General features: G+C 43.2%; 117 protein-coding genes, 9 tRNA genes, 5 rRNA genes, 1 riboswitch and 2 other annotated features (2 of these 134 only partly in view). Of the genes, 118 read left to right on the forward strand and 13 right to left on the reverse strand.

Annotated elements, in window-relative coordinates:
* The 68 genes from ABE28_RS00415 to rpsI form a co-directional block, all read left to right on the forward strand.
* Positions 1–145 (forward strand): 23S ribosomal RNA (locus ABE28_RS00415) (it extends 2,788 nt beyond the left edge of the window).
* A gap of 63 nt (positions 146–208) precedes the next feature.
* A 5S ribosomal RNA gene (gene rrf / locus ABE28_RS00420) occupies positions 209–324 on the forward strand.
* Between the two features lie 287 nt (positions 325–611).
* Positions 612–1,073, forward strand: a complete 462-nt coding sequence (locus tag ABE28_RS00425) for a CtsR family transcriptional regulator (RefSeq protein ID WP_064462518.1) — start codon at positions 612–614, stop codon at positions 1,071–1,073.
* A 21-nt stretch (positions 1,074–1,094) separates the two neighbouring features.
* Positions 1,095–1,646, forward strand: a complete 552-nt coding sequence (locus tag ABE28_RS00430; RefSeq protein ID WP_064462519.1) for a protein-arginine kinase activator protein McsA — start codon at positions 1,095–1,097, stop codon at positions 1,644–1,646.
* The gene (locus ABE28_RS00435) at positions 1,643–2,719 is read left to right on the forward strand and encodes a protein-arginine kinase McsB (protein WP_064462520.1); all 1,077 of its coding nucleotides are present in this window, start codon (positions 1,643–1,645) and stop codon (positions 2,717–2,719) included. Before ABE28_RS00430 ends, ABE28_RS00435 begins: the two co-directional genes overlap by 4 nt.
* A 129-nt stretch (positions 2,720–2,848) precedes the next feature.
* Complete coding sequence (gene clpC, locus ABE28_RS00440) at positions 2,849–5,290, forward strand: ATP-dependent protease ATP-binding subunit ClpC (RefSeq protein ID WP_064462521.1); 2,442 nt, start codon at positions 2,849–2,851, stop codon at positions 5,288–5,290.
* 196 nt (positions 5,291–5,486) lie between these two features.
* Positions 5,487–6,875 (forward strand): DNA repair protein RadA, encoded by a 1,389-nt coding sequence (gene radA / locus ABE28_RS00445; protein WP_064462522.1) that lies wholly within the window; start codon positions 5,487–5,489, stop codon positions 6,873–6,875.
* 2 nt (positions 6,876–6,877) lie between these two features.
* Positions 6,878–7,951 (forward strand): DNA integrity scanning diadenylate cyclase DisA, encoded by a 1,074-nt coding sequence (gene disA, locus ABE28_RS00450; protein ID WP_064462523.1) that lies wholly within the window; start codon positions 6,878–6,880, stop codon positions 7,949–7,951.
* Positions 7,952–8,171: 220 nt separating this feature from the next.
* Entirely contained in the window at positions 8,172–9,266 is a 1,095-nt protein-coding gene (locus ABE28_RS00455) for a PIN/TRAM domain-containing protein (RefSeq protein ID WP_064462524.1), read from the forward strand.
* Positions 9,267–9,287: 21 nt separating this feature from the next.
* Positions 9,288–9,971 carry a 2-C-methyl-D-erythritol 4-phosphate cytidylyltransferase gene (gene ispD / locus ABE28_RS00460; RefSeq protein WP_064462525.1) on the forward strand — a complete coding sequence of 228 codons (684 nt, stop codon included), beginning with the start codon at positions 9,288–9,290 and terminating at the stop codon, positions 9,969–9,971.
* A 14-nt stretch (positions 9,972–9,985) separates the two neighbouring features.
* Positions 9,986–10,465, forward strand: coding sequence for a 2-C-methyl-D-erythritol 2,4-cyclodiphosphate synthase (gene ispF / locus ABE28_RS00465; protein WP_064462526.1), 480 nt, complete (start codon positions 9,986–9,988; stop codon positions 10,463–10,465).
* Between the two features lie 89 nt (positions 10,466–10,554).
* Positions 10,555–12,012: a glutamate--tRNA ligase gene (gene gltX, locus ABE28_RS00470; RefSeq protein ID WP_064462527.1), complete on the forward strand. Its 1,458-nt coding sequence runs from the start codon at positions 10,555–10,557 to the stop codon at positions 12,010–12,012.
* A gap of 42 nt (positions 12,013–12,054) precedes the next feature.
* Positions 12,055–12,303: a binding site (T-box leader), on the forward strand.
* 82 nt (positions 12,304–12,385) lie between these two features.
* Entirely contained in the window at positions 12,386–13,036 is a 651-nt protein-coding gene (gene cysE, locus ABE28_RS00475; RefSeq protein WP_064462528.1) for a serine O-acetyltransferase, read from the forward strand.
* 1 nt (position 13,037) lies between these two features.
* Positions 13,038–14,435, forward strand: a complete 1,398-nt coding sequence (cysS, locus tag ABE28_RS00480; RefSeq protein WP_064462529.1) for a cysteine--tRNA ligase — start codon at positions 13,038–13,040, stop codon at positions 14,433–14,435.
* 6 nt (positions 14,436–14,441) lie between these two features.
* The gene (locus ABE28_RS00485; RefSeq protein WP_064462530.1) at positions 14,442–14,864 is read left to right on the forward strand and encodes a Mini-ribonuclease 3; all 423 of its coding nucleotides are present in this window, start codon (positions 14,442–14,444) and stop codon (positions 14,862–14,864) included.
* Complete coding sequence (gene rlmB / locus ABE28_RS00490; RefSeq protein WP_064462531.1) at positions 14,861–15,604, forward strand: 23S rRNA (guanosine(2251)-2'-O)-methyltransferase RlmB; 744 nt, start codon at positions 14,861–14,863, stop codon at positions 15,602–15,604. Before ABE28_RS00485 ends, rlmB begins: the two co-directional genes overlap by 4 nt.
* Before the next feature lie 4 nt (positions 15,605–15,608).
* Positions 15,609–16,118: an NYN domain-containing protein gene (locus tag ABE28_RS00495; RefSeq protein ID WP_064462532.1), complete on the forward strand. Its 510-nt coding sequence runs from the start codon at positions 15,609–15,611 to the stop codon at positions 16,116–16,118.
* A gap of 85 nt (positions 16,119–16,203) precedes the next feature.
* On the forward strand, positions 16,204–16,836 hold the full coding sequence (gene sigH / locus ABE28_RS00500) for an RNA polymerase sporulation sigma factor SigH (RefSeq protein ID WP_152983803.1): 633 nt from the start codon (positions 16,204–16,206) through the stop codon (positions 16,834–16,836).
* A gap of 202 nt (positions 16,837–17,038) precedes the next feature.
* The gene (gene rpmG, locus ABE28_RS00505; RefSeq protein ID WP_057915203.1) at positions 17,039–17,188 is read left to right on the forward strand and encodes a 50S ribosomal protein L33; all 150 of its coding nucleotides are present in this window, start codon (positions 17,039–17,041) and stop codon (positions 17,186–17,188) included.
* A gap of 52 nt (positions 17,189–17,240) precedes the next feature.
* Entirely contained in the window at positions 17,241–17,423 is a 183-nt protein-coding gene (gene secE / locus ABE28_RS00510; protein WP_064462533.1) for a preprotein translocase subunit SecE, read from the forward strand.
* 249 nt (positions 17,424–17,672) lie between these two features.
* Positions 17,673–18,206, forward strand: coding sequence for a transcription termination/antitermination protein NusG (nusG, locus tag ABE28_RS00515; RefSeq protein ID WP_061141093.1), 534 nt, complete (start codon positions 17,673–17,675; stop codon positions 18,204–18,206).
* Between the two features lie 174 nt (positions 18,207–18,380).
* Positions 18,381–18,806: a 50S ribosomal protein L11 gene (rplK, locus tag ABE28_RS00520; RefSeq protein ID WP_057915206.1), complete on the forward strand. Its 426-nt coding sequence runs from the start codon at positions 18,381–18,383 to the stop codon at positions 18,804–18,806.
* Positions 18,807–18,910: 104 nt separating this feature from the next.
* Positions 18,911–19,606, forward strand: a complete 696-nt coding sequence (gene rplA, locus ABE28_RS00525) for a 50S ribosomal protein L1 (protein ID WP_061141095.1) — start codon at positions 18,911–18,913, stop codon at positions 19,604–19,606.
* 45 nt (positions 19,607–19,651) lie between these two features.
* Positions 19,652–19,804 (forward strand) — a sequence feature (ribosomal protein L10 leader region).
* A 39-nt stretch (positions 19,805–19,843) separates the two neighbouring features.
* The gene (gene rplJ / locus ABE28_RS00530) at positions 19,844–20,344 is read left to right on the forward strand and encodes a 50S ribosomal protein L10 (RefSeq protein ID WP_061141096.1); all 501 of its coding nucleotides are present in this window, start codon (positions 19,844–19,846) and stop codon (positions 20,342–20,344) included.
* A gap of 63 nt (positions 20,345–20,407) precedes the next feature.
* On the forward strand, positions 20,408–20,767 hold the full coding sequence (rplL, locus tag ABE28_RS00535; protein WP_064462534.1) for a 50S ribosomal protein L7/L12: 360 nt from the start codon (positions 20,408–20,410) through the stop codon (positions 20,765–20,767).
* 159 nt (positions 20,768–20,926) lie between these two features.
* Positions 20,927–21,532, forward strand: a complete 606-nt coding sequence (locus ABE28_RS00540) for a class I SAM-dependent methyltransferase (protein WP_064462563.1) — start codon at positions 20,927–20,929, stop codon at positions 21,530–21,532.
* 238 nt (positions 21,533–21,770) lie between these two features.
* Positions 21,771–25,340: a DNA-directed RNA polymerase subunit beta gene (gene rpoB / locus ABE28_RS00545; RefSeq protein ID WP_064462535.1), complete on the forward strand. Its 3,570-nt coding sequence runs from the start codon at positions 21,771–21,773 to the stop codon at positions 25,338–25,340.
* 182 nt (positions 25,341–25,522) lie between these two features.
* Positions 25,523–29,122, forward strand: coding sequence for a DNA-directed RNA polymerase subunit beta' (gene rpoC / locus ABE28_RS00550; protein ID WP_064462536.1), 3,600 nt, complete (start codon positions 25,523–25,525; stop codon positions 29,120–29,122).
* A gap of 295 nt (positions 29,123–29,417) precedes the next feature.
* Positions 29,418–29,666, forward strand: coding sequence for a 50S ribosomal protein L7ae-like protein (locus ABE28_RS00555; protein WP_064462537.1), 249 nt, complete (start codon positions 29,418–29,420; stop codon positions 29,664–29,666).
* Positions 29,667–29,770: 104 nt separating this feature from the next.
* Complete coding sequence (gene rpsL, locus ABE28_RS00560; RefSeq protein WP_034305038.1) at positions 29,771–30,193, forward strand: 30S ribosomal protein S12; 423 nt, start codon at positions 29,771–29,773, stop codon at positions 30,191–30,193.
* 42 nt (positions 30,194–30,235) lie between these two features.
* Positions 30,236–30,706, forward strand: coding sequence for a 30S ribosomal protein S7 (gene rpsG, locus ABE28_RS00565; protein WP_048677878.1), 471 nt, complete (start codon positions 30,236–30,238; stop codon positions 30,704–30,706).
* Between the two features lie 44 nt (positions 30,707–30,750).
* Positions 30,751–32,829 carry an elongation factor G gene (gene fusA / locus ABE28_RS00570; protein ID WP_064462538.1) on the forward strand — a complete coding sequence of 693 codons (2,079 nt, stop codon included), beginning with the start codon at positions 30,751–30,753 and terminating at the stop codon, positions 32,827–32,829.
* Between the two features lie 121 nt (positions 32,830–32,950).
* Positions 32,951–34,138, forward strand: a complete 1,188-nt coding sequence (gene tuf / locus ABE28_RS00575; protein WP_064462539.1) for an elongation factor Tu — start codon at positions 32,951–32,953, stop codon at positions 34,136–34,138.
* A 417-nt stretch (positions 34,139–34,555) separates the two neighbouring features.
* A complete protein-coding gene (gene rpsJ / locus ABE28_RS00580; RefSeq protein WP_019244375.1) occupies positions 34,556–34,864 on the forward strand; it encodes a 30S ribosomal protein S10 in 309 nt (102 codons plus the stop codon).
* A 40-nt stretch (positions 34,865–34,904) separates the two neighbouring features.
* Positions 34,905–35,534 (forward strand): 50S ribosomal protein L3, encoded by a 630-nt coding sequence (rplC, locus tag ABE28_RS00585; RefSeq protein ID WP_064462540.1) that lies wholly within the window; start codon positions 34,905–34,907, stop codon positions 35,532–35,534.
* A gap of 25 nt (positions 35,535–35,559) precedes the next feature.
* Positions 35,560–36,183 (forward strand): 50S ribosomal protein L4, encoded by a 624-nt coding sequence (rplD, locus tag ABE28_RS00590; protein ID WP_064462541.1) that lies wholly within the window; start codon positions 35,560–35,562, stop codon positions 36,181–36,183.
* A complete protein-coding gene (rplW, locus tag ABE28_RS00595; RefSeq protein WP_057915217.1) occupies positions 36,183–36,467 on the forward strand; it encodes a 50S ribosomal protein L23 in 285 nt (94 codons plus the stop codon). The genes rplD and rplW overlap by 1 nt, the downstream gene beginning before the upstream one ends.
* A gap of 26 nt (positions 36,468–36,493) precedes the next feature.
* On the forward strand, positions 36,494–37,324 hold the full coding sequence (gene rplB / locus ABE28_RS00600) for a 50S ribosomal protein L2 (protein WP_057915218.1): 831 nt from the start codon (positions 36,494–36,496) through the stop codon (positions 37,322–37,324).
* A gap of 60 nt (positions 37,325–37,384) precedes the next feature.
* Positions 37,385–37,663 carry a 30S ribosomal protein S19 gene (gene rpsS / locus ABE28_RS00605; protein ID WP_034305018.1) on the forward strand — a complete coding sequence of 93 codons (279 nt, stop codon included), beginning with the start codon at positions 37,385–37,387 and terminating at the stop codon, positions 37,661–37,663.
* A gap of 17 nt (positions 37,664–37,680) precedes the next feature.
* On the forward strand, positions 37,681–38,022 hold the full coding sequence (rplV, locus tag ABE28_RS00610) for a 50S ribosomal protein L22 (RefSeq protein WP_034305017.1): 342 nt from the start codon (positions 37,681–37,683) through the stop codon (positions 38,020–38,022).
* Positions 38,023–38,025: 3 nt separating this feature from the next.
* Positions 38,026–38,682 carry a 30S ribosomal protein S3 gene (gene rpsC / locus ABE28_RS00615; RefSeq protein WP_034305014.1) on the forward strand — a complete coding sequence of 219 codons (657 nt, stop codon included), beginning with the start codon at positions 38,026–38,028 and terminating at the stop codon, positions 38,680–38,682.
* Between the two features lies 1 nt (position 38,683).
* Positions 38,684–39,118 (forward strand): 50S ribosomal protein L16, encoded by a 435-nt coding sequence (rplP, locus tag ABE28_RS00620; RefSeq protein WP_053349061.1) that lies wholly within the window; start codon positions 38,684–38,686, stop codon positions 39,116–39,118.
* The gene (rpmC, locus tag ABE28_RS00625) at positions 39,108–39,311 is read left to right on the forward strand and encodes a 50S ribosomal protein L29 (RefSeq protein ID WP_034305010.1); all 204 of its coding nucleotides are present in this window, start codon (positions 39,108–39,110) and stop codon (positions 39,309–39,311) included. The genes rplP and rpmC overlap by 11 nt, the downstream gene beginning before the upstream one ends.
* An 18-nt stretch (positions 39,312–39,329) precedes the next feature.
* Complete coding sequence (gene rpsQ / locus ABE28_RS00630) at positions 39,330–39,593, forward strand: 30S ribosomal protein S17 (protein WP_048677887.1); 264 nt, start codon at positions 39,330–39,332, stop codon at positions 39,591–39,593.
* Positions 39,594–39,634: 41 nt separating this feature from the next.
* Positions 39,635–40,003, forward strand: coding sequence for a 50S ribosomal protein L14 (gene rplN, locus ABE28_RS00635; protein WP_034305005.1), 369 nt, complete (start codon positions 39,635–39,637; stop codon positions 40,001–40,003).
* Between the two features lie 43 nt (positions 40,004–40,046).
* A complete protein-coding gene (gene rplX, locus ABE28_RS00640) occupies positions 40,047–40,358 on the forward strand; it encodes a 50S ribosomal protein L24 (RefSeq protein WP_064462542.1) in 312 nt (103 codons plus the stop codon).
* A gap of 29 nt (positions 40,359–40,387) precedes the next feature.
* Positions 40,388–40,927, forward strand: coding sequence for a 50S ribosomal protein L5 (gene rplE, locus ABE28_RS00645; RefSeq protein WP_053349058.1), 540 nt, complete (start codon positions 40,388–40,390; stop codon positions 40,925–40,927).
* Between the two features lie 30 nt (positions 40,928–40,957).
* Positions 40,958–41,143, forward strand: a complete 186-nt coding sequence (locus ABE28_RS00650; RefSeq protein WP_034304998.1) for a type Z 30S ribosomal protein S14 — start codon at positions 40,958–40,960, stop codon at positions 41,141–41,143.
* Positions 41,144–41,173: 30 nt separating this feature from the next.
* Positions 41,174–41,572, forward strand: coding sequence for a 30S ribosomal protein S8 (rpsH, locus tag ABE28_RS00655; RefSeq protein WP_064462543.1), 399 nt, complete (start codon positions 41,174–41,176; stop codon positions 41,570–41,572).
* A 30-nt stretch (positions 41,573–41,602) separates the two neighbouring features.
* Entirely contained in the window at positions 41,603–42,139 is a 537-nt protein-coding gene (gene rplF / locus ABE28_RS00660; protein WP_064462544.1) for a 50S ribosomal protein L6, read from the forward strand.
* 32 nt (positions 42,140–42,171) lie between these two features.
* Positions 42,172–42,534 (forward strand): 50S ribosomal protein L18, encoded by a 363-nt coding sequence (gene rplR / locus ABE28_RS00665; protein WP_053349055.1) that lies wholly within the window; start codon positions 42,172–42,174, stop codon positions 42,532–42,534.
* 22 nt (positions 42,535–42,556) lie between these two features.
* Entirely contained in the window at positions 42,557–43,057 is a 501-nt protein-coding gene (gene rpsE / locus ABE28_RS00670) for a 30S ribosomal protein S5 (protein WP_034304987.1), read from the forward strand.
* A 16-nt stretch (positions 43,058–43,073) separates the two neighbouring features.
* Complete coding sequence (rpmD, locus tag ABE28_RS00675) at positions 43,074–43,256, forward strand: 50S ribosomal protein L30 (protein WP_057915223.1); 183 nt, start codon at positions 43,074–43,076, stop codon at positions 43,254–43,256.
* Between the two features lie 32 nt (positions 43,257–43,288).
* Positions 43,289–43,729 carry a 50S ribosomal protein L15 gene (gene rplO / locus ABE28_RS00680; RefSeq protein ID WP_064462545.1) on the forward strand — a complete coding sequence of 147 codons (441 nt, stop codon included), beginning with the start codon at positions 43,289–43,291 and terminating at the stop codon, positions 43,727–43,729.
* On the forward strand, positions 43,729–45,024 hold the full coding sequence (gene secY, locus ABE28_RS00685; protein WP_064462546.1) for a preprotein translocase subunit SecY: 1,296 nt from the start codon (positions 43,729–43,731) through the stop codon (positions 45,022–45,024). The genes rplO and secY overlap by 1 nt, the downstream gene beginning before the upstream one ends.
* Before the next feature lie 60 nt (positions 45,025–45,084).
* Positions 45,085–45,738, forward strand: a complete 654-nt coding sequence (locus tag ABE28_RS00690; RefSeq protein ID WP_064462547.1) for an adenylate kinase — start codon at positions 45,085–45,087, stop codon at positions 45,736–45,738.
* 565 nt (positions 45,739–46,303) lie between these two features.
* On the forward strand, positions 46,304–46,522 hold the full coding sequence (gene infA, locus ABE28_RS00695) for a translation initiation factor IF-1 (RefSeq protein ID WP_028390440.1): 219 nt from the start codon (positions 46,304–46,306) through the stop codon (positions 46,520–46,522).
* A 41-nt stretch (positions 46,523–46,563) separates the two neighbouring features.
* Positions 46,564–46,677, forward strand: a complete 114-nt coding sequence (gene rpmJ / locus ABE28_RS00700; protein ID WP_003156543.1) for a 50S ribosomal protein L36 — start codon at positions 46,564–46,566, stop codon at positions 46,675–46,677.
* A gap of 22 nt (positions 46,678–46,699) precedes the next feature.
* Positions 46,700–47,065, forward strand: coding sequence for a 30S ribosomal protein S13 (rpsM, locus tag ABE28_RS00705; RefSeq protein ID WP_064462548.1), 366 nt, complete (start codon positions 46,700–46,702; stop codon positions 47,063–47,065).
* A gap of 22 nt (positions 47,066–47,087) precedes the next feature.
* The gene (gene rpsK, locus ABE28_RS00710; protein ID WP_028390438.1) at positions 47,088–47,477 is read left to right on the forward strand and encodes a 30S ribosomal protein S11; all 390 of its coding nucleotides are present in this window, start codon (positions 47,088–47,090) and stop codon (positions 47,475–47,477) included.
* 177 nt (positions 47,478–47,654) lie between these two features.
* Complete coding sequence (locus ABE28_RS00715; RefSeq protein WP_053349049.1) at positions 47,655–48,599, forward strand: DNA-directed RNA polymerase subunit alpha; 945 nt, start codon at positions 47,655–47,657, stop codon at positions 48,597–48,599.
* Positions 48,600–48,681: 82 nt separating this feature from the next.
* On the forward strand, positions 48,682–49,044 hold the full coding sequence (gene rplQ / locus ABE28_RS00720; RefSeq protein WP_057915229.1) for a 50S ribosomal protein L17: 363 nt from the start codon (positions 48,682–48,684) through the stop codon (positions 49,042–49,044).
* Positions 49,045–49,420: 376 nt separating this feature from the next.
* Positions 49,421–50,260, forward strand: coding sequence for an energy-coupling factor ABC transporter ATP-binding protein (locus ABE28_RS00725; RefSeq protein WP_064462549.1), 840 nt, complete (start codon positions 49,421–49,423; stop codon positions 50,258–50,260).
* Positions 50,236–51,102, forward strand: coding sequence for an energy-coupling factor ABC transporter ATP-binding protein (locus ABE28_RS00730; protein ID WP_064462550.1), 867 nt, complete (start codon positions 50,236–50,238; stop codon positions 51,100–51,102). Before ABE28_RS00725 ends, ABE28_RS00730 begins: the two co-directional genes overlap by 25 nt.
* Positions 51,102–51,899, forward strand: a complete 798-nt coding sequence (cbiQ, locus tag ABE28_RS00735) for a cobalt ECF transporter T component CbiQ (RefSeq protein ID WP_064462551.1) — start codon at positions 51,102–51,104, stop codon at positions 51,897–51,899. Before ABE28_RS00730 ends, cbiQ begins: the two co-directional genes overlap by 1 nt.
* A 14-nt stretch (positions 51,900–51,913) precedes the next feature.
* Positions 51,914–52,654: a tRNA pseudouridine(38-40) synthase TruA gene (truA, locus tag ABE28_RS00740; protein WP_064462552.1), complete on the forward strand. Its 741-nt coding sequence runs from the start codon at positions 51,914–51,916 to the stop codon at positions 52,652–52,654.
* A gap of 267 nt (positions 52,655–52,921) precedes the next feature.
* Positions 52,922–53,359: a 50S ribosomal protein L13 gene (gene rplM, locus ABE28_RS00745; protein WP_034304960.1), complete on the forward strand. Its 438-nt coding sequence runs from the start codon at positions 52,922–52,924 to the stop codon at positions 53,357–53,359.
* Positions 53,360–53,379: 20 nt separating this feature from the next.
* Positions 53,380–53,772, forward strand: coding sequence for a 30S ribosomal protein S9 (rpsI, locus tag ABE28_RS00750; RefSeq protein WP_057915234.1), 393 nt, complete (start codon positions 53,380–53,382; stop codon positions 53,770–53,772).
* 129 nt (positions 53,773–53,901) lie between these two features.
* Here the strand turns inward: rpsI and ABE28_RS00755 are convergent, their stop codons facing one another.
* Positions 53,902–55,344, reverse strand: a complete 1,443-nt coding sequence (locus ABE28_RS00755; protein ID WP_064462553.1) for a DHA2 family efflux MFS transporter permease subunit — start codon at positions 55,342–55,344, stop codon at positions 53,902–53,904.
* A gap of 175 nt (positions 55,345–55,519) precedes the next feature.
* On the opposite strand from ABE28_RS00755, the gene ABE28_RS00760 reads away from it, so the two are divergent.
* The 5 genes from ABE28_RS00760 (at position 55,520) to ABE28_RS00780 (ending at position 59,740) form a co-directional block, all read left to right on the forward strand.
* Positions 55,520–56,065, forward strand: coding sequence for a TetR/AcrR family transcriptional regulator (locus ABE28_RS00760; protein WP_064462554.1), 546 nt, complete (start codon positions 55,520–55,522; stop codon positions 56,063–56,065).
* A gap of 172 nt (positions 56,066–56,237) precedes the next feature.
* Positions 56,238–56,768, forward strand: a complete 531-nt coding sequence (locus ABE28_RS00765; protein ID WP_064462555.1) for an ECF transporter S component — start codon at positions 56,238–56,240, stop codon at positions 56,766–56,768.
* A 549-nt stretch (positions 56,769–57,317) separates the two neighbouring features.
* On the forward strand, positions 57,318–57,743 hold the full coding sequence (locus tag ABE28_RS00770; protein WP_064462556.1) for a DUF2521 family protein: 426 nt from the start codon (positions 57,318–57,320) through the stop codon (positions 57,741–57,743).
* 78 nt (positions 57,744–57,821) lie between these two features.
* Entirely contained in the window at positions 57,822–58,538 is a 717-nt protein-coding gene (gene cwlD / locus ABE28_RS00775) for an N-acetylmuramoyl-L-alanine amidase CwlD (protein WP_064462557.1), read from the forward strand.
* A 143-nt stretch (positions 58,539–58,681) separates the two neighbouring features.
* On the forward strand, positions 58,682–59,740 hold the full coding sequence (locus tag ABE28_RS00780) for an Mrp/NBP35 family ATP-binding protein (protein ID WP_064462558.1): 1,059 nt from the start codon (positions 58,682–58,684) through the stop codon (positions 59,738–59,740).
* Positions 59,741–59,779: 39 nt separating this feature from the next.
* Here ABE28_RS00780 and gerD read toward each other — a convergent pair whose 3' ends face one another.
* Positions 59,780–60,370, reverse strand: coding sequence for a spore germination lipoprotein GerD (gerD, locus tag ABE28_RS00785; protein ID WP_064462559.1), 591 nt, complete (start codon positions 60,368–60,370; stop codon positions 59,780–59,782).
* Positions 60,371–60,505: 135 nt separating this feature from the next.
* Here gerD and ABE28_RS00790 point away from each other — a divergent pair, with 135 nt between their 5' ends.
* Positions 60,506–61,189, forward strand: a complete 684-nt coding sequence (locus ABE28_RS00790; protein WP_064462560.1) for a KinB-signaling pathway activation protein — start codon at positions 60,506–60,508, stop codon at positions 61,187–61,189.
* A 78-nt stretch (positions 61,190–61,267) separates the two neighbouring features.
* Here the strand turns inward: ABE28_RS00790 and pdaB are convergent, their stop codons facing one another.
* Positions 61,268–62,020 (reverse strand): polysaccharide deacetylase family sporulation protein PdaB, encoded by a 753-nt coding sequence (gene pdaB / locus ABE28_RS00795; RefSeq protein ID WP_064462561.1) that lies wholly within the window; start codon positions 62,018–62,020, stop codon positions 61,268–61,270.
* Between the two features lie 132 nt (positions 62,021–62,152).
* Between pdaB and ABE28_RS00800 the strand changes: the two genes are divergently transcribed.
* The 14 genes from ABE28_RS00800 to rocF all read left to right on the forward strand — a co-directional run bounded on the left by ABE28_RS00800 (position 62,153) and on the right by rocF (position 69,552).
* On the forward strand, positions 62,153–62,386 hold the full coding sequence (locus ABE28_RS00800) for a hypothetical protein (RefSeq protein ID WP_064462562.1): 234 nt from the start codon (positions 62,153–62,155) through the stop codon (positions 62,384–62,386).
* A 281-nt stretch (positions 62,387–62,667) separates the two neighbouring features.
* Positions 62,668–64,218, forward strand: a 16S ribosomal RNA gene (locus ABE28_RS00805).
* Positions 64,219–64,389: 171 nt separating this feature from the next.
* Positions 64,390–67,322, forward strand: a 23S ribosomal RNA gene (locus tag ABE28_RS00810).
* Between the two features lie 76 nt (positions 67,323–67,398).
* Positions 67,399–67,514 (forward strand): 5S ribosomal RNA (gene rrf, locus ABE28_RS00815).
* The 16S, 23S and 5S rRNA genes sit together here with 9 tRNA genes alongside, the layout of an rRNA operon.
* Positions 67,515–67,559: 45 nt before the next feature.
* A tRNA-Asn gene (locus ABE28_RS00820) sits at positions 67,560–67,634 on the forward strand.
* Positions 67,635–67,637: 3 nt separating this feature from the next.
* Positions 67,638–67,710 (forward strand) — tRNA-Thr (locus ABE28_RS00825).
* 31 nt (positions 67,711–67,741) lie between these two features.
* A tRNA-Glu gene (locus tag ABE28_RS00830) sits at positions 67,742–67,816 on the forward strand.
* Positions 67,817–67,833: 17 nt separating this feature from the next.
* Positions 67,834–67,909 (forward strand) — tRNA-Val (locus tag ABE28_RS00835).
* 15 nt (positions 67,910–67,924) lie between these two features.
* Positions 67,925–68,000: transfer RNA gene (locus ABE28_RS00840), tRNA-Thr, on the forward strand.
* A gap of 18 nt (positions 68,001–68,018) precedes the next feature.
* A tRNA-Tyr gene (locus tag ABE28_RS00845) sits at positions 68,019–68,102 on the forward strand.
* Positions 68,103–68,204: 102 nt separating this feature from the next.
* A tRNA-Gln gene (locus ABE28_RS00850) sits at positions 68,205–68,279 on the forward strand.
* A 3-nt stretch (positions 68,280–68,282) separates the two neighbouring features.
* Positions 68,283–68,354, forward strand: a tRNA-Gly gene (locus ABE28_RS00855).
* Between the two features lie 25 nt (positions 68,355–68,379).
* Positions 68,380–68,455 (forward strand) — tRNA-Ala (locus tag ABE28_RS00860).
* Between the two features lie 194 nt (positions 68,456–68,649).
* Positions 68,650–69,552, forward strand: coding sequence for an arginase (gene rocF, locus ABE28_RS00865; RefSeq protein ID WP_064462166.1), 903 nt, complete (start codon positions 68,650–68,652; stop codon positions 69,550–69,552).
* A gap of 137 nt (positions 69,553–69,689) precedes the next feature.
* Here the strand turns inward: rocF and ABE28_RS00870 are convergent, their stop codons facing one another.
* Positions 69,690–69,872, reverse strand: coding sequence for an aspartyl-phosphate phosphatase Spo0E family protein (locus tag ABE28_RS00870; protein ID WP_064462165.1), 183 nt, complete (start codon positions 69,870–69,872; stop codon positions 69,690–69,692).
* A 172-nt stretch (positions 69,873–70,044) separates the two neighbouring features.
* Between ABE28_RS00870 and sigW the strand changes: the two genes are divergently transcribed.
* The 7 genes from sigW (at position 70,045) to ABE28_RS25555 (ending at position 78,051) form a co-directional block, all read left to right on the forward strand.
* Entirely contained in the window at positions 70,045–70,608 is a 564-nt protein-coding gene (gene sigW / locus ABE28_RS00875; protein ID WP_064462164.1) for an RNA polymerase sigma factor SigW, read from the forward strand.
* A gap of 16 nt (positions 70,609–70,624) precedes the next feature.
* Positions 70,625–71,248, forward strand: a complete 624-nt coding sequence (locus ABE28_RS00880; protein WP_064462163.1) for an anti-sigma factor family protein — start codon at positions 70,625–70,627, stop codon at positions 71,246–71,248.
* 218 nt (positions 71,249–71,466) lie between these two features.
* Complete coding sequence (cdaA, locus tag ABE28_RS00885; RefSeq protein ID WP_064462162.1) at positions 71,467–72,291, forward strand: diadenylate cyclase CdaA; 825 nt, start codon at positions 71,467–71,469, stop codon at positions 72,289–72,291.
* On the forward strand, positions 72,284–73,636 hold the full coding sequence (locus ABE28_RS00890; protein ID WP_064462161.1) for a CdaR family protein: 1,353 nt from the start codon (positions 72,284–72,286) through the stop codon (positions 73,634–73,636). The genes cdaA and ABE28_RS00890 overlap by 8 nt, the downstream gene beginning before the upstream one ends.
* A gap of 52 nt (positions 73,637–73,688) precedes the next feature.
* Positions 73,689–75,038, forward strand: a complete 1,350-nt coding sequence (glmM, locus tag ABE28_RS00895; RefSeq protein WP_064462160.1) for a phosphoglucosamine mutase — start codon at positions 73,689–73,691, stop codon at positions 75,036–75,038.
* 465 nt (positions 75,039–75,503) lie between these two features.
* A complete protein-coding gene (gene glmS, locus ABE28_RS00900; protein WP_064462159.1) occupies positions 75,504–77,306 on the forward strand; it encodes a glutamine--fructose-6-phosphate transaminase (isomerizing) in 1,803 nt (600 codons plus the stop codon).
* A gap of 610 nt (positions 77,307–77,916) precedes the next feature.
* Positions 77,917–78,051, forward strand: a complete 135-nt coding sequence (locus tag ABE28_RS25555) for a hypothetical protein (protein WP_257390678.1) — start codon at positions 77,917–77,919, stop codon at positions 78,049–78,051.
* 81 nt (positions 78,052–78,132) lie between these two features.
* Here the strand turns inward: ABE28_RS25555 and ABE28_RS00905 are convergent, their stop codons facing one another.
* On the reverse strand, positions 78,133–78,858 hold the full coding sequence (locus ABE28_RS00905; protein WP_064462158.1) for a hypothetical protein: 726 nt from the start codon (positions 78,856–78,858) through the stop codon (positions 78,133–78,135).
* A 918-nt stretch (positions 78,859–79,776) separates the two neighbouring features.
* Between ABE28_RS00905 and ABE28_RS00910 the strand changes: the two genes are divergently transcribed.
* Positions 79,777–80,655 (forward strand): CPBP family intramembrane glutamic endopeptidase, encoded by an 879-nt coding sequence (locus ABE28_RS00910; RefSeq protein ID WP_064462157.1) that lies wholly within the window; start codon positions 79,777–79,779, stop codon positions 80,653–80,655.
* Between the two features lie 200 nt (positions 80,656–80,855).
* On the opposite strand, the gene ABE28_RS00920 is transcribed toward ABE28_RS00910, so the two are convergent.
* The 4 genes from ABE28_RS00920 to ABE28_RS00940 form a co-directional block, all read right to left on the reverse strand.
* Positions 80,856–81,566 carry a Dph6-related ATP pyrophosphatase gene (locus ABE28_RS00920; RefSeq protein WP_064462155.1) on the reverse strand — a complete coding sequence of 237 codons (711 nt, stop codon included), beginning with the start codon at positions 81,564–81,566 and terminating at the stop codon, positions 80,856–80,858.
* Between the two features lie 299 nt (positions 81,567–81,865).
* Positions 81,866–82,888: a sensor histidine kinase gene (locus ABE28_RS00930; RefSeq protein WP_064462153.1), complete on the reverse strand. Its 1,023-nt coding sequence runs from the start codon at positions 82,886–82,888 to the stop codon at positions 81,866–81,868.
* The gene (locus tag ABE28_RS00935) at positions 82,885–83,559 is read right to left on the reverse strand and encodes a response regulator transcription factor (RefSeq protein WP_064462152.1); all 675 of its coding nucleotides are present in this window, start codon (positions 83,557–83,559) and stop codon (positions 82,885–82,887) included. The genes ABE28_RS00930 and ABE28_RS00935 overlap by 4 nt, the downstream gene beginning before the upstream one ends.
* Positions 83,560–83,586: 27 nt before the next feature.
* A complete protein-coding gene (locus tag ABE28_RS00940) occupies positions 83,587–85,332 on the reverse strand; it encodes an ABC transporter ATP-binding protein (protein ID WP_064462151.1) in 1,746 nt (581 codons plus the stop codon).
* Positions 85,333–85,549: 217 nt separating this feature from the next.
* Positions 85,550–85,742, forward strand: a riboswitch (cobalamin riboswitch).
* 219 nt (positions 85,743–85,961) lie between these two features.
* Between ABE28_RS00940 and mmgD the strand changes: the two genes are divergently transcribed.
* The 19 genes from mmgD to ABE28_RS01035 all read left to right on the forward strand — a co-directional run bounded on the left by mmgD (position 85,962) and on the right by ABE28_RS01035 (position 109,487).
* Positions 85,962–87,089, forward strand: coding sequence for a citrate synthase (gene mmgD / locus ABE28_RS00945; RefSeq protein ID WP_064462150.1), 1,128 nt, complete (start codon positions 85,962–85,964; stop codon positions 87,087–87,089).
* Positions 87,090–87,179: 90 nt separating this feature from the next.
* The gene (prpD, locus tag ABE28_RS00950) at positions 87,180–88,616 is read left to right on the forward strand and encodes a 2-methylcitrate dehydratase (protein ID WP_064462149.1); all 1,437 of its coding nucleotides are present in this window, start codon (positions 87,180–87,182) and stop codon (positions 88,614–88,616) included.
* Between the two features lie 14 nt (positions 88,617–88,630).
* Positions 88,631–89,539, forward strand: a complete 909-nt coding sequence (gene prpB / locus ABE28_RS00955; RefSeq protein WP_064462148.1) for a methylisocitrate lyase — start codon at positions 88,631–88,633, stop codon at positions 89,537–89,539.
* 264 nt (positions 89,540–89,803) lie between these two features.
* Positions 89,804–90,973 carry an ATP-grasp domain-containing protein gene (locus tag ABE28_RS00960; protein WP_064462147.1) on the forward strand — a complete coding sequence of 390 codons (1,170 nt, stop codon included), beginning with the start codon at positions 89,804–89,806 and terminating at the stop codon, positions 90,971–90,973.
* Between the two features lie 13 nt (positions 90,974–90,986).
* Complete coding sequence (locus tag ABE28_RS00965) at positions 90,987–92,681, forward strand: methyl-accepting chemotaxis protein (protein WP_064462146.1); 1,695 nt, start codon at positions 90,987–90,989, stop codon at positions 92,679–92,681.
* Between the two features lie 501 nt (positions 92,682–93,182).
* On the forward strand, positions 93,183–93,383 hold the full coding sequence (locus ABE28_RS00970; protein WP_034304915.1) for a cold-shock protein: 201 nt from the start codon (positions 93,183–93,185) through the stop codon (positions 93,381–93,383).
* A 463-nt stretch (positions 93,384–93,846) separates the two neighbouring features.
* A complete protein-coding gene (locus ABE28_RS00975; protein ID WP_064462167.1) occupies positions 93,847–94,215 on the forward strand; it encodes an ArsR/SmtB family transcription factor in 369 nt (122 codons plus the stop codon).
* Positions 94,208–96,331: a heavy metal translocating P-type ATPase gene (locus ABE28_RS00980; RefSeq protein WP_064462145.1), complete on the forward strand. Its 2,124-nt coding sequence runs from the start codon at positions 94,208–94,210 to the stop codon at positions 96,329–96,331. Before ABE28_RS00975 ends, ABE28_RS00980 begins: the two co-directional genes overlap by 8 nt.
* 194 nt (positions 96,332–96,525) lie before the next feature.
* Positions 96,526–97,089 (forward strand): RNA polymerase sigma factor, encoded by a 564-nt coding sequence (locus ABE28_RS00985; protein ID WP_064462144.1) that lies wholly within the window; start codon positions 96,526–96,528, stop codon positions 97,087–97,089.
* Positions 97,082–97,813, forward strand: a complete 732-nt coding sequence (locus tag ABE28_RS00990) for an anti-sigma factor (RefSeq protein WP_064462143.1) — start codon at positions 97,082–97,084, stop codon at positions 97,811–97,813. The genes ABE28_RS00985 and ABE28_RS00990 overlap by 8 nt, the downstream gene beginning before the upstream one ends.
* A gap of 262 nt (positions 97,814–98,075) precedes the next feature.
* A complete protein-coding gene (locus ABE28_RS24795) occupies positions 98,076–98,252 on the forward strand; it encodes a hypothetical protein (protein WP_156775657.1) in 177 nt (58 codons plus the stop codon).
* A 278-nt stretch (positions 98,253–98,530) separates the two neighbouring features.
* Positions 98,531–99,796, forward strand: coding sequence for a GTPase HflX (gene hflX, locus ABE28_RS00995; RefSeq protein ID WP_064462142.1), 1,266 nt, complete (start codon positions 98,531–98,533; stop codon positions 99,794–99,796).
* 251 nt (positions 99,797–100,047) lie between these two features.
* A protein-coding gene (locus tag ABE28_RS01005) for an IS3 family transposase (protein WP_156775658.1) occupies positions 100,048–101,207 on the forward strand; the annotation gives its coding sequence in 2 pieces (ribosomal slippage) (positions 100,048–100,306 and positions 100,306–101,207; 1,161 coding nt in all).
* A 535-nt stretch (positions 101,208–101,742) separates the two neighbouring features.
* Positions 101,743–103,101: an NAD(P)-dependent oxidoreductase gene (locus ABE28_RS01010; protein ID WP_083232210.1), complete on the forward strand. Its 1,359-nt coding sequence runs from the start codon at positions 101,743–101,745 to the stop codon at positions 103,099–103,101.
* A gap of 23 nt (positions 103,102–103,124) precedes the next feature.
* Positions 103,125–104,411 (forward strand): NAD-dependent dihydropyrimidine dehydrogenase subunit PreA, encoded by a 1,287-nt coding sequence (preA, locus tag ABE28_RS01015; protein ID WP_064462169.1) that lies wholly within the window; start codon positions 103,125–103,127, stop codon positions 104,409–104,411.
* A gap of 14 nt (positions 104,412–104,425) precedes the next feature.
* Positions 104,426–105,844, forward strand: coding sequence for a dihydropyrimidinase (gene hydA, locus ABE28_RS01020; protein ID WP_064462170.1), 1,419 nt, complete (start codon positions 104,426–104,428; stop codon positions 105,842–105,844).
* A 43-nt stretch (positions 105,845–105,887) separates the two neighbouring features.
* On the forward strand, positions 105,888–107,372 hold the full coding sequence (locus ABE28_RS01025) for an NCS1 family transporter (protein ID WP_064462171.1): 1,485 nt from the start codon (positions 105,888–105,890) through the stop codon (positions 107,370–107,372).
* A 17-nt stretch (positions 107,373–107,389) separates the two neighbouring features.
* Positions 107,390–107,605: a hypothetical protein gene (locus tag ABE28_RS01030; protein ID WP_057915016.1), complete on the forward strand. Its 216-nt coding sequence runs from the start codon at positions 107,390–107,392 to the stop codon at positions 107,603–107,605.
* A gap of 247 nt (positions 107,606–107,852) precedes the next feature.
* Complete coding sequence (locus ABE28_RS01035) at positions 107,853–109,487, forward strand: PucR family transcriptional regulator (RefSeq protein WP_064462172.1); 1,635 nt, start codon at positions 107,853–107,855, stop codon at positions 109,485–109,487.
* A gap of 131 nt (positions 109,488–109,618) precedes the next feature.
* Here the strand turns inward: ABE28_RS01035 and yhfH (ABE28_RS24285) are convergent, their stop codons facing one another.
* Genes yhfH (ABE28_RS24285) through ABE28_RS25560 form a run of 3 tightly spaced genes read right to left on the reverse strand, consistent with a single transcriptional unit; the run spans position 109,619 to position 110,080 of the window.
* Positions 109,619–109,759 (reverse strand): protein YhfH, encoded by a 141-nt coding sequence (yhfH, locus tag ABE28_RS24285; protein ID WP_083231907.1) that lies wholly within the window; start codon positions 109,757–109,759, stop codon positions 109,619–109,621.
* A 19-nt stretch (positions 109,760–109,778) separates the two neighbouring features.
* The gene (gene yhfH / locus ABE28_RS24290) at positions 109,779–109,916 is read right to left on the reverse strand and encodes a protein YhfH (RefSeq protein ID WP_083231908.1); all 138 of its coding nucleotides are present in this window, start codon (positions 109,914–109,916) and stop codon (positions 109,779–109,781) included.
* A gap of 29 nt (positions 109,917–109,945) precedes the next feature.
* On the reverse strand, positions 109,946–110,080 hold the full coding sequence (locus tag ABE28_RS25560; protein WP_257390679.1) for a hypothetical protein: 135 nt from the start codon (positions 110,078–110,080) through the stop codon (positions 109,946–109,948).
* 420 nt (positions 110,081–110,500) lie between these two features.
* Between ABE28_RS25560 and ABE28_RS01040 the strand changes: the two genes are divergently transcribed.
* A complete protein-coding gene (locus ABE28_RS01040; protein ID WP_064462173.1) occupies positions 110,501–111,391 on the forward strand; it encodes a diacylglycerol/lipid kinase family protein in 891 nt (296 codons plus the stop codon).
* A 97-nt stretch (positions 111,392–111,488) separates the two neighbouring features.
* Here the strand turns inward: ABE28_RS01040 and ABE28_RS24800 are convergent, their stop codons facing one another.
* The gene (locus ABE28_RS24800; RefSeq protein ID WP_156775659.1) at positions 111,489–111,803 is read right to left on the reverse strand and encodes a hypothetical protein; all 315 of its coding nucleotides are present in this window, start codon (positions 111,801–111,803) and stop codon (positions 111,489–111,491) included.
* Between the two features lie 248 nt (positions 111,804–112,051).
* Between ABE28_RS24800 and ABE28_RS01045 the strand changes: the two genes are divergently transcribed.
* A complete protein-coding gene (locus ABE28_RS01045; RefSeq protein WP_064462174.1) occupies positions 112,052–114,085 on the forward strand; it encodes a Na+/H+ antiporter in 2,034 nt (677 codons plus the stop codon).
* A 421-nt stretch (positions 114,086–114,506) separates the two neighbouring features.
* Positions 114,507–115,343, forward strand: the 5' portion of a protein-coding gene (locus tag ABE28_RS01050; protein ID WP_064462175.1) for a protoporphyrinogen oxidase. Its footprint extends 549 nt past the window's final position; only the first 837 of its 1,386 coding nucleotides appear in the window; it begins with the start codon at positions 114,507–114,509; its stop codon lies beyond the right edge, outside the window.

The following is a 115,343-nucleotide window of genomic DNA, read 5'->3' on the forward strand; positions in this document are numbered from 1 at the left end:
CTAAGCATGAAGCCCCCCTCAAGATGAGATTTCCCATGGCGCAAGCTAGTAAGATCCCTGAAAGATGATCAGGTTGATAGGTCAGAGGTGGAAGCGTGGCGACATGTGGAGCTGACTGATACTAATAGATCGAGGACTTAACCAACGCTTTTAAAAAATGAAATACCTTCTCATTATCTAGTTTTGAAGGAACAACGTTCCTCATATGTTTGGTGGCGATAGCGAAGAGGTCACACCCGTTCCCATTCCGAACACGGCAGTTAAGCTCTTCAGCGCCGATGGTAGTTGGGGGTCTCCCCCTGTGAGAGTAGGACGCCGCCAAGCCCATTCAAAAGATCAGCCATCCGGCTGGTCTTTTTTCGTTGTTGTTTTAAATATTTTGAGATAATTTTAGCATTGGGAATAAAAACAAAGGAAATTAAAGGTTTTTGTTTGAGTGATTGGGGTAATAAAGTAAGATATTTTAATTTTCATGTTCAATGGAGTATGCAAACACATATAATTTGGAGAAAATGGATAGTAGAGAAAGAAAGTGCGTTTATGTTGCAAAATGCATTTTTCGTTGTATAATAATAGTCAAATATAGTCAAAGTCAGATTGGAGGAGGCTGAGTGAGAAACATATCTGATGTTATCGAAACTTATTTAAAGCAAGTACTCGAAATAAGTCAAAAAGATATCTTGGAAATTAAAAGAAGTGAAATAGCAGATAAATTTCAGTGTGTTCCTTCTCAAATCAATTACGTGATCAATACCAGGTTTACGATCGAAAGAGGTTATGTTGTAGAGAGTAAGCGTGGAGGCGGCGGTTATATACGTATCATGAAGGTGGAGTCGCAGGATTACGTACAGCTTATTAACCATTTATTATCACTCATAGGGCCAAGGGTAACCCAATCCATGGCGGAAGGAGTAATTGCCCGGTTGATGAATGAGGAAGTCATTAATGAAAGGGAAGCGAAAATCATGATGAGCGTGATTGATAGATCGGTAATTTATATCGACCTTCCTGACCGTGATGAGCTGAGGGCAAGAATTATAACGGCAATGCTTACGACTTTAAAATATAAATGAAACTGGCAGAGGTGATGAAGGATGATTTGCCAAGAATGTCATCAAAGGCCTGCTACCCTACACTTCACCAAAATCATCAATGGAAAAAAGACTGAAATCATGATTTGCGAGAAATGTGCTCAGGAAAAAGGTGAGAAGGTCGTGGAAGCAGGAGGGCATGGTTTTTCAATAAATAATTTATTAGCAGGATTGTTGAATATGGAGTCGAATATTCAACAGACAAAGGCAAATGCATTTCCGAAAACAGAAGAAAGGCGTTGCCCGCATTGTCATCGATCCTATAAGGAATTTGTCCGTATTGGAAAGTTCGGCTGTGCCGAATGTTACCGAACATTCAATGAACAGATTAACCCGATTTTAAAGAGGGTCCATAGCGGCAATACGGCACATATAGGCAAAATTCCAAAACGGGTTGGTGGCACCATATATCTTCGTAAGCAAATTCTTGATTTGAAAGATGTTTTAAAGGACCACATTGACCAAGAGGAATTCGAAAAGGCGGCAGAAGTCAGGGATAAGATCCGCTCCCTTGAAAAAAGGTACGATGCCCAAGAGGGGAGCGAGGAAGCATGAGCTTGGAAAAGTTTGTAGAAAACGCGTTGAGCTCTTGGATGAGTGCCGAAGGGCCGGAAATTGATATTGTATTGAGCTCCAGGATCCGCTTGGCCCGGAATTTCAAAGACTTTACCTTCCCAACCTCCTTTTCTGAAGAAGAAGCTAAAAATATCATTGATTTGGTGAAAAAAAGAATCGAACAGGAAGTCACTCCTGAGATTGGCAAGCTGGAGCTTTTGGAGATTGATCAATTACAGCAGCTGGAAAAGCGTGTACTGGTCGAAAAACATTTAATTAGCCCCAACTTAGTTGAGGTGTCAGCCAAAAGTGCTTGTCTTCTTTCGGAAAATGAAGAAATAAGCATCATGATAAATGAGGAGGATCATCTTCGTATCCAGTGCTTAATGTCAGGCTTGCAGCTGAAGGAAACGTTAAAGATTGCAAATCTTCTTGACGATTGGATTGAAGAATCCATAGACTATGCATATGATGAAGAAAGGGGATACCTAACGAGTTGCCCAACCAATGTGGGTACAGGATTAAGAGCTTCGGTCATGATGCATCTTCCAGGTCTTGTGCTGACACAGCAGATGAATCATATCATACCAGCAATCAATCAATTGGGGCTGGTGGTCAGGGGTATATACGGAGAGGGAAGCCAGGCGTTAGGAAATATTTTTCAAATCTCCAATCAAATTACACTTGGGAAGTCCGAAAGGGATATCGTTGAAGATTTAACAAGTGTCGTTCAACAAATCATTGCCCAGGAACGGTCTGCAAGGGATGCATTAGTGAGAACCTCTCACATACAATTAGAAGATCGGGTTTTTCGTTCGTATGGGATATTATCGAATGCCCGCATCATTGAGACAAAGGAAGCTGCAACCTGTATCTCAGATGTTAGGCTAGGCATAGATTTAGGGTATATAAAAAATATTTCCAAAAGCATTTTAAATGAGTTGATGATTTTGACGCAACCGGGATTTTTACAAAAGTATGCAGGTGGACCCTTAAAATCCCATGAAAGGGATATCCGTAGGGCAGCACTCATTAGAGAACGCTTGAATTTCACTGAATCTTCCTCCTCATGAGGTCTTCGGCCTTGGAGTGAGTACCTATATTCCTGTAATGGAGGTAGGGGAGAAGAAGCCTCTGCCATTACTTAGAGGATTGTCAGCAAATTTTATTCAAAACGAAAAATTCTTAAGGAGGAATTCCCTATGATGTTTGGTCGTTTTACTGAAAGAGCCCAGAAAGTTTTAGCATTGGCGCAAGAAGAGGCAATCCGTTTAGGTCATAATAATATTGGCACGGAACATATTTTACTTGGCTTGGTCCGAGAAGGCGATGGAATAGCCGCCAAAGCATTATTTGCACTTGGCTTGGGGCCGGAAAAAATTCAAAAAGAAGTCGAAAATTTGATTGGCCGCGGACAGGATACGGCACAAACGATCCATTATACTCCAAGAGCCAAGAAGGTCATTGAGCTTTCCATGGATGAGGCTAGAAAATTAGGTCATTCATATGTTGGTACAGAGCATGTACTGCTTGGTCTGATTAGAGAAGGAGAAGGTGTGGCAGCCCGTGTATTGAATAATCTCGGAGTGAGCCTCAACAAAGCCCGTCAACAAGTACTCCAACTTTTAGGAAGCAATGAATCCGGTGGGCATCAAGGTTCAGCCGCTTCCAATGCAAGCACGCCGACACTGGATGGCCTTGCTCGTGACTTAACGGCGATTGCCCGGGAAGGAAGCCTGGATCCAGTAATCGGAAGAAGCAAGGAAATTCAGCGTGTCATAGAAGTATTAAGCCGTCGCACAAAAAATAACCCGGTATTGATCGGTGAACCAGGGGTGGGTAAAACAGCCATCGCTGAAGGTCTTGCCCAACAGATCATCAATAATGAAGTGCCTGAAATCCTCCGCGATAAACGCGTTATGACACTTGATATGGGTACTGTTGTAGCGGGTACGAAATACCGTGGTGAATTCGAAGATAGGTTGAAGAAAGTCATGGATGAAATTCGCCAGGCTGGCAATATCATTTTATTCATCGATGAATTGCATACACTGATTGGTGCCGGCGGGGCAGAGGGAGCCATAGATGCCTCCAATATTCTTAAACCGTCCTTGGCCCGTGGTGAATTGCAATGTATCGGGGCAACTACTTTGGATGAGTACCGTAAGTATATTGAAAAGGATGCTGCGCTTGAACGCCGCTTCCAGCCAATCCAAGTGGATGAACCTACGATGGAAGAATCGATTCAAATTCTCAAGGGGCTGCGTGACCGTTATGAAGCCCATCATCGCGTATCGATTACGGATGAAGCGATTGATGCTGCAGTCAAACTATCCGATCGATACATTTCCGATCGCTTTTTACCGGATAAGGCGATTGACTTGATTGATGAAGCAGGGTCCAAGGTTCGGTTGCGCTCATATACAACGCCGCCAAACTTAAAGGAACTTGAGGTGAAGCTGGATGATGTCCGGAAAGAAAAAGATGCTTCCGTTCAGAGCCAGGAATTCGAAAAAGCCGCTTCGCTGCGCGATACGGAGCAACGCTTAAGAGAACAATTGGAAGAAACGAAAAAAACCTGGAAAGAAAAACAAGGGCAAGAGAACAGTGAAGTGACGGTGGATGATATCGCCCACGTCGTATCCAGCTGGACGGGTGTTCCGGTCACGAAACTGGCCCAAACGGAGTCCGATAAACTGCTCAACATGGAATCGATTCTTCACGATCGAGTGATTGGGCAAGAAGAGGCCGTCATTGCCGTTTCTAAAGCAGTAAGACGTGCAAGAGCAGGCTTGAAGGATCCTAAACGCCCAATAGGTTCATTCATCTTCTTGGGACCTACAGGGGTCGGTAAAACGGAATTAGCCCGTGCCTTGGCCGAATCCATCTTTGGGGACGAAGACGCCATGATTCGCATCGATATGTCCGAGTATATGGAAAAACATTCGACTTCACGTCTAGTTGGGTCCCCTCCAGGATATGTTGGATACGAAGAGGGTGGACAATTAACGGAAAAAGTGCGGAGGAAACCATACTCCGTCGTTCTGCTCGATGAAATAGAAAAGGCACATCCAGATGTTTTCAATATCCTTCTGCAAGTATTGGAGGATGGAAGGCTGACAGATTCGAAAGGACGCACTGTGGATTTCAGGAATACCATTCTGATCATGACATCGAATGTAGGGGCGTCTGCACTGAAAACCGATAAATATGTCGGGTTCAACATCCAGGATACCGGTCAAGATTACAAAAATATGAAGGGGAAAGTGATTGAGGAGCTTAAACGTGCTTTCCGTCCAGAATTCCTGAATCGTATCGATGAAACCATCGTGTTCCATTCGCTGGAGAAGGATCACTTAAAACAAATCGTGACATTGATGTCCAACCAACTGACGACCCGCTTGAAAGAGCAGGAAATCTACTTGGAGCTGACGGATGCAGCCAGGGAAAAAATCGCTACGGAAGGATTCGATCCTGAGTATGGGGCACGGCCAATCCGCAGGGCGCTTCAGAAGCATGTAGAGGATTACCTTTCCGAAGAGTTGCTTAAAGGCAATGTGAAGAAGGGGCAAACGGTCGTGATGGATGTTGTGAATAATGAATTTGCAATCCGGCAAGGCGAGCCTGTCAACGTAAGTGAATAACCCGATTCCTAACTCCGAGGTACACGCAGATATTTTTGCCGTGTACCTCTGTTTTTTATCCATAGGTAGAAATGAGCATAAAAAGGACAGGGCATAAAGGGTGTTTTTTAAAAAACTTAATGTTAAGAAGGATTAAATAAAACAAAGATATAATATCCTTACTATAGGCATTTTTCAAAAAGGAAGAGGAGTTATTATGGCAGTAAAGAAGAAAACCAAATTCATGTGTCAGTCTTGCGGATATGAATCTGCGAAATGGATGGGGAAATGCCCAGGCTGCGGAGAATGGAATAAGATGGTCGAGGAAACTGAAATCGTGAAACCCGCGAGGAAAGGAGCCTTTACCCATTCGGAAGTCAGAGCCTCTGGAGAACGTGAAAAGGCAGCACCGATAACAACCATCCAGTCTGAAAAGGAACCACGGATCAAGACCGATTTAATGGAATTGAATCGTGCCCTTGGCGGCGGGATCGTCCAAGGGTCACTTGTTTTAATTGGAGGCGATCCGGGTATTGGGAAATCCACCCTGCTTCTGCAGGTATCTTCCCAATTGGCACACAAGCAGAAAAAGGTGCTGTATATATCCGGTGAAGAATCTGTCAAGCAGACAAAGTTGAGAGCCGACCGGCTGGGGACAATGTCTGAAAACCTGTTCGTCTATGCGGAAACGGATATGGACTATATCCAACAGGCAATTACAGAGGTGAAACCGGATTTGGTCATTATTGATTCGATCCAGACGGTGTACCATTCGGAAGTGACATCTGCCCCTGGAAGTGTATCACAAGTGCGGGAATGTACAGCCTCACTGATGCGTATCGCTAAAACGAATGGGGTTGCGATTTTTATCGTCGGGCACGTAACCAAGGAAGGTGCGATTGCCGGTCCGCGTCTGCTTGAGCATATGGTGGATACCGTATTATATTTCGAAGGTGAAAGGCACCATACATATCGAATTATCCGTGCGGTCAAAAACCGTTTTGGTTCTACGAATGAAATGGGTATCTTTGAAATGAAGGAACATGGTTTGGAGGAAGTGGCGAATCCATCGGAAATATTCCTTGAGGAACGGTCGCAAGGTGCATCAGGTTCCACCGTCGTCGCCTCGATGGAAGGAACGAGGCCGGTGCTCGTCGAGATTCAAGCATTGATTTCACCTACGAGTTTTGGAAATCCAAGGAGAATGGCAACAGGTATTGATCACAATCGTGTTTCTCTGCTCATGGCTGTTTTGGAAAAGAGGGTGGGCTTGCTGCTGCAAAACCAGGATGCGTACTTAAAGGTGGCTGGCGGTGTCAAGCTGGATGAGCCGGCAATTGACCTGGCTGTAGCGATCAGCATCGCTTCGAGCTTCCGTGATAAACCAACGAACCCAACCGATTGCATCATTGGGGAAGTGGGGCTTACAGGAGAAGTGAGAAGGGTTTCGCGAATAGAACAAAGAGTACAGGAAGCAGCAAAACTAGGATTTAACCGGGTCATAATCCCGGCTAATAATATCGGGGGATGGACCGCGCCGAAAGGTATCAAGATCGTCGGGGTATCATCAGTTTCGGAGGCTCTTAAACATTCGTTAGGGGGTTAAGTATGACAGATAAAAAGGGATATGAAAAAACAAAGCTGGAGATTCTGCAAATTGTAGCTCCGGGTACACCGCTTCGGGAGGGTATTGAAAATGTGCTGCGGGCAAACACGGGTGGCCTGATAGTCGTTGGATATAACGAGAAGGTGCGAATGATCGTGGATGGTGGTTTTCAAATCAATTGTACCTGTACGCCAAGTACATTGTATGAGTTGGCAAAAATGGACGGGGCCATCATTTTAAATGAGAAAGCCGATACGATCATTTTCGCCAATGCCCAATTGGTGCCGGATAATAGCACACCTTCGACTGAAACGGGAATGCGGCACCGGACGGCGGAACGCGTCGCAAGGGAAACCAAGTCATTGGTCATTGCAATCTCCCAACGGCGGAATGTCATTACGTTATATCAAGGGAATTTCCGCTATGCCCTCAAGGATATAGGGGTCATACTTGCCAAGGCAAATCTAGCCATACAAACCTTGGAAAAATACAAGGTGGTCCTTCAGCAAAGCATCTCGGTATTGGGAGCGCTCGAGTTTGAGGAAATCGTGACCTATGCCGATCTTTTGCAGGTTTTTCACCGTTATGTAATGGTTCTCAGGATCAAGGCGGAGCTGCTTACCTACCTGAATGAGCTTGGTACCGAAGGAAGGCTGATCCGTCTGCAAATGAATGAAATCCTCGCAGATATAGAAACGGAGGGAAAATGGCTCATCAAGGATTATACCTCCAGAAATGACGAAAAACCCGAGGAAATCATTTATCGGCTTCAAGAACTGGCGATGCAGGAAAAACTGGATGAAACCATCCTTCTTAAGATTCTGGGCTATCATGGATATATACACCTTGATGAGGCGGTACAACCCCGCGGCTATCGGATCCTCCATAAAATCCCGCGCTTGCCGGTATTGATCATTGAAAATTTAGTGAATCAGTTCGAAAGCTTTTCTGAAGTCAACAAAGCGTCGGTTCAAGACCTTGACGATGTTGAGGGCATTGGGGAAGTCCGTGCCAATAAAATTAAAGAGGGCCTGCGCATTTTGAAAAACCAGCTAGTTACAAATAGAAGGATGTAAAGAGCGGCTTCAAAAATTTCCTATATTAGCTTGAAATTGATTGGCGCTTATTTTTGACACTCAAAACCTAGGGTGCTAGGCTAATATTACGAAAAAGAGAAGAGTCATATTTGTAAATCCACTAAATCTTCAAGTGAATTTCACGTATATAATGAAAACGAATTTTCGAAGGTTTCATTTTTTTTTATTGGTCAATAATGAGTAGAGGGAGGTGAAAGGGATGTTAAAGCGCATTATACAAGCATGCTTCTTAATAGTCGGCGGAACTCTGGGTATGATACTCATTCCTGAATTATTAGTTGTTTTACATGCAGATGATATTGCTTTATTAAACAATCCTTATGTAAGTGTACTGTTGGGTGCCATTATCTTTTATCTTATTACTTTTTGGGCAGTAGATCATGTGATCTATTTTATGAAGTGGCTGGAGGAACAGCTTGTTAAGATACCCATTACGGACATCATTTTTGGCAGTGTAGGACTTTTGGTCGGACTGCTTGCGGCGTTCTTGGTTGGCTCCGCCTTCAGTGCCATCGATGTTCCCGTATTAAATACAGTGGTCCCGATCATCCTTACGCTGTTGTTTGGTTACCTTGGTTTCCAGGTCGGCTTTAAAAAACGGGATGAGCTATTGAATTTATTCACGAAAAATAATAAGAAAAAAAATCCCGATGGTGAAGCGAATGAGGATGAAGAAGGGGATAGCAAGCGGCTAAAGATTCTCGATACAAGCGTCATCATTGACGGCAGGATCGCGGATATTTGCCAGACAGGCTTTTTGGAGGGCACGATCGTCATCCCTCAATTCGTATTGAATGAGCTGCAGCATATTGCCGATTCATCAGATGCATTGAAAAGGAATCGTGGCAGAAGGGGCTTGGATATCCTGAACAGGATTCAGAAAGACCTTCCGATTAAAGTGGAAATGTACGAAGGTGACTTTGATGACATACAGGAAGTGGACAGCAAACTGGTGAAGCTTGCCAAAATATCAGGCGGAATGGTCGTTACAAATGACTTCAATTTAAATAAAGTATGCGAGTTTCAAAATGTGGCGGTCCTTAATATCAATGACCTGGCCAACGCCGTTAAACCTGTTGTACTACCTGGGGAAGAGATGAATGTTCAAGTCATTAAGGACGGCAAAGAGCAGAATCAGGGCATTGCCTATTTAGACGATGGGACGATGATCGTGGTCGAGGGAGGCCGTGACCATATCGGTAAACGCATTGATGTCCTTGTCACAAGTGTACTGCAAACATCTGCAGGCCGAATGATATTCGCTAAACCGAAACTATTAGAAAAAGCATTATAAAGAAGAGTAGGAGAAACCGTTATGTTTTATGATGTAGTGATACCGGCTGCTGGACAAGGGAAAAGAATGAAGGCGGGCAAGAATAAACTGTTTATTGAACTATCGGGCATCCCGATCATTGTATATACGCTTCGTGTCTTTGAAGAAGATCCCAACTGCCGGGAAATCATCCTTTCGATAAACCCGGCTGAAACGGAGCATTTCAACCAGTTGATCGCCACTTATGGGATCAAGAAGGTCAAGGGACTTGTTGCGGGTGGAAGTGAGCGTCAGCAAAGCGTTTATAATGGCCTGCAGCATGCTGGGGAAGAAATCGTCCTTGTACATGATGGGGCCCGTCCTTTTATCGATCAGGGGCAAATCAGTGAATTGGCTTTAGCCGCTTCCCTCCATGGCGGAGCAGTCATTGCGGTCCAAGTTAAGGATACGATTAAAAAGGCGGCCGATAATAAGATATTGGAAACGGTGGAACGATCAAGCTTGTGGGCGGTACAAACTCCACAAGCTTTTCGTGTATCCACATTGAAGCGGGCGCATGAACTGGCGGAAGCAGAAGCCTTTTTAGGGACGGATGATGCAAGTTTGCTAGAACGGATCAATGAACAGGTAGTTATTATTGAGGGCAATTATGATAATATTAAAATTACGACTCAGGAAGATCTTTATTTTGCAGAAGCGATTTTACATAAACAAAAAAGAAAATGATTGGGGATATTGATATGTTTCGAATTGGACAAGGTTATGACGTGCATCAGCTTGTTGAGGGAAGGCCACTGATTATTGGCGGCATTACGATTCCGTATGAGAAAGGGCTGTTGGGCCATTCCGATGCGGATGTTCTTTTGCATACGGTAGCCGATGCCTGTCTAGGGGCAATTGGAGCGGGGGATATCGGGAAGCATTTCCCGGATACCGATCCGGAATTTAAAGATGCCGATTCGGCAAAGCTGCTCCGCCATGTATGGGCAATCGTAAAAAAAGAAGGATATTCACTAGGCAATGCCGACTGTACGATCATTGCCCAAAGCCCGAAAATGGCACCGCACATTGAGGATATACGGGCCAGGATCGCGGATCTCCTCGATACAACGGTCGATAGGATCAATGTAAAGGCGACCACTACGGAGAAGCTTGGATTTACGGGCAGAAGCGAAGGAATCGCGGCACAGGCTGTCGTCTTATTGGTTGAATCAAATTAAATCCGTTTTAGTATGGAAGCCTTTATCACATGGTCCATAAATGATAAGATGAACATTAGAAAAGAACGACTGGGAGGTCTATTTATATCATGAGCAGCGATATTCGAGTTCGCTATGCACCGAGTCCGACTGGACATTTACATATAGGGAATGCACGGACGGCTTTATTCAACTATTTATACGCACGAAACAAAGGCGGGAAATTCATCATCCGTATTGAAGATACCGATCAAAAGAGGAATATTGAAGGCGGCGAGGAAAGCCAGCTTAAATATTTAAAGTGGCTTGGCATCGATTGGGATGAGGGTGTTGATGTTGGCGGACAATACGGGCCGTACCGTCAGTCTGAAAGGAACGACCTTTACAAGGAGCTGTACCAGGAGCTTTTGGATAAGGGCTTGGCTTATAAATGCTATTGTACGGAAGAAGAGCTTGAGGCAGAGCGTGAAGGACAGGTCGAGCGCAATGAAACACCAAAATATTCAGGCAAGTGCAAGCACCTAACCGAGGAGGAGCAAGAGGAATTGGCTGCTGAAGGAAGAAAGCCGAGCATCCGTTTTGCCGTTCCTGCAGGGGAGGTCCTTACTTTCAAGGATATGGTCAAGGATGACGTTTCATTTGAAACGGATGGTTTTGGTGATTTTGTCATCGTTAAAAAGGATGGCATTCCAACTTATAACTTTGCGGTGGCTGTCGATGATCACTTGATGAAGATATCTCATGTGCTTCGCGGGGACGATCATATCTCCAATACTCCAAAGCAAATGATGATCTATGAAGCTTTCGGCTGGGAGCCGCCAGTCTTTGGTCATATGACACTGATTGTGAACGAAAGCAGGAAGAAATTAAGTAAACGGGATGAATCGATCATTCAATTCATCGAGCAATATGAAGAACTGGGTTACCTTCCTGAAGCTTTATTCAATTTCATCACATTACTTGGATGGTCTCCGGTCGGGGAGGAAGAGATCTTCACGAAGGAAGAGTTCATTAATATTTTCGATGCAGAGCGATTGTCGAAATCACCGGCACTTTTCGATAAGCAAAAGCTTACGTGGATGAATAATCAATATGTGAAGCAATTGGATCCTGATTCCGCAGTGGAATTATCAATGCCACACTTGATTAAAGCGGGCAAGGTATCGGAAACTCTGTCGGCTTCTGAGAAAGAGTGGGTCCATGGTCTAGTATCGCTTTATCAGGAGCAGATGAGCTATGGTGCGGAAATCGTGGAGCTATCCCAACTGTTTTTCAAAGATGAGGTCGAGTTCGAACCGGAAGCGAAGGAAGTGCTGGCTGAGGAACAGGTTCCGGAGGTCATGAAGGCTTTCCTTCAGGAAATCGACGGTCTGGAAGAGTTTAATGCAGATGAAATCAAGAAGTCGATTAAAGCGGTCCAAAAGAGCACAGGCCATAAAGGGAAAAAGTTATTCATGCCAATTCGGGCGGCCGTTACCGGTCAAACACATGGTCCTGACTTGCCTAAGGCGATTTCGTTATTGGGTAAGGAAAAAATTAAACAGCGGCTTCAGAGTATTTTATATTAACAATTAGTCAAAAATGTAATATAGTATTTAATAATCTTACAAAAGAACGCGTAGATGGGGAGAAGTAAGAAAATGATGCTTTTTAGAGAGAACCATAACCTGCTGAAAGTGGTTTAAGCCTCTCGTTTTCTGAAATGCACCCCTGAGTCCTTTGCTGAACTAACCGATAGTAGGCACAGGCGGAATATCCTCCGTTACAGGGATTAAAGTTGGGGATGGAAGAACAGGGTTATGATTAGCCTGCTTCGTACATGCCAAACAGAGTGGAACCGCGCTTGAAGCGTCTCTGTCTATTTCGACAGAGACGCTTTTTTATATGCTTTGAAAGCTAAAAGGGGATGTAGGAAAAGTACGGATCATAGGGGGGATCGTTTTGTTGAAGATGTTTAAAGAGGATATCGAAGTGGTTTTTGATCAGGACCCTGCTGCGCGCAGCTATTTGGAGGTCATTTTGACTTATGCGGGTTTACATGCAATCTGGAGCCATAGGATGGCACACGCCCTATTTAAGAAGAAGTATTTTTTCCTGGCGAGAAGCATCTCCCAAATCAGCCGTTTTTTTACCGGGATTGAAATCCATCCAGGGGCCACCATCGGCCGTCGTTTCTTCATCGACCATGGTATGGGGATTGTCATCGGCGAGACGTGTGAGATTGGTGATAATGTATCTGTCTTTCAAGGTGTAACCCTTGGTGGGACTGGAAAGGAAAAGGGGAAACGTCATCCGACGATAAAGGATAACGTGTTGATTGCGACAGGAGCAAAGGTGTTGGGTTCGATCACTATTGGGGAGAACTCGAAAATCGGTGCCGGCTCGGTCGTTTTAAAGGAAGTTCCACCTAATTCAACCGTGGTGGGCATTCCAGGAAAAGTGGTCATTCAAGATGGCATCAAAATCAAAAAAGACCTGAATCATTGTGATCTTCCGGATCCGATCGCCGACCGTTTCAAGGAATTGGACAGTGAAATCAGGTTCCTGAAAGCGAAATTGGCTGAGCAGAAGCAGGAAGAAAGGAGTTTATAATATGACAATCAAAATATATAACACGGCTACCAGAAAAAAAGAAACTTTCGTCCCGATGGAAGAGGGCAAGGTCAAAATGTACGTATGTGGTCCGACTGTCTATAATTACATCCATATTGGCAATGCAAGACCGGCAATCGTGTTCGATACCGTTCGGAGGTATTTGGATTACCGTGGATATGATGTTCATTTCGTTTCCAATTTCACGGACGTCGATGATAAATTGATCCGCGCGGCAAAAGAATTGGGGGAAGATGTCCCGACCATATCCAAGCGCTTCATCGAGGCTTATTTCGAAGATGTATCTGCATTGGGCTGCAAAAAGGCGGACGCCCACCCTACCGTAATCGAGAACATGGATGCCATCATTGACTTCATCTCGACATTGATTGAAAAAGGATTCGCCTATGAGTCCGAGGGGGACGTGTATTTCCGGACTCGTAAATTTGACGGCTATGGCAAGCTTTCGCACCAGTCGATCGATGAGCTACGAGTTGGGGCACGTATTGAAATCGGTGAGAAAAAACAGGACGCCCTCGATTTCGCCTTGTGGAAAGCGGCCAAGGCTGGTGAAATTTCTTGGGAGAGTCCATGGGGAAGTGGACGTCCCGGTTGGCATATAGAATGCTCCGCAATGGTCAAGAAATATTTGGGCGATACAATCGACATTCATGCAGGAGGTCAAGATCTTGCCTTCCCGCATCATGAAAATGAAATTGCCCAATCTGAAGCATTGACAGGCAAAACCTTTGCGAATTATTGGATGCATAATGGGTATATAAATATTGATAATGAAAAAATGTCTAAATCGTTAGGGAATTTCGTTCTTGTTCATGACATCATCAAGAACCATGATCCACAAGTGTTACGGTTCTTCATGTTATCGGTACATTATCGCCATCCGATCAATTATAGTGAAGAGGTGCTTGAAAATGTAAAGGCGGCCCTTGATCGGTTAAAGACATCTTACCAAAACTTAAAGCACCGTCTTCAGGCTAGCGACGGTTTGACCGAAAACAATGAAGCCTGGCTCGCGAAGGTTAATGGATTGCACGACCAATTCATTGCTGAAATGGACGATGATTTCAATACAGCCAATGCCATCTCCATCCTTTTTGAACTCTCGAAACAAGCAAATTATTACTTGATGGAGAAAAATACACATAAGGATGTCATCGATGCTTTCCTTGAAAAATTCAATACCTTATTTTCTGTCCTGGGTCTGTCCCTGGAAGAGGATGGGCTGTTGGATGAAGAGATCGAAGGCTTGATCCAACAAAGAATTCAAGCGCGTAAAGACCGCGATTTTGGGTTATCCGATGAAATTCGTGATCGCTTGAAAAGCATGAATATCATATTAGAGGATACCCCTCAAGGTACAAGATGGAAAAGAGGGTAAGGAATAATGCTTCATTACGATAGTAAAATAGATGCAAAAATGCTGAACAGCCTTGCTTTAGCTTATATAGGTGATGCCGTATACGAGACGTATATCCGGCACCACCTCATTCAAAACGGAGCGGTCAAGCCCAATTTGCTGCACAAAAAAGCTACATCATTCGTAGCGGCTAAAGCTCAAAACAAAATCATCCATCATTTCTTGGAGTCAAATTGGTTATCGGAAGAGGAAACTGCTGTCGTTCGGCGGGGCCGTAATGCGAAATCAGGTACTGTCCCAAAAAATACGGATGTGCAAACGTATCGCTACAGTACGGCCTTCGAGGCACTGATGGGCTATTTGTATCTATCAGGCCGAATAGAAAGAATGGAAGAACTCATAAAAAAAGCTATTGAATACATTGAAGAAGAAAAGGGGCGTAACCCATGAGTGAAGAATATATCATTGGAAGGAACCCCGTTTTGGAAGCTCTGCGCTCCGAACGGGATATTAATAAGATTTGGATAGCGGAGGGGTCGCAAAAAGGCTCCATGCAGCCGCTGATCGGGCTGGCAAAGGAAAAGAAAGTATTTATGCAAATCGTCCCGAAGAAAAAGATTGATCAAATGGTTGAAGGCATCCATCAAGGTGTTGTCGCCCAAGTTGCGGCATATGAATATGTGGAATTGGATGACTTATTCGCAAAAGCGGCAGAACGGGACGAAGCACCATTTTTCATGATTCTCGATGAAGTCGAAGATCCCCATAATTTAGGCTCGATCATGAGAACGGCTGATGCAGTCGGTGCCCATGGAATCATCATTCCAAAAAGAAGAGCGGTGGGCTTAACGGCAACGGTGGCTAAGGCTTCAACAGGTGCGATTGAGTATATCCCGGTGGCACGCGTCACCAATTTGTCAAGAGCGGTTGAAGAGTTGAAAGAGCGCGGTGTATGGATTGTCGGTACAGACGCGAAAGGTAGCGATGATTATCGTAACATGGATGGAAAGATGCCGATCGGACTCGTTATCGGAAGTGAAGGAAAAGGGATGGCCCGGTTAATGAAAGAAAAATGTGATTTCCTCATCCGTTTGCCAATGGCTGGACAAGTAACTTCGTTAAATGCATCTGTAGCAGCAGGCTTATTGATGTATGAGGTCTATCGCAAAAGAAATCCACTAGGACAATAATGGGATGGATATTCTGTTGGTGGACGGTTACAACATCATTGGAGCCTGGCCGGAACTGAGAGAATTAAAAGAACGGGATCTAGCTGCCGCAAGAGATAGGTTGATTGAAATGATGGCCGAATATCAGGCATTTACCGGATCCCGGGTAATTGTCGTATTCGACGCACAATATGTTCAAGGAATTGCCCGTATTTTCAAAAATCATAAAGTTGATGTAATTTTTACAAAAGAAAATGAAACAGCTGATGAGAGAATCGAAAAGATGGCCATCGAGCTGAATAATGTCAAGACGCAGATTCAAGTGGCCACCTCTGACTTTACGGAGCAGTGGGTGATTTTTGGGCAAGGGGCTCTAAGGAAATCAGCTCGTGAACTGCTTATCGAAATGGAAGAAATCCAAGGTGAAATCAAAAAAGATGTCAAAAAAACAACAACGATAAAACCGTCCGGCAAAATCCCTTTAAGTGAAGAAGTGGCAGAAATTTTCGAAAAATGGCGCCGCGGGAAGATTTGAACCATTGACGGGTAAATTTTACCTGCTGTATAATATTTCTATCTGAGTCAGGTCAGGGGGATATAATGTGGGTCTCAAATTCGGAATGAAGCTGAACGAAAAATATCTGCAGTTTGATGATGATGAATTGATAGGGTTGGTTCACACTGGTGACAGTGAAGCGCTGGATTATTTGATCCAAAAGTATCGTAATTTTGTAAGAGCAAAGGCAAGGACTTATTTCTTGATTGGTGCAGATAAGGAAGACATCGTGCAAGAAGGCATGATCGGACTGTATAAGGCCGTCCGTGATTTTAAAGGCGATAAGTTATCTTCCTTTAAAGCATTTGCAGAACTATGCATTACGAGGCAAATCATTACAGCCATAAAAACGGCGACACGTCAAAAACATATTCCGCTCAATTCCTATGTTTCCCTGGACAAGCCCATTTATGATGAGGAATCGGACCGAACTCTTATGGATATTATATCGGGTACGAAAGTTCTGGACCCCGAAGAGCTGATTATCAACCAAGAAGAGTTTGACGATATCGAATTGAAAATGGCCGAACTCCTGAGTGATCTTGAGAGAAAAGTATTGGCTCTTTACCTGGATGGACAAACCTACCAAGAAATTTCTGAAGAGTTGAACAGGCACGTTAAGTCAATCGACAACGCCCTTCAGCGGGTGAAAAGAAAGCTCGAGCGCTACTTGGAAGTAAGGGAAATCAGTTTATAATCCCTCCGCTTTTTCCGCTTAATTTCATCTGTCCCTTCTCCACTTGGAAATTTATTTTTCACTAAGATTATGTAAATCGATGGCAGGAGCCGAAGCGGTGTCCTCCCGATATCCAAACTGGGTCAATCCCGCTTTGATATTGACAATAAAAGACAGCCGTGATAAGGTTTTATGGATATAGTAGATAGGAAAGGTGTATCTAATGCCAAAAAAAATCGTTCTTGCCTGCACGGATTGCGGTTCAAGAAATTACAGTTATGAAAGCAAACAATCGACAAGCGGCGAACGCCTTGAAATCAAGAAATTTTGCAGCACATGCAATGCACATACAATTCATAAAGAAACGAAATAAATGTTCTATAAATAGATTGACAGAAGCTGTCTAATGCTTGGAGGATACATTCATGAAACGTTTTACCGAATTTTTCAGCGGTGTCGTTCGCGAAATGCAAAAAGTAAGCTGGCCAAAACGCAAGGAGCTTACGAAATATACAATCGTCGTAGTAACGACTGTATTATTTATGGCTTTATTCTTTACAGTGGTCGATATGGGCATTTCCGAATTAATTCGCTTAGTTATTGAATAAGAGATTCGAAAATAAGGTATAATAGTGATAGAATAATATGAGTCAGCAGAAAAGCCCGGAAACGGGTTTTTAATTTGTCTTTTTTAATAAGGTCAAAATCGCCCATTGCTGCACCATGAATCACCACAATATATTCTAGTTTAGTCGGGATGACGCCGAAACTTGTTTTTTGGCTAAAACGTTCAAAGATAAAGCTTAATAAAGAAAACGATTGATTGCAGGGAGGGAAGGACGTTAAAGTCCTAACACATGGAAAAGAATTGGTATGTAGTTCACACCTATTCAGGTTATGAAAACAAGGTTAAAGCTAACCTGGAAAAACGTGTTGAAACGATGGGGATGGAAGATAAGATCTTCCGTGTAGTCGTTCCGGAAGAAGAAGAAACGGAAATTAAAGATGGTAAAAAGAAAGTGACCAAAAAGAAAGTATTCCCAGGTTATGTACTGGTGGAAATCATCATGACCGATGATTCTTGGTATGTGGTCCGTAATACGCCTGGCGTAACAGGTTTCGTTGGTTCATCTGGAGCCGGATCCAAGCCGACTGCGTTACTTCCGGAAGAAATTGAAGTCGTTCTTAAACGGATGGGAGTCGATGAAAGTAAATTCGAAGTTGATTTTGAACTCGGAGACACCGTTCAAGTTAAAGAAGGTCCGTTTGCAACCTTTGCCGGACCGATAGAAGAACTTGATAAAGATAAAGGCAAAGTAAGGGTGCTGGTCAATATGTTCGGCCGCGATACACCGGTTGAACTTGATTTTAATCAAGTGGAAAAATTATAAACGGAAAAAAACTTGAAATTGCCATTTGAAAGTGGTAAAATTTCAAAGGTCAGTATGTTTCAATTTTTAGGCCTCAACGATACAAGCATTCTTTATTTATATATAAAGAATTCAAGATGAGTGGGAGGGTATACCCCTATTACCACATCACGGACTTATAAGGAGGTGTGTCTCGTGGCTAAAAAAGTAATTAAAATGGTTAAATTGCAAATTCCTGCTGGTAAAGCGAATCCGGCACCGCCAGTCGGTCCTGCATTAGGTCAAGCTGGTGTAAACATCATGGGATTCTGTAAGGAGTTCAACGCTCGTACAGCAGATCAAGCTGGTCTAATTATTCCTGTTGAAATTACGGTATTTGAAGACCGTTCATTTACATTCATTACAAAAACTCCACCGGCTGCAGTATTGCTTAAGAAAGTAGCAGGTATCGAGTCTGGTTCTGGTGAACCTAACCGTAATAAAGTTGCTACAGTCAAGCGTGATCAAGTGCGCGAGATTGCTGAAACTAAAATGCCTGACCTAAACGCTGCAAACGTTGAATCTGCAATGCGTATGGTTGAAGGTACTGCTCGCAGCATGGGTATTGTCATCGAAGACTGATCCATGTAATTGCTATTTGTTTCTACGGGGTTGCGATTGATACTCGCAACCTTTATTCGTGGGAGGTCATTCCGTTAAAACCACAATTTAGGAGGATTTATATCATGGCGAAAAAAGGTAAAAAGTATCTTGAAGCAGCTAAGCTTGTAGAAGTTTCTAAGGCTTATGCTGTAACTGAAGCAATTGAAGTGGCTAAAAAAGCTAACTTCGCAAAATTCGATGCGACTGTTGAAGTTGCTTTCCGTTTGGGCGTAGACCCTAAGAAAGCTGACCAACAAATTCGTGGAGCGGTTGTTCTTCCGAATGGTACTGGTAAAACTCAACGCGTGTTAGTATTCGCTAAAGGCGAAAAAGCAAAAGAAGCGGAAGCGGCTGGTGCTGACTACGTTGGCGAATCTGACTTCATCAACAAAATCCAACAAGGATGGTTCGAATTCGATGTAATCGTTGCGACTCCTGATATGATGGGTGAAGTTGGTAAACTTGGACGTGTTTTAGGACCTAAAGGATTAATGCCTAACCCTAAAACTGGTACAGTAACATTCGACGTAACGAAAGCTGTCAATGAAATCAAAGCTGGTAAAGTTGAATACCGCGTAGATAAAGCTGGTAATATCCATGCTCCAATCGGTAAAGTATCTTTCGAAGATGCTAAGCTAGTGGAAAACTTCACTACTATCTATGATACATTGCTTAAAGTTAAACCTGCGGCTGCTAAAGGAACTTACATGAAAAACGTTTCTGTAACAACTACAATGGGCCCTGGTGTGAAAGTGGATCCTTCTACTTTCAATAAATAATTGACATCCCAAAACTATTATGGTTTAATAAGTTTTGTTGTTAATAAATGAATATCATTTGTACCGTAGACAGTAGGAGCTCTATTTACGAGCTTAATTCCCTGCCGAGGTAATTCGATAAAAATAGTCCTTGACTATGACCTTTGAAATTACTGCCTTCATGTCTGCAATAGAGATGAAGGCTTTTTCTTTGAAACGGTATAAATGTTTTCAAGCAAATCTACAGGAGGTGTAAGGATGAACGCAATTATTGAACAAAAGCAAAAGATCGTTGCTGAGATTTCTGAGAAATTGACTGCAAGCCAATCAACAGTAGTTGTTGACTACCGTGGATTGACTGTTGCTCAAGTAACAGAACTTCGTAAGCAACTTCGTGAAGCTGGCGTTGAGTTTAAAGTTTACAAAAACTCTTTAACTCGCCGTGCAGCTGAAAGTGCTGAGCTTAGCGCTTTGAACGAATCATTGACAGGACCAAACGCAATCGCATTCTCAACTGAAGATGTTATTGCGCCAGCAAAAATCCTTAACGATTTTGCGAAAAAACATGAAGCGTTAGAAATCAAAGCTGGAGTTATCGAAGGAAACGTCGCAACTGCTGAAGAAATTAAAGCTCTTGCAGAACTACCTTCACGCGAAGGCCTACTTTCAATGCTACTCAGCGTGCTACAAGCACCTATGCGCGGACTTGCTCTTGCTACAAAAGCAGTGGCAGAACAAAAAGAAGAACAAGGTGCGTAAGCTAATCGCTTAACCTGCCTATTGAATCACAAAAAAACCAACCATTTCGAGGAGGAAATAACAATGACTAAAGATCAAATCTTAGAAGCAGTTAAAAACATGACTGTTTTAGAATTAAACGACCTTGTAAAAGCAATCGAAGAAGAATTCGGCGTAACTGCTGCTGCACCTGTAGCTGTAGCTGCTGCTGGCGGTGCTGCTGCTGAAGAAAAAACTGAGTTTGATGTAATCCTTACATCTGCTGGAGATCAAAAAATCAAAGTTATCAAAGCTGTTCGTGAAGTAACAGGCCTTGGACTTAAAGAAGCAAAAGAACTTGTTGACAACACTCCAAAAGCAATCAAAGAAGCTGCTTCTAAAGAAGAAGCTGAAGAAATCAAAGCTAAACTTGAAGAAGTTGGAGCTGGCGTTGAAGTTAAGTAATCTTGCATAAACAAAAAGCTCGCTATCACTGGCGGGCTTTTTTTCTTCATTTTAAAGAAATGACGAAAGATAACGAGGTTTCATCATGCAAGCATCCATTCTTCAATTCTCTTCTCTCAATAAATCTTCAATATTCCTTTCTGATAGGGGGAGATGACTCTGACAGAGCATTACTACTCACGAAAACCGGATGTCGAAAGCAATCCGAAATTTTGGGATTTTACATTAAAGGGACGTACTTTTCGCTTCAAAAGTGATAACGGTGTGTTTTCAAAAAAGGAAGTGGATTTCGGATCGCGCCTTTTAGTAGAGAGCTTTACCCTTAATGGGGCTGCGGAAGGAAATATTCTTGATGTGGGCTGTGGGTATGGGCCAATCGGAATATCAGTTGCGGCGGCCTATCCCGATAGAACGATAGAAATGATTGATATAAATAGCCGGGCAGTTGAATTGTCAAAAGAAAATGCCGCTTCTAATGGGATTGCAAATGTGAAGATCTACGAAAGCGACCGTTTTGACAAAGTAGGCTCCGATCAGTTTGCTGCAATTCTTACGAATCCTCCCATTCGCGCAGGTAAAAGTGTAGTCCACGAAATTTTGGAAGAAGGCTATCGCAGTCTGGTAGCTGGTGGGGAATTATGGGTGGTCATTCAAAAAAAACAAGGCGCACCATCCGCCATGGATAAAATGGAGCAATTATTTGGAAATGTTGAAGTGACGTCGAAGAAAAAAGGTTACTATATACTATTATCCAAAAAGGTTTGACTCTAAAATTTCGCTATGTTAGTATTATAAAATGCATATATATAATTCCGTAACTATGCAATTTTTATACCATTGGTGTATATCCAATGGATAATATGGGGAAAATATATAAATAATAGTTCGTTTTATGAGAAATAGTGGTTTTTAAAATAAAAACCATTTTCTTTTTGTCTATGGAAAATATTCCTTTTCCGGGGCAAATGGAACCTTATAACGCTTGATTTAAGGGGTGAATCAGTTGACAGGTCAACTTGTTCAGTATGGACGACACCGCCAACGTAGAAGTTATGCAAGAATCAGTGAGGTTTTGGATCTTCCGAATCTGATTGAAATTCAAACAGCTTCTTACCAATGGTTTCTGGATGTAGGTTTAAAGGAAATGTTCCAGGACATTTCTCCTATTGAGGATTTTACAGGTAATTTATCGTTAGAATTCATCGATTACAGCTTAGCTGAGCCGAAGTATTCTGTGGAAGAAACAAAAGAACGCGATGTTACGTATTCTGCACCACTTCGTGTGAAAGTGCGCCTTGTTAACAAAGAGACAGGGGAAGTTAAAGACCAAGATGTATTTATGGGTGATTTCCCATTGATGACGGAAACAGGTACATTTGTCATCAATGGTGCCGAACGGGTCATTGTATCCCAATTAGTGCGCTCACCTAGCGTATATTACAACGGTAAAATGGATAAAAACGGTAAGTTGGGTTTCTCTGCGACCGTTATTCCGAACCGTGGCGCATGGCTCGAGTATGAAACAGACGCCAAGGATGTTGTGTATGTTCGAATCGATCGCACGAGGAAATTACCTATTACAGTATTGATGCGTGCCCTTGGATTCGGAACCGATCAGGAAATCATCGATTTAATCGGTGACAACGAATATCTCCGTAACACTCTTGAGAAGGATAATACCGAGAGTGTAGAAAAAGCATTACTTGAAATCTATGAGCGTTTACGCCCAGGTGAACCACCTACTGTCGAAAACGCGAAAAGCCTTTTGGTTTCACGCTTCTTTGATCCAAAACGTTATGATTTAGCGAACGTTGGTCGTTATAAAATAAACAAAAAACTGCATATCAAGAACCGTCTGTTCGGACAACGGATTGCAGAGACCTTGATTGATCCTGAAACGGGAGAGATCATCGTTGAAAAAGGCACAATGCTTGACCGCCGTACACTTGATAGGATCCTGCCTCATATTGAAGCTGGAATCGGATTCAAAACATTCCATCCTTCGGGTGGTGTAGTTGAAGAAGAAACCCTTCTTCAGCCTATCAAAGTATATGCGCCTAATGACGCAGAAGGTGAAAAAGTAATCAATATCATTGGGAATGCTTATGTGACTGATAAGGTCAAAAACATTACTCCGGCAGATATTATTTCTTCCATTAGTTATTTCTTTAACTTATTGCATGGTGTGGGAATCACGGATGACATCGACCACTTAGGTAACCGTCGTCTGCGTTCTGTTGGTGAATTGCTGCAAAACCAGTTTAGAATTGGTTTATCTCGTATGGAGCGTGTCGTTCGTGAACGGATGTCCATTCAAGATACGAATACGATCACTCCGCAGCAACTAATCAACATTCGTCCTGTCATTGCATCCATTAAAGAGTTTTTTGGAAGCTCACAGCTTTCTCAATTCATGGATCAAACGAACCCGTTGGCTGAATTGACACATAAACGCCGTCTTTCTGCATTGGGACCTGGTGGTTTGACACGTGAGCGTGCTGGTTTTGAAGTGCGTGACGTTCATTATTCCCACTATGGCCGTATGTGTCCGATTGAAACGCCTGAGGGACCGAATATCGGCTTGATTAACTCGTTATCCAGTTTTGCAAAGGTAAACCCATATGGCTTCATCGAAACGCCATATCGTCGTGTGGACCCGGAAACTGGTAAAATCACGAGCCAAATCGACTACTTAACAGCCGACGAGGAAGATAACTATGTAGTTGCCCAAGCGAATGTACGCCTGTCCGATGACGGTTCATTCCTTGATAATGATGTCGTTGCCCGTTTCCGCGGTGAAAATACCGTTGTTCCGCGTGACCGCGTAGATTACATGGATGTATCTCCTAAACAAGTCGTTTCTGCCGCGACAGCATGTATTCCTTTCTTGGAAAACGATGACTCCAACCGTGCCCTTATGGGAGCGAACATGCAACGTCAAGCAGTGCCATTGCTACAACCGGAAGCACCTCGCGTTGGAACGGGTATGGAATACGTTTCGGCAAAAGATTCCGGGGCCGCTGTCATCTGTAAACACCCTGGAATCGTGGAGCATGTTGAATCACGTGAAGTATGGGTCCGCAGGGTAAGCGAAGTGGACGGACAGCAAGTAAAAGGCAACCTGGATAAATACCGTCTATTAAAATTCATTCGTTCCAACCAAGGAACGTGCTATAATCAACGCCCAATCGTAAGTGTTGGTGACAATGTCGTAAAAGGTGAGATTCTTGCCGATGGTCCGTCAATGGAAAAAGGCGAATTGGCACTTGGACGTAACGTATTGGTTGCCTTCATGACATGGGATGGGTACAACTATGAAGATGCCATCATCATGAGTGAACGTTTAGTAAAAGATGATGTGTATACTTCTATCCATATTGAAGAATATGAATCTGAATCACGCGATACGAAATTAGGGCCTGAAGAAATCACTCGTGATATTCCTAACGTTGGGGAAGATGCGCTTCGCAATCTTGACGAACGCGGAATCATCCGTGTCGGTGCTGAAGTGAAAGATGGAGACCTTCTAGTAGGTAAAGTCACGCCTAAAGGTGTAACGGAACTGACTGCAGAGGAACGTCTATTACATGCAATCTTCGGTGAAAAAGCACGTGAAGTAAGGGATACCTCACTTCGTGTACCTCACGGTGGCGGCGGAATCGTCCTTGATGTTAAAGTGTTTAACAGAGAAGATGGCGATGAACTGCCTCCAGGTGTAAACCAGCTGGCTCGTGTATATATCGTTCAAAAACGTAAAATCCATGAAGGCGATAAAATGGCGGGTCGACATGGTAACAAAGGGGTAATCTCCAGGATCCTTCCTGAGGAAGATATGCCTTATTTACCAGACGGCACTCCAGTCGACATCATGTTGAATCCACTGGGTGTACCTTCACGTATGAACATCGGTCAGGTGTTGGAGCTTCACTTAGGTATGGCTGCACGCGCACTTGGCATTCATGTAGCATCTCCTGTTTTCGATGGTGCCACCGAGGAAGACGTTTGGGGTACGATTGAAGAAGCCGGGATGTCCCGTGATGCAAAAACTGTCCTTTATGACGGGCGTTCAGGTGAAGCATTCGATAACCGTGTATCCGTTGGTGTCATGTATATGATCAAACTGGCACATATGGTTGATGATAAACTTCATGCACGTTCAACTGGACCTTACTCCCTTGTTACGCAGCAGCCACTTGGTGGTAAAGCGCAATTCGGTGGACAGCGTTTCGGTGAGATGGAAGTATGGGCACTTGAAGCATATGGTGCTGCTTATACATTACAAGAAATCCTTACCGTTAAATCGGATGATGTCGTGGGTCGTGTTAAAACATACGAAGCGATTGTCAAAGGTGAAAATGTCCCTGAACCTGGCGTTCCTGAATCGTTCAAAGTATTGATCAAGGAGCTTCAAAGTTTAGGATTGGATGTTAAAATTCTTAATGCCGAAGACCGTGAGATTGAAATGCGCGATTTGGAAGATGAAGAAGAAGCCAACCAAGCAGACAAATTAAGCCTTGATGCCGATACGAAAGATATGGTTGCCTCCGAAGTAGGGGCACCTGTCAAAGAATAATTAAATATAAACATATCTAGTTATATATGATCCGCTCTGACTGGCAGCAAGATGTTTCTTTCGCGATCTTGCTGCTTAAGTTAGAGCCTTATTGATTCAATCAACCATCATCCGGTGTGGATTGCCTGATACATTCCGGCAATCAAGGGTTAAACCCGGAGATTAAAAGGGAGGTAGGCCCCTTGTTAGACGTTAATAATTTTGAGTATATGAAAATCGGTCTTGCTTCACCAGACAAGATTCGTTCTTGGTCTCATGGAGAAGTGAAGAAGCCGGAAACAATCAACTATCGTACGTTAAAGCCTGAAAAAGACGGTTTATTCTGTGAGAGAATCTTTGGACCTCAAAAGGACTGGGAATGTCATTGCGGAAAATATAAACGTGTTCGTTATAAAGGCGTAGTCTGTGACCGTTGTGGCGTTGAAGTCACTCGTGCCAAAGTACGTCGTGAACGCATGGGCCATATTGAACTGGCGGCGCCAGTTTCGCATATTTGGTATTTCAAAGGAATCCCTAGCCGTATGGGACTTGTCCTAGATATGTCTCCACGTGCCTTGGAAGAAGTTATTTACTTCGCATCTTACGTAGTAACTGAAACGGGCGATACAACTTTAGAAAAGAAACAGCTTCTTTCCGAAAAGGAATATCGTACATACCGTGAAAAATACGGTAAGAAGTTCCAAGCAGCCATGGGTGCGGAAGCTATTAAAAAACTTTTGCAAGATATAGATACGGAAAAGGAAGTAGAGTCGTTGAAAGAGGAGCTTAAAACAGCTCAAGGACAACGAAGGACCCGTGCCATCAAACGATTGGAAGTGCTTGAAGCATTCCGTAACTCCGGAAATGAACCTTCATGGATGATCCTTGACGTGCTGCCGGTCATTCCGCCGGAACTTCGCCCAATGGTACAACTTGATGGCGGACGTTTCGCTACATCTGATTTAAATGATCTATACCGTCGTGTCATCAACCGTAATAACCGGTTGAAACGACTGCTTGACCTTGGAGCACCAAGCATCATCGTTCAAAACGAGAAGCGTATGCTTCAAGAAGCTGTCGATGCTCTTATCGATAATGGCCGCCGTGGCCGTCCGGTAACAGGACCTGGTAACCGTCCATTAAAATCTTTATCTCACATGTTAAAAGGTAAACAAGGGCGCTTCCGTCAAAACCTTCTTGGAAAACGTGTTGATTACTCTGGCCGTTCGGTTATCGTAGTCGGACCAAACTTAAAGATGTATCAATGTGGTCTTCCTAAGGAAATGGCGATTGAATTATTCAAGCCTTTCGTTATGAAGGAGCTTGTTCAAAGAGGCCTGGCGCATAACATTAAATCCGCCAAGCGTAAAATCGAACGTTTATCTCCTGAAATCTGGGATGTCCTTGAAGAAGTGATTAGAGAGCATCCGGTACTATTGAACCGTGCACCGACACTTCATAGACTTGGAATCCAAGCATTCGAGCCTACCTTGGTCGAAGGTCGCGCCATTCGCTTGCACCCGCTCGTTTGTACAGCCTACAACGCTGACTTTGACGGTGACCAAATGGCAGTTCACGTTCCGCTTTCATCTGAAGCGCAAGCTGAGGCACGTATGCTCATGCTGGCTGCACAGAACATCTTGAACCCTAAAGATGGTAAACCAGTCGTTACACCTTCCCAAGATATGGTTTTAGGTAACTATTACTTGACATTGGAAAGAGAAGGCGCGATTGGCGAGGGTATGATCTTCAAAGATACAAGCGAAGCGTTGCTTGCTTACCAAAACGGGTATGTGCATCTGCATTCACGTTGTGCCGTACATGCATCGTCCCTTAATAATGAAACATTCACTGAAGAGCAAAACGGCCAGTTGCTTATCACGACTGTCGGTAAATTGATTTTCAATGAAATTTTACCAAAATCATTCCCGTATATTAACGAACCAACACGTTATAACCTGGAAACGAAAACTCCGGAAAAATATTTCGTGGAAAAAGGCGCTAATATCCCGGAACTGATTGCGGCTCAACCGGCAATCGATCCATTCAAGAAAAAAATTCTTGGAAATATCATTGCGGAAGTCTTTAAACGCTTCAAGATTACCGAAACATCCAAAATGCTTGACAGGATGAAGGATCTTGGATTCAAATATTCGACAAAAGCCGGTATTACCGTAGGTGTGGCTGATATCGTCGTTTTAAAAGAAAAACAAGAAATCATCACCGAAGCTCAAACTAAAGTGGATAACGTCTTAAAACAATTCAGACGTGGCTTAATCACGGAAGATGAGCGTTATGATCGCGTCATTTCGATCTGGAGTGCTGCAAAGGATACCATTCAGTCCAAGCTTATGGACTCATTGGACCGCCGCAACCCGATCTTCATGATGAGTGACTCCGGTGCCCGTGGTAACGCATCTAACTTCACGCAGCTTGCGGGTATGCGCGGATTGATGGCCAACCCGGCTGGACGGATCATCGAATTACCGATCAAATCAAGTTTCCGTGAAGGTTTAACGGTGTTGGAGTACTTCATCTCTACACATGGTGCGCGTAAAGGTCTTGCCGATACAGCACTTAAAACAGCCGATTCCGGTTACCTTACTCGTCGACTTGTTGACGTTGCCCAAGATGTCATCATCCGTGATGACGATTGTGGTACGGACCGCGGCTTGAAAATTTCAGCCTTGAGAGAAGGTACAGAAATAATCGAGCATCTTGAAGAACGCCTAGTCGGCCGTTATGCAAGAAAAGCGATCAGACATCCTGAAACGAATGAAGTGATCGTAGCTGAAAACGACCTTATCACTGAAGATCTTGCTAACTATATTGAATCTCTAAAAATTGAAACAGCGTGGATTCGCTCTGCCTTTACATGTAACACGAGTCATGGTGTATGTAAAAAATGTTACGGACGCAACTTGGCTACCGGCCAAGAAGTTGAAGTGGGCGAAGCTGTCGGTATCATTGCGGCCCAATCAATTGGAGAACCTGGTACACAGTTAACGATGCGTACATTCCATACTGGTGGGGTTGCAGGAGACGATATCACACAAGGTCTTCCTCGTATCCAAGAGATATTTGAGGCAAGGAACCCTAAAGGTCAAGCTGTCATTTCCGAGATCGAAGGTACGGTCGTTTCTATTAATGAAATCAGGGATAAACAACAGGAAATCGTTGTTCAAGGAGCAGTGGAGTCCCGCACATATACTGCACCGTACACAGCGCGCCTAAGAGTTACTGTTGATACTCCTGTCCGCCGCGGTGAAGAACTGACAGAGGGATCCATCGACCCGAAAGAATTGCTGAAAGTTACCGATGTACTTACTGTTCAGGAATACCTGTTGCATGAAGTGCAGAAAGTATACCGGATGCAGGGGGTTGAAATCGGCGATAAACATATCGAGGTAATGGTTAGACAAATGATGCGTAAAGTCCGTGTGCTTGATGCAGGTGAAACGGAAGTGCTTCCAGGAACATTATTGGACGTAAACCAATTCACGACTGCCAATACAGATGCATTGTTGACTAGCAAATTGCCTGCTACTGGACGCCCTGTGTTATTGGGTATCACTAAAGCATCTCTAGAAACGGATTCATTCTTGTCTGCCGCATCATTCCAAGAAACAACAAGAGTCTTGACTGATGCAGCAATCAAAGGAAAACGTGACGAGTTGCTTGGTCTTAAAGAAAATGTCATCATCGGTAAACTAGTTCCAGCAGGTACGGGTATGCTTCGCTACAGAAAAGCGAACCCTGTCGTTGTTGGTGATGAAAGCACCGAAACAGTGTCTGTGGACTAAGGAATAACGGACCAGCTCAATAATGAAACTGATAACAGTGCTCCCTCAATTCCATGGAGCAGGAGATCAGGCATCATTGAGCTGGTTTCTCTTAATTAAATTTGGTACCTGAGTGCCCATTAGAGATTAAGACTAGGGTATTTCGCTAAAGCAGTATGCAAATCTTTATAGAAATATGTATGGAAAACCTTTTGCTTATAATTATTTTTTGAAAGAAGTTGACAGTATCCGACTTATAATGATACTATAGCAAAGGTGCTCCTATGTTACCCTGTAACTTTGGAGGATATGGACCATGTCTTATGAAAAAGTAATACAGGCAAAGTCAGTGATTATAGGAACGAAACAAGCAGTTAGAGCTCTTAAAAACAATTTAATTCAAGAAGTTATCATCGCTGATGATGCAGATATATACTTGACTGGGCGTGTCATTGAGACCGCTAAAGAATTGGATGTTCCTATCACATATGTTGATTCGATGAAAATGCTTGGAAAAGCATGTGGTATTGATGTCGGAGCAGCAACTGTTGCCATTAAAAAGTAAAAATGTTTTTGCAATAATATTTGCAAAGACTTTGTTTTTACCCATTTATGAACCACCTGGATGTGTGGTACTAGAAATGAAAACGTGAAGGGAGGAAAAATGTAATGCCTACTATTAATCAATTAGTGCGTAAAGGACGCGAGTCTAAAGAGGTTAATTCAAAATCTCCAGCACTTAACAAAGGCTACAACAGCTTTAAAAAAGCACAAACTAACGTATCATCTCCGCAAAAACGTGGTGTTTGCACTCGTGTGGGTACAATGACACCGAAGAAACCGAACTCCGCGTTACGTAAATATGCGCGTGTACGTTTAACAAACGGTATCGAGGTAACAGCTTATATCCCAGGTATCGGTCACAACCTACAAGAACACAGCGTGGTTCTTATCCGTGGCGGTCGTGTAAAGGATTTACCAGGGGTACGTTACCATATCGTACGTGGTGCTCTTGATACTGCTGGAGTTAACAATCGTATGCAAGGCCGTTCTAAATACGGTACTAAGCGTCCGAAAGCAGCTAAAAAATAATTTCAAAACAAAAATTAAACTTTCTTGAAAGGAGGAAATATAATGCCTCGTAAAGGACCTGTAACGAAAAGAGACGTATTACCAGATCCGATTTATAATTCAAAACTTGTGACTCGCTTAATCAACAAATTAATGGTTGATGGACAAAGAGGTAAATCACAAAAAATTCTTTACTCTGCATTCGATTTAATCAAAGAACGTACTGGCAATGAGCCGATCGAAGTTTTCGATCAAGCACTAAAAAACATCATGCCTGTATTAGAAGTAAAAGCACGCCGTGTGGGTGGAGCTAACTACCAAGTACCAGTTGAGGTGCGTCCAGACCGCAAATCGACTCTAGGACTTCGTTGGTTAGTGAACTACTCTCGCCTTCGTGGAGAAAAAACGATGGAAGAGCGCTTAGCTTACGAAATCATGGATGCTGCAAACAATACTGGAGCAGCAGTTAAGAAACGTGAAGATACACACAAAATGGCTGAAGCTAATAAAGCATTCGCTCATTATCGCTGGTAAAATCTATTACTATAAAATCCTTATAGAAGGAAGGAGAAAGACAAATGGTAAGAGAGTTCTCCTTAGCAAACACTCGTAATATCGGTATCATGGCTCACATCGATGCTGGTAAAACGACAACAACAGAGCGTGTTCTTTATTACACTGGTAAAATCCATAAAATTGGTGAAACGCACGAAGGTGCTTCACAAATGGACTGGATGGAACAGGAACAAGAACGCGGAATCACGATCACTTCCGCTGCAACAACTGCACAGTGGAAAGGTCACCGAGTAAACATCATCGATACGCCTGGACACGTAGACTTCACGGTTGAAGTTGAACGTTCATTGCGTGTACTTGATGGAGCTGTAGCTGTACTTGATGCCCAATCAGGTGTTGAGCCTCAAACTGAAACGGTTTGGCGCCAAGCTACAACTTACGGTGTACCACGTGTCGTATTCGTAAACAAAATGGACAAAATCGGTGCGGATTTCCTTTATTCAGTTGGAACAATCCACGATCGTCTACAAGCTAATGCTCACCCGGTTCAGTTACCTATCGGTGCTGAAGATCAATTCTCTGCAATCATCGACCTTATCGAAATGAAAACTCATTTCTATGGTAATGACCTAGGAACTGATATCACTGTTGGTGAAATTCCTGAAGAACATCGTGAATTGGCTGAAGAGTACCGTGAAAAGCTAATTGAAGCAGTAGCTGAAGTGAACGAAGACTTAATGGAAAAATACCTTGGCGGCGAAGAAATCAGCATTGCTGAATTAAAAGCAGCCATCCGTACGGCTACCGTTAATGTCGAATTCTTCCCAGTTATCTGTGGATCTGCTTTCAAAAACAAAGGTGTTCAATTAATGCTTGACAACGTTATCGACTTCCTTCCATCTCCATTGGATGTACCGGCTATCAAAGGTACACTACCGGATTCAGAAGATGAAGTGGAACGTCATTCAGATGATTCTGAACCGTTCTCTGCACTAGCGTTTAAAGTTATGACTGACCCTTACGTTGGTAAACTTACATTCTTCCGCGTGTACTCAGGTACATTGGAATCAGGATCATATGTAATCAACTCAACAAAAGGTAAACGTGAACGTATTGGACGTATTCTTCAAATGCACGCAAACAGCCGTGAAGAAATTTCTACTGTATACGCAGGGGATATCGCTGCTGCTGTTGGTTTGAAAGATACGACTACTGGTGATACACTATGTGACGACAAGAACCAAGTAATTCTTGAATCCATGGTATTCCCAGAGCCAGTTATCTCACTTTCAGTTGAACCGAAATCAAAAGCAGACCAAGACAAAATGGGTCAAGCTTTACAAAAGCTACAAGATGAAGATCCTACATTCCGTGCGCATACTGACCAAGAAACGGGTCAAACGATTATCGCTGGTATGGGTGAGCTTCACTTGGACATCCTTGTCGACCGTATGCGTCGTGAATTCAAAGTGGAAGCAAACGTTGGTGCTCCTCAAGTAGCATACCGTGAAACTTTCCGTGGTTCAGCTAAAGTCGAAGGTAAATTCGTTCGTCAATCTGGTGGACGTGGACAATTCGGACACGTATGGATCGAATTTGGTCCAAACGAAGAAGGTAAAGGCTTCGAATTTGAAAATGCTATCGTCGGTGGTGTAGTGCCGCGTGAATACATCCCTGCAGTTCAAGCTGGATTAGTTGATTCACTTGACCGTGGTGTACTTGCTGGTTACCCGCTAGTTGACATCAAAGCAAAATTATTCGACGGATCTTACCATGACGTTGACTCCAATGAAATGGCATTTAAAATTGCTGCATCAATGGCTCTTAAAAATGCTGCTTCAAAATGTAAACCGGTTATCCTTGAACCAATCATGAAAGTGGAAGTTGTAATTCCTGAAGATTACCTAGGCGACATCATGGGAGATATCACATCTCGCCGTGGCCGTGTAGAAGGTATGGAAGCCCGCGGTAACACACAAATGGTTAAAGCGATGGTTCCGCTATCCGAAATGTTCGGTTATGCAACATCTTTACGTTCTAACACACAAGGACGCGGAACATTCTCTATGCACTTCGATCATTATGAAGAAGTACCTAAGAGCATTTCTGAAGAAATCATCAAAAAAAATAAAGGTGAATAATTGATTTTCATCTCTTATTAAAGTATAACTATCTTATGTAAGCTGTGATGGAAGAATAAGTCTTCTTTCACAGCCCTTATATACTTAATCTTTTATTTATAATTTTAAGGAGGAATTCCTAATGGGAAAAGCTAAATTTGATCGTTCAAAACCGCACGTTAACGTTGGAACAATTGGTCACGTTGACCATGGTAAAACAACTCTAACAGCTGCAATCACAACTGTACTTGCTAAATCTGGTGGCGCTGAAGCACGCGCTTATGACCAAATCGATGGTGCTCCAGAAGAAAGAGAACGTGGTATCACAATCTCTACTGCACACGTTGAGTACGAAACAGCTACTCGTCACTATGCACACGTTGACTGCCCAGGACATGCTGACTATGTTAAAAACATGATCACTGGTGCTGCACAAATGGACGGCGGAATCCTAGTAGTATCTGCTGCTGATGGCCCGATGCCTCAAACGCGTGAGCACATCCTTCTTTCACGTCAAGTAGGTGTACCATACCTAGTAGTATTCATGAACAAATGCGACATGGTTGATGACGAGGAACTTCTTGAATTAGTAGAAATGGAAATCCGTGATCTTCTAACTGAATACGATTTCCCTGGCGATGACATTCCAGTTATCAAAGGTTCTGCACTAAAAGCTCTTCAAGGAGACGCTGCTTGGGAAGAAAAAATTCATGAATTGATGAACGCTGTTGACGAGTACATCCCAGAACCAACTCGTGACACTGAAAAACCATTCATGATGCCAGTTGAGGATGTATTCTCAATCACTGGTCGTGGAACTGTTGCTACTGGTCGTGTTGAGCGTGGACAAGTTAAAGTCGGTGACGTTGTTGACATCATCGGTTTCAACGAAGAGTCTAAACCAACAACTGTAACTGGAGTTGAAATGTTCCGTAAACTTCTTGACTATGCTGAAGCTGGTGACAACATCGGTGCACTTCTTCGTGGTGTATCCCGTGAAGATATCCAACGTGGACAAGTGCTTGCTAAACCAGGTACAATCACTCCGCACACTAAGTTCAAAGCTGAAGTTTATGTTCTTTCTAAAGAAGAAGGTGGACGTCACACTCCATTCTTCACAAACTACCGTCCTCAGTTCTACTTCCGTACAACCGATGTAACTGGTATTTGTAACCTTCCTGAAGGCGTAGAAATGGTTATGCCTGGAGACAACATCGAAATGACTGTAGAACTTATCGCTCCAATCGCTATCGAAGAAGGTACTAAATTCTCTATCCGTGAGGGTGGACGTACTGTAGGCGCTGGTGTAGTTGCTACAATCACTGAGTAATTGATACAAAAACGAATATTGGAAGGGACGCCTTCCGAAAAAGAGCAGATGGGACGCCATCTGCTCTTTTTTTTGTTTTGCTGCGGATACTTCCTTCTATATTATCAGTAAAAAATCCGTGGCAATCCGCTGAAAAGTCTTGCTGATACCATTTGAAGAAAATGGATGGGGAAGACCTTGAAGAATGTACTTGTAAATACTTGAGATAGTATGTATAATAATAAAAGTGTGTTGCACAAGAAAAGTCTAAGTAATACTTGCTTTCTACTTGTGCTTTATGTATAATAGACAATGTTGGTCTTTGACTGCGATGATATGGAAGGTTGCTGACACACCCGGCCGCTTTGCCATGGCGAGTGTGTGGGAAATTTCCATTGAGAAGGTCTATTTTAAAATAGGCGAAAAGGAGGGAAAATTATGGCAAAACAAAAGATTCGTATCCGTTTAAAAGCATATGATCACAGAATCCTTGATCAATCTGCTGAGAAAATTGTTGAAACTGCAAAACGTTCTGGTGCGGCTGTATCTGGTCCAATTCCATTACCTACTGAAAGATCGGTATATACGATCCTACGTGCGGTTCATAAATACAAAGATTCTCGTGAACAATTCGAAATGCGTACGCATAAACGTCTAATCGACATCGTTAACCCAACTCCACAAACAGTTGATTCATTGATGCGTTTAGATTTACCATCAGGCGTTGACATTGAAATCAAATTATAATTCATATAAATATGAACAATTACTCTAGGAGGTGTGACTTATGACCAAAGGAATCTTAGGAAGAAAAATCGGTATGACTCAAGTTTTTGCTGAAAACGGTGAACTTATCCCGGTAACAGTTATCGAAGCTGCTAATAACGTGGTTCTTCAAAAGAAAACTGTTGAAACTGATGGCTATGAAGCAGTTCAAGTCGGTTTTGAAAACAAACGTGAAAAGCTTTCTAACAAACCTGAAAAGGGACATGTTGAAAAAGCAAATACTACTCCTAAGCGCTTCATTCGCGAATTCCGCGGAACGGATCTTACTGAATATGAGATCGGTCAAGAAGTCAATGTAAGTATTTTCGCTGAAGGCGATTTAGTAGATGTATCAGGAGTTTCAAAGGGTAAAGGTTTCCAAGGCTCTATCAAGCGTCATGGACAATCTCGCGGACCGATGTCTCATGGTTCTCGTTACCACCGTCGCCCAGGTTCAATGGGTCCTGTAGCTCCAAACCGCGTATTCAAAGGTAAACTATTACCAGGACGTATGGGTGGGGAACAAATTACTGTTCAAAACTTAGCTATCGTTAAGGTTGATGTTGAACGTAACCTACTATTGATCAAAGGTAATGTACCAGGTGCTAGAAAAGCGTTGATCAAAGTTAAAACTGCTGTTAAAGCAAAGTAATTTCCGAGAAAGGAGGAGCAATAGAATGCCAAAAGTTACATTGTTCAACCAAACAGGTTCACAAGTTGGCGACATCGAGCTAAATGAAGCCATCTTTGGTATCGAACCTAACAATCATGTATTATTTGAAGCAATCATCATGCAACGAGCTTCCTTACGTCAAGGAACTCACAAAGTTAAAAACCGTTCTGAAGTTGCAGGCGGTGGACGCAAGCCTTGGAAACAAAAAGGAACTGGACGCGCGCGTCAAGGTTCTATCCGTTCTCCACAATGGCGTGGCGGTGGTATCGTCTTTGGACCAACTCCAAGATCATACTCTTACAAGCTTCCTAAAAAGGTTCGTCGTTTAGCTATTAAATCTGCATTGTCTGCAAAGGCATTGGAAGAGAACATTTTGGTACTTGAAAGCTTGTCTTTCGAAGCTCCAAAAACAAAAGAATTTGTAGCTGTACTTAAAAACCTTTCCGTTGATACTAAAACGTTGATCGTTACTGACGGTTTAGATGAGAAAGTTGCTCTTTCTGCACGTAACATCCCTGGTGTTACTGTAGTGGAAGCTGTTGGTCTTAATGTTCTTGATGTTGTTTCACACAACAAATTGATCTTGACTAAATCAGCTGTCGAAAAAGTAGAGGAGGTGCTTGCATAATGGATGCACGCGATATCATTAAGCGCCCCGTAATCACTGAACGCTCTTCAGACGTAATGGCTGAAAAAAAATATACATTTGAAGTTGATGTTAGAGCTAACAAAACTCAAGTTAAAGATGCTGTTCAAGAAATTTTCGGCGTTAAAGTTGAGAAAGTTAACATCATGAACTACAAAGGTAAATTCAAACGCATGGGCAAACATGCAGGCTATACTAACAAGCGCCGTAAAGCAATTGTTAAATTGACTGCTGACAGCAAAGAAATCGAGCTATTCGAGGCTTAATTCATTAGAGAAGGAGGGAAATACAAATGGCGATTAAGAAGTATAAACCTACCTCTAACGGTCGACGTAATATGACAACTTCCGATTTTGCTGAGATCACTACAGACAAACCGGAAAAATCATTACTTGCTCCTTTACACAGCAAAGGCGGCCGTAATAACCAAGGTAAGTTAACAGTTCGTCATCAAGGTGGCGGCCACAAGCGTCAATACCGTATCATCGATTTCAAACGGAATAAAGATGGTATACCTGGACGCGTTGCTACTATTGAGTACGATCCAAATCGTTCTGCAAACATTGCATTAATTAATTACGTTGATGGAGAAAAACGTTATATCCTAGCTCCGAAAAACCTAGAAGTAGGTTTGGAAATCATGTCAGGTCCAGAAGCTGACATTAAAGTGGGTAACGCTCTTCCTCTTATTAACATCCCAGTTGGTACAGTAATCCATAACATCGAGCTTAAACCAGGTAAGGGTGGACAATTGGTCCGTTCAGCAGGTACATCTGCACAAGTACTTGGTAAAGAAGGCCGTTATGTACTTGTACGTTTAAACTCAGGTGAGGTTCGTATGATTCTTGCTACTTGCCGTGCTTCCATCGGTCAAGTTGGTAACGAACAACATGAACTTATCAACATTGGTAAAGCTGGCCGTAACCGTTGGTTAGGTAAACGCCCAACAGTTCGTGGATCAGTAATGAACCCGAACGATCACCCGCATGGTGGTGGTGAAGGTAAAGCACCAATCGGACGTAAATCACCAATGTCTCCATGGGGCAAACCGACTCTTGGATTCAAAACGCGTAAAAAGAAAAACAAATCCGATAAATTTATCGTACGTCGTCGTAAAAAATAACGGGATTGACCTACGGTTCATATATCGAACCGTAGAACAGTCACGAAGGGAGGTACTCGCATGGGTCGTAGCTTAAAAAAAGGGCCTTTTGTTGATGATCATTTATTGGTAAAAGTTGAAAAGTTAAATGAAGCTGACAAGAAACAGGTAGTTAAAACTTGGTCTCGTCGCTCAACAATCTTCCCGCAATTCATCGGACATACAATCGCTGTTTATGACGGTCGTAAGCATGTGCCGGTTTATGTAACAGAAGATATGGTAGGACACAAACTAGGCGAATTCGCGCCTACACGCACTTATAAAGGTCACGCAAGTGATGACAAGAAAACAAGACGTTAATGAGAGGAGGGCATCTCATGCAAGCTAAAGCTGTCGCTAAAACAGTTCGTATTGCTCCTCGTAAAGTGCGTTTAGTCGCAGATCTAATTCGAGGAAAACAAGTAGGTGAAGCAGTAGCGATTCTTCGCTTAACACCAAAATCTGCTTCTCCAGTCGTAGAAAAAATTCTGAAATCTGCTATCGCAAATGCAGAACACAACTACGAAATGGATATTAATAACCTAGTCGTTTCAGAGGCATACGTTAACGAAGGACCAACATTAAAACGTTTCCGTCCTCGCGCTCAAGGTCGTGCGAGTGCAATCAACAAACGTACTAGTCATATTACAATCGTTGTATCAGAAAAGAAGGAGGGGTAATCTGTGGGTCAAAAGGTAAATCCAATCGGTATGCGTATCGGGATCATCCGTGACTGGGAATCCAAATGGTACGCTGATAAAGACTACGCAGTTCTTTTGCATGAAGACATCAAAGTTCGTGAATATATCGCGAAACGCTTGAATGATGCTTCAGTTTCCAAAGTAGAGATCGAACGTGCAGCTAACCGCATTAACGTATCTGTCCACACTGCTAAACCAGGAATGGTTATCGGTAAAGGCGGTACTGAGGTTGAAGCGCTTCGTAAAGCTTTGAACCAGCTGACTGGCAAAAGAGTTCATATCAATATCATCGAAATTAAAAGAGCAGATCTTGACGCAAAATTGGTTGCTGAAAACATCGCTCGTCAATTAGAAAACCGCGTTTCATTCCGTCGTGCTCAGAAGCAAGCTATTCAACGCACAATGCGTTCAGGCGCTAAAGGAATCAAAACACAAGTTTCTGGTCGTCTTGGCGGTGCTGATATTGCTCGTGCTGAACATTACAGCGAAGGAACAGTTCCACTTCACACACTTCGTGCTGACATAGATTATGCTCATGCTGAAGCAGATACTACTTACGGTAAGCTAGGCGTGAAAGTTTGGATCTACCGTGGAGAAGTTCTTCCTACTAAGAAGAAATCTGAGGAAGGAGGAAAATAATATGTTATTGCCAAAACGCGTAAAATACCGTCGTGAACACCGCGGTAAGATGAGAGGGATGGCTAAGGGCGGCACTGAAGTTCATTTCGGAGAATTTGGACTTCAAGCTCAAGAAGCTTCCTGGATCACTAACCGCCAAATCGAAGCAGCTCGTATCGCGATGACTCGTTATATGAAGCGTGGAGGAAAAGTTTGGATCAAGATCTTCCCAAGCAAACCTTACACAGCTAAGCCGCTTGAAGTACGGATGGGTTCCGGTAAAGGTGCTCCTGAAGGTTGGGTAGCAGTAGTTAAACCGGGCAAAGTATTGTTTGAAATCTCTGGTGTATCTGAAGAGGTGGCAAGAGAAGCATTGCGCCTTGCAGCACACAAACTTCCAATCAAATGTAAGTTTGTAAAAAGAGAGGAAATTGGTGGTGAAACAAATGAAAGCTAATGAAATCAAAGATCTAACCACTGCTGAAATTGAACAAAAACTAAAATCTCTTAAAGAAGAACTATTTAATCTTCGTTTCCAGTTAGCTACTGGACAACTTGAAAATACAGCTCGCATCCGTGAAGTTCGCAAATCGATTGCTCGTATGAAAACAGTTGTTCGTCAAAGAGAGATCGGTGTCACTAATCGATAATGAATGGAGGTTTGCAGAATGAGCGAACGCAACCAACGCAAAATCTACACTGGCCGCGTAGTATCCGATAAAATGGATAAAACAGTAACAGTTGTTGTAGAAACCTATAAAAAGCATTCTTTATACGGTAAACGCGTGAAATACTCTAAAAAGTTTAAAGCTCATGACGAGCTAAACGAAGCTAAAGCAGGCGACGTAGTACGTATCATGGAAACTCGTCCACTTTCAGCTACAAAACGCTTCCGTCTTGTAGAAGTAGTAGAAAAAGCAGTAATCATTTAATATAGTTCGGATTAAGCTAATTCCGAAGGGAGGTACCGTACATGATTCAACAAGAATCTCGTTTAAAAGTCGCTGACAATTCAGGTGCTCGTGAAGTGCTAACAATTAAAGTCCTAGGTGGTTCCGGCCGTAAAACTGCTAACATCGGTGATATCATCGTTTGTACAGTTAAACAGGCAACACCAGGAGGCGTTGTTAAAAAAGGTGAAGTCGTTAAGGCTGTTGTTGTCCGTACAAAACGTGGTATGCGTCGTCCTGACGGTTCTTACATTCGTTTTGATGAAAACGCATGTGTAATTATCCGTGACGATAAGAGCCCACGTGGAACTCGTATTTTTGGACCTGTTGCTCGTGAATTACGTGACAATAGCTTCATGAAGATCGTTTCTCTTGCTCCAGAAGTTCTATAATATGTAAAAATTGTATAAAGCCTTTCAAGGAGGTGCCAAGCTAATGCATGTTAAAAAAGGTGACAAAGTCGTAGTCATCTCTGGTAAGGACAAAGGCAAACAAGGAACAATTCTTGCAGCATATCCGAAACAAAATCGTGTGCTTGTTGAAGGAATTAACATCGTGAAAAAGCATTCCAAGCCATCTCAAATTAATCCACAAGGTGGAATTATCAGCAGAGAAGCTGCTATTCACGTATCCAATGTAATGCCACTTGATCCTAAATCAGGTAAACCGACTCGTGTTGGATATAAGATTGAAAATGGTAAAAAAGTACGCGTAGCTAAAATATCAGGTGAAACTTTAGATAAATAAGTCATAAATGAAGGGAGGTACACTAAGCAATGAGCCGCCTTAAAGAAAAATTCAAAAGTGAAATTACACCATCATTGATGGGTAAATTCAACTATCAATCAGTAATGCAAGTACCAAACATTGAGAAGATCGTTATTAACATGGGTGTGGGTGACGCAGTATCTAACTCTAAAGCTTTAGATACAGCTGTTGAAGAACTTACATTGATCACTGGTCAAAAACCTGTTGTAACAAAAGCAAAAAAATCAATCGCAGGCTTCCGTTTGCGTGAAGGTATGCCTATCGGAGCGAAAGTTACACTACGTGGAGAGCGTATGTATCAATTCCTTGATAAGCTAGTATCAGTATCTTTACCACGTGTACGTGATTTCCGCGGCGTTTCAAAGAAATCCTTTGACGGACGTGGGAACTATACATTGGGTGTTAAAGAACAACTTATCTTCCCTGAGATTGATTACGATAAAGTGAGCAAAGTTCGTGGTATGGACATCGTTATCGTAACGACTGCCAACACTGACGAAGAAGCTCGTGAACTACTTACTCAAGTTGGAATGCCGTTCCAAAAGTAAAGTAATCTCTAAATAAAGGGAGGCGAAATCGTGGCTAAAAAGTCTATGATCGTAAAGCAAAAACGCGAACAGAAGTTTAAAGTACAAGAATATACACGTTGCGAACGTTGCGGACGTCCACATTCAGTATTACGTAAATTTAAACTTTGTCGTATTTGTTTCCGCGAACTTGCATATAAAGGACAAATTCCTGGCGTTAAAAAAGCTAGCTGGTAAAACCCGAGTTTGGGAAGGAGGTAAAATATAATGGTCATGACAGATCCCGTTGCAGATATGCTTACTCGCATCCGTAATGCGAATATGGTTCGTCACGAAAAACTAGAAGTTCCTGCTTCAAAGATCAAAAAGGAAATTGCTGAGATCTTAAAGCGTGAAGGCTTCGTACGTGACTTTGAATTAATCGAAGACAATAAACAAGGTATCATCCGTATCTTCTTAAAATACGGTGCAAACAACGAACGTGTTATCACTGGTCTGAAACGTATCAGTAAACCTGGTTTGCGTGTATATGCAAAAACTGGAGAGGTACCTCGCGTTCTTAACGGCTTAGGTATCGCAATTGTTTCTACTTCTCACGGAGTTTTAACAGACAAGGAAGCTCGCTCTAAACAAGTTGGCGGAGAAGTTTTAGCATACGTTTGGTAATACATTTTCACAAGAATGGAGGTGCACAATATGTCTCGTATAGGTAAAAAACCTATTGAAATCCCTACAGGCGTAACAGTTACTATTAACGGAAGTGATGTAACTGTTAAAGGACCTAAAGGTGAATTAACTAGATCATTCAGTCCTGACCTAACAATCGCTGTTGAAGAGAACGTGTTAACTGTAACACGTCCGTCTGACGAGAAGACTCACCGTTCTTTACACGGAACTACTCGCGCACTTATCTCTAACATGGTTGAAGGTGTATCTAAAGGATTCGAAAAATCACTTGAACTTATTGGGGTAGGGTACCGTGCACAAAAGCAAGGTACTAAGCTTATCCTTAACGTAGGATACTCACACCCTGTAGAAATAGAGCCAGAAGCTGGCGTTGAAGTCGAAGTTCCTTCTAATACAAAAGTAATCATCAAAGGTACAAACAAAGAACGTGTAGGAGCTCTTGCAGCTAATATCCGTGATGTTCGTCCGCCTGAGCCGTATAAAGGCAAAGGGATCCGTTACGAAGGCGAATTCGTTCGTCGTAAAGAAGGTAAAACTGGTAAGTAATGCCGCATAAGTAAACGAAAGGAGTGACGTAAATGATTACGAAGCTTGATAAAAATGCTACTCGTCAGAAAAGACATGCGCGTGTACGTGCTAAGCTTTCTGGAACAGAAGCTCGTCCTCGTTTAAATGTGTTTCGTTCAAACAAACACATTTACGCACAATTAATTGACGATGCAAAAGGCGTAACATTAGCAAGTGCTTCAACTCTTGACAAAGAGATCGGTATCGAAGCTAGTAGCAATGCTGAAGCAGCTCAAAAAGTTGGCGAACTTATTGCGAAACGTGCTGTTGAAAAAGGTTTCAAAGCTGTGGTATTTGACCGCGGTGGTTACCTCTTCCATGGTCGTGTTAAAGCATTGGCTGACGCTGCTCGTGAAAACGGCTTAGAATTTTAATGGATAAGGAGGGACATAACAGATGCGTAGCATTGATCCTAATAAATTAGAACTTGAAGAACGCGTAGTTACAGTAAATCGTGTAGCTAAAGTTGTTAAAGGCGGACGTCGTTTCCGTTTCACTGCACTAGTTGTTGTTGGTGATAAAAATGGTCATGTTGGATTTGGTACTGGTAAAGCTCAAGAAGTTCCGGATGCGATCCGTAAAGCTATTGAGGATGCTAAGAAAAATCTAATTACTGTACCAATGGTTGGAACTACAATTCCTCACCTTGTGAACGGTCGCTATGGCGCAGGTCACATTCTATTGAAACCAGCTTCTGAAGGTACAGGAGTAATTGCTGGTGGTCCTGTTCGTGCGGTACTTGAATTAGGCGGAGTTAGCGATATCTTGTCTAAATCACTAGGTACTAATACACCTATTAATATGGTTCGCGCAACAATCGAAGGATTGAAGCAATTGAAACGTGCTGAAGACGTAGCTAAGTTACGTGGTAAATCAGTACAAGAACTGTTAGGATAAGGAGGGAAATCGAATTATGGCTAATAAATTAGAAATTACCCTCACTCGCAGCTTGATTGGTCGTCCTGAAGATCAACGTGTTACAGTTAACACTTTGGGTTTACGCAAAATGCATCAAACGGTTATTCATGAAGATAACCCTGCGATTCGCGGTATGATTACCAAAGTTGCTCATCTTGTTACTGTAAAAGAACAATAAAATAATTTTTATCTTAACAAGGAGGTGCCAACATGAAACTTCATGAGTTAAAAGCTGCAGAAGGTTCTCGTAAAGAACGTAAACGTAAAGGTCGCGGTATTGGATCTGGTAACGGTAAAACAGCAGGTAAAGGTCACAAAGGACAAAACGCTCGCTCAGGCGGCGGTGTACGCCTTGGATTTGAAGGGGGTCAAACTCCTCTATTCAGACGTTTGCCTAAACGTGGATTTACCAACGTTAACCGTAAAGACTATGCTATCGTGAATCTTGATACGTTAAATCTTTTCGAAGACGGTACTGAAGTAACACCAGCTCTTTTACTTGAGACTGGAGTTGTAAGTAAAGAAAAAGCAGGAATCAAAATTCTTGCCAAAGGAAACATTGAGAAAAAGCTTACTGTTAAAGCTCACAAATTCTCTTCTACTGCAAAAGAAGCTATCGAAGCTGCTGGCGGTAAAACAGAGGTGATCTAATGTTTCGCACGATCTCCAATTTTATGCGCGTGGGTGAAATAAGGAACAAGATCATTTTTACCCTTCTCATGTTAATCGTCTATCGCATCGGTACATTTATACCTGTACCGCATGTGAATGCCGATTTTCTTGCTCAACAGGACCAGCTGAGCGTCATCGGTCTTCTAAATACCTTTGGCGGCGGTGCTCTACAAAACTTTTCAATCTTAGCGATGGGGATCATGCCTTATATCACGGCATCCATCATCGTTCAGCTATTACAGATGGACGTTGTCCCTAAGTTTGCTGAATGGTCTAAGCAAGGGGAGGCAGGGCGCCGTAAATTAGCTCAATTCACTCGGTACTTCACTATTATCCTGGGATTCATCCAAGCTTTGGGTATGTCTTATGGGTTCAATAATATGTCTAATGGCCAGTTAATTGAAAATCCTGGAATTCCAACATACTTGCTTATCGCAACTGTCTTGACGGCAGGAACAGCTTTTCTTTTGTGGTTAGGGGAGCTGATCACTGCTAAAGGTGTAGGTAATGGGATTTCCATCATAATCTTTGCTGGTATCGTTGCTAGCTTGCCAAACACGGCAAATCAGATTTACGCACAGCAATTCGAAAATGCCGGAGATCAATTATTCTTACGAATCGTATCGATTGTCCTTATTGTATTAGCAGTACTAGCGATTGTGGTTGCTGTCATCTTCATTCAGCAGGCATTACGTAAAATTCCTATACAGTATGCGAAACGTGCTGCGGTAGGACGTACCCAAATGGGTGGCCAGTCTACTCATTTACCATTGAAAGTAAATGCTGCGGGGGTTATTCCGGTAATCTTTGCGATGGCATTTCTGATCACTCCAACTACAATCGCTTCTTTCTTTGGGAAGAACAGCGTGACTAGCTGGATTACAGAAAACCTGACATATACCCATCCTATCGGAATGGCTATATATGTCGCTCTTATCATTGCTTTTGCGTATTTTTATGCATTCATTCAGGTCAATCCTGAACAAATGGCTGAGAATTTGAAAAAGCAAGGTGGCTATGTGCCGGGGATTCGTCCTGGTAAGAGTACCCAAGAATATCTAACACGTGTTTTATACCGCTTAACGTTTGTAGGCTCCATATTCTTAGCCATCATTGCCGTTCTGCCGGTAGTCTTCATTAAGCTTGCTGATCTTCCTCAATCTGCACAGATTGGCGGCACTAGCTTGCTGATCGTAGTCGGGGTTGCCCTTGATACGATGAAGCAGCTGGAATCACAGCTTGTGAAGAGACACTATAAAGGCTTTATAAAGTAATGAGTTTTGGGAACGACATGTTCCCTTTACCCATTATAGAGTTTGAGGGGGAAGAAAATTTTGAATCTAGTTTTAATGGGTCTGCCAGGTGCTGGTAAGGGCACTCAAGCTGAACAAATCGTAGAAAAATATAATATCCCTCATATCTCTACTGGAGATATGTTCCGAACAGCTATAAAAGATGGAACAGAACTAGGTCTAGAGGCGAAATCATTCATGGACAAAGGCGAGTTGGTACCTGATGAAGTTACCATTGGCATTGTACGTGAGCGTTTAAGCAAGGATGACTGCTTTAAGGGGTTTTTGCTTGATGGCTTTCCACGTACTGTGGCGCAAGCAGAGGCACTTGAAAGCATTCTTACTGATTTAGATCGCAAAATAAATTTTGTCATTAATATCGATGTGGATAAAAGCATCTTGATGGAAAGATTGACAGGCCGTCGTATTTGCAAGTCTTGTGGAGCGACATATCACCTTGTATTCAATCCTCCAGCTAAAGATGAAGTATGCGACCGCTGCGGCGGAGAATTATATCAACGTGCTGATGATAATGAAGAAACGGTTCAAAATCGCTTAGATGTGAATTTGAAACAAACTAAGCCACTTCTTGATTTCTACGGAGAAAAAGGGTACTTAGTCAACATTAACGGACAGCAAGATATTAATAAGGTATTTGAAAACATTGATGTGTTGCTTGGTGCTTTGCAAAATTAATCGTCTGGATTGATTTATGAAATTCATACCATTTTTACAACTTACTATCTAAACTTGGTGCAATCCTTTATTACAAAGGGTATAATGGATTTCGCGAGAGCATTCGCACATTTATTAATCAGGTTCTTGTACTTGGTATTCCCTGAATTGGGCGATTACTTTCTAAGTGATCTTCACGGACATATCCGGTCGGCAAAATTGATGAAGAAATGCAGTGACTCTATTGGGATTCCTAAAGAGTCGTGATATAGAGAGTTGAAAGAAGCTATGTCAGGCGTGCGCCTTTCAAACATCTCCCATGCTATTCAAACCTATGTCGAGACTAATTGCTTCTCTATTTCGAGAGTATGTCGGTCACGGAATCGGTCAAGACTTACATGAGGACCCATAAAACCCTCATTTCGGTCCAACTGATAAAGGTCCTCAGTTTAAGCCTGGTTCTACAAAATGGTGAATACTTGATGCAGAATTGTAAGACTTATGAGGATAATTGGACTGTAGTAATGTTGACGGAAAGATGTGTACCTTTTATAGGTTCACGCATAGAGAAGGGAGAATCACTTTAATGGCGAAAGATGATGTAATTGAAGTAGAAGGCACAGTACAAGAGACTTTGCCAAATGCAATGTTTAAGGTAGAATTAGAAAATGGTCATACTGTTTTAGCTCATGTATCCGGTAAAATTCGTATGCACTTTATTCGCATTTTGCCTGGAGATAAAGTTACGGTTGAGCTTTCCCCGTATGATCTAACTCGCGGCAGAATCACATACCGGTTCAAATGATCCCGGTTACGCTCCGATCTGTATAAGGAGGTTAGATAGCAATGAAAGTCAGACCATCAGTCAAACCAATCTGCGAAAAGTGTAAAGTTATCCGCAGAAAAGGTAAAGTTATGGTTATTTGCGAAAACCCTAAACATAAACAAAAACAAGGCTAAATAGAAGGAGGTGCACTCAAGCATGGCACGTATTGCTGGAGTAGATATTCCCCGTGACAAACGTATTGTTATCTCATTAACATATATATATGGTATTGGAAAACAAACAGCGATGAAAGTTCTTACAGAAGCAGGCGTTTCTGAAGAAACTCGCGTTCGTGACTTAACGGAAGACGAATTGAATAAAATTCGTGATATCATTGACAAGCTTAAAGTAGAAGGCGACCTTCGTCGTGAAATCTCCCTAAACATCAAACGTTTAATGGAAATCGGTTCTTACCGTGGTTTACGTCACCGTCGTGGTCTTCCTGTTCGCGGTCAAAACACAAAAAACAATGCTCGTACGCGTAAAGGACCTCGTCGTACAGTAGCTAACAAGAAAAAATAATTAGTAAAGGAGGTTACTTTTCATGGCACGTAAAACTAATACACGTAAACGTCGTGTGAAAAAGAATATAGAAACTGGTATTGCACATATTCGCTCAACTTTCAATAACACCATCGTTACGATCACTGACTCTCATGGTAATGCTATTTCTTGGTCAAGTGCTGGAGCTCTAGGATTCCGTGGATCTCGTAAATCCACTCCATTCGCTGCACAAATGGCTGCTGAAACAGCTGCTAAAACATCAATTGAACATGGTATGAAAACTCTTGAAGTTACAGTTAAAGGACCTGGTGCTGGACGTGAGGCTGCTATCCGTGCACTTCAAGCTGCTGGCCTAGAAGTAACTGCAATTAAAGATGTAACTCCAGTTCCACATAACGGATGCCGTCCACCAAAACGTCGCCGTGTTTAATTTTTCTGTATAGATTTTGTATTCCTGTCAATAATGGGATATAATACTGAGTTTGCGTTCTTACAGAGGATTAATTTTCAGTTGTTGCGCACAGCGGGAACGTATACATGGGGAATTTCGGCTTAAGTGACTTAGCTTACTTGCCGGGGTTTTGACGTTTTGAAGGAGGGTTTATTGATGATCGAAATAGAAAAACCAAAAATCGAAACGGTTGAAATCAACGACGATACCAAATTCGGTAAATTCGTCGTAGAGCCACTAGAGCGTGGGTATGGTACTACATTGGGTAACTCCTTACGTCGTATTCTTTTATCCTCACTCCCAGGTGCTGCTGTCACAGCTATACAAATTGATGGAGTGCTACATGAGTTCTCAACAATTGAAGGCGTCGTGGAAGATGTAACATCTATCATTCTTAATGTGAAAAAACTAGCTCTTAAGATTTACTCTGATGAAGAGAAGACGCTGGAAATTGACGTTCAAGGTGACGGTGTCATCACGGCTGCTGATATCACTCATGATAGTGATGTAGAAATTCTTAATCCGGATTTATATATTGCTACAATTGGTAAAAACGGTCATATGCGTATGCGTTTATCTGCACGTCGCGGCCGCGGCTACACTCCTGCTGTTCAAAACAAGAGAGAAGATCAGCCAATTGGTGTCATTCCAATCGATGCTCTTTACACTCCGGTTTCACGCGTATCTTTCCAAGTTGAAAATACACGTGTAGGACAGTTGTCTAACTTTGACAAGTTAACGTTCGATGTTTGGACTGATGGCAGTACTGGTCCGCAAGAAGCGGTAGCACTTGGAGCTAAGATTTTAACAGAGCATTTGAATATATTCGTTGGGTTAACCGATGAAGCTCAAAATGCTGAAATCATGGTTGAAAAAGAAGAAGATCAAAAAGAAAAAGTTCTTGAGATGACGATCGAAGAATTAGACCTTTCTGTTCGTTCTTACAACTGCTTGAAGCGTGCTGGAATCAATACCGTTCAAGAGCTAGCTCACAAAACGGAAGAAGATATGATGAAAGTACGTAATCTAGGCCGCAAATCACTTGAAGAAGTGAAAGCGAAGCTAGAAGAATTAGGCTTGGGTCTTCGTAAAGACGACTGATAACATGGCGGAATCATCCATTATGTTGTGAGCCTTGTTTTAGACACACAATATAGAACTTCAACAAAGGAGGGAATCTCTAATGGGTTACAGAAAGTTAGGACGCACTAGCGCACAACGTAAAGCATTACTTCGTGATTTAGCTACGGATCTTATTATCCATGAGCGCATTGAAACTACTGAAGCACGTGCAAAGGAATTACGTTCTGTAGTAGATAAAATGATCACTCTTGGTAAACGTGGTGACTTGCATGCACGCCGTCAAGCTGCAGCATTCATCCGTAACGAAATCGCTGACGCTGAGAAAGGCACTGATGCCCTTCAAAAACTATTCAGTGACGTTGCTCCACGTTATGAAGAACGTCAAGGTGGATACACTCGTATCATGAAAGTTGGTCCACGCCGCGGTGACGGTGCACCAGTCGTGGTTATTGAATTAGTTTAATAACAACGATGAAAAAGGGCGGGACAAATGAATATACTCACTTGTTCTATGCCCTTTTTCTTTATTTATAATAGAAATTCTGTTTTTTAGAAATTCGCATTGAGTGTTACGATGGCTGGCGGAACCTTTTTATGAAGGGAGCCTTCACGTCTAGCTCAAGCATCCCTTCCCGCTTATGATAAGCGATTATAAGATAACCTGTTTTTCGTAACAGGCCCGCAGTAAGCTGCTCTTAATTTACCGAAAATTCTTTCGGTGGAAGGGGTGCAGCGTTTTTTTATATTTTCAGAAGAATTGACTGCCTTTTCAACGCCTGTTACTGTTGAGTTTGCAGAGTTTAGTTTAGATGAGTGCAGTCGAGGATGAGGAGGGCCACATGAGGAAGAAGCTGGTTTCTTTAAGTAATATTATTTATAAATATGAGGGTCAGTCTCGAAATGCCTTGGATGATGTTTCATTTGATATTCAACAAGGTGAGTGGCTTGCGATTGTCGGACATAATGGTTCCGGCAAGTCGACATTGGCGAAGTTACTGAATGGTCTTCAGTTTGCCAACTCTGGCACGATTACAATTAATGATCAACTTTTGACGGAGGAATCCGTTTGGGATGTACGCCGGAAAATCGGCATGGTTTTTCAAAATCCAGATAATCAATTTGTAGGCACGACAGTTCAGGATGATGTGGCTTTTGGTTTAGAAAACGCCGGTGTTTCTCAGCAGGTTATGGTGGAGCGTGTTCATGGTGCGTTAAATAAGGTTAAAATGAATGCCTTTCTTAATCAAGAGCCGCACCATCTATCCGGCGGTCAGAAGCAAAGAGTGGCCATAGCAGGGGTAATAGCCCTGCAGCCAGATATCATCATCTTAGATGAGGCAACCTCCATGCTTGACCCAAGAGGCCGTGAAGAAGTGCTGGAAACCGTTAGGGAATTAAAACAGGAAAATGAAATTACCGTCATATCAATCACTCATGATCTTGAGGAAGCTGCCAAAGCTGATCGTATGATCGTCATGAACCAAGGCCGGTTATATCGTGAAGGGTCACCTCAGGATATCTTTGAATTAGAGGAAGAGTTGATTGCCCTTGGTCTCGATATTCCCTTTTCAGTGAAGCTGACGAAAGAATTACAAAAGAATGGTGTTCGTGTGGTTGATGGGCATTTGACAGAGGAAGAGTTGGTGAAGGATTTATGCGAATTACACTCGATGATGTAGAATACCGCTATCAGGTGAATACTCCTTTTGAACATCTGGCCCTTCATGATGTCAATATTTCCATGGAGCATGGTACCTATACCGCAATCATCGGGCATACAGGTTCCGGTAAATCGACGCTCCTTCAGCATTTGAACGCCCTTTTAAAACCGACTAAGGGACGGGTTCTCATCGGGGAGCGCACGATCGAGGCCGGCAGGAAAGAAAAGGCATTGCGGCCGATCAGACAAAAGGTTGGAATCGTTTTTCAGTTTCCGGAACATCAGCTATTTGATGAAACGGTGGAAAAGGATATATGCTTCGGGCCGATGAATTTTGGCGTTTCCGAAAACGACGCGAAAAAACTGGCAAGGAAGGCCATTGCCCAGGTTGGCTTGAGTGAGGAAATCCTTGAAAAGTCTCCCTTTGATTTATCCGGCGGTCAAATGCGCCGGGTAGCCATCGCAGGTGTACTTGCGATGGAGCCGGAGGTACTGGTATTGGATGAGCCTACTGCGGGATTAGATCCGCGTGGACGCAAAGAAATCATGGATATGTTTTATGATCTTCATAAGCGTGAGGGCATCTCGACGATTCTCGTCACACATAGTATGGAGGATGCCGCCAAGTATGCCGATGACATCATCATCATGCACCAGGGCACAGTATTCAAAAAAGGCACTCCACAGGAAATCTTCTCGGAGCCGGAGCAATTGCTCGAGCTTGGACTTGATGTACCGGATACCGTCCGTTTTCAGCTAAAGCTTCAGAAGGAACTGGGAGTTCGGTTTGATCATCCTTGTCTTAATATTGGTGACTTGGCGATTGAGATAGATAAAGCGATGAAACGGGGGAACCGCTGATGCTTGATAAAATGATCATCGGGCGCTATGTCCCTGCCAACTCCCTGATGCACAGGTTAGATCCCCGGGCTAAATTGCTCCTTGTCTTCCTGTTTGTCTGTGTCGTGTTCTTGGCGAATAATTTCTTTTCCTATGGCTTGCTTGCGATATTCACCATCCTTTTGATCAGCATTTCCAAGATTCCGCTACGCTATTTGTATAATGGGTTGAAGCCGATCTTTTTCTTGATCGTATTCACGTTCCTGCTTCATCTCCTGTTTACGAAAGAAGGGGAATTGCTTTTTGAATACGGATGGCTTGAAATCTATGAAGGCGGTTTGATACAAGGCTTGTTCATATCGATAAGATTCACTTTATTGATCCTGGTTACGTCATTATTAACGTTGACGACTACCCCGATATCGATTACGGATGGGATGGAGGAGCTGTTGGGACCATTGAAAAGGTGGAAAATGCCCGTTCATGAGCTGGCATTGATGATGTCCATTGCCCTTCGCTTCATCCCGACATTGATGGAGGAGACGGAAAAAATCATGAAGGCCCAAACGGCAAGGGGCGTCGATTTCTCTTCAGGTCCAATCAAGGAGAGGGTAAAATCGATCGTACCGCTGCTTGTTCCTTTATTTGTTAGTTCCTTCAAACGGGCTGAGGAATTGGCTACCGCCATGGAATCCAGAGGATACCGCGGAGGGGAAGGGCGCACGAAATACCGCCAATTGGAATGGAAGACAAGTGATAGCCTTATGATGGTCTCGCTGGGACTTCTTACGGTTATGTTGGTTTTATTACGTTCATAATAAGGAAGAGTACAATGCCAAAATATAAATGCGTGCTAGCGTATGACGGAGCAGAATTCGCCGGCTATCAGGTACAGCCTGAAAAGCGTACGATCCAAAGTGAATTCGAGGCCGTCTTGGAGCAAATGCACAAAGGCACAATGATAAAAGTGACTGCTTCAGGCAGAACCGATTCAGGGGTCCATGCAAAGGGGCAGGTCATTCATTTTGATTCCCCCCTTACGTTCCCTACCGAAAATTGGGTAAAGGCGTTCAGCGCCCTGCTCCCGAACGATATCGTCGTTCTTGAAGTCGATATCGTTCCTGACGATTTTCATGCGAGGTTCCATACGACGGGGAAAGAATACCGTTACATCATAGATCGCTCCAAACTGCGGGATCCGTTTAAGCGGAACTATGCCTATCATTTTCCCTATTATTTAGATGAGCTGAAGATGCAGGAAGCAATAAACGACCTAATCGGGACACATGACTTCACCAGTTTTTGTTCGGCAAAGACGGAAGTGGTCGATAAAGTTCGAACGATACAGGAGATCGATATTGAAGAGAACGGGTGCTACATGATTTTTCGCTTCGTAGGGGAAGGCTTCTTGTATAATATGGTGCGTATCTTGGTAGGGACACTCCTGGATGTCGGCAGCGGCAAGATTGCCCCTGGGGACATAATTGGGATATTGGACAAAAAAGACCGCAGCTTTGCAGGGAAAACGGCTCCAGCCCAAGGTTTGTATTTATGGAAAGTTTTTTACAAATAAAATATTTCCGATGCAATTCCAGTTTGCTTACAACTGGCAGACGGGAAAAAATCAGTAATGGCAACGGATTTTCGCCATATTGTCCTTTTCATGGAGTTACAGCGAGTGTTTTATAGACAACTTATCCTAGTGTAACATTCCCTTGACAATGAATCTGGGAGAAGTTAATATAATATGGTATGTATTTTAATCCCACGATAAGCCCCGGAAGTTTATTGTGATTGAAAATAAATATAAAAAATTAAAAAGTTTTTTAGGAGGTTAACCATGCGTACGACATTTATGGCGAAAGCTAATGAAGTAGAACGTAAATGGTATGTGATTGACGCTGAAGGCAAAACTTTGGGTCGCCTTTCTACTGAAGTAGCATCCATCTTACGTGGTAAACATAAACCAACTTTTACACCGAACATTGACACTGGTGATCATGTAATTTTAATCAATGTTGAAAAAATCCACTTGACTGGTAAAAAATTGACTGACAAAATTTATTACCGTCACACTATGCATCCAGGCGGTCTAAAAACTAGAACTGCTCTTGAAATGCGTACAAACTACCCTGAGAGAATGCTTGAACTTGCTATCAAAGGTATGCTTCCAAAGAATTCTCTTGGACGTCAAATCTACAAAAAATTACACGTATACGCTGGAGCTGAGCACCCACACGCTGCTCAACAACCAGAAGTATACGAATTACGCGGATAATTACTAAGGAGGTTACTATCTTGGCACAAGTTCAATATTATGGTACTGGTCGCCGTAAGAGCTCAGTAGCTCGTGTACGTTTAGTACCAGGCGAAGGTCGCATCGTTATTAACGGTCGTGACATTAATGAATATATTCCTTTCGCAGCATTACGTGAAGTTGTTAACCAACCACTAGTTGCAACTGAAACTACTGGAAATTACGACATTCTAGTAAACGTTAGCGGTGGAGGATACACTGGTCAAGCTGGAGCAATCCGTCACGGTATCGCTCGTGCATTGCTTCAAGTTGATCCAGAATACCGTCCGTCTCTTAAAACTGCTGGTTTACTAACTCGTGACCCACGTATGAAAGAACGTAAAAAATACGGTCTTAAAGGCGCACGTCGTGCACCTCAGTTCTCAAAACGTTAATTCTATTACCGTTTCGAAAGGTCCTCAACCATATTGGTTGGGGCTCTTTTTTTATGCTCGGAAATATATGAAAAAGCATATCTTGATGTCCAGATATGCTTTATTTTAACTATTCGATCGGTAACAATTTTAGCTATGGGATTCTCCATCGCTTTTTATAGCTTTTCCCGGCATGAAGCAGGCAAAAATTAACGCAACAAAAGACAAGATTAACATTAAAACATAGGCATCACTTGAGCCATAAATAGAAGCTAATGCCTTTAGTCGAAAAGCTGAAATACTTTCATGTTGCATTGATAGCTCAGAAGCATGTGAAGTTGCTTGGATTGTATACACTGTGATGACAACTGCTGTTCCGATAGCGCCTGACAATTGGCGAATGGTAGTATTCACAGCTGAACCATGGGAACCCAATTCCCTTGGTAAAGTATTCAAGCCTGCTGTATTTAAAGGCATGGTAATAAAGCTTAATCCAATTCGTAATATAATGGTACGAATCATTAAATAGCTATAGGTTGTGGATTCGGTAATATCCATGACTCCCCACATGGAAACGATGATGCAGACTAAACCTGTAATGAAGAGAGGCCTAGCCCCATATTTATCATACATCCTACCAGTGACAGGGGATAAGAAGGCATTAATCACAGCTCCAGGTAATAACAGTAAACCGGCTTCAAGTGCTGTAAAACCCCGTCCATTTTGCAAGTAAATTGGTAAGAGAATTAAATCTGCGTACATGATCATCGTAATCAGTATGTTGATGAAGGACGTGAGCGTGAATACTTTATACTTAAATACAGATAAATTTAATAAAGGGTCGCTGGATTTCATTTGACGGAAACAGAATGAAGTCGAAACGAGCATTCCGATGATTATTGTCATAATGACAACCGGATCATCCCAACCCTTGCTTCCTGCGCTGCTAAATCCAAATAATATACATCCAAAACCAATCGTCGATAAAATGACACTTACGATATCCAGTTTTGCTTTTGTCGTCTCGGTAACATTCATCAAGTATCTGAATGCTAGAATAATGACGATGAATATAAAAGGGGTCAATCCAATAAATAGCCATCTCCATGACATATACTCAATGATGAAGCCAGATAATGTAGGGGCGATGGCTGGTGCAAAAATCATCGCAAAGCCAATTGTCCCCATAACACTCCCGCGCTTTTCACTAGGATATAAATACAGAATAACGGTCATCATTAGTGGCATAATAATCCCGGCACCGATGGCTTGGATCATTCTTCCCGTTAACAGCATGCCGAAATTCAGCGCACAAGCACAAATTACAGATCCAATGAATAAAAAGAACATCGAGCTAATAAATAGCTGCCTTGTTGTGAACCGTTTCATTAAAAAAGCCGTAATCGGCACCAAAACACCGTTTACTAGCATAAATCCTGTTGATAGCCATTGCACAGTAGCAGCCGTTACATGAAATGCCTCCATTAAACCACTCAATGCCACATTTAACAAAGTCTGATTCAAGGTTGATAAAAAACAGCCAGCAATCAATACGATCATTAAAACTTTTTTATTTCCTTCTGTTAGGTTCATTACATTCGTAAACTCCTTTGTTTTGACTTGCTTTTTCGACATCATGTCGATAAAATCGATGGTAACAAAAATAAGCGTTCCTGACCATGAACAGTTTTTTTGAAAATGTCCACTAATCGACATAGAAATATATGCTGTCGTGAAAGGCAAAGAAAAATCTATAAAGGAGTAAAAAATGTCTATATCTAAAAAAGAAGATCCACGTACCATTCGGTCAAGAGACATGTTTAAACAAGCTGTCATCGCTCTCTTATGTGAGGATCCCATCATTCCCAATTTGACGGTTCAGAAAATTGCAGCCAGGGCAGGGTTAAATCGGACGACATTTTACTTGCATTATCAGGATATTCAAGATTTACTGACCCAAATCACAGATGAAATTTCAAATGAGCTTTCGAATAAAATTTTTGCTTTGAAGCATGCAAAAGATTTGTCTGAAAAACAGCAGCTAACACAATTACTTGATTATTTATATATTCATCGAAGCCATCTACTTATTTTGTTTAAAACGAATCAGTTCGAGGAGAAATTGTTTTCCCTATTAAAGAAACTAGTAGAAACAAGAAGGAAGAATACACAGAAGGAGTTACCTGACGATTATGTCGACATTGATATTAAAACTGCCTCATTGGCAGGCATCATCATATGGTGGCTAAGACAGGGGCTTCATTTTAGTTCCGATTATATGGCCAATCAAATTTATTTAATGTACAGAGTGTAATGTTTTTTTTAGCCGTTTGAATGGCCTTGTTTTTCCCCGTGAACCATCCGTGTCGCTCAATGATGTTCACACATGAATTTATTTATGTAATGGAGAATTATTTGTAAAATCAATATTTATTAAGTGTATGTTTAGGAGTATGATAATACTAAAAAAAGAAAGAGGACTTCATATGAATTCAGCATACTCATCGGTAGAAACGACAAAAACAAGGACCTTGGTCATCAATGCACTTTTCATCGCATTGACCCTTGTAGCTACAATGTTCATCAATATAAAGCTCCCGATAATGGGGAATGGCGGCCTCATCCACCTCGGTAACGTTCCGCTTTTCATAGCGGCACTCGTTTACGGCAAAAAAACCGGGGCGATAGCAGGAGCCTTCGGAATGGCCCTCTTCGATCTTTTCTCCGGTTGGGCAGCATGGGCTCCGTTCACATTCATCATCGTCGGTACAATGGGCTATCTAGCCGGGCTTATAGCTGAAAAGGTACCTGGAAAAAGGGTGGTCGTATACACACTGGCAGTTGCCGTTGCCCTCATCATTAAAATCGTCGGCTACTACTTCGTCGAGGTCATCCTGTACGGGAACTGGATTCAGCCTTTCGGATCCATCCCTGGTAACGTCATGCAGGTCGTCCTGGCCGGCATCATCGTCGTCCCGCTTGCAGGCCGGTTAAAGCAAAGAGCCGGACAGCTATAAGAATGGAACGAAGGACAAGCTCGGGAAGCTGCCCGAGCAGGCAGTGAGATAATGGGATGATGATAAGAAGCGCAGTCATAGGGACTGCGCTTCTTTCTGTGGATTAACCCCGTAAATCGGTCGCTCTGCATTTGATCCAGAAGCGGACGGTGAGCCTCCTCAGGTTTTGCGCACATGTGAGGAATGCGTAGAAGTGCATTTCCAAGCAGGAATGTTACTGCCTTCAACGTATAGAACCTGTATTCGAGTCAAAGCCAAATTGGCGAGTAAAAGTGTCAAACTCGCGAGTAACGCTCCGGCTGCTTCCCGAGGAGGTCCTTGTCTCACTGTTCATGAATGATATGATGCTTCTTTCAAAGGAGGTATCTTTAATACTTGCAATAAAGCCCTTTTGGCAATCAGCATCATGAATGCTCATTTCCTGCGTTAGTAATTTATCCTCATTAATTATTGCCAATGAAATCAATGAATGGTTCGAATTAGAACGCAAAAACTAAATTATGTCTTGGGAAATAATTTGGGAAATGGGGTAAGCCCCGGAGGTGAAATATGGCTGTCATATTAGGTTTACAGGAGCTGCAAAAGGAAAAGCAATTGAAGTTCGAGCGCAGGCTGCTAAGGGAGCTATCTATCGATGACATGAAGGGGCGGATCCAGCGCTACTTTGGTCAGGACTTTATGGAAGTCTTGGTGGAAGGTTATTTTGATGTGGCCATCGAAGCCTTTTTATTAGGGGCGAATTATAGCAAGTTTGGCTATTATGGTGAGTCGGTGGACGATGTGAGGGCCAGGTGCTTTAAGGAAGAAAAGTTTTTGATCGATACCCTGTTCAACTTTATTTTGTATTGGCGGGAAGTTACAGCGAATAACGCTTTCGATGAAGGGTTATTTTATTGCTGCGAGGGGTTTGTCGGAGAGTGGTGGCAGGACGGTTTCAAAACTGGTGAAAAACGTTATAAAATGAAATTGCACTGAGGGGGAACAAAGCTTTTTGTTCTAATTCCATGGATTGTCCCATAATTTTTAGTAGAGGGATCATGGAAGGAGAACGTCATGCGTAGAAAGCTGAAATACACTGGTATCGCTATGGGATTGTTTGTCCTTTTTTTAATTGTAACGTTTAAGTTTGTTGAAGATGATTCTTGGGACTCCTGGAACCTTCCGCTGGCAGGTAAAGTGATCGTCCTTGATGCCGGTCATGGGGGAATGGATGGCGGTGCCAACGTACAGGATGTCATGGAAAAGGAAATTGCACTTTCGGTCTCATTAAAGGTACGTGATTATTTGCAGGAGCAGGGAGCCCTTGTCATCATGACCCGTGAGAAGGACGAGGATCTCGCCCAAAGAAATACGAAGGGAGTCCGTCAGCGCAAACAGGAGGACCTACGGAACAGGGTTGAAATGATAAATAATTCGGAAGCGGATTTATTCTTGACCATCCATTTGAATTCATTTCCTTCGGCGTCATCCAAAGGTGCCCAAACCTTCTATACGAAGAGGTATGAGGAAAATGAACAGGTGGCCAAGTTCATTCAGGCCGAAATCATAAGAAATCTTGAGAATACGAAGCGTGATGCAAAAACGATCAATCATGTTTACTTAATGAATTATGCAAAGAAACCGGGAGCGCTTGTTGAAATAGGCTTTCTTTCCAATGCAGAGGAAAGGGAACGCCTTATCAGTGATAAGTATCAAGAGAAGATTGCGAGTTCAATTTATATGGGGATTCTACGTTACTTTACGGAGGAAAAGCTAAAGGATGAAAATTGATGGTTGGGTCTTGTAGGGTACAAGGCCTTTTTACTATGGGCAAAAGCTTACATCTTCGAAACTGGGCAGAAGATAAGCTTTATTTCCGTAATATGTTATACTGAAAATGGGAAAATAAAACGAATGTCAAAGGGGTGCTCGACTTGTTCACAGAAGAGAAAGTACTGAATTTACTAAAGGATCTTAAAGACCCTTTTCTACATAAAAGCCTTGAAGAAACTAATGGGATCATAGAAATAAAAATAAAGCCTGAAAAGAATCATGTAAGCGTTAAACTTGCGATCGCGAAAACGGGGACTGCGGAGCAAATGCAAATGCAAACGGAAGTGGTGGATTTGCTGAAAACGAATGGAGCGGAGTCGGTAGGAATTCGCTTCACGGAGCTTTCAGAAGACGAGCTGTCTAAGCACCGTGAAAACATGCCGCAGGATGAAGGGGACCAAGGCTTACTTGGGCCGAACAGCAAAACGCAATTCATTGCGATCGCCAGCGGTAAAGGCGGAGTGGGAAAATCGACGATTTCAGTCAATTTCGCTACTTCACTTGCTCGTTTGGGAAAAAAGGTCGGTCTTGTTGACGCTGATATTTACGGATTCAGCGTACCTGATATGATGGGAATTACAAAACGACCTGTCGTTCGCGGGGAGAGGATCATTCCGGTTGAAAGGTTTGGAGTTCAAGTAATATCGATGGGCTTTTTTGTCGAAGATAATGCCCCAATCATCTGGAGAGGTCCGATGCTTGGCAAAATGCTGAACAGTTTCTTCAATGAAGTGGAATGGGGAGAGCTGGACTATTTAGTGCTTGACTTGCCGCCAGGTACGGGTGATGTTGCTTTGGACGTCCATACGATGCTGCCATCCTGTAAGGAAATCATCGTGACGACACCGCACCCGACTGCAGCCTTCGTTGCTGCAAGAGCCGGTGCGATGGCCATCAAGACAGAGCATGAAGTCATTGGTGTCATTGAGAATATGTCATTCTTTGAAAGTAAAACGACTGGAGAGAAAGAATATGTATTCGGAAAAGGCGGGGGGGCGAAGCTTGCTGAAGAACTTCGTACGGAAGTTTTGGGACAGCTTCCCCTGCAGCAGCCGGATTGGAATGAAGAGGACTTCGCACCTTCGATATACGCGGCAGATCATAGGCTAGGCAGGATTTATGAAGACATCGCCAAGAAGGTCATTGAAAAGCTTCAATAAAAAAAATAAAGGCTGATTCCAATTGGAATCAGCCTTATTTCATTCCTTGTCCTTCTTATCTTTTTCTTCGCCTTTAGTTTCCTTCTCTGCAGCTTTTGAAACTGCTTTATCCAATCTTTCCTGCATCTTCGCTTGAACGAGAGGACTATCCATGGTTTCTATAATCAATTCTTTGTAAACCGAACGCATTTCCTTCGTTTTCAATAATTTATCCATTTCTTTTTCCAAATCCGGTTCTTTTAATATTTCGATGAGCATACCGCGGTACTGCGGATCTTTCGTTAAGTCCTTCAACATCTTTTTATGTTCATCTTCTAGAGCTTTAGCATAAGCGGCGACAAATTCAGGATCTTTAAAAGTCTTTTTCCAAAATTCCTTGCCTTTATCTGAAGTGATCATATCTTCAATGGATTTTTTAATGACATCCGAATCCATAATAAGTTCAGCCTTTGTTTTATCATCGGAAATGATATCCTGGATGGCCTTTTTTCCATCATCTGTCTTCAGGATATCAACGACCATTTTCTTTGTCTCTTCATACTCCATTTTATCTTGGCCTGCCCCATTTTGAGCACAACCGGAAAAAATGAGCAAGAATGACGTGAATAACAAAGCAACTCCCACTTTCATGCGCAGGGCCCCTTTCATCCTTCTTACTGTTAATATGGTTTCAAACGGCGATATTATTCCCTGGTAGAATAAGTGGATTTTTCCAAATTTGGTTGGTACAATTAAGGAAATAATAGACATGTATGGGGGAAAACAATGAACAGCCGTAATTTAGTTAAATTGTTTTTTACGACATTGCTTATCGGCGGTATAACCGGGGGAGTTGTAGGTTTTTTGGCTCGATGGGGTGAGTTTAAGCCTTATTTTTCTTCTTTTGAAGTCAGTAGCATCCTTTCAACCTTTATTTGGTTATTCGGTGTTGGATTAATATTCAGTGTTATAAGCCAAGCGGGCTTTTTTGCGTATTTAACGATACATCGATTCGGTCTAGGGATTTTTAAAAGCGCTTACCTATGGAATGCCGTGCAAATTGTACTCATCCTTTTTGTTGTATTCGATTTAGTTTACCTGCGGTACCTTAATTTTGGATCGGGTGAGGGAATCAGCTCCTATATCGTGCTAGCCTTGATTGTGTTAGCTGCCGCGTTACTTACGGCCTTTTTCAAAATGAAGCAAACGAATGGACGATCATTCATTCCCGCTTTATTTTTCATGGTCGTATTCACGGTTTTGGAGTGGTTGCCTGTCCTGAATTCAAATGATGAAGGCTGGCTTTACTTCATGCTGTTTCCCCTGCTGGTCTGCAATGCTTATCAATTATTGGTCCTAAGCAAATTGATCGAGCGTTCACAGAAGGAATTGGCAGGTAAAAGAGCGCAGAAGAAAGCTCAAATAAAGGGAGCAAAAATGAAGGCGGGCGAATTGGGGAAAGGCAGCTAACCTATTTGCGTACATATTGAATCCAGATTGGAACTGCGTATGGATGGCTTAAGGGCCAACTATACGCAGTTTTGCTATTTAGCGGATTTCCTCACTGCTTGCGGATGAGTTGGATATCATCTCCGACACGTTAACGAAGGTCAAATTTTTTGCGCGAAGCTCATCCAATAACTCCGGAAGTGCCTTGTTCGTTTGTTTTGCCGAGTCGGAAGCATGCAATAAGATGATATCGCCCTTTTGTGCCTTGTTGATATTCTGGACGATTCGTTCCACTCCCGGATTTGTCCAATCCTTTGAATCAATGCTCCAATGGACTACAGTATATCCAAAATTATCACTGATCTTTAAGAGACGTTTATCGAAATGACCGGTTGGTGCCCTGAGAAGCTCTATATTTTTTACATTAAGCTTTTTAAATGCTTCCTGGGCTTTAGAAATATCCCGAATGATTTCTTGATCGTCCATTTCGGAATAATCCTTATAATCGTAACCAAGCATACCGATTTCATATCCATCTTTTACGATTTGGGCTACGATATCAGGGTGACGCTCAGCCCAAGAACCTGAAAGAAAAAAAGTGGCAGATTTAATGTTCTCCTTCTTTAAAGTTTCTATTATCGGTTCCGCCTTTTCATCACCCCAGCCAATATTGAATGTTATCGCAACATTCTTCTCTCCTTTATAAACCGCTTTTGGTCCATCCTCAGTAGAAAAAACAGGAGCATGTAGTATGTTTTGTACAAATAGGAACCAAGCGGTAAACAGTGCCGTGAGTAAAATTAACGAATAAAATTTGATGTTCCTTGCTTGAAGCACCATGAAAAATTTCATTAATTCCATCCCCTTGTCCAAGACTCTTGTCTTCAAATTTATGCGAAAGGAATTTTGTTATGCAAAAAAAATCATGACTGGCTTGATAAAATTCGTATCTTTAGGGAAAGATGTCTGTTGGAGGTGTCGGTCATGCTCGGTTTATTGATCAGTGACAAAGAAAAATTGGAATTGGAGTATTTGTTAAAAAGGGAAATGGATGAGATCGTAAGTGATTTTCAGGATGAAAGGATCGATCACATAATCAAAAGGGCCATGAACGAGAAATTCAATATCCTTTTCAGTTTGTTTAAAAGGGTGAGCACTGAAGAGGAATGCCTTGTATATATGAAGGTGAAAACGAAATTATCGAAGCATAATCAATGAACATTGCTAAAAGTTGATTTTATTCGTGAAACCTATTGACTATTGATTTGGACGCTGGTATATTATAAAAGTTGCTGCAACTTAAAGGCTTACTAAAAAGAGATGAAAAAAACTTTTTAAAAAAGTTGTTGACGGCATGGCAATGAGATGTTAAGATATTAAAGTCGCTAAGAGAGATTAAGCGAAAAAATTGCTCTTTGAAAACTGAACAAAACAAAGCGCCAACGTTAAATTTTAAGTGAGCACACACTATCAAAAAGCAAATGAGCAAGTCAAACATTTCTTCGGAGAGTTTGATCCTGGCTCAGGACGAACGCTGGCGGCGTGCCTAATACATGCAAGTCGAGCGAATGGATGGGAGCTTGCTCCCTGAAGTTAGCGGCGGACGGGTGAGTAACACGTGGGCAACCTGCCTATAAGACTGGGATAACTTCGGGAAACCGGAGCTAATACCGGATACGTTCTTTTCTCGCATGAGAGAAGATGGAAAGACGGTTTACGCTGTCACTTATAGATGGGCCCGCGGCGCATTAGCTAGTTGGTGGGGTAATGGCTCACCAAGGCGACGATGCGTAGCCGACCTGAGAGGGTGATCGGCCACACTGGGACTGAGACACGGCCCAGACTCCTACGGGAGGCAGCAGTAGGGAATCTTCCGCAATGGACGAAAGTCTGACGGAGCAACGCCGCGTGAACGAAGAAGGCCTTCGGGTCGTAAAGTTCTGTTGTTAGGGAAGAACAAGTACCAGAGTAACTGCTGGTACCTTGACGGTACCTAACCAGAAAGCCACGGCTAACTACGTGCCAGCAGCCGCGGTAATACGTAGGTGGCAAGCGTTGTCCGGAATTATTGGGCGTAAAGCGCGCGCAGGTGGTTCCTTAAGTCTGATGTGAAAGCCCACGGCTCAACCGTGGAGGGTCATTGGAAACTGGGGAACTTGAGTGCAGAAGAGGAAAGTGGAATTCCAAGTGTAGCGGTGAAATGCGTAGAGATTTGGAGGAACACCAGTGGCGAAGGCGACTTTCTGGTCTGTAACTGACACTGAGGCGCGAAAGCGTGGGGAGCAAACAGGATTAGATACCCTGGTAGTCCACGCCGTAAACGATGAGTGCTAAGTGTTAGAGGGTTTCCGCCCTTTAGTGCTGCAGCTAACGCATTAAGCACTCCGCCTGGGGAGTACGGCCGCAAGGCTGAAACTCAAAGGAATTGACGGGGGCCCGCACAAGCGGTGGAGCATGTGGTTTAATTCGAAGCAACGCGAAGAACCTTACCAGGTCTTGACATCCTCTGACAACCCTAGAGATAGGGCGTTCCCCTTCGGGGGACAGAGTGACAGGTGGTGCATGGTTGTCGTCAGCTCGTGTCGTGAGATGTTGGGTTAAGTCCCGCAACGAGCGCAACCCTTGATCTTAGTTGCCAGCATTCAGTTGGGCACTCTAAGGTGACTGCCGGTGACAAACCGGAGGAAGGTGGGGATGACGTCAAATCATCATGCCCCTTATGACCTGGGCTACACACGTGCTACAATGGATGGTACAAAGGGCTGCGAACCTGCGAAGGTAAGCGAATCCCATAAAGCCATTCTCAGTTCGGATTGCAGGCTGCAACTCGCCTGCATGAAGCCGGAATCGCTAGTAATCGCGGATCAGCATGCCGCGGTGAATACGTTCCCGGGCCTTGTACACACCGCCCGTCACACCACGAGAGTTTGTAACACCCGAAGTCGGTGAGGTAACCTTCATGGAGCCAGCCGCCTAAGGTGGGACAGATGATTGGGGTGAAGTCGTAACAAGGTAGCCGTATCGGAAGGTGCGGCTGGATCACCTCCTTTCTAAGGATAATACGAGTGCGCTTTTGTTTTGTTCAGTTTTGAATGAGTAATTCATTCAATCACGGAAGAAGCATCACGTTGTGATGGGTTCTTTCTACTTTGTTCCTTGAAAACTAGATAATAGATAGAAGGCAATTAATTTTTTCAAAGCATCTGTAAGACTTTTTTAACGGTTAAGTTAGAAAGGGCGCACGGTGGATGCCTTGGCACTAGGAGCCGATGAAGGACGGGACTAACACCGATATGCTTCGGGGAGCTGTAAGTAAGCTTTGATCCGGAGATTTCCGAATGGGGAAACCCACTGTTCGTAATGGAACAGTATCTTTACCTGAATACATAGGGTACTGAAGGCAGACCCGGGGAACTGAAACATCTAAGTACCCGGAGGAAGAGAAAGCAAATGCGATTTCCTGAGTAGCGGCGAGCGAAACGGAATTAGCCCAAACCAAGAGGCTTGCCTCTTGGGGTTGTAGGACACTCAACATGGAGTTACAAAGGAACGGGGTAAATGAAGCGATCTGGAAAGGTCCGTCAAAGAAGGTAAAAACCCTGTAGTTGAAACTTCGTTCCCTCCTGAGTGGATCCTGAGTACGGCGGAACACGAGAAATCCCGTCGGAAGCAGGGAGGACCATCTCCCAAGGCTAAATACTCCCTAGTGACCGATAGTGAACCAGTACCGCGAGGGAAAGGTGAAAAGCACCCCGGAAGGGGAGTGAAATAGATCCTGAAACCGTGTGCCTACAAGTAGTCAGAGCCCGTTAATGGGTAATGGCGTGCCTTTTGTAGAATGAACCGGCGAGTTACGATTTCATGCGAGGTTAAGTTGATGAGACGGAGCCGCAGCGAAAGCGAGTCTGAATAGGGCGAATGAGTATGAGGTCGTAGACCCGAAACCAGGTGATCTACCCATGTCCAGGGTGAAGTTCAGGTAACACTGAATGGAGGCCCGAACCCACGCACGTTGAAAAGTGCGGGGATGAGGTGTGGGTAGCGGAGAAATTCCAATCGAACCTGGAGATAGCTGGTTCTCTCCGAAATAGCTTTAGGGCTAGCCTCAAGATGAGAGTATTGGAGGTAGAGCACTGATTGGACTAGGGGCCCCCAACGGGTTACCGAATTCAGTCAAACTCCGAATGCCAAATACTTATTCTTGGGAGTCAGACTGCGAGTGATAAGATCCGTAGTCGAAAGGGAAACAGCCCAGACCACCAGCTAAGGTCCCAAAGTATACGTTAAGTGGAAAAGGATGTGGAGTTGCTTAGACAACCAGGATGTTGGCTTAGAAGCAGCCACCATTTAAAGAGTGCGTAATAGCTCACTGGTCGAGTGACTCCGCGCCGAAAATGTACCGGGGCTAAACGTATCACCGAAGCTGTGGATTGACACCATTAGGTGTCGATGGTAGGAGAGCGTTCTAAGGGCGTTGAAGTCAGACCGGAAGGACTGGTGGAGCGCTTAGAAGTGAGAATGCCGGTATGAGTAGCGAAAGAAGGGTGAGAATCCCTTCCACCGAATGCCTAAGGTTTCCTGAGGAAGGCTCGTCCGCTCAGGGTTAGTCGGGACCTAAGCCGAGGCCGAAAGGCGTAGGCGATGGACAACAGGTTGATATTCCTGTACCACCTATACATCGTTTGAACGATGGGGGGACGCAGAAGGATAGGGTAAGCGCGCTGTTGGATATGCGCGTCCAAGCAGTTAGGCCGGAAACGAGGCAAATCCCGTTTCCACCAAGGCGGAGCTGTGATGGCGAGGGAAATATAGTACCGAAGTTCCTGATTCCACGCTGCCAAGAAAAGCCTCTAGTGAGATGTAAGGTGCCCGTACCGCAAACCGACACAGGTAGGCGAGGAGAGAATCCTAAGGTGTGCGAGAGAACTCTCGTTAAGGAACTCGGCAAAATGACCCCGTAACTTCGGGAGAAGGGGTGCTTTTTAGGGTGAATAGCCCAGAAAAGCCGCAGTGAATAGGCCCAGGCGACTGTTTAGCAAAAACACAGGTCTCTGCGAAGCCGCAAGGCGAAGTATAGGGGCTGACACCTGCCCGGTGCTGGAAGGTTAAGGGGAGAGGTTAGCGCAAGCGAAGCTTTGAACCGAAGCCCCAGTAAACGGCGGCCGTAACTATAACGGTCCTAAGGTAGCGAAATTCCTTGTCGGGTAAGTTCCGACCCGCACGAAAGGTGTAACGATCTGGGCACTGTCTCAACGAGAGACTCGGTGAAATTATAGTACCTGTGAAGATGCAGGTTACCCGCGACAGGACGGAAAGACCCCGTGGAGCTTTACTGCAGCCTGATATTGAATTTTGGTACAGCTTGTACAGGATAGGTAGGAGCCTGAGAAGCCGGAGCGCTAGCTTCGGTGGAGGCGTTGGTGGGATACTACCCTGGCTGTATTGAAATTCTAACCCGCGCCCCTTATCGGGGTGGGAGACAGTGTCAGGTGGGCAGTTTGACTGGGGCGGTCGCCTCCTAAAGAGTAACGGAGGCGCCCAAAGGTTCCCTCAGAATGGTTGGAAATCATTCGTAGAGTGTAAAGGCACAAGGGAGCTTGACTGCGAGACCTACAAGTCGAGCAGGGACGAAAGTCGGGCTTAGTGATCCGGTGGTTCCGCATGGAAGGGCCATCGCTCAACGGATAAAAGCTACCCCGGGGATAACAGGCTTATCTCCCCCAAGAGTCCACATCGACGGGGAGGTTTGGCACCTCGATGTCGGCTCATCGCATCCTGGGGCTGTAGTCGGTCCCAAGGGTTGGGCTGTTCGCCCATTAAAGCGGTACGCGAGCTGGGTTCAGAACGTCGTGAGACAGTTCGGTCCCTATCCGTCGCGGGCGCAGGAAATTTGAGAGGAGCTGTCCTTAGTACGAGAGGACCGGGATGGACGCACCGCTGGTGTACCAGTTGTCTTGCCAAAGGCATAGCTGGGTAGCTACGTGCGGACGGGATAAGTGCTGAAAGCATCTAAGCATGAAGCCCCCCTCAAGATGAGATTTCCCATGGCGCAAGCTAGTAAGATCCCTGAAAGATGATCAGGTTGATAGGTCAGAGGTGGAAGCGTGGTGACATGTGGAGCTGACTGATACTAATAGATCGAGGACTTAACCAACGCTTTTTAAAAAATGAAATACCTTCTTATTATCTAGTTTTGAAGGAATGAAAAACTTTCAAAAAAATGAATATGGTCTGGCAGTTATGGCGAAGAGGTCACACCCGTTCCCATTCCGAACACGGAAGTTAAGTTCTTCAGCGCCGATGGTAGTTGGGGGTCTCCCCCTGTGAGAGTAGGACGTTGCCAGGCTATTCATTTAAATCTTTAAATGGGTTTTAGGAAACATTATATCATTCCGCAGTAGCTCAGTGGTAGAGCATTCGGCTGTTAACCGAACGGTCGTAGGTTCGAGTCCTACCTGCGGAGCCATATGCTTCCATAGCTCAGTAGGTAGAGCACTTCCATGGTAAGGAAGAGGTCAGCGGTTCGAATCCGCTTGGGAGCTTCCCAATCTATCTATGAATACAATCAAGTCCGGCCCGTTGGTCAAGCGGTTAAGACACCGCCCTTTCACGGCGGTAACACGGGTTCGAATCCCGTACGGGTCACCATTCATCATTTTCAAATCGGAGGATTAGCTCAGCTGGGAGAGCATCTGCCTTACAAGCAGAGGGTCGGCGGTTCGATCCCGTCATCCTCCACCATTTTAATCTTTTTTTGCCGGTGTAGCTCAACTGGTAGAGCAACTGACTTGTAATCAGTAGGTTGGGGGTTCAAGTCCTCTTGCCGGCACCACTTACAACCATATATTGCGGAGGGGTAGCGAAGTGGCTAAACGCGGCGGACTGTAAATCCGCTCCTTAGGGTTCGGCAGTTCGAATCTGCCCCCCTCCACCATTTCAATAAAATCCTGTGGATTAGTTATATATTTTCTTTAATGGGGAAATATGTGATTACCACCTTTTTATTTTGTTGAATTTAATTAAACATAGTATATATTGGGCTATAGCCAAGCGGTAAGGCAACGGATTTTGATTCCGTCATGCGAAGGTTCGATCCCTTCTAGCCCAGCCATTTGCGGAAGTAGTTCAGTGGTAGAATACAACCTTGCCAAGGTTGGGGTCGCGGGTTCGAATCCCGTCTTCCGCTTTATTTCATTTCAACAATCCCCTTTGGGGCCTTAGCTCAGCTGGGAGAGCGCCTGCCTTGCACGCAGGAGGTCAGCGGTTCGATCCCGCTAGGCTCCACCATCAACTACATACACCAAAACTTACGTCTTAAGCCTACCAGGCTTAAGGCTTTTTTTATTCAAATGGTTTAGCCCAGCATTTGCATCACTGCGACAAACCGAGGATGAACCTTGAAGCCTGCATTTTTATACATGGGAATGTCCAGTTGAACCACAAGGCATTTACGATATAAAATGGTGAAAAGGGGGAGTTGTATGTCTATTCAGAAAATTTCCGTCATTGGTCTGCCCATGGACCTTGGTCAAGCAAGGCGCGGGGTGGATATGGGACCTAGTGCAATCCGCTGTGCAGGGATCATCGAGCGTCTTGAACGCCTAAATATAGAAGTAGAGGATTTAGGAGATATAATGGTGGGGCGTCCTGAAAATGCCAACGATCCTGAAACGAATTTAAAAAATCTATCACTTGTCGCAGCAGGTAACACCGAGTTGGCTGCAAAAGTAGATGAAATAATTGAAAGCGGCTCTTTTCCACTCGTATTGGGAGGCGATCATTCAATCGCAATAGGAACGCTCGCGGGAGTCGCTAAGCACCATGGGAATGTCGGCGTGATTTGGTACGACGCCCATGGGGATTTAAATACGGAGGAAACGTCACCATCAGGGAATATCCATGGAATGCCGCTTGCTGTCAGTATGGGGCTTGGGCACCCGGACTTAATCAATATCCATGGCGCCTATCCAAAGGTTAAACCGGAAAACATCGTGATCATTGGGGCGAGGTCTTTGGATGAAGGGGAAAAAGCTCTTATACGTGATAAAGGGATTAAAGTCTACTCGATGCATGAAATCGATCGAATGGGAATGGCACGGGTCATGGAAGAATGCATTGAATATTTAAGGGAGCGAACCGTTGGCGTCCACCTCTCATTGGATTTGGATGGGGTCGATCCTGCAGATGCTCCAGGTGTAGGGACCCCGGTGATTGGGGGCATTAGCTACCGGGAAAGTCATTTGGCGATGGAAATGCTCGCGGAAGCAGATTTGATTACCTCGGCGGAATTCGTTGAGGTGAATCCGATTTTAGATGAGAGAAATAAAACCGCAATCGTTGCCGTGGCACTGATGGGATCGCTATTTGGGGAAAAACTACTATAAATGATGTAATATAAAAACAGTAACCGGCTTGTAATGGGTTACTGTTTTTTATATGCTAGAAGGCGTAAGCTTATTTTCCTGGGTGTATGTAACTGGAACATTTCCAAACATAAATGGCTGCAAGCACATTCCCCTTTTCAAACTGTATGTCTGTCCTTAAGACTCCTGCCTTTTGTTAGGTAGAGGTATTGATTGATCAAGATATCCAGTTTGCTGCTTACTTCAACCACTTCATTATCCACCATCGAAGAACGGGAAGCCATATTCATCATTTTTTGTCTGTATTGTTCAATATGGTCCAAAATCTGTTCAGCAGTCATATAGAGATCCACTCCCTTGGATTTTACAATTTCTTACTATATAACCCTGTTTTTTTTTTCTTAAACATAATTTGTAAAACTTTGTTAAAATTAATGTATTAAAATTTTGAAACCTTTTAGCTTACGATTCGTAATAATCGTATAGCCGCATGAGCGGGGGTAATACTGGAAAATGGATGCACTCATTAAAGAGAGAATTAATCAAGTAGTAAAGGGAGACCATAATGCTTTTGGGGAAATTGTCGAAATTTACAAGGACAAAGTTTTCCAGATATGTTTCAGGATGCTTGGAAACAGGCAAGAAGCAGAAGATTTGGCACAAGAGGCCTTTGTGAGGGCATTCGTGAATATTCGAAGTTTCAATATTGACATGAAATTTTCTACATGGTTATATCGCATTGCGACTAACCTTTGTATCGATCGCCTTCGCAAGAAAAAACCGGATTACTATCTCGATGCAGAAGTTGCTGGAACAGAGGGATTGAATATGTACTCCCAGCTTGCATCGAATGTGGCAAAGCCCGAGGAAGAGGCGGAATCTTTAGAACTGCAGGAAACCATTCAAGAAGAAATCATGAAATTGCCAGACAAATATAGATCGGTAATCGTATTGAAGTATATTGAAGAGTTATCCTTGAAGGAAATCAGCGAAATACTCGATTTGCCAGTCGGCACAGTCAAGACAAGAATACATCGCGGTCGCGAAGCCTTGCGTAAACAACTACGCCATTTATAAAAAGAAGGTGAGAAAAATGAACTGCCATGAGGAAATCATTGATTATATGCATGATTATTTAGACGATGACATCAAACCGGAGCATAAAGAATTGTTGCGCGAGCACCTGCAAACGTGTTCGGAATGCCAGGAATACTTTCATGAAATGAAAAAGGCGGTAGCTCTCGTACAAAGCACCTCCCATATTAAGGCGCCGGATGACTTTACCGCAAAGGTTATGGCTCAATTGCCAAAGGAAACGAAAACAACTGGTGCCAAACGTTGGTTCAAAAACCATCCCTTCATGACAGCGGCCGCGATGTTCATCATCTTGATGACAGGCTCCGTTTTTTCCACTTATAATCAGGATGAACATTTTTCGGTATCAAAGCAGTCCAATTTAGTGGTTGAAGGCGAAACGGTGATCGTGCCTGCTGGTGAGACAATCGAGGGAAATGTCGTGGTTCAAAATGGTAATATCCAAATAGATGGTGAAGTAGAGGGGGATGTCACAGTCATAAATGGACATAAGTACATGTCCAAGGCTGGAAATGTGACAGGAAGCATCCATGTCATTGACCAAGCTTTCGAGTGGATGTGGTATAAGGTCAAGGATACTGCGACCTCATTGATTCCTTCGCATCAAGGGAAAAACGAATAAAAGTCATAAAGCTGGGTGGGGACATCGTGTTTCATGCGATGACTTCGCTCAGCTTTCCTTTTATGGATGAGGGGAGACTATTTTGCTTGATTGAATCTGCCAAGTAAATTTCTCGCACTAGTTTTAGAAGTCTCATTTAAATAATGGTATACTATTAGGGTTATTACATAACGATTGTGTAATTGTTATTTGGAGTAATACTGACTGGAGGAAACAACATGTCTTTATCCAATTTGAATGTTTGGGACTATGTAGTAAATTTCATTGATATTCTCCTTGTTTGGTTTGTGATATATAAATTGTTAACTATTATTCGAGGCACGAAGGCTATTCAGCTGCTAAAAGGAATTTTTGTGATTGTCATTGTAAAAAGCTTAAGCAACCTGTTTGGTTTCAATACACTTGGATGGTTAATGGCACAAGTCATGAACTGGGGAGTATTGGCAATCCTTGTCATTTTCCAACCGGAACTGAGAAGGGCACTTGAACAATTGGGACGCGGTAAGCTCTTTTCAAGGGGCACCGTGCCAGAAGAGAATCAGCAAGAGCGTTTAGTCGAAGAAATTCTAAAGGCGTCCACTTATATGGCGAAGAGGCGGATAGGAGCCTTGATTACGATAGAAAAGGGAACCGAGCTCGGGGATTATGTTGAAACCGGGATTCCTCTAAAGTCGTATATTTCTTCAGAGCTCCTCATTAATATTTTCATACCTAATACGCCGCTTCACGATGGCGCAGTCATATTACAGAATAACCAGGTCGCCGCTGCAGCCTGCTATCTTCCTTTATCGGAAAGCCCGTTCATTTCAAAGGAACTCGGCACACGGCATAGGGCTGCGATAGGCATGAGTGAAGTGACTGATAGTCTTACGATTGTCGTTTCAGAAGAAACGGGTGGGATATCGGTCACTAAAAATGGTGAGCTCTACCGGGATTTGAATCAAGAATCCTTCAGGGCCATGCTGACAAGTGAACTCGTAGTGGAAAACATCAAAACAACTTCCTCAGGCATCTGGAATTGGAGGGGGAAAAAGAATGGATAAGTTCACCAATAGTGCGTGGTTTATGAGAATCGTAGCGTTTGCCTTGGCAGCACTTCTGTTCATTTCCATTAACTTTGAGATGGAGTCCGATAAAAAATCCCTTGGTTTATCCACCGCCCCTGAAATCAGTACGGAAACCATTGAAAATGTACCGGTTGAAGTGTACTATGACCGTGAAAATCTAGTGGTAAGCGGAGTGCCGGAAACGGTCGATGTGACTCTAAAGGGAGCAAAAAGTCTGCTGATCAATGCAAAAAACCAAAGGGGCTTCAAGGTTTATGTAGATCTGTCAGATCCTGAAATCTCAATGGGGAACAGGACGGTCACGTTCAAAATAAGTGACTTGAATGAAAAACTGGTGGCGACAATCGATCCGGAATATGCGGAAGTCAATGTTCAGGAACGAGTGACAAAGGATTTCAAGGTTGAGGCCGAGTATAATACCTCCTTGCTTGAAGATGGGTATACCGCCGGGCAGCCGACAGTGAGCCCGCAAACGGTCAAAATAACGGGCGCTAAAGACGCCATCGAACAGATTTCCTATGTGAAGGCAAACCTTGAAATAAGCAAGGGCCAGAATGAAACCGTAAACGGAAAAGCAACCGTCAAGGCTCTTGACCGGGACTTGAATAAGTTGGATGTGACGATCGAGCCTGCTTCAGTTGCAGTATCCTTGAAAGTGAGCATCCCTTCAAAAACGGTGTCCATCGAACCAAAGCAAACCGGGAAGGCCGAGGATGGCATCAGGATCAAGAGTATAAGTGTCGACCCTGCAGAGGTCACTTTATTTGGATCGGAAACGAACCTGGAAAAAATAAATGAATTGAAGCTTCCTGTAAACATCTCCAAAATCGATGGAGATACGGAACTGGAGCTTGATCTTACAAAACCGGAAAGTGTACAAAAAATGTCCTTAGGTAAGGCCAAGGTCAAAATTCGCACGGAAAAAGTCGATGTAGATCAGGAGACTTCAGATCCAGTCGATGAAGATGTTGTACAAGAACCAGAAGAAGAAAAAGAACCGGAAGGAAAACCAGTCGAAAAGGATGAACCGGCTGTCATTGAGTCCAAGACATTGAACAATGTAAAAATAGAACCTGTAGGCATCCAGGAGGGCCAAGATGCAAAATTGGAATCTGAAGTAACGAGCATCACGCTGCAAGGCGAGTCCGATGATTTGAAGGATATCACGAAAGACGACATTAATCTTACAGTGGATTTAAGTAATTTAGATGAAGGTACGCATGATGTGAATGTGGCGGTAAATGCGCCTGCGGGCTTGGATTGGGAACTGGGTTCTAAAACGATAAAGGTCTCCATTACTCCAAAAGAAGAAGAGACATGAACTTCCTTTAACATCATTTAATTAGGAACGATTCAAAGAAGGAGCGATTAAGATGGGTAAATATTTTGGAACAGACGGAGTTAGGGGAATAGCGAATAGCGAATTAACACCGGAGTTGGCATTTAAACTAGGCCGTTTTGGTGGCTACGTCCTTACTAAGAATACAGAAAAACCCAAAGTGCTAATAGGGCGGGATACACGCATTTCAGGTGAAATGCTGGAAGGTGCACTTGTTGCTGGTCTCTTATCGATTGGGGCAGAGGTGATGCGCCTTGGTGTCATTTCGACACCTGGAGTTGCGTATTTAACGAAAGCCTTAAGCGCTGAAGCGGGTGTCATGATTTCAGCTTCGCATAATCCAGTCGCGGACAACGGCATTAAATTCTTTGGGCCCGATGGCTTCAAGCTGTCCGATGATCAGGAAGCGGAAATTGAAGCACTGTTGGATATGGAAAAGGATGAACTTCCACGTCCTGTAGGCGGAGATCTAGGCCATTTAAACGATTATTTCGAAGGCGGACAAAAGTATTTGCAGTACTTGAAACAATCGGTCGACGAAGACTTTACCGGCATTCACGTTGCGCTTGATTGTGCACATGGAGCGACCTCATCCTTGGCCATGCATTTGTTCGCGGACCTTGATGCGGACATTTCGACAATGGGTGCATCTCCAAATGGTTTGAACATCAATGAAAAGGTGGGCTCGACTCACCCTGAGGCACTTGCTGAATTCCTAAAAGAAAAAGGCGCGGATGTAGGCCTAGCTTTCGACGGGGATGGGGACCGTGTCATTGCCATCGATGAAAAAGGAAATATCGTGGACGGCGACCAGATCATGTATATCTGTGCGAAATACTTGAAAGAAAATAACCGTCTGAAGCAAGGAACCGTGGTTTCTACAATCATGAGTAATCTGGGCTTCTATAAAGGTCTTGAAGAGCATGGTATCCAAAGTGCCCAAACGGCAGTGGGAGACCGCTACGTGGTGGAGGAAATGAGAAAAGGCGGCTATAACCTTGGCGGCGAACAGTCCGGACACATCATATTCCTGGACTACAACACGACAGGTGACGGTCTATTGACGGGCTTGCAGCTGGTTAACATCATGAGTGACACGAAAAAAAGCCTATCCGAGCTTGCTGGTGAGATGAAGAAATATCCACAAACGCTTATCAATGTCCGGGTCACCGATAAACATGCCGTAACGGATAATGAGAAGGTACATGCAGTCATTAAGGAAGTTGAAACGGAAATGAACGGGAATGGCCGCATTTTGGTAAGACCATCCGGCACTGAACCGCTTGTCCGTGTAATGGCCGAAGCACCGACTGCTGAGGAATGCACGAATTATGTCGATCGCATCGTCTCTGTTGTAAGAGCCGAAATGGGACTGAACGAATAACCAATCTTATGCATAAAAGGAACGAAAAATCCTTTTATGCATATTTTTATAAAGAATGGTTTTTTTATGAACCATGATAATAAAGAATTGACCTTTGTCCCTTGTTTAAGGTATGATTATCCTGATTTACAACTGCTTTTCTAAATAATGGTTGTATCAAGAAGGAGGGTAGGCAAAGTAAGCAGGAATCACAAAAGCGCCTGAACTAAGTCTGGTCGAGAATGGCTTAGTTGACGAGGAGGAGGTTTATCGAATGTTCGGCGGATACCTCCCGGCTGAAGTGCACAGCCGCAGTAATTCCAATTTTAAAACAGTGGGGCAACCTACTGCACAAAGGATTGGGGATGCACAATGGGATGAATGCTTTTGGGCATTTCCTTAATAAAAAATATATATCAGAGATGAGGGGGCAGGGATGCCCCCGTGCATTCCTGTTCCCTCGGATCGGTTGGAGGAACGGAAATTATGTGTGGAATTGTTGGATATATTGGACTTAATGATGCGAAGGAAATCCTATTGAAAGGCCTTGAAAAACTTGAATACCGCGGATATGACTCTTCAGGGATTGCCGTGAAGAATGAAGCGGGCGTAACGATTTTTAAGGAAAAGGGACGAATCGCCGACCTGCGTGGAGCCGTGGACGAAAATACGGTTGCACATACTGGGATTGGACATACGCGCTGGGCCACTCATGGTATTCCAAGCCGTGAAAATGCCCATCCTCACCAAAGCAATTCAGGTCGATTAACATTAGTTCATAATGGGGTCATTGAAAACTATGCGATTCTAAAACGTGAATATTTGCAGGATGTTGCCTTTAAAAGTGAAACGGATACGGAAGTCATCGTTCAACTTATCGAAAAGTTCGTGAATGGTGGCATGGAAGTGGAAGAGGCGTTCCGTCAAACACTCACGCTATTGGAAGGATCATATGCCATTGCCCTTTTGGATGTCGAAAATGATGAAACCATTTTTGTCGCGAAAAATAAAAGCCCGCTGCTGATCGGAGTCGGAAAGGACTTTAATGTTGTAGCTTCGGATGCAATGGCCATGTTGCAAGTCACAGATCAATTCCTTGAACTGATGGATAAAGAAATGGTCATCGTGACGAATGAAAAGGTGACGATCAAGAATCTTTCCAACGAAGAAGTATTGCGTGCACCGTTCACTGCTGAACTGGATGCAAGTGATATTGAAAAGGGTACGTACCCTCACTATATGCTTAAGGAAGTCGACGAGCAGCCAGCTGTCATCCGTAAGATCATTCAAGCTTACCAAAATGAAGAAGGCAAACTTGCCATCGACTATAGCATTACTGAAGCTGTAAGTGAGGCGGACCGCATTTATATCATCGCTTGCGGAACTAGCTATCACGCAGGATTGATCGGGAAGCAATTCATCGAAAAAATGACTGAAATTCCGGTTGAAGTCCATGTGGCATCGGAATTCACTTATAATATGCCGCTATTATCGAAAAAACCGCTTTTCATCTTCATTTCGCAAAGTGGGGAAACGGCTGACAGCCGCGCCGTATTGGTTTCGATCAAAGCACTAGGCCATAAAGCCTTGACCATCACAAACGTACCAGGCTCCACATTATCACGTGAAGCGGATTATACGCTCTTGCTGCATGCCGGCCCTGAAATTGCCGTTGCCTCAACAAAAGCCTATACAGCTCAAGTGGCCGTGTTGTCCATACTGGCAAATGTAACAGGTCATTTCCGTAACCTGGAATATGACTTCGACCTTGTAAAAGAGCTTGGAATCGTAGCGACAGCCATGGAGGCCCTATGCGACTCGAAAGAAGAGATGGAGGCCATCGCCCATGAATACCTGTCCGTTACAAGAAACTGCTTCTTCATCGGCCGTTCCCTTGACTACTATGTTGTCCTGGAAGGGGCGCTTAAGCTGAAGGAGATTTCCTACATCCAGGCGGAAGGCTTTGCTGGCGGCGAGCTTAAACACGGAACGATCGCCTTGATTGAAGAAGGCACACCAGTGATAGCACTTGCCACGCAAGCCGGCGTCAACTTAAGCATCCGCGGCAATGTCAAAGAAGTCGTTGCCCGCGGCGCCAAGCCTTGCATCATTTCGATGAAGGGGCTTGAAGAAGAGGATGATCGTTTCGTCATCCCGGAAGTGCACGAACTATTAACACCCCTTATCTCTGTTATCCCGATGCAGCTCATCGCCTACTACGCTGCCCTGCACCGCGAATGCGACGTGGATAAACCACGTAACCTTGCGAAAAGTGTAACGGTTGAGTAAGCTTGGAATGAGTGCAGCGTATGCTGTAGTTTTAATATAAGTTTAACCCCTTTAGTTATGATTATCTAAAGGGGTGTTTTTATGTCCAAAAGTGGATTAAAGAAGGTCGTGGGACAGGGTGCAGATTATCAACCGTGGCTCATTAGGTGTGGGGAACTTGCGAAATATATTGCTTTTTAATAAAGAGATATGGAGGAGTCATGACTAAAATGTGTCCATGAAACTATTTTAACTGCAAGGCTTATTATTTCTTCATTACTTTAACAATCAGAATTATTCCACTAATAAATAATGCAATAAATAAAACCAAATTAATCAGAGCTATAGTTAAATTTGTCATTGTGCTTTACTCCAGGTTGGGGAAGTTACAGTATAAACATATCCAGATTTAGTGGTAACGGTAGCTCGACTATACATCGATGTATATGTTGGTAGTATCGAATTATATTTTTTCGTCATATCCATCTTTGTAGAACCTAAAGATGTATTTTGAGACATAGTCAGAGCAGGGAAATATGAAAAGGGCCTGTAGAATAAGCACAAAAAGTTTGTGTGGAAAATAACGGAAATGCTAAACTGTAAGAAATACGGACTTTTGGAGGGGATTTATTTGTTATTTATAGGTATTCCTATTTTAATTGTGCTGGTTATAGCTACGAGCATAATAGAGAAGAGTTTAAAATCTATCGAAAAACAAAATGCAGTAGTGATAGATTTATTAAAAGAGATAAAAGATAAAAAATGATTATATTCTTGTATATTCACAGTCTGGAAGGCAATGGTTAATGTAACCTTCCAGACTGTCAAATCTAAAAAAAATGAACGTTTAATAGTAATTTAATCTGGCAAAAGTCTTATCTTTCTGGGCATATAAAGTTAAGCTTCTTGAGACTGTATAAAGTCCTAATTTGTGTGTGAACTGATTAGTATATTCAGCCTTTGCAGCAGCACTACTGGTTTCTTTTGATTTAAGTATTTTGAATTTCTTTTCTGTAACACTGTAAAGCACTGCGTCCACAGCTTGTTTAGAAATAGAAGTAATACTATCATAACCGCCTTGAACACTACTAACTTTAGCATTGAAACGTATATTCCAAATTCCATCATTGTATCTAGCAGTTACATTGCAATTCCTATATCCTGATCCTGATGTGCATGAATTATTTTTAACAGTACCAGTAGCGTAGTCATACGGGACTATTAGTGGTTCTACATCCTCTTCCTCTATAGAAAGCTGGATTCTTGAACCATCATCAAATTCAATGTATTTTTCTTCAAGATCTGTATCAATAGTTAAATCATCCTCGTGTTTGGCTACCTCTGTTTCTTTTTGAGCATCCAATAGTTCGCCATTAGCTACCTTCTGTACAAGTTCTTCTGCTGTTTCATCATCAATTCCCAGTTTAATAAAGTTGTCTTTTTGTTGTTGTAGTTCTTCTTTTGTAAATTCAGCTTTTTCACTAGCATGAGAACTAAGAGTACTAAAGAAAAAAAATAAAGAGCTCATGAATAAGGTTGCGATGATCTTTGATGCAATTTTTGAATTTGTCATATGTAGTAAACCTCCTTTTGTTAAATGAGCTATAGAGAACCAAGAGTATTGCTCTCAAAAGGTTCTTTTCTACCATATGCGGCTTTAGCAGGACAACAAACTCCCAGACCTAAATTAAATTGCGGGTAAAGCTGTAATACAAACCAACTTTTTCATAAAAGCCCTTCCTCTGTATAGTAATCAATATTATAAAATCAGTTATATTTATGGAAAAAATTTCAATTATGGAATACGGCGAAACAAAACTGGGACAATAACCATATAATTCCTATAATAAAATACAAATTTATGATATGAATTATCCGAAAAATAAAGATAGTCATGTATATGCGATTGAGATGTTTTAAGAAAGATTAATGTAAAAACAGGAGAGAGTTATCTTGAGGGAATCGATATAAGAAAAAATATTAAGGCTTCTAAAACTAATAGAATCTAGATATTCCTTACTTACCATATGTGCAGTGAACAAATGGGTAGTTCTACAGATCACAGAACAAGGATGTATGTTGCCAATTCATGAGGACTACTTAGTAAATCAAAAATGAAACAAGGAGTTCCTGAATTGGAACTCCTTGTGTGTTTGATTATTGATAAAATGAAAATATAATTGTTTTTCCATTAGTGCTCTCAGAGGGCGGTGTTGCGTTTATGTATAAATCGACTATAATATTCAGTTTTCTTATAGTCTCTCTTGTAACTGTCATTTTTCTAATTAAAGGTGAATGGCAAAATGCAATAACTACTTGGGCGTTTTATGGTGGGATTTTATCAGTAGCAGTGTATTTTCCTTTTTCTCAAAAAAGAAAATCACTTGAATCCTAGATTGTGTGGTCATCCTGAATTTAGATGTGTTGATTTTCAGAAGTAAAATAAAACCCTAGTTCTAAAGGGGGTTAGTGTTTTTACAAAGAGGTAAAAATGAATACTAATATTAAGCAAACTCATGGCCTTATATTATTTATAACCATACTAATTATGATTATTTTTCCATTTTCACAACTTATATTACAAGAACTTTCTTTGCAAATAAGCAAACCATCATTTTTCTTTATAAGTAAACTGATTATTATCTATTTGCTTTTTGTTTACTTAAAAAAGAAAAATATAACTTTATCGAGCATTAGGCTAAAAAAGGTACATATAAAATATATTCTTCTTGGTATTTTAATGGGCATCATCGCTCACATGCTCACTATGTTTTTTGTTAGGACCCAATATTATCTTCTAACGGGCGAATGGCTTGCTGCGGAAAAGATTGTTGATACACTTATGGAGAGTAATGAAAACATAAGTTTTTTCAGCATTATCATGATTGGCTTTTCAGTGGCGATTAGTGAAGAAATGCTTTTTAGGGGTATATTATTAAAACAATATCAGAAAATGAACATAAAGCCGGCCATAATTTTAAGTGCTCTTATTTTTAGCCTATATCATATGACGGTGGGAAACTTGGTTTTCACTTTTGTCATAGGTATCTCTCTTTCACTAGTAACCATCTATACGGGAAGTATCGTTCCGGCTATCTTTTATCACTTTTTAGTGAATGAAATAATGAGGATCATCATGCATTTCCCTGAAAAGGTTACTGAGCCTTATTTTAAAGTAATGGTGTCTCCAATTACCACGATAACTGGTTTAATACTATTTCTATCTATAACAACTTACTTATTTATAAAAATAAGAAAAAATAATTCTTTCCAAAGTGAAAAAGTTAAATTCTTTGATAGATACATTACCTTGTTTTTTTTGATGTATGTAATTCTCCTAACACTTTATATTATAAAGGCATTAAAATGAATGGGCAGGAACCGACTACTGTTAGTGCTCAAGAAAATGCGGTTTGGCAATTAAAAGCATCTGGCAGGATTAGCTGTAAAACTTTAAAGCCCAAAACATAACGCTTTTGGGCTTTATCCATGGTGCATAAGTTTTTTTGTGAGCTTGCCTGCATATACATGCCGCCCGCGGAGATTATGAAGGATTTATTCTTGGATACTTTAAACAATCTCCCTATCTGCCGTCTCGTCTAGCTCCAAAGGTAAAAAGGCATATTCGCCGTCACTGAGGATTTCACCTTTGCGAACAGCGAGCGGCGTTTTGAAGAGCGGCCCATTGATAACTGTCGTATGGAATTCCCCGCCTTCTCCGCAAGGGTCGATTCCTCGGGCTACAAGCTCCTGCACGTATTCGTGGGTCAGCGTTCGCCCTAAATCGTCCTCACGCATTCCAAGTGAAAGATTCACGGTTACAATCATCGTTTCAAATCCAAGATGTATGAACTCTTCGACAGCTTGGCGATGGTCCATTTCCCATAAAGGCATCCCGAGCTTCAATCCAGCATTCGTAGCAACTTTATCATTCCAACAGCCATGTTCGGGCATATCCAAATCTCCAGTCACCAACACTTCTGCTCCTTGGCTCTTAGCATCCGCTAAAAGGCGCGTAAATTCCTTTTCATAATCTGTCCAGCTGGCAGCTGCCGTGTATACGGGCAAGCCTATGGATTCGGCTTGGGCCTGTATGAGTTCAGGAGGCATTCCATGGGATCTGGACCGTTTTCCTTCTTCCTCCAGCATGACGATCAGTCCGACCGCTTCCCCGGCTTTCATCGCTTTGTGAAGAGCTAGGACACTATCCTTTCCTCCGCTAAAAGAAGCGATGAATTTATGCCCACGGGCCCCATTCTTCCAATCCTTCAGTTCTGTCATCCCCATTTTCCCCCTAAATGTAATGGCTTCATTTGTTTCATTTTATCACGATTGGTCTCGCAGATAAGATATTATTGCCTATCAATATAGTCTCCGGTTGTCGTAACAGGACCAACTGATGATCATTTGGAACGGCGTGAACCTGCATTTATGTATAGGATTTTTCATGCCGAAAAAAAACAAGGGCTTCGAAATTAGGAACACCCTGTGTGCTTGGATAAAAAGCTATGGGCGGATTTCATTCAAAGCCACTCTAATAGAGTTAAACCAGCTGACAGGTCAGCTGGTTTTGTTGTCCTTCATGAAATTGGAAGCAGGATCGTGAAGGTCGTCCCTTTGCCGATTTCGCTTTTGACGGATATCGAGCCATCGTGCATATCAATGATCTTTTTTACGATTGATAGCCCTAGGCCACTGCCGCTTTTTGTGCGTTCCCTTGCCAGGTCGGCTTTGTAGAATCGCTCGAAAATGTGGAACTGGTCTTGCTCTGATATGCCGATGCCGGTATCGGATATCGTGATCGATGCTTGATCAGCCATCTGTTGGAGCCTGATCGTGATGGTGCCATACTGCCGGGTGAACTTGATGCTATTATGGATCAAGTTGGTCCATACCTGGCTCATTAAATCTTCGTCTGCGAAGATCGAAACCTTTTCCAAAGATATATCCATTTCGAGTTCCTTTTCGAGCCAATTCGGTTCACAAGCCAAGATGATCGAGCGGATTTGCTGGTCGAGCCGGCAGCTCTTCCTTTCAAATGGGTGATGCTCGGATTCAAGGGAAGTAAGCTTCAGAAGATTATCACTCAATTTGGATAATCTCCTGCTCTCTGTCTCAATGATATGGAGGTAATGATTGCTTTCCTCCGTTGTCAGCTTATTCGATTGAAGCGCTTGTGCGAACCCTACAATGGAAGTGAGCGGCGATTGGATTTCATGTGATACGTTGGAGATGAATTCCTGGCGCATTTCCTCCATTTGCTTCAGTTGCTTCGCCATATGGTTGAAATGGCTTATGATTTCCGTCATTTCGTTTTTCTTACCTGTGTTTAAATCCAATTGGACATTATAATCGCCATTGCCAATCTTCCTTAATGCATTAATGATTTCCAAGTAGATGTTAACGCGTTTATTATGGTTGAACGCATGGATCAGGTAACCTGTGAGCATCATGATCGCGATGCTGGTAAAGATTGTCGCCAGATACTGGAGATAACCGGATATCCTTACAGGCAATAGCTGAATGATAAAGAAACCTGCTGAAAAACAAACGGAAGTGTATGTCAAAAAGCCAAGTATGCGTTTGAAAAAGGTGACATTCATTGTGTTGGCTCCAACCGGTAGCCCAATCCCCAGATCGTCCGGATCCGAAAGGGGAATTGTGATTCAGGAAACCGTTCCCGGACTCTTTTAATATGAACATCGACCGTTCGCTCATCACCTTCATAATCATAGCCCCAAATGTCTTCAATGAGTTCTTCCCTTGAAAAAGTTTTTCCAGGATAGCTTCCCAATTTAAACAATACTTCAAATTCCTTTAGTGGAATCGTATATTCGACACCCTTGAATGACAGTTGATGTGTGTTGCGGTTCATCTGTAAGTCACCGATATTCAATGTTTGGGAACTGGTGATTTTATAGCGTTTTAACAACGCCTTTATTCTAAGAACCAATTCGATTGGTTCAAACGGTTTAACCAGGTAGTCATCCGCCCCGAGTTCAAAACCCTTTACCTTCTGTGATGTTTCGCCCTTTGCCGTCAGCATTAAAACCGGGATATCACTGAATTCCCGCAATTCCTTGCATAATTGCCATCCATCCATGTTAGGCATCATGATATCGATGATGGCTAAGTTGATTTTCACCTTCTCCATCATACTCAATGCTTGAATTCCGTCCGGGGCGACATACAGATCGAATCCTTCTTTTCTTAGCAAGAGCAGAATCAGTTCGCGGATATGCGCATCATCATCGACGATCAATATCTTTGTCATCCTATTTCCGTCCTTTCGGTGAATGAATTAAGCAAGTTCAAGCTTGTGTAATTGCTGCTCTGCAAATTCACGATATAATGCATGCGTTTCATATAGCTCTTTATGTGTTCCGCTGCCTGTAATTTCCCCCTTTTCGAGGAAGATGATTTGGTCGGAACCAATTACGGTCGATAGGCGGTGGGCAATGACGATCGTTGTCCTGCCTTTCATCAAATCATTCAATGCCTGTTGAACGACATGTTCCGATTTACTGTCCAGGCTGGAGGTAGCTTCATCCAGCATCAAGATTTTAGGATTTCTTAAAAAAGCACGGGCGATGGCGATCCGCTGCCTTTGCCCTCCGGAAAGTTTCATCCCTCTTTCGCCAACTTCCGTATCATAGCCATTTGGAAGATCGGAAATGAACTGATCTGCATACGCCATTTTGGCAACCCGATTCAATTCTTCATCTGTTACATCCCGGTCTATTCCGTAGCAAATATTATCTTTAATTGTACCGGATACAATCGGACTTTCCTGTGAGACGTAGCCGATCTGACTTCTCCATGAAAGGAGCGTGAAATCATTTATCGATGTCCCGCCTATGGATATGGAGCCCTGCTGGGGCTTATAGAATCGCTCAAACAGGGAGAAAAGGGTCGTTTTCCCGCTGCCGCTTGGTCCGACAATCGCGGTCACCTTGCCCGCTTCAACCGTGAAGTTGATATCTTTTAGCACTTGTTCACCATCATTATAACGATATTCCAGGTGTTCGACCGTGATGGATTGGCTGGAATTTTGAACCTTGAGCGTTGCATCTTCCTCCACTTCAGAATCCAGAATGGAAATGATGCGTTCCGTGGCCCCGGTCGCTTTTTGGAATTGCGTAAAGAAAGCTGCCAATTGCGCCATCGGCATGATGATTTGGAAAAGGTACATGATGAAAGCAACCAGTGCACCTGCTGAAAGGGCTCCTGATGATACCCGCATCCCGCCATACCCCAAAATCAGTACGAGTAAGGCCATCATGACGAGACTCATCAGCGGACCGATCAGTGCTTGGATTTTTGCTTCCTTTAAACCATATTGAAATAATTTGATGATTCCTTTTTTTCCGTTTTCATATTCGAACGTTTCTGCATTGGATGCTTTAACAAGCCGGATTTCCGTAAGCACCTGCTGGAGGACTGCGGTGAAGCTTGCTGTCTCATCCTGCATCCCTTTCGATATGCGGTGCATTTTCTTCCCAAGTGGCAGTAATATTAAAACGGAGAGCGGGATGGCTATGAACATTAACAGCGACATTTTCCAATCAAGCAAAAATAACACGATCATGGCGCCGACGATGGAGATGATTCCGGTAACGAAGTTGGATAGGTGTTCCGAAATCAAGCCTTTCACTACCGTTGTATCATTTGTCATCCGACTGACCGTTTCGCCCGATGGATGTTCATCGAAGTAATTCACGGGTAATACGAGCAACTTTTTCCAAAGTTGATCGCGGATGCCGGCAACTACGGATTGGCCGATCTTGTTCAATAAATAGATGGAAAATCCACTGGCCAATGCCTGAACGATGATGGCAAGCACGAGAAGTGTGACCCTTTCCGCATTTAGCGAACTAAGGGAGAAATCATTGATAAGATTTTTTGTGAATAATGGGACCAATAAACTCACACCTGTTGTGCTTAAGCTTAACAGTAATGCAATTCCGATCATTATTTTAGAAGGCTTCGTTTGTTGCACCAATCGGATGAACTGGCTCCAGCCTTTTTGTTTTTTTTCCTGTTTCATTGATTAACATCCTTTCTTGTACTTCATTATAAACGGTAGTATACAAAGAAGTTATGAATTGAATATGAACTATTTTTAATAACTTGCTTGTTATAGGTAAAAGGACCAAATCGCTACCTTTAATGTGGACAGACAGACGCCGTTGCAAACGTTAGTGGAAACAGGAAAAAAGACAATTGTAATATTTGGAACATTTTGTTATATTTAAGTAGAAAATTAAATAATGAAATTAATAGGTGCAGATAATGTTGTTTATCTGCTTAAAAGGGAAGTCGGTTAGATTCCGACGCTGTCCCGCAACTGTATTTGGGAGCGATTCGAAAAAAACCACTGTTTCCGCAATGGAAATGGGAAGGGTTCGAAGAGCGAAGATCATAAGCCAGGAGACCTGCCTAATTAATGTGCATCAAGTACCTACGAGGATAGGGGGTGTTAATTGCGGACTTTTTTGGCATGGAAATGTTCCATCATTTCTCATGTTTATTTGAGTACTTTTCGTAAATTAACAGCTTCCTATGGAAGTTGTTTTTTTTATGTCAGTTTAATGGGAAAATCGCTGAATTACAAGTAATTTCGACAATTTTTGATAGCGCTTTCAATGGGTGATCTATTCAGAGGAGGAATGAAAGATGAAGGAACAAGTAAATTATTCTCCAGGGCTTGATGGAATTATAGCGGCTGAAACGAAATTATCTTTCCTGGATACAGTTCAGAGCGAGATTGTAATACGAGGATATGATCTTATCGATTTATCTGAAACGGTGGGATATTTGGAGATTGTCAACCTGCTGCTTCAAGGCAGACTTCCTGATGCAGAGGAAAAGGCAGGACTTGAAAAGGCATTGAAGAATGAATATGAAATCCCAGTGGAGATCCTGAAGATATTAAGGCTATTGCCGGAGAAAACACATCCGATGGATGCGCTAAGAACAGGCATTTCTGCTTTGGCTGGATACGATGCAAACATTGATGATCGTTCAGCTTCGGTGAATCTAGAGCGTGCTTACAAATTACTAGGCAAGGTTCCCGCCATCGTTGCAAACAGCTACCGCGTACTGAACAAACAAGAGGTGGTTCTTCCGAATAAGGATTTGTCGTATAGTTCCAATTTTTACTACATGATCACGGGTAAGGTGCCATCGGCAGTGGAAGAGAAAATTTTTGATCAATCTCTATTATTGTATAGCGAGCACGAGATGCCTAATTCCACTTTCACGGCAAGAGTGATCGCCTCGACGCTTTCCGATTTATATGGGGCTTTGACGGGAGCTGTAGCTTCGCTAAAGGGCAGCTTGCACGGAGGAGCGAATGAAGCGGTCATGTACATGCTATTGGAGGCGGGTACCGTCGACAAATTCGAACGGTTGCTTGAAGGGAAATTGGCAAATAAAGAAAAGATCATGGGGTTTGGCCACCGCGTTTATATGAAGAAAATGGATCCAAGGGCATTAATCATGAAGCAAGCATTAAAGCAGCTTTGTGATGCCAAAGGGGACGACCGTCTTTATAAAATGTGTGAAGCGGGGGAAGTGATCATGGAAAGGGAAAAAGGGCTTTATCCTAATCTCGATTACTATGCAGCGCCGGTCTACTATATGCTCGGCCTTCCGATTTCCATCTATACACCCATTTTCTTTAGTGCGAGAACGGTGGGTTTATGTGCTCATGTGATTGAGCAGCATGCCAACAACCGCATCTTCCGACCTCGTGTGAATTATATAGGCGAGCGTCATAACCGGAATGTCATTTCCAATTAAGGAAATGTAGATTACTAGCCCGCCAGATGGACGTTCTGACCAACGTCCATCATTATAATAAACAAATTTGCCGCGAAAGGGAAGATGAGAATGCTAAAAACAAATGGTATCAATCAAACGGATGTGTTATTGGAAGACATTGCGGATTATGTATTGAAGAAAGAGATCATTAGCGATGAAGCATATGAAACGGCTCGTTACGTTCTTCTTGATACGATCGGCTGCGGGATTTTAGCGCTTCAATATCCTGAATGCACTAAATTATTAGGACCGGTCGTTCCCGGCACGATCGTTCCAAATGGGACCCGCGTCCCAGGGACTTCATATGTACTTGACCCAGTGAAAGGTGCATTCAATATTGGTTGCATGATTCGCTGGCTGGATTATAACGATACATGGCTGGCCGCGGAATGGGGACATCCTTCTGATAACTTGGGCGGGATTTTGGCAGTAGCTGATTACGTAAGCCGGGTGAATATTGCAGAAGGAAAAGATGCATTAGCTGTTAAAGACGTCCTGGAAATGATGATCAAAGCACATGAGATTCAAGGTGTGCTGGCGCTGGAAAATAGCTTGAACCGGGTTGGATTGGACCACGTCCTGTTTGTGAAGGTGGCTACGACGGCTGTGGTGACAAAAGCTCTGGGGGGAACGAGAGCGGAAATCATCAATGCTTTATCCAATGCTTGGATCGATAATTCAAGCTTGCGTACGTATCGCCACACTCCAAATACCGGATCACGAAAATCATGGGCGGCAGGCGATGCCACAAGCAGGGCCGTACAACTGGCCATGATGGCCCTCAAAGGAGAAATGGGATATCCAACAGCTCTATCGGCACCAGGCTGGGGGTTCCAGGATGTATTATTCAATAAGCAAGAATTGAAACTTTCACGCAAGCTCGATTCATATGTAATGGAAAATGTCTTATTCAAAGTATCCTATCCGGCTGAGTTCCATGCGCAAACAGCAGCGGAATGTGCAGTGAAATTGCATCCGGAAGTGAAGGATCGCCTGGATGAGATAGATAAAATCAAAATCATCACACATGAATCTGCCATTCGCATCATCGATAAGGAAGGACCGTTGAACAATCCAGCAGATCGAGATCATTGTATCCAATATATAACGGCTGTCGGCTTGATCCACGGCGATGTAACAGCTGACCACTATGAGGATGAGGCGGCAGCTGACGAAAGAATCGATCGCTTGAGGAATAAAATGACAATTGTCGAAAATGAACAATACACGATCGATTATCTGGATCCGAGCAAGCGCTCGATCGCCAATGCCATCCAAATCTACTATAAGGATGGATCGGTATCGGAGTTCGTCGAATGCGAATACCCACTTGGGCACCGCTTTAGAAGAGAAGAAGCATTTCCGAAAATAACGAAAAAATTCACGGATAACATGAGCACGCATTATTCGCATAAACGGCAAAACCGAATTCAGGAGGCTTGCTTGGAGCCTGGCGCTCTTTCGAACTTGAAGGTAAACGAGTTTATGGACTTATTCATCATTTAAGGGGGACTGAAAGGATGACTTGGATCGTTAATCAACAGTCGGGACAAGCGGAATTAGCCGCTCGTTTTCGGAAGCTAATGGAAGAACCGGGCATATTACAAATTCCAGGCACCCATGATGCGATGGCTGGTCTTATAGCGAAGAAAATAGGCTTCAACGCCCTATATCTCTCAGGTGCAGCATACACGGCAAGCAGGGGCCTGCCCGATTTAGGGATTGTCACATCTGCTGAAGTGGCGGAGCGGGCCAGGGATATTATTCGTGCTACCGACTTACCGGTGCTTGTAGACATTGATACGGGGTTTGGCGGTGTCCTGAATGTGGCCCGTACGGCTAGGGAAATGCAGGAAGCGGGCATTGCGGCTGTACAACTGGAAGATCAAGACCTTCCAAAAAAATGCGGTCATCTAAATGGCAAGAAGCTTATATCGACTAGTGAGATGACGCAAAAAATAAAAATGATTAAACAGACCGCCCCATCGCTAATCATAGTGGCTCGTACGGATGCGCGTGCTGTGGAGGGGATGGAGGCAGCAATTGAAAGAGTGACTGCCTATATCGAAGCAGGAGCTGATGCGATATTTCCTGAGGCGCTGCAATCGGAAGCGGAGTTCCGCCAGTTTGCCAAGCACGTCACTGTGCCGTTGTTGGCCAATATGACCGAATTCGGGCAGACTCCTTATTATAAGGCTAAAGAATTTGAAGAAATGGGATATCAAATGGTGATTTATCCGGTCACTTCCCTTAGGGTGGCGGCAAAGGCATTTGAGCGGGTTTTCGAACAAATCATGCAGCATGGAACACAGGCAGGCGCCCTGCCGGACATGCAAACACGGAGTGAATTATATGAAACGATTTCCTATCATGATTTTGAAGGCTTGGATAAGGAGATAGCGAAAACCGTTTTAACCAAGGAACAATGATATCGTGTTAAAATATAGAATTGATGGCCCAGGGCTAGAGCTCTGGGCTTTCCGTCATGCAAAAACATTTTAAGTCTAGTTCTTATTAACTGTTTTCGAAGAGCGGTTTATGAAGGGGAAGAGGTGTAATAATGTCGGGTTTCAAATGATTTTACTATATCAAAACAATAAATTGGTATAAAAGGCTTATTCGTACTTAAAAAATGGTTCTTTTAGCCGATTAAATATGGGGATATAAAAAACAGGATAAGTTAGGTGGAAAACATGATTATTTTGAATGAGTCCGTTGTGTCACCAATTCTTCTTAAAGTGTTAGTCGAACGGCAAATTCCAGTGTTGGAACAGGGGCAATGGGCAGATACGATTACATCTGAAAGCTTAAATATTCAAGACGATACAGAATTTTTCAAGTCCATGGGAATGGAACAAAGAGTTCTTACAAACTCTGAAAATGGCATCACGGTATTAGGTCAATTTCAACCGGATAGCAATGAATACATATGGTCGAAGTTATTGAAGGATAAGAGTGAAGTGCGTAAGTTAACGAAATCTTTATATCCGGATTTCCATTTCCAAGATATTGATTTATCGATGATAGATGATCTGGATAAAGGCCAAATACCTTTTCCGGTCGTCATTAAGCCCAATATCGGCTATTCAAGCGTGGGCGTACACAAGGTCAAGAATGAGCAGGACTGGGATGTAGCCGTGGCCCAGCTTAAAGAAGACCTGCTTCACTCGGATGGGCTGTATGATTCCGAAGTGGTCGGTTCCCAAACCGTATTGATAGAAGAGTGGATACAGGGAGAGGAATTCGCCATTGATGGTTATTACGATCAAGATGGCGAGCCAGTGATTTTGAATGTATTCAAACGATTATTCAAGGATGATTATGATACTTCCGACCGAATTTACTATACTTCGAAGGCAGCCATTAACGAAATCTATGAAGATGCAATAAGGTTCATGAAGAATATTCAAACGGTCCTTCCGCTTCGGAACTACGCTGTACACTTTGAAATCCGCAAAAAAGGGGATAGGGTGATTCCGATTGAAATCAACCCCCTTCGTTTTGCCGGAGCGGGTACAACAGATTTAGGTTATCATGCATATGGGATGAACATGTATGAACACTATTTCGCGGGTACGAAACCAGATTGGGCAACGATGCTGGCAGAGATGGATGATGCGATTTACAGCTTTTTCTTTGCAGAGGTCCCGCTGGAAATCAATCTGGAGGAAGTTGCGAGTATCGATCATGAAGGGCTGCAAGATGAATTCGAACAGATTTTGGAATATAGGCAGCTTCCTTTTCAAAATGACCGGAGCATGTCGATCATTTTTTATAGAAGCGAGGACTTGAACAAGAACCGTCAATTGCTTCACTTGGACTTACTTCCATACTTGACGATAAAACAACTGGCTTTAACATAAGGGGGGCATGAGAATGAGATTATCAAAACTGAATCCTAAAAATTCACTAATGGCAAAACTATTCTTATTTTATATCATTCCATTCGTACTTTTTGCTGGTGCCATGGGACTTTGCTTTTCCTATATAACGAATAAGATGATCAACGAGAATGTCCTTCCGCAATTCGATGAGCGTCTTTCAGAAAATGCACGTAGTTTGGCAGCAAGCCTTAATCCGACTTTGATCAACAAAGCTTCTGAGCAGGGAGAAGATATCAGGCAGAAATTAGATGCCTTCGTTGAAGATAAAAAGGGCATTGAATATGTGTATGTGCTGAAGCGGGAAAACGATGCCGATACGATCGTAGCCCTGAGTGGAAGCGATGATTACATGGTGCAATCGCCTTTCACGCCGGAGCAGGCCAAATCGATAAATGGACAAGAAGATGTATTAAGTGAAATATATAAAGATAAATGGGGTACCCACAAATCATACTTTACGCCAATCAATGGAACGGACGCCATTATAGGAATTGATATGGATGCGAAGTTCATTGATGAATTGAAAAGCAGAATGATATTCTATAATATTTTATTTCTTGCAAGTGCCATCATATTAGGCGTACTGTGTGCCATTGTCATCGGGAGAAAGATCTCGGGTCCCGTCAATGAACTTGTTGGCTACACAAGTGAAATGGCAGCAGGGGATTTAAGTAAATCGATTCCGGTTGGCAGGCAAGATGAGATTGGAGATCTATCCAATGGTTTTGAGGATATGAGGTTAAGTTTGTCCCATATCATCGATAATGTACGTGAACACGCTCATACGATGAATCAAACCACTATTTCCATCCATCAATCCTTCGAGGAGATGGTCGAATCATATAGCCAGATCGTAACGGGGACAACGGAAGAAGCGAAGGCTTCGGAAGAACGTGCCCATCATATTGACCGGATTTCCAATATGATCAGTGAATTGACGGATACCATCCGCTTAATGAATGAGCAAACAAATAAGATGAATGAATTTACGATGCATGCGAATACACTTGCTGAGCAAGGAAGCGAACAAGTGCAGGATGTAACGAGCCAGATGGGCAAAATCATGGAAAACGGCCAAGCGAATAAAGCCAATTTGGTGAGCCTTGAAGAGGATGTAGTGAAGATCAACGAAGTGATCGGTTTAATAAGGGTCATTGCTTCGCAAACGAACCTGCTATCCTTGAATGCTTCCATTGAAGCGGCACGGGCGGGGGATGCCGGCAGGGGCTTTGCCGTAGTTGCCCAGGAAGTGCAAAAATTGGCTGTACAAACCGATGAATCCATCGATATCATTTCCGAATCGATTACGCGGATCAATGAGCAAACGGCGAAGGTCATCCAAAATAACGATGAAAGCTTTGAGGATATACTGAAGGGTGTTTCCTTAGTGGAGAACAACGGCGAGATTTTCAATAAGATATTCGATTCCGTAGAAAAATTGCTGAAAGGCACGGAACAACTGGCGGCCCATTCGAAAAAAATCAATGAGTCATCCGATGAGAGTTTAGCATCGGTTCAGGAAATTGCAGCGATTTCGGAAGAGGGAGTCGCAACCACTGAGCAAATCTCGGCGGCAGCCATTCAACAAAGTACGATCATGAATGGACTGAAGGAACAAAATGAAGAATTGGCTAACAAATCAGCGATACTGGAAGAAATGGTGGAAAAATTCACTACGGATAAATAACAGATCAGAAAGCAGGCTATCCATGAGCCTGCGCAGCTGCAGACAAACTCGATGATACTGGGTTTGTCTGCAGTTTTTTTGTGATAACTGAACTTTGCATGAAACCGAAGATAGAAACTAATTTCCCACAATATTGTGAGTCTCTACTATAAACGTTTCATGTCTGCGAAGTCTCATTAGTCACACGTTTCCTAAGCGAGAGGACTCGCACCTACCGTTTCGGAGAGTTTTGGGTGGAAACTAATGTGTTTACACTGTTTTTTTATCGGGTCGGGCTTTAATGCGTCAGGTTTATTTTGTCAGTGAATATAAAGAGTATTAAAAATTGCTTGAAAAAAAGTTTGGGCAAACCATTTGCAATCGCTGCCATTTAATGTTATGCTTAGTCTTAATTATTTTTGTTCGGTACTAAGGATACTAAAAGTACTACTTTTCGTTTTCGATGATGACTTAGAGCAAGGATAGTAATACAATGTGCAAATGCACTAGGAGGCAACAACAATGGAACAAGGTAAAGTGAAATGGTTTAACGCAGAAAAAGGTTTTGGATTCATCGAACGCGAAAACGGAGACGACGTATTCGTACATTTCTCAGCTATCCAAAGCGAAGGTTTCAAATCTTTAGACGAAGGTCAAGAAGTTACTTTTGAAGTAGAACAAGGTCAACGTGGACCACAAGCTTCTAACGTTCAAAAAGCATAATTTCAAAACGAAAAAAGGCAGATTCCATTTATGGGGTCTGCCTTTTTTGTTGTGTTGAAGAACGGAAGCAAAAAACCCCGCTCAGCATTTGAACGGGGAAATCGGTACAAGTAAAGTAAATCGCTTAAAAGGTTTGCCTAAGTATATCATAGTTTTCCAAGAAATATTAAATATAATATACGTTTCCAGACAGGGAAAGGGAAATCCGGCGATCATTGGGTGGAATTTTCCCTAGCCCCTTATTTGAAGCATGAAGGGCAGGCTCGAGTTTTTGTGCGTGAAAAAGGCCAACCAGGTACCTTCGATGGAAGAGAAACAAAAACCCTTAATCTACATATAAAGATATATAGCCCGCTTTCACATTGAGGGGGGAAGTTAATCATTCAAATATAGGTTTGAATAATCAACAAATTATGGTATATTTTAATCAAATGAAGATTTGAATGAAGGGTGTGAAAAGATGATTCAACAAAAAGATGTATGTGATGTCCATCTGCATGATCAAGTAAAGGTCAATCGCATTCAGAAAGAAATGAGCCACGTCGATATATCCAGCATATCAAAGCTGTTTAAGGTGATAGGTGATGAAAATAGGGCGAAAATAGCCTATGCACTTTGTGAGGATGAGGAATTATGTGTGTGCGATCTGGCCCATATCATCGGTGCCTCGATGGCGACAACGTCTCATCATCTTCGTACCCTCTATAAGCATGCCATCGTTAAATATCGAAAAGAAGGAAAGTTAGCATTTTATTCATTGGATGATCACCATATCAAGCAATTGATTCTCATTGCATCAGAACATCAGCAGGAGGTGAGGTCTGATGGTTGAATCGCCTTCAAAAACATATCGGATCCAAGGTCTATCCTGCACGAATTGTGCGGCTAAGTTTGAGAATAATGTCCGTAGCCTGGAAGGTGTGAACGATGCAAAAATCAATTTTGGCGCATCAAAGATTTCGGTACAGGGAAGCGCGACGATTGAAGAAATCGAAAAGGCAGGAGCCTTCGATAACCTGAAAATCCGGGATGAACAGCAACAGGTTTCGCATAAGGAGCCATTTTGGAAACAAAAAGAAAATATGAAAGTGGTATTCTCGGCCATCCTGTTGTTGATCAGCTGGATATTGGGTAACCAATATGGTGAAGGGAGCGCCTTGCCGGTAATCGGATATGCGGCAGCCATCATAATTGGAGGTTATTCATTATTTCTGGATGGCTTGAAGAATCTCTTCAGACTTCGATTTGATATGCACACCTTAATGACGGTTGCCATCATCGGAGCGGCAGTGCTCGGTGAATGGGGCGAAGGGGCGACTGTCGTCATCTTATTTGCCATCAGTGAAGCGCTGGAGAAATATTCGATGGATAAAGCCAGGAATTCGATCGAATCATTGATGAATATCGCGCCTAAAGAAGCCTTGATCCTAAGAGGGCATCACGAAATGATGGTCGCTGTCGATGAAATCGAGGTAGGAGACACGATGATCGTTAAACCAGGTCAGAAGCTTGCCATGGACGGAAGGATCATGAAGGGTGCCTCGACACTTAACCAAGCAGCCATTACAGGTGAATCGGAGCCGGTATATAAAACGGTTGATGGTGAAGTCTTTGCAGGAACCTTAAATGGTGAAGGTTTGCTGGAAGTGGAGGTCACGAAGCGCGTCGAGGATACGACAATTGCAAAAATCATACATCTAGTCGAAGAAGCACAGGCTGAAAAAGCGCCTTCCCAGGCTTTCGTGGACAAATTCGCTAAATACTATACACCGGCAATCATGCTCATTGCTTTGGCAATTGCCGTCTTGCCGCCGCTTGCAGTGAACGGGGATTGGGCTGAGTGGATATACAGGGGATTGGCTGTACTCGTCGTAGGCTGCCCGTGTGCTCTGGTCATTTCCACGCCCATTGCCATAGTTACAGCGATTGGGAATGCAGCCAAAAATGGTGTATTGATTAAGGGTGGAATCCATTTGGAGGAAGCGGGAGCCTTAAAGGCGATTGCTTTTGATAAAACGGGTACATTGACGAAGGGCATTCCTGTTGTGACCGATTTTAATTTGTTGGCAAAAGGACATAATCCACAAGTTGTGTTGGGCATTGCGGCTGCTTTGGAAAGCAGAACGCAGCACCCTCTTGCCACGGCCGTCATTCAAAGGGCGGAGGAACAAGGTGCCGAGTATCGTTCTTTAGTGGTGGAGGATTTCACTGCCATCACTGGCAAAGGGATAAAAGGGAGCATCAACCAAGAAATCTATTATATTGGCAAACCGCATCTATTTGAAGAAGTATCAGGGTTAGTTTTCCGTAGTGATGTGCTGGAGCAAATCAGCAGCTTTCAAAATGAAGGGAAAACGGTGATGCTGCTTGGAGATCAAATGGAGCTCCTGGCGCTTATTGCTGTCGCAGATGAAATAAGGGAAAGCAGTAAGGAAGCGATTCGCAAACTGCATTCTCTAGGTATTGAAAAAACGATCATGCTGACGGGGGACAATAGCGGAACGGCAAAAGCGATCGGTGCAGCTGCGGGCGTTGATGAAATCGAGGCGGAGCTTTTGCCCGAAAATAAATTGACGATCATTAAGCAATGGAAGCAAAAATATGGGCGAGTGGCGATGGTGGGGGATGGCGTCAATGATGCCCCCGCATTGGCAGCTTCCACGGTAGGGATTGCCATGGGTGGCGCGGGCACTGATACGGCCCTTGAAACAGCCGATATTGCCTTAATGGGTGATGATTTATCGCGGCTGCCGTATACGATCCGTTTAAGTCGTAAAACGTTGAAAATCATTAAGCAGAACATCACGTTTTCCTTGGTGATCAAAATCCTGGCCTTATTATTGATCGCTCCTGGCTGGTTAACTTTATGGATGGCAGTATTTGCCGATATGGGTGCGACCTTATTAGTTACGTTGAACAGTCTTAGATTATTACGAATAAAAGAATAGTAGTTTCATATAAGTTCCCCGTCGCTTATTTTAGGTGCGGGGTTTTTTCTCGATCTTACCAATTGTTTCATGTGAAACTTCATAATGATGCATCCATTTCCCTTTTCAAAACGTACATAGAATAGAGCGTAGAAATTGTTATGGATGATCCAAATATTGCTATAATAAGTAATTATGGTAGGAAGGGGACTTCAATGAACGATATAGATATAGAGCTATACGAGAAAGTTCATCTTGGGGATAAGCAGGCCCTCGAAAAAATATATGATCGTTACGAAAAGATCCTATATTCCCTGTCTTATAAAGTTACTGGACAGAAGGAATTGGCGGAGGAAGCGGTACAGGAAGTGTTCATAAAAATCTGGACGAAAAAGGGGACGTATCATGCATCCAAAGGGAAGTTCTCCAGCTGGATCATGACGATGGCCCGAAATGCAAGTATCGATTTGTTAAGAAAAAGAAGAGATATACCCTCCGACTTTGAATATGAACAGATCCCGGATGAGAATCCAAGCGTGGAAAATCTCATCGAGTGGAAGGAAGAAGGCACCATGCTGAGGCAGGCCGTGTCGGAATTAAGCGAGGAACAACAAAAAATGATTAACTTATTTTATTTTAAAGGCCTGTCACAACAGAGCATTGCCTCGGAGTTTGAAATTCCACTCGGGACCGTTAAAGGGAGAGTCAGATTGGCGCTCAAGCATTTACGAAAGATTATCCCGCAAAAGGTAAGTAAAGGGGGAGAGCTTGATGAATAATAATCCATGTGAATGGCTTTTAGATTACTTCAATGGACAATTGGATGAAGTCCCTCGAAGGAAGTTTGAAAATCATCTCGCGGAATGCAAAAATTGCCGTGAGGAATTAGATGAACTGGAGATGCTAACGAAAGACTTGGCATTTACAGCTGAACCGGTTGATCCGCCAAGTGATATGAAACAGCGAATTTTGGGAAATGTATTTGAAACGGAGAAAGAAGAGCAAAAGCCCGTATTACAGCAACCGGTTGAAAGAAGAAAGGGAAATGGTTGGGTGAAGCCCTTGTTGGCAGCCGTCTTATTTGCCTCATTGCTTGGAAATGCCTACACCTTGCTTTCTAAGGATCAAGAGGAAAACAATGCAGGGGAAAGACGGGAAACCATCGATAGGCTTCAAACGAGCGTTGCCTTGAAACCGGGTGAAGGGGCTCCTTTCAATGGAAGGGCGACGATGGTTGAGAAAAATAATAGAACGGAAATGATCATTCAAGCGGAAAATCTTGAATCGACAGAAGGCTCCGAGGTGTATCAGGTTTGGCTGCTGGAAAAGGGTAAGCCTTTTAGAGCCGGGACATTCGTGCCGAATGAAGATGGCCTGGGCGCAGTGACGTATCATCTGGATGAAGCTGGTGAGCATGAGTGGGATACAGTAGCAATCACGCTTGAGCCCTCGGATGATAGCAAAATTCCTAAAGGGGATATTATCTTAAGCAGTGAATTATAGCCATTGGGCGGGGATGTAAGCTCGCGTCCGCAGTTTTAGCCAAAAAGGCTTCGGAACGGCCTCCCTTCCGAAGCCTTTTTGATTTTTTACGAACGCTACCTGTTTGAAAATGCCGAATTACAGATGTAATAATATGAAATTGGCGAGTGAAGCACCGAAAATGGTGAGTAAATGCCCACGTCTAAGGCTAAATCGTGAAAATGAACGGAAAAATAGCGGGCCATTCGAGAAAAAAGGTCCATTTTCAGCTTGAGAATCTGAATTGGCGAGTAAAGCACCAGAATTGGCGAGTAAAACGGTGAAATTGGCGAGTAAACGTCTTGAATTGGCGAGTAAAACACCGAAAATGGCGAGTAAACGCCCGCGTCTAAGGCTAAATCGTGAAAATGAATGGAAAAATAGCGGGCCATTCGAGAAAAAAGCTCCATTTTCAGCCTGAGAATCAGAATTGGCGAGTAAAGCACCGAAAATGGCGAGTAAACGCCCTGATTTTACGAGTAGTATGCCGAATTTGAGACTGGGTCATGAAAAATGCTGGAGACAGCTTGTTTTTTGCTGAATTTCCTTACGGGTAAAAAGGTTTCTAATAAGGACGTGGCAGGCTATATTTAGGCATGGAATGGGTAATGTGCTACAATGTGGCAGACATTTAGTGAGGCATGCGAATTTCGAGATGCCGGAATCAAGGAATGGTATGCATAGAAGGGATTTGAATGGATGGAAATGATGGAACAGAGGGCAATTCTTGTTGGCGTTAATCTCAATGGCCAGAAGGATTTTGAGTATTCAATGGAGGAGCTCGTCAATCTGACGGAGGCTTGTGAGGTGGAGGTTGTCGGCGCCATCACCCAAAATTTGCATCGGGTGAATTCATCGCATTTTATCGGTACCGGAAAGATAGAGGAAGTGAAAAATCTCGTTGAATATAAAGAAGCGAACGTGGTGATCTTTAATGATCAGCTTTCTCCTTCACAACTGAGGAATTTGGAAAGGGATATGGATTGCAAGGTGATCGACCGGACGATTTTAATATTGGACATCTTTGCGCACCGGGCGAAAACGAAGGAAGCGCAGCTACAGGTAGAGGTGGCAAAGCTTCAGTATATGCTTCCGCGTCTCGTTGGCTTAAGGGAGTCGTTAGGCCGTCAGAGTGGCGGGGTAGGCACAAACAAGGGGGCCGGGGAAAAGCAATTGGAGCTTGACCGGAGAAGGATCGAGGAAAATATAAGCGTTTTGAACAAAGAGCTTGAACTTCTAGTGGCACATCGGCAAACGCAGAGGAAGCAGCGTAAAAAGAATGCCATCCCTGTTGTTTCTTTAGTCGGTTATACGAATGCTGGAAAATCTTCAATCATGAATGCGTTAATCAAAATGTTCCATCCGACCGCGGAGAAGCAGGTTTTGGAAAAAGATATGCTGTTCGCTACGCTTGAGACATCGGTGCGCAACATTCCGTTACCCGATAAGAAGGAGTTCCTTCTGACAGATACCGTGGGCTTTGTATCAAAATTGCCCCATCATCTTGTGAAGGCGTTTCGGTCTACGTTGGAAGAGGTGGTGGAGGCGGATCTATTGATCCATGTTGTCGATTTTTCGAATCCGGACCATGAGCAGCAAATGGAGATAACGGAACAGACATTAAGTGAGATAGGCATTAAAGGGATACCCACAATTTTCGCCTATAATAAGGCCGATCTTACCGATTTGGAGATCCCTCAAGTGAATCGGGGCTCTGTATATATGTCAGCAAAAACGAAAGCGGGTCTCGAGGAATTGATCGAACAAATTCGCGCGCAAATTTTTACGGACTATATTCGCTGTGAGATGTTGATTCCCTTTGATCAAGGACAGCTCGTATCCTTCTTCAATGAAAATGGTCATATAACGGAAACCGAATATGAGGAAAGCGGATATCGGATCAAGCTTGAATGCAAGAAAGCGGATTATGAAAAGTATAACCGGTACGTCATTCAGCCGGATTGAAGGGGTTGTGGATAAGTCGTTTGCTATTTGTTGATAAGTGGAAAAACACGAGTCTTATTGTGGGTAACTTTTATATGATTGCCTTTGCATCGGCAAAAACTGGAGCATTATAAGATTTGAATTGTGTATAAGTTGTGGATAAAAAGAAAAAGCCCTAAAAAACCAGGTGGTATTATCCCCTACAGGTAGACAGAGAAAAAAGAGAACATGATAAAATGTTCTTAACTGTCTATCTGGAGGGGATTTTTCATATGGCAAAAAAGGGGCAAACGTTTCAAACATATACAGAAGAATTAAAGAGAGAAGTGGTTCGTCTGAAGGTGGAGGAAGGCTGGTCATATCGTCAGATTCGTGACCGTTTTGGTATTAAAAGTGATGCACAGATAGCGAGTTGGGTAAAGAAAGTGCAGAATAATGAGTCTTTTGAAGATCAACGTGGTGTATGGAACCGTAAGAATTTTTCTAGTGTAGAAGAGGAAAATGCCTATCTTAAAGCACAGGTGAATTATTTAAAAAAGCGCAATCCAAATCTGCATGGAAAGGAATGGTCCTGAAAGCCGAAAGGTTTCAAATAATCGATGGTTTGAGGAAAACGTACCCACTTGCGTGGCTATTAAAAATCGCTGAAGTTTCAAGGGCTGGATACTACAAATGGAGGAAGACACAGTCTGCTCGTTCTCTGCGACTTGAGAAAAATCTATGGATCAAAGAACATATTTTAGCCATCCATAAGCTACACCCCTACTACGGATATAAACGGATGACTCGAGCTTTGTCCAGAGAAGGAATCGTTGTAAACCATAAACGTGTTCGTCGATTGATGAGAGACCTGGGTGTTCAATCTGTCATTCGGAAGAAACGTCCTTTCTACGGTCGAAGAGGGTCCGTTGTATTTCATAATGTCTTAAATCGTGAATTCCACGCAGAGATGAGGTTTCATAAGTTAGTAACAGATATAACCTATGTACGGATTGGAGACACGTTTGCCTACCTTTCCGCCGTTTTAGATTTGTATAATAATGAAATTGTTGCATGGGAAGTTTCTACACGAAACGACCTTGAATTGGTTCATAATACGCTAAATCAGCTAAGGGGCAAGCCATTTAGCAAGGGGGCTCTCCTGCACTCAGATCAAGGATTCCAATATACGACGAAAGCATATGAAAATCAGGTGAAGGAACTCGGCATTCGAGGAAGCCACTCTCGTCGTGGCAATTGTCACGACAACGCGTGTATAGAAAGCTTCTTCTCACATTTAAAAACAGAAAAGTTATATTTACTATGTCCAAAAACAGCAGACCAGGCTTATCTAGCTATTCAAGAGTATATAGAGTTTTACAATACGGCACGCTTTCAAGAGAAATTCAACGGCCTTTCCCCAATTGAATATCGAGAAAAGGCCGCAGCTTAAAAAACACTCTTTTTTTTATTGTCTACTTGACAGGGTTATGTGCAAGGAATCAAGGTTTTGGGCTTTTTTTATGTGGACAAAATGTTGATAAGTTCATTGCATGAATATTCATTCGTATATGTGCTGAATGATGAGGTTGTTTGTAGAAAAATGACGATGTTTAAGGTTTATTGTTAGGAAATATAACATGATTATTACATATTGCACAACCTTTAACTGGTAATACTTTACACTTTGTATAATGTATCTTGCTTTTTATCGTTATAAAATAAAGAATACTCAATTACCAGGTTAACAGTCTGTTTTTTGAGTTTTTTTTAGCTAGGGGGGGCTATTATGGCCGGAGGAAACAGGGACCACGGCTTGGCCAATTAAGAGAATGATAGAAATGAATAGACGGATTGAAACACTGACGGCTAAAAAGCCATGCGCTGCGCAGGATCAACACATGTATTCCAAGATTAGAGAAATGCATGCAATTCCTCCCTTTTTTATTTTTACAAATAAATGTTTGGAAGGAGAATCGTGGATGAGTATGACAAGTCCGTTAAAAGATGAACTTGAGCAAAACTTTCAGGAAGCAGAGAGGGGGCTGTCCCATAGGGAGGCCTTGGAAGAAGCGAACCGATGTTTATACTGCTACGATGCCCCATGCATTCAAGCCTGTCCGACAGGGATAGATATTCCAAGTTTCATTAAGAAGATCTCATCAGGTAATTATAAAGGGTCGGCAAAGACAATCATGACAGCCAATCCCGTCGGTGCCAGCTGTGCCCGGGTATGTCCGACCGAAGAGTTATGTGAGGGCTCATGTGTCCTCAACCATTCTACCAAGCCAATCATGATTGGCAATCTCCAGCGTTATTCCACAGATTGGGCCATCCAAAACAAACAAGCTCTGTTCAAGGCCGGGAAAAAGAATGGCAAAAAAGTTGCCATTGTTGGAAGCGGTCCAGCGGGGTTATCTGCGGCAAGGGAGCTAGCCTTGCTTGGCTACAGTGTAACCATTTTCGAAGCTGAAAAAAATCCAGGCGGGTTGAATACTTACGGAATAGTATCGTTTCGTCTGCCGCAAAGCATTTCATACTGGGAAGTCGAACAGGTGAAAAGTCTGGATGTGGAAATCAAAACGAATACACGTGTCGGGGCGGATGTTTCTGCGGACCAGCTAATTGCTGACTTCGATGCGGTCATTTTAGCGGTCGGTATGTCCGATGTTCCGAAGCTTGGAATCGAAGGAGAGGATTTGGCTGGGGTTTATGATGCAATCGATTTCGTTAAGGCAACGAAAACGGGGGCCATCAGTGATAAATTCATCGGGAAGAAAATGGCGGTGATCGGAGCCGGGAATACAGCGATTGATGCAGCAACCTGTTCAGTTCGTCTTGGTGCCGAACAGGTGGCGATCATTTATCGTCGTACCAAAAAAGAAATGACAGCGTATGATTTTGAATTCGAGTTTGCCAAACAAGAGGGTGTTGGGTTTCACTGGCTGACCACTCCTTCCAGGATCTTATCGGATGACAGCGGTCATGTAACGGGAATCGAATGTGTGAAGATGGTGCTTAGCGAGGCAGGGGATGATGGACGGAGCAGACCGGTCCCGGTATCCGGCTCGGAGTTCGTGATCCCGGTCGATGGGGTCATCCGTGCCATAGGACAATCCAGGTATATTGGGCTGATTGAACAATTCGGGATTCAACATGATGATGGCGTCGTTATATTGGAAGCGGGCTCCTATAAATCGTCGAATGAAAAAGTATTCGCCTGCGGGGACGTGATTTTCGGAAAAGGTCAGGGCGAGGCGATGGTCGTTTCGGCAGCCCAGCAAGGTAAGGATACGGCTTATGAAATTGACCGGACTATAATGGGCGAGGCAGTGGATATCGCTTAATAATGAAAAAAAGGAGGCTTATCATGGCTGATTTATCGATAAATCTTGCAGGTATCAAATCACCGAATCCTTTTTGGCTGGCTTCAGCACCGCCAACCAATTCCGGGTACCAAGTCCAGCGGGCATTCGAAGCTGGCTGGGGGGGCGCCGTGTGGAAAACGTTGGGCGATCCCATCCTGAATGTCTCATCCCGTTTCGCAGCTGTTAGTTTTAATGGACAAAGAGTGGCTGGTTTCAACAATATCGAGTTAATTACCGATCGGCCACTTGAAGTGAATTTGAAAGAAATATATGAAACGAAAAAAAGGTTCCCTGATCATGCAATCATTGCCTCGGTCATGGTGGAGCCACAACAGGAAAAGTGGCATGAAATCATCAAACGCATAGAAGCTGTAGGGGTTGATGGATATGAGCTGAATTTTGGCTGTCCCCACGGTATGGCGGAACGGGGAATGGGAGCTGCTTCGGGCCAGGTTCCTGAACTTGTGGAAAAGCAAACTTATTGGGCGAAGGAAGCTGCATCGAAGCCTGTCATCGTAAAGCTTACCCCGAATATAACCGATATTACGGTCACGGCCGAAGCGGCAGTGCGCGGGGGTGCGGATGCCATCAGTATGATCAACACGATTAACTCTTTGGCGGGTGTGGACATCCATTCATGGAATACGATTCCCCATGTAGGCGGTAAGGGTGCCCACGGAGGGTACTGTGGACCGGCGGTTAAGCCCATCGCTTTAAACATGGTGGCAGAGTGTGCAAGAAATCCAATGATTGATCTTCCCATCTCCGGAATCGGGGGGATTTCCAATTGGCAGGATGCCGTTGAGTTTTTGTTAATGGGCTCAACGGGCGTACAAATATGTACGGCTGCCATGCATCACGGTTTCAGGATAGTCGAGGACATGATTGAAGGACTGTCCAATTACCTCGATGAAAAAGGGATAGCCTCCGTCATGGATATTGTCGGAAAATCCGTAACGAGGTATTCCGATTGGGGGAACTTGGACCTTAATTATAAGGTGGTGGCACGCATCAATAATGATGTATGCATCAACTGCAATAAATGCCATATTGCATGTGAAGACACCTCACACCAGTGTATAGATATGTTGAAGGACACGTCAGGAAGCTCCTTCCTGAGGGTGCGTGAAGAAGATTGTGTAGGGTGTAACCTTTGTTCGATCGTATGCCCGGCCGATGGTGCAATCGATATGATCGAATTGACCAATGAATTACCGCCGATGACGTGGAATGAACGCCAAGCATACCTTGGGGGCATAGGAAATGAAAGTGTTGATTTCGTAAAATGATGGAGGGGAAGAATATGAAGAAAATCATCAAAAATGGGACGATTGCAACCGCTGCAGATACGTATCAAGCCGATATATTAATTGAAAATGAGAAGATAGCCATGATCGGCAAGGATCTGACCGCGGATGGTGCCGAGATCATTGATGCAAAAGGCGCTTATATTTTTCCGGGTGGCATCGATCCGCACACCCATCTCGATATGCCGTTTGGCGGCACGACAACAAAGGATGATTATGAAACGGGTACGATTGCTGCTGCCTATGGGGGAACGACGACAATCATTGATTTTTGCTTGACTGAAAAAGGGGCGCCGTTAAAGGAAGCGATAGATACATGGCACAAGAAAGCTACAGAAAAGGCCGCGATAGATTATGGTTTCCATTTAATGATCAGCGAAATTACTGATGAGGTTCTTGCTGAATTGCCGAGGATCATCGTGGATGAGGGGATTACTTCATTTAAGGTCTTCATGGCGTACAAGAATGTTTTTCAAGCTGATGATGCCACGCTATACCGCACTTTGTTGCAGGCGAAAGAGCTTGGTGCACTTGTGATGGTCCATGCTGAAAATGGCGATGTCATCGATTATCTTACGAAGCAGGCGCTTGAAAAAGGAAACACCGATCCGATTTATCATGCGCTAACAAGGCCTCCCGAGCTTGAGGGGGAAGCAACAGGACGGGCCGCAAAATTGACGGAGATGGCGAATGGACAGCTCTACGTCGTTCATGTCACCTGTGAAGAGGCGGTTGAAAAGATCACCGAGGCAAGAAATAAAGGCGTGGATATTTGGGGCGAGACTTGTCCGCAATATTTGGTCTTGGACCAGACTTACCTTGAAAAGCCGCATTTCGAAGGATCAAAATATGTGTGGTCTCCTCCATTAAGGGAGAAGAAAAATCAGGAAGTGTTATGGAATGCCTTGAAAATGGGTCAGCTGCAAACGATAGGTTCGGATCAATGTTCCTTTGATTTCAAAGGCCAGAAGGATTTAGGCAGAGAGGATTTTACGAAAATACCGAATGGCGGTCCCACGATTGAAGACCGCATGAGCATTCTTTTTTCCGAGGGGGTCATGAAAGGGCGCATCACCTTGAATCAATTCGTCGACGTGACTTCCACACGTGCGGCCAAGCTTTTTGGATTATTTCCGAAAAAAGGGACGATCGCAGTAGGGTCGGATGCCGATATTGTCATTTTTGATCCGGAGGTGGAAAGGACCATATCCGTCGATACGCATCATATGGCGGTCGATTATAATGCGTTTGAAGGCATGGAGGTTACCGGGGAACCGGTATCGGTCCTATCTAGAGGGGAGTTTGTCATTAAAGATAAACAGTTTGTCGGTGAGGCAGGAAAAGGGCAATTCCTGAAAAGGGAAAAATATAATGCGGAGTGGAAGCGTGCTGCCGGAAAAAAGCTGCCAGTTTGAGGCTTCGGTAAGATGAAGGCAAATGGATAGAGGGGGATTTTTCATGAGTGGGAAAAAAGATTATTTAAAGTCTCCCGATTTGCTGCCTATACCTCATAGTGAGAAAAACATAGGTGCAGCCGGATTTGGGTTCATTTGGGTGGGGATGGCAGTGGTTTTGGCAGCCTTCGCGATTGGAGGGAACGGTGTCCAAAGTTTATCGTTGGGCTGGGTCGTGCTTGCAACGGTCATCGCCTGTGTGGTTCTCGGTTTTTTGATGACCATGACAGGTGATATTGGAGTGGAGCATGGCATACCCTTCCCGGTCTATATGAGGGCTCCATTCGGAACGATCGGCACACATATCCCCTCGGTTGTGCGGGGATTTGTCGCTTCATGCTGGTTTGGCCTTAACACCTACTTTGGGGCTACTGCGATGAATGCAATTTTTGCAACCCTCTTTGATTTTGATAATTGGTTCATCTGTTTCCTCGTGTTTGCCGTATTACAATTGGTGAATACGGCAATGGGAATCAAGTCAATAGAAAGGTTTGCCGACTTGGCAGCACCCGTTATCATTTTGATTTCCGGCTGGATGTATTTTACACTTTCCGATCAAGCTATAGCCCAAGGCAGAGATGTATGGACCTGGATCGAAAGTCCGGCAACTGGCGGGGCAGCCGTCACGGCTTTCATGGTCATCATCATGGCGAATATGGGCTTTTGGGGGACGTTGACGGCCGATATGCCGACACTCTCCCGTTTTATAAAGGCACCGAAAAATGAAAAAAATTGGTTCAAGCGCAATAAAGGGCAAATCATCGGGAATATTATCACTTATCCCATCACACAGACGTTCATGGTCATTATCGGAGCTGTTTCTTATATGGCCGTTTCCAATTATGATCCTGTAGTTGCCATACAGGGATCGGCAAGCGGGATTGCACTCGGTGTCCTCTTGATCATGATCGTATTTGCTCAATGGTCGACGAATACAACAGCAAATGTCATTCCCGCAGCTACCATTTTTTCCAATGTCATGGGTCCAAGGATGCCATTTTGGGCGGGAGTTGTAGTAGCCGGGGTCATCGGGATAGTCGTTCAGCCATGGAGCCTATTCGGTATCATAATAGAGGTTTTATTGATCGTTGGTGGAATCCTCGCCTCCATTGTCGGTATTCTTGTAGCCGATTATTATTTCCTCCGCAAAAGGCGGGTTCACGTGGAAGATCTATATGAAGCAGATGGTCAATATAAATACTTGAATGGCGTGAACTGGGCAGGCATCATTTCTTGGGCGATCGGGGGAGTGGGTGCTGTGATTTTTTCCAATTATTCATTTATCATCGGTTTTGTACTTGGCGGTGCAAGCTATTATGTATTGGCTAAGTTTTGGTGGTTCAATAAATATGAACAAGCTGAAATCATGAATCCCAGTGATGAGTTATATTTAGGTATCTCGGTAGGTCGAGATTGGAAAATCAAAAACGACTTGGAAGCTGAAAAAGAAATGGTCATTACGGCTGCAACCGGCGGGGAGAACGTATAAACAGAGGGGGAAGGCAAATGTCCGAATATCAAGAGTATCGCTTGGAAAGGGAGCAAATCGATTTCTTGCTTGAAAGAGGATATCGAATCACCCGGGTTTCGGAAAATTTAAGCGGGGCATTTCTCGATTTTGAACTAATTGAGGGGACGAAGCAGGAATGGAAGCAGTTGAACATCAAAACCCCGGAAGGAAGAAAATACTTCTCTACATTGCTTTTCAGGAAGCTGAATTGAAAGTGAAATAGTAATCGGCCGGCCCATTCCTTGATGAATGGGTCCCTTTTCATGTATGGTTTTCAAAATGCGTAGTGATCTTGAAAGAAAGCTGCCAGACAGGAAGAAAGATAAGTTGAGTGTTGAAATGAAAAAATTCCGAATTCATGTAGAATTTTGACGTTAGATTTTCTGACAAGTACTGGAGATTTGAAGACTGTCCGTTTATAATAGGGTTTAAAGCAGTTTTATAAAAGGATGTGAATGGATGAATACGTCGATTACAATCGAGGAAATTCTCATGCGCAAGTATTTCGACCTGACGGATATAATCGCAGGCAGCAGTGGGATAAAGCGTCATGTGAAATGGGTCCACTGTATGGAAGTCACCCAAATCAGCCATTTGTTAAAAGGAAATGAATTGATTCTGACGACGGGCTTGGGTTGGAAAAATTGCGGTGACACATTTCTTGCCTATTTAAAGCAACTGATTGAATGCAACGCGGCTGGACTTTGTATAGAAATCGGCTCCAACATGATGACAGTGCCGCAAAGTGCCATCGATCTTGCAAATGAACAGCAATTCCCTATCATCCTATTTCACGAAGAAGTACCTTTTGTGGAAATCACGCAGGATATCCATGCCTTAATCATCAATAAACAATATGAGATGATCTCCAACTTAGAAAACTACTCCCAGCAGTTAAATAAAAATCTCCTCGAAATTGACCATTATGAACCAATTCTAAAATTTCTCCATAGTTATTTGAATGTACAGGTCATTCTGATCTTTAATGAAAGTGACATAGCCACCATTCCAAGAGCCAAGAAAAAAGTAACCTATCAAATGATAGCGGACTATTATGATGGAAAATCGAAACTGGACAAAACGATGCTTAAACAGGCGATTCAAGTGCTAGGTGAAAACTATGCAGAACTGTACATATACAGTGATGAAAGAGAGCTGACGGACTTTGATTCGCTTATTTTGGATAGAACGGCTACAGCGCTTGCACAGCACCTATTAAGGGAATTATATATAGAAGAGAAGAAAATGTCGGAAGAGAGTAAATGGCTGGCCAACTGGATCGGTGGGGAGTTTAGCGATGAAGCGATCAGGGAGAGGCTTTCCTATATCGATCCGAAGATGCAGTTGGAGGGTGGAATTGTATGCATTTGCAAACAGCACTCAAGGAATAATAAAAGTGCTGTCAGATTAGATGGAACCTACTTTAAGATCATGTTTAGGACAGTCTTTGAACAGTACGGATTTCAGGTTTTTCCCATGGATATACACCAGCACCTTGTGTTCATATTAGGCGATGGCCGTTCATCGGAAGATTGGAAAACAAGAGTGACAAGTGCGGTCGATCGCATGATGAAGATGGATATGGGCAGCCGGAATCGTTTGGGGCATGTTTCTGTTGGTTTTGGAAAGCATGTTCAAAGATTGAGTGAGATTTATAAAAGCTATGAAACGGCACGCGAAACCCTGCTGCTTCAGGATAGTTTACCAGAGGAGAGCAGGAGCATTTTTTATCAGGATTTACATATGCACCGCATGATATCACTCTTGAATAAGCATGGAAACCTGGAGGAGACGGTGCATGAGTTTTTAGGTCCTGTCATTGAATATGACAAGCAAAACAATGGAGAGCTAATGCCTACCCTGAAGACTTATCTGGCATGTAACGGATCTAAACAGGAAACTTCCAAACAACTATTCATTGTCAGGCAAACACTATATCATAGGCTCGAGAAGCTAGAGAAACTGCTAGGATCCGATTTCATGCGTTCAGATAAGCGACTAGGCCTTGAATTCATGATTTTTGCATTGGACTTCCTTCAATACAGCAGCCGGAACGTCAGCGGGAATTATGTGAATGAATATATGGGGAAGTAAAATATTGCGAAGGGTGTCCAAGAGACATCCTTTTTGGCATGAATGGAAAAGGTGAAATCATATACTGATGCATAAGGGGGGATGCTGACATCAAGATGGATTGTAGGGCAAGGGGATGTCAGCATCCTTTTTCAATATTCATCTTTTTTGGCGAGGCAATGATCACATTCCAAGAGATACGACTCAGCTTGCTCGGTGATGGGGGTGCCGCACTCCGTGCATTGTTTTGGTGGCAGGTTTCTGAAAAATTCCAAAGGGTTTTTAGTTTGCATGATGATTCCTCCTTGTGTATTAGTCTTCGCGTTTAGAAAGGCAGCGGTCACATTCCATTAAGTAGGATTCGGCGTGTTCAATGATGTGGTCACCACATTCGGGACAATGTTTTGCAGGGATATTGTTGAAAAATTCAATGGTTTTTTTCATTTGCATGACGATTTCCTCCTTTTGGACAATATAGTTTATTCCTCGCGCTTGGAAAGGCAGCGATCGCATTCTAACAAATAGGAATCTGAGTGTTCGACATGTGTTTCACCACATTCTGGGCAATGTGTAACGGAATCGACCGTACATGAATTGGCTTGTTTCGCTTGCATCTTTTGACCCTCCTTATAGTACAGTTATTGTAATTTGTTTGTTGTTATAATACAGTATATACCCGAATTTGGAAAATGTATAGGTATTTTACAGAAAATTTAAAATTTCTTTTAAGTAAACAAAGAAAACCCTTTAATGACAAGGGTTTACTGTGCACTATTTTTTCGTAATCCTTTCACGAAATCAAAGGATTACTTTTTTAAATGCAAAAATCAAAGCAGTGATGAATACAATTTAACCGTCTATATGGGGCTGTTACTGTAACAGTTGGGGGAAGGCAGATTGACTAATAGGCATGCTTTGGATGAAAGGGCTTCCTAGAGTGAAAAAATTAGTGACCAGAATAAATGCCATTGTGGTTTTAGTGATTCAGTAAAGAGGTAACTTGCTAATAGAAGTACATTAATGGGAGGTAGCATATGTCGAAAGTGATGATCATCATAAATCCATCTTCAGGTAAGGAAAAGGCAGGAAAGATTTTGCCAAATGCAGAAAAAGCACTGGAGGAGATATATGAGCAGGTGACTGTTCGTAAAACAAAAGGTGAGGGAGATGCAACGGATTTTGCTAAGGAAGCTTGTGCAAAAAGGTTCGATGCTGTCATTTCCATGGGTGGGGACGGAACGGTAAATGAGATAGTGAATGGGCTGGCGGAGCAAGAACATCGTCCCGACTTTGGAATCATCCCGCTTGGTACGGTAAACGATTTCGCCAGGTCTTTAGGTATCCCCCTAAGTCCCGAAGCAGCTATAGAGATCATAAAAGATAAGCAAATAAAAGAATCCGACATCGGAAAAATCAATGATCGTTACTTCATGAATGTTTTGGCGGTCGGATCGATCGCAGAGGCTACCTATAATGTATCCGTTGAACAAAAAACCCGCCTCGGCTCCTTTGCCTATTTCATTGAAGGAGCAAAGGCGATCATTAAGAAAAATCCATTTCCGTTAACGGTTGAACATGATCAAGGAAGATGGATCGGTAAAGCCCATTTAATGATTGCGACCATGACTAACTCTGTAGGCGGTTTCGAGCAACTTGCACCAGAAGCGGAAGTGAATGATGGTAAGCTGCACACCTTCATCATTAAAGACTTGTCGCTGCCCCTGCTCCTTAAGATCATCCCTAGTTTAATGAAAGGGGAAATCAAGCGGCATGATGAAGTTGAATATATTCAAACATCCAAACTTCATTTATCCACACCTGAGGACATAACAGTCAACATTGATGGCGATGAAGGCTTCCTCCTTCCCTTTCAGGCGAATGTATTGCATAAGCACCTTCGTCTCTTTGTCCCCGGAAAAGCATGAACTGAAAAAAAAGCCTGTCTGCCATATTGGATATTATCCACAACAAATCATGAGTGTCGGAAAAGCTGATTGGGCCAATGCTGCCTAATCAGCTTTTTCAGGGAGATAAAGGAGATAGCTTGTCGTCCTGTCGTACCTTATTTTGTCGTATGTACCCATTATATCGCCTGAGATTGAATGAATTCGTCCTGGCGCCGCAGTAAATCGTCCGAGATTGTGATAAATGGTCCTGGCGCCGCAGTAAATCGTCCCAGATTGGAATAAAACGTCCTGGCGCCGCAGTAAATCGTCCGAGATCGCAATAATTCGTCCTGGCACCGCAGTAAATCGTCCGAGATCGCAATAATTCGTCCTGGCACCCCAATAAATCGTCCCAAATCACCAATAATTCGTCCAACAAACTCATTCTCATTTAAACGTGCTGCATCCATTCCGCTTCAGCACGATAACGCTATGGGTGAACCCGGTTGGACAAACCGGATTTAGGTTATACGGATGCCGTCTCATGGCCTTGATTTTGATGATGGTCGATCAAGCAGGCAAAAGGCATCTTTATTCAGGGGGATTCTAGGCAAGAATAGTAATTGCATGAATGAATGGGTCTAAATATGTTACGCTTATATTTATGAAAATAGATAAGAGAGGAAGTTAGATGTTTGTATGGAGTTTTTTCTTATTATATTGGCCCTTCTAATATTAATTGGAATGTCCAATGTAATTAATCATTTTATACCTTTTATACCTGTACCATTAATTCAAATTGCTCTGGGAGTATTGCTGGAGGTCTTACCCTTTGGTATCCATGTCGAGTTGGAGACAGAGCTGTTTTTACTGTTGTTCATCGCACCCCTTCTATTCAATGATGGGAAGAACGTGCCGCGTACAGCGCTTTGGAAGCTGAGGGCGCCCATTCTCATGCTCGCATTGGGCCTCGTATTCTTGACGGTTTGGTCTGGGGGTTACTTAATTAACTGGTTGATTCCTTCGATTCCATTGCCGGCTGCATTCGCTTTAGCTGCGATTTTGTCCCCTACTGATGTAGTGGCGGTCAGCGCGATGGCAAGCCGTGTTAAGCTGCCGAAAAGCATTTTGCATCTTCTTGAAGGGGAAGGGCTAATGAATGATGCTTCGGGCCTTGTCGCTTTTAAATTCGCTGTTGCAGCTACAGTCACTGGTGTTTTCTCCCTGGTGGATGCAACGTTTAGTTTCATATGGATTGCGATTGGCGGTTTTGTAGGCGGTGCACTCATTTCCTTCATCATTATCAGACTGCGTGTGTTCCTTCGCCGCTTGGGGATGGAAGATGTTACGATGCACATGCTGATCCAAATCCTGACTCCTTTTATCATTTTCCTCGCTGTGGAGCACTTTCACCTTTCTGGTATTTTAGCGGTTGTCGCCGGGGGAATTGTCCATGCCATTGAGCGGGATCGGGAAATATCACCGACAGTGGAGCTACAGGTCGTTTCCAAAAGCACATGGTCCGTCATCTTGTATGTACTGAATGGACTTGTTTTCGTATTACTGGGCTTGCAAATCCCAAGTGTGGCACAGACCATATTCAAAGATCCAGCCTTCAATAACGGACAAGTGATCATTTATATCGTGATCATCACACTTTTCCTCTTCGCCTTACGATTCATTTGGCTATTGGCTGCCTGGTCGATCGGGTGGTTCTCGAAAAAAGCAGGCGCCCAAAAGCCAGATATGAAGGCGGCTGGAATCATCACCATTTCCGGAGTTCGTGGAGCGGTAACGTTAGCGGGTTCGTTCTCGATTCCATATGTACTGGCAGATGGAACTCCTTTTCCGGAGCGTTCGTTGATCATCTTCATTGCAGCAGGGGTCATCTTGCTGACCTTGGTTATCGCAAGTGTGTTCCTGCCGATCGTGGCACGGACGGACGAAGAGGAAGTCGTGGATAAACAGGCTGACAAATCGAAAGCAGCCGCAATCCACACACATCAAGCGGCAATCAAAGTTATAGAATCACAAATGACCGATGAAAACCGTGAAGCCGCGCTATCGATCATTTCAAGATACCGTACGAAAATCAATGCACTTTCCTATGTAGAACAGGAGAAAGAGCCAGCTGCATTAAGAGAAGAAGAAAAGGTTCTGCGCTTCAAGGCACTTGAGGCAGAACAACGATTCCTCGATAAGCTTATCAAGGATGAGAAAGTGGATAAAGAAACCGCGTTTATATGCAAGGAATATATCCAACGGATGGAGGGTGCGGTCACTAACCTGATGAAATTCCGCCTCTTAAGGTCTGTAACACTTTTCAAAAGAAGTATGCTGAGAATCTTCAAATTGTTTTTCCCTAATAAAAATGAAACGAGAAGATTCAATATCGAGCGGCTGGAAAAGGTCAGGGACCTTAAAGTCAGGATGTATAAAGCCGCGATTCAAGAAATACAAGCTGGCATCAATGCCGATAACCATGAAACGTCCTCGATGATCATTGAAGAATATAAAGTGCTGATTCTGAAATGCAAGCGGGAAAATAGAGGTCGGGTACCTAGTAAAATGGTGGAATATGAAAGGGAGCTATTTTATAAGGCGATCCAGGCAGAGCGTGATGAAGTGCAGGAGATGTTTGAAACACGACAAATATCGCGAGAAGTGGCCAATATCCTCCGTCATCAAATCAATCTGCGTGAAGCATTGACGATTAATGAAAACACACATTGAATAAGATGAAAGAAGCGCTGCCGATTTTCTCGGCGGTGCTTCTTCAGTATATGGTGTGGTCAACTTTATCGATTTCTCGATTTTTTGAATTCTGGAATGATTTCAAACCCTTCTTCACCATCCCTTTTTCTTACAATTAGTAACCGACAAAGCAAAACCGCGAAGCCATGTGAAAGGAAACCAGCTGCGAAGCGGATTCAAGGACCAGGGAGGAAGGCAGAAGCGGGCCGATCATGGAGTATCGGTTGAATCATTGGGGACGGAATAAGGATAAAAACCATATTGGGACTTTTTTCTTTGTCTAAATTGTTACATGCCTTCATAGGAAAATGGCCGATACGAACGGCCGTTTTTAATTTTTCGGGCCCATTATGGTACACTTTACTTAATGTAAATTTCGTTAATCGAGGTGTAGTCCTAAATGAAAACAGTCGTAGTAGTAGGTGGAGGCATCACCGGTCTGTCAACCATGTATCATTTACAGCAAGCAGTCAAATCGACCAGTCAATCCATACGATTAATCTTAATAGAGGGCAATGAAAAATTGGGCGGTAAAATCAGGACAGTCCATGACGGTCCATTCAAAATAGAGGCCGGGGCCGATTCCATTGTAACGAGGAAGCAGAATATAAAGCCGTTTCTCAAGGAGTTGGGGCTGGAGGATCAAGTGGTCTATAATGCGACGGGAAAATCATTCATCCATACGGATGGCATGCTAAAGAAAATCCCTGAAGATGCTTTATTCGGAATCCCGATGAGCCTCGAGTCTTTGGCGAACAGTGAACTGGTCTCTGCACAAGGCAAGGTCGATGCCTTAAAGGATTTCTATACAAAAAATGAGACGTTTACGAAAAATGACTCGATCGGCTTATTTCTTGAAAGCTTCTTAGGTAAGGAATTGGTGCAAAAACAGATTTCCCCTGTCCTATCCGGTGTGTATTCAGGTCGATTAAATGAATTGACCATTGCGAAGACCCTTCCAGAGATGCTTGATTATAAAAATGAATATGGCAGCATCATTCGCGGCCTCTCGGAAAATAAGCATAAATACCAAAGTAAGGGAAATAAAAAATTCCTTTCATTTAAAAACGGTCTTTCCACCCTGATCGATCGTATGGAGGAAAGCCTTGAGATGGTGGAAATCTTAAAAGGTGTCAAAGCGACAAAAATAAGCAAGGAAGGTGAAAGGTATATCATCTTCTTGGAAAATGGGGAAACGTTTGAAACGGATTTCATCGTCTTGAGTACGCCTCATACG

It is taken from the genome of Peribacillus muralis (assembly GCF_001645685.2).
In the GTDB taxonomy this organism is placed as follows: domain Bacteria; phylum Bacillota; class Bacilli; order Bacillales; family DSM-1321; genus Peribacillus; species Peribacillus muralis_A.

Bases quoted from the DNA above. Each gene is read 5' to 3' on its own strand.
- cdaA (WP_064462162.1), top strand. From the start codon at position 71,467: ATGTCTTTATCCAATTTGAATGTTTGGGACTATGTAGTAAATTTCATT.
- rpmJ (WP_003156543.1), top strand. From the start codon at position 46,564: ATGAAAGTCAGACCATCAGTCAAACCAATCTGCGAAAAGTGTAAAGTT.
- rplB (WP_057915218.1), top strand. From the start codon at position 36,494: ATGGCGATTAAGAAGTATAAACCTACCTCTAACGGTCGACGTAATATG.
- secE (WP_064462533.1), top strand. From the start codon at position 17,241: ATGAAACGTTTTACCGAATTTTTCAGCGGTGTCGTTCGCGAAATGCAA.
- rpsG (WP_048677878.1), top strand. From the start codon at position 30,236: ATGCCTCGTAAAGGACCTGTAACGAAAAGAGACGTATTACCAGATCCG.
- ABE28_RS00790 (WP_064462560.1), top strand. From the start codon at position 60,506: ATGAACAGCCGTAATTTAGTTAAATTGTTTTTTACGACATTGCTTATC.
- gerD (WP_064462559.1), bottom strand. From the start codon at position 60,370: ATGAAAGTGGGAGTTGCTTTGTTATTCACGTCATTCTTGCTCATTTTT.
- ABE28_RS00940 (WP_064462151.1), bottom strand. From the start codon at position 85,332: ATGAAACAGGAAAAAAAACAAAAAGGCTGGAGCCAGTTCATCCGATTG.
- yhfH (WP_083231908.1), bottom strand. From the start codon at position 109,916: ATGCAAATGAAAAAAACCATTGAATTTTTCAACAATATCCCTGCAAAA.
- sigW (WP_064462164.1), top strand. From the start codon at position 70,045: ATGGATGCACTCATTAAAGAGAGAATTAATCAAGTAGTAAAGGGAGAC.
- prpD (WP_064462149.1), top strand. From the start codon at position 87,180: ATGCTAAAAACAAATGGTATCAATCAAACGGATGTGTTATTGGAAGAC.
- hflX (WP_064462142.1), top strand. From the start codon at position 98,531: ATGGAAATGATGGAACAGAGGGCAATTCTTGTTGGCGTTAATCTCAAT.
- ABE28_RS00905 (WP_064462158.1), bottom strand. From the start codon at position 78,858: ATGACAAATTCAAAAATTGCATCAAAGATCATCGCAACCTTATTCATG.
- sigH (WP_152983803.1), top strand. From the start codon at position 16,204: ATGAAGCTGAACGAAAAATATCTGCAGTTTGATGATGATGAATTGATA.
- rplN (WP_034305005.1), top strand. From the start codon at position 39,635: ATGATTCAACAAGAATCTCGTTTAAAAGTCGCTGACAATTCAGGTGCT.
- rocF (WP_064462166.1), top strand. From the start codon at position 68,650: ATGTCTATTCAGAAAATTTCCGTCATTGGTCTGCCCATGGACCTTGGT.
- rplO (WP_064462545.1), top strand. From the start codon at position 43,289: ATGAAACTTCATGAGTTAAAAGCTGCAGAAGGTTCTCGTAAAGAACGT.
- ABE28_RS00990 (WP_064462143.1), top strand. From the start codon at position 97,082: ATGAATAATAATCCATGTGAATGGCTTTTAGATTACTTCAATGGACAA.
- ABE28_RS00760 (WP_064462554.1), top strand. From the start codon at position 55,520: ATGTCTATATCTAAAAAAGAAGATCCACGTACCATTCGGTCAAGAGAC.
- cwlD (WP_064462557.1), top strand. From the start codon at position 57,822: ATGCGTAGAAAGCTGAAATACACTGGTATCGCTATGGGATTGTTTGTC.
- ABE28_RS01035 (WP_064462172.1), top strand. From the start codon at position 107,853: ATGAATACGTCGATTACAATCGAGGAAATTCTCATGCGCAAGTATTTC.
- ABE28_RS00800 (WP_064462562.1), top strand. From the start codon at position 62,153: ATGCTCGGTTTATTGATCAGTGACAAAGAAAAATTGGAATTGGAGTAT.
- secY (WP_064462546.1), top strand. From the start codon at position 43,729: ATGTTTCGCACGATCTCCAATTTTATGCGCGTGGGTGAAATAAGGAAC.
- gltX (WP_064462527.1), top strand. From the start codon at position 10,555: ATGAGCAGCGATATTCGAGTTCGCTATGCACCGAGTCCGACTGGACAT.
- ABE28_RS00770 (WP_064462556.1), top strand. From the start codon at position 57,318: ATGGCTGTCATATTAGGTTTACAGGAGCTGCAAAAGGAAAAGCAATTG.
- rplQ (WP_057915229.1), top strand. From the start codon at position 48,682: ATGGGTTACAGAAAGTTAGGACGCACTAGCGCACAACGTAAAGCATTA.
- rpmC (WP_034305010.1), top strand. From the start codon at position 39,108: ATGAAAGCTAATGAAATCAAAGATCTAACCACTGCTGAAATTGAACAA.
- cysS (WP_064462529.1), top strand. From the start codon at position 13,038: ATGACAATCAAAATATATAACACGGCTACCAGAAAAAAAGAAACTTTC.
- rpmG (WP_057915203.1), top strand. From the start codon at position 17,039: ATGCCAAAAAAAATCGTTCTTGCCTGCACGGATTGCGGTTCAAGAAAT.
- tuf (WP_064462539.1), top strand. From the start codon at position 32,951: ATGGGAAAAGCTAAATTTGATCGTTCAAAACCGCACGTTAACGTTGGA.
- rpsH (WP_064462543.1), top strand. From the start codon at position 41,174: ATGGTCATGACAGATCCCGTTGCAGATATGCTTACTCGCATCCGTAAT.
- rpsE (WP_034304987.1), top strand. From the start codon at position 42,557: ATGCGTAGCATTGATCCTAATAAATTAGAACTTGAAGAACGCGTAGTT.
- ABE28_RS01025 (WP_064462171.1), top strand. From the start codon at position 105,888: ATGAGTGGGAAAAAAGATTATTTAAAGTCTCCCGATTTGCTGCCTATA.
- rplE (WP_053349058.1), top strand. From the start codon at position 40,388: ATGAGCCGCCTTAAAGAAAAATTCAAAAGTGAAATTACACCATCATTG.
- rplM (WP_034304960.1), top strand. From the start codon at position 52,922: ATGCGTACGACATTTATGGCGAAAGCTAATGAAGTAGAACGTAAATGG.
- rpsJ (WP_019244375.1), top strand. From the start codon at position 34,556: ATGGCAAAACAAAAGATTCGTATCCGTTTAAAAGCATATGATCACAGA.
- pdaB (WP_064462561.1), bottom strand. From the start codon at position 62,020: ATGAAATTTTTCATGGTGCTTCAAGCAAGGAACATCAAATTTTATTCG.
- rplL (WP_064462534.1), top strand. From the start codon at position 20,408: ATGACTAAAGATCAAATCTTAGAAGCAGTTAAAAACATGACTGTTTTA.
- glmS (WP_064462159.1), top strand. From the start codon at position 75,504: ATGTGTGGAATTGTTGGATATATTGGACTTAATGATGCGAAGGAAATC.
- ABE28_RS00755 (WP_064462553.1), bottom strand. From the start codon at position 55,344: ATGAACCTAACAGAAGGAAATAAAAAAGTTTTAATGATCGTATTGATT.
- ABE28_RS00935 (WP_064462152.1), bottom strand. From the start codon at position 83,559: ATGACAAAGATATTGATCGTCGATGATGATGCGCATATCCGCGAACTG.
- ispD (WP_064462525.1), top strand. From the start codon at position 9,288: ATGTTTTATGATGTAGTGATACCGGCTGCTGGACAAGGGAAAAGAATG.
- rplW (WP_057915217.1), top strand. From the start codon at position 36,183: ATGGATGCACGCGATATCATTAAGCGCCCCGTAATCACTGAACGCTCT.
- ABE28_RS00730 (WP_064462550.1), top strand. From the start codon at position 50,236: ATGCGAATTACACTCGATGATGTAGAATACCGCTATCAGGTGAATACT.
- preA (WP_064462169.1), top strand. From the start codon at position 103,125: ATGGCTGATTTATCGATAAATCTTGCAGGTATCAAATCACCGAATCCT.
- ABE28_RS01045 (WP_064462174.1), top strand. From the start codon at position 112,052: ATGGAGTTTTTTCTTATTATATTGGCCCTTCTAATATTAATTGGAATG.
- fusA (WP_064462538.1), top strand. From the start codon at position 30,751: ATGGTAAGAGAGTTCTCCTTAGCAAACACTCGTAATATCGGTATCATG.
- rpsL (WP_034305038.1), top strand. From the start codon at position 29,771: ATGCCTACTATTAATCAATTAGTGCGTAAAGGACGCGAGTCTAAAGAG.
- infA (WP_028390440.1), top strand. From the start codon at position 46,304: ATGGCGAAAGATGATGTAATTGAAGTAGAAGGCACAGTACAAGAGACT.
- prpB (WP_064462148.1), top strand. From the start codon at position 88,631: ATGACTTGGATCGTTAATCAACAGTCGGGACAAGCGGAATTAGCCGCT.
- ABE28_RS01040 (WP_064462173.1), top strand. From the start codon at position 110,501: ATGTCGAAAGTGATGATCATCATAAATCCATCTTCAGGTAAGGAAAAG.
- ABE28_RS00870 (WP_064462165.1), bottom strand. From the start codon at position 69,872: ATGACTGCTGAACAGATTTTGGACCATATTGAACAATACAGACAAAAA.
- rpsK (WP_028390438.1), top strand. From the start codon at position 47,088: ATGGCACGTAAAACTAATACACGTAAACGTCGTGTGAAAAAGAATATA.
- ABE28_RS00430 (WP_064462519.1), top strand. From the start codon at position 1,095: ATGATTTGCCAAGAATGTCATCAAAGGCCTGCTACCCTACACTTCACC.
- ABE28_RS00455 (WP_064462524.1), top strand. From the start codon at position 8,172: ATGTTAAAGCGCATTATACAAGCATGCTTCTTAATAGTCGGCGGAACT.
- nusG (WP_061141093.1), top strand. From the start codon at position 17,673: ATGGAAAAGAATTGGTATGTAGTTCACACCTATTCAGGTTATGAAAAC.
- ABE28_RS00725 (WP_064462549.1), top strand. From the start codon at position 49,421: ATGAGGAAGAAGCTGGTTTCTTTAAGTAATATTATTTATAAATATGAG.
- rplV (WP_034305017.1), top strand. From the start codon at position 37,681: ATGCAAGCTAAAGCTGTCGCTAAAACAGTTCGTATTGCTCCTCGTAAA.
- rplF (WP_064462544.1), top strand. From the start codon at position 41,603: ATGTCTCGTATAGGTAAAAAACCTATTGAAATCCCTACAGGCGTAACA.
- hydA (WP_064462170.1), top strand. From the start codon at position 104,426: ATGAAGAAAATCATCAAAAATGGGACGATTGCAACCGCTGCAGATACG.
- ABE28_RS00435 (WP_064462520.1), top strand. From the start codon at position 1,643: ATGAGCTTGGAAAAGTTTGTAGAAAACGCGTTGAGCTCTTGGATGAGT.
- rpsM (WP_064462548.1), top strand. From the start codon at position 46,700: ATGGCACGTATTGCTGGAGTAGATATTCCCCGTGACAAACGTATTGTT.
- ABE28_RS00960 (WP_064462147.1), top strand. From the start codon at position 89,804: ATGATTATTTTGAATGAGTCCGTTGTGTCACCAATTCTTCTTAAAGTG.
- ABE28_RS01030 (WP_057915016.1), top strand. From the start codon at position 107,390: ATGTCCGAATATCAAGAGTATCGCTTGGAAAGGGAGCAAATCGATTTC.
- ABE28_RS24800 (WP_156775659.1), bottom strand. From the start codon at position 111,803: ATGAGAATGAGTTTGTTGGACGAATTATTGGTGATTTGGGACGATTTA.
- rplP (WP_053349061.1), top strand. From the start codon at position 38,684: ATGTTATTGCCAAAACGCGTAAAATACCGTCGTGAACACCGCGGTAAG.
- yhfH (WP_083231907.1), bottom strand. From the start codon at position 109,759: ATGCAAACTAAAAACCCTTTGGAATTTTTCAGAAACCTGCCACCAAAA.
- truA (WP_064462552.1), top strand. From the start codon at position 51,914: ATGCCAAAATATAAATGCGTGCTAGCGTATGACGGAGCAGAATTCGCC.
- rlmB (WP_064462531.1), top strand. From the start codon at position 14,861: ATGAGTGAAGAATATATCATTGGAAGGAACCCCGTTTTGGAAGCTCTG.
- rpsS (WP_034305018.1), top strand. From the start codon at position 37,385: ATGGGTCGTAGCTTAAAAAAAGGGCCTTTTGTTGATGATCATTTATTG.
- clpC (WP_064462521.1), top strand. From the start codon at position 2,849: ATGATGTTTGGTCGTTTTACTGAAAGAGCCCAGAAAGTTTTAGCATTG.
- rplX (WP_064462542.1), top strand. From the start codon at position 40,047: ATGCATGTTAAAAAAGGTGACAAAGTCGTAGTCATCTCTGGTAAGGAC.
- ABE28_RS01010 (WP_083232210.1), top strand. From the start codon at position 101,743: ATGACAAGTCCGTTAAAAGATGAACTTGAGCAAAACTTTCAGGAAGCA.
- glmM (WP_064462160.1), top strand. From the start codon at position 73,689: ATGGGTAAATATTTTGGAACAGACGGAGTTAGGGGAATAGCGAATAGC.
- ABE28_RS00970 (WP_034304915.1), top strand. From the start codon at position 93,183: ATGGAACAAGGTAAAGTGAAATGGTTTAACGCAGAAAAAGGTTTTGGA.
- ABE28_RS00930 (WP_064462153.1), bottom strand. From the start codon at position 82,888: ATGAATGTCACCTTTTTCAAACGCATACTTGGCTTTTTGACATACACT.
- ABE28_RS00980 (WP_064462145.1), top strand. From the start codon at position 94,208: ATGGTTGAATCGCCTTCAAAAACATATCGGATCCAAGGTCTATCCTGC.
- ABE28_RS00890 (WP_064462161.1), top strand. From the start codon at position 72,284: ATGGATAAGTTCACCAATAGTGCGTGGTTTATGAGAATCGTAGCGTTT.
- ABE28_RS00985 (WP_064462144.1), top strand. From the start codon at position 96,526: ATGAACGATATAGATATAGAGCTATACGAGAAAGTTCATCTTGGGGAT.
- ABE28_RS00555 (WP_064462537.1), top strand. From the start codon at position 29,418: ATGTCTTATGAAAAAGTAATACAGGCAAAGTCAGTGATTATAGGAACG.
- radA (WP_064462522.1), top strand. From the start codon at position 5,487: ATGGCAGTAAAGAAGAAAACCAAATTCATGTGTCAGTCTTGCGGATAT.
- ABE28_RS25560 (WP_257390679.1), bottom strand. From the start codon at position 110,080: ATGCAAGCGAAACAAGCCAATTCATGTACGGTCGATTCCGTTACACAT.
- rpmD (WP_057915223.1), top strand. From the start codon at position 43,074: ATGGCTAATAAATTAGAAATTACCCTCACTCGCAGCTTGATTGGTCGT.
- ABE28_RS00485 (WP_064462530.1), top strand. From the start codon at position 14,442: ATGCTTCATTACGATAGTAAAATAGATGCAAAAATGCTGAACAGCCTT.
- ispF (WP_064462526.1), top strand. From the start codon at position 9,986: ATGTTTCGAATTGGACAAGGTTATGACGTGCATCAGCTTGTTGAGGGA.
- rplC (WP_064462540.1), top strand. From the start codon at position 34,905: ATGACCAAAGGAATCTTAGGAAGAAAAATCGGTATGACTCAAGTTTTT.
- rplD (WP_064462541.1), top strand. From the start codon at position 35,560: ATGCCAAAAGTTACATTGTTCAACCAAACAGGTTCACAAGTTGGCGAC.
- ABE28_RS00495 (WP_064462532.1), top strand. From the start codon at position 15,609: ATGGATATTCTGTTGGTGGACGGTTACAACATCATTGGAGCCTGGCCG.
- rplA (WP_061141095.1), top strand. From the start codon at position 18,911: ATGGCGAAAAAAGGTAAAAAGTATCTTGAAGCAGCTAAGCTTGTAGAA.
- rplR (WP_053349055.1), top strand. From the start codon at position 42,172: ATGATTACGAAGCTTGATAAAAATGCTACTCGTCAGAAAAGACATGCG.
- ABE28_RS00910 (WP_064462157.1), top strand. From the start codon at position 79,777: ATGAATACTAATATTAAGCAAACTCATGGCCTTATATTATTTATAACC.
- mmgD (WP_064462150.1), top strand. From the start codon at position 85,962: ATGAAGGAACAAGTAAATTATTCTCCAGGGCTTGATGGAATTATAGCG.
- ABE28_RS00715 (WP_053349049.1), top strand. From the start codon at position 47,655: ATGATCGAAATAGAAAAACCAAAAATCGAAACGGTTGAAATCAACGAC.
- ABE28_RS00765 (WP_064462555.1), top strand. From the start codon at position 56,238: ATGAATTCAGCATACTCATCGGTAGAAACGACAAAAACAAGGACCTTG.
- rpsQ (WP_048677887.1), top strand. From the start codon at position 39,330: ATGAGCGAACGCAACCAACGCAAAATCTACACTGGCCGCGTAGTATCC.
- ABE28_RS00880 (WP_064462163.1), top strand. From the start codon at position 70,625: ATGAACTGCCATGAGGAAATCATTGATTATATGCATGATTATTTAGAC.
- cbiQ (WP_064462551.1), top strand. From the start codon at position 51,102: ATGCTTGATAAAATGATCATCGGGCGCTATGTCCCTGCCAACTCCCTG.
- ABE28_RS00920 (WP_064462155.1), bottom strand. From the start codon at position 81,566: ATGACAGAACTGAAGGATTGGAAGAATGGGGCCCGTGGGCATAAATTC.
- disA (WP_064462523.1), top strand. From the start codon at position 6,878: ATGACAGATAAAAAGGGATATGAAAAAACAAAGCTGGAGATTCTGCAA.
- rplJ (WP_061141096.1), top strand. From the start codon at position 19,844: ATGAACGCAATTATTGAACAAAAGCAAAAGATCGTTGCTGAGATTTCT.
- ABE28_RS00965 (WP_064462146.1), top strand. From the start codon at position 90,987: ATGAGATTATCAAAACTGAATCCTAAAAATTCACTAATGGCAAAACTA.